The sequence below is a fragment of the Vibrio tasmaniensis genome (genome assembly GCF_024347635.1).
Classification (GTDB): Bacteria; Pseudomonadota; Gammaproteobacteria; order Enterobacterales; family Vibrionaceae; genus Vibrio; species Vibrio tasmaniensis.
Genome location: NZ_AP025510.1, coordinates 2,709,747 through 2,825,089, shown reverse-complemented (window position 1 = coordinate 2,825,089; position 115,343 = coordinate 2,709,747). Strand labels below are relative to the sequence as shown.

92 protein-coding genes, 1 tRNA gene and 1 other RNA gene (2 of these 94 cut by a window edge) are annotated in these 115,343 nt (G+C 45.0%); 58 read left to right on the top strand and 36 right to left on the bottom strand.

Annotated elements, in window-relative coordinates; all coding sequences use genetic code 11:
• The 5 genes from OCV44_RS12570 to leuA all read right to left on the bottom strand — a co-directional run.
• Window positions 1-653, bottom strand: partial view of a DUF547 domain-containing protein gene (locus tag OCV44_RS12570; RefSeq protein WP_139683789.1) — the 5' portion only. Its footprint begins 130 nt before the window's first position; 653 of the gene's 783 nt are visible here — the first part of the coding sequence; the start codon lies at window positions 651-653; its stop codon lies beyond the left edge, outside the window.
• A gap of 211 nt (window positions 654-864) precedes the next feature.
• Window positions 865-1,467: a 3-isopropylmalate dehydratase small subunit gene (leuD, locus tag OCV44_RS12565; RefSeq protein ID WP_139683790.1), complete on the bottom strand. Its 603-nt coding sequence runs from the start codon at window positions 1,465-1,467 to the stop codon at window positions 865-867.
• 14 nt (window positions 1,468-1,481) lie between these two features.
• Window positions 1,482-2,894: a 3-isopropylmalate dehydratase large subunit gene (leuC, locus tag OCV44_RS12560; RefSeq protein ID WP_139683791.1), complete on the bottom strand. Its 1,413-nt coding sequence runs from the start codon at window positions 2,892-2,894 to the stop codon at window positions 1,482-1,484.
• A gap of 117 nt (window positions 2,895-3,011) precedes the next feature.
• Window positions 3,012-4,103 (bottom strand): 3-isopropylmalate dehydrogenase, encoded by a 1,092-nt coding sequence (gene leuB, locus OCV44_RS12555; RefSeq protein WP_139683792.1) that lies wholly within the window; start codon window positions 4,101-4,103, stop codon window positions 3,012-3,014.
• Between the two features lie 97 nt (window positions 4,104-4,200).
• The gene (gene leuA / locus OCV44_RS12550; protein ID WP_139683793.1) at window positions 4,201-5,748 is read right to left on the bottom strand and encodes a 2-isopropylmalate synthase; all 1,548 of its coding nucleotides are present in this window, start codon (window positions 5,746-5,748) and stop codon (window positions 4,201-4,203) included.
• Between the two features lie 568 nt (window positions 5,749-6,316).
• Between leuA and OCV44_RS12545 the strand changes: the two genes are divergently transcribed.
• The 9 genes from OCV44_RS12545 (at window position 6,317) to ilvN (ending at window position 19,402) form a co-directional block, all read left to right on the top strand.
• Complete coding sequence (locus OCV44_RS12545; RefSeq protein ID WP_009847815.1) at window positions 6,317-6,976, top strand: TetR/AcrR family transcriptional regulator; 660 nt, start codon at window positions 6,317-6,319, stop codon at window positions 6,974-6,976.
• Window positions 6,976-8,313, top strand: coding sequence for an efflux RND transporter periplasmic adaptor subunit (locus OCV44_RS12540; RefSeq protein ID WP_139683794.1), 1,338 nt, complete (start codon window positions 6,976-6,978; stop codon window positions 8,311-8,313). Before OCV44_RS12545 ends, OCV44_RS12540 begins: the two co-directional genes overlap by 1 nt.
• Window positions 8,310-11,417 (top strand): efflux RND transporter permease subunit, encoded by a 3,108-nt coding sequence (locus OCV44_RS12535; RefSeq protein WP_139683795.1) that lies wholly within the window; start codon window positions 8,310-8,312, stop codon window positions 11,415-11,417. The genes OCV44_RS12540 and OCV44_RS12535 overlap by 4 nt, the downstream gene beginning before the upstream one ends.
• A gap of 307 nt (window positions 11,418-11,724) precedes the next feature.
• Window positions 11,725-12,249: a phosphatase PAP2 family protein gene (locus OCV44_RS12530; protein WP_139683796.1), complete on the top strand. Its 525-nt coding sequence runs from the start codon at window positions 11,725-11,727 to the stop codon at window positions 12,247-12,249.
• A 57-nt stretch (window positions 12,250-12,306) separates the two neighbouring features.
• Complete coding sequence (locus OCV44_RS12525; RefSeq protein ID WP_139683797.1) at window positions 12,307-13,371, top strand: MJ1255/VC2487 family glycosyltransferase; 1,065 nt, start codon at window positions 12,307-12,309, stop codon at window positions 13,369-13,371.
• Window positions 13,372-13,718: 347 nt separating this feature from the next.
• Entirely contained in the window at window positions 13,719-14,678 is a 960-nt protein-coding gene (gene leuO, locus OCV44_RS12520; protein ID WP_009847810.1) for a transcriptional regulator LeuO, read from the top strand.
• Window positions 14,679-14,879: 201 nt separating this feature from the next.
• The gene (locus OCV44_RS12515; RefSeq protein WP_139683798.1) at window positions 14,880-16,688 is read left to right on the top strand and encodes an AMP-dependent synthetase/ligase; all 1,809 of its coding nucleotides are present in this window, start codon (window positions 14,880-14,882) and stop codon (window positions 16,686-16,688) included.
• 460 nt (window positions 16,689-17,148) lie between these two features.
• Window positions 17,149-18,906, top strand: a complete 1,758-nt coding sequence (locus tag OCV44_RS12510) for an acetolactate synthase 3 large subunit (protein ID WP_139683799.1) — start codon at window positions 17,149-17,151, stop codon at window positions 18,904-18,906.
• Window position 18,907: 1 nt separating this feature from the next.
• A complete protein-coding gene (gene ilvN / locus OCV44_RS12505) occupies window positions 18,908-19,402 on the top strand; it encodes an acetolactate synthase small subunit (RefSeq protein WP_004735875.1) in 495 nt (164 codons plus the stop codon).
• A gap of 747 nt (window positions 19,403-20,149) precedes the next feature.
• On the opposite strand, the gene OCV44_RS12500 is transcribed toward ilvN, so the two are convergent.
• Both OCV44_RS12500 and pykF read right to left on the bottom strand, forming a co-directional pair.
• On the bottom strand, window positions 20,150-20,773 hold the full coding sequence (locus OCV44_RS12500; protein ID WP_246091695.1) for a GntR family transcriptional regulator: 624 nt from the start codon (window positions 20,771-20,773) through the stop codon (window positions 20,150-20,152).
• 224 nt (window positions 20,774-20,997) lie between these two features.
• A complete protein-coding gene (gene pykF, locus OCV44_RS12495; protein WP_017073073.1) occupies window positions 20,998-22,410 on the bottom strand; it encodes a pyruvate kinase PykF in 1,413 nt (470 codons plus the stop codon).
• A gap of 429 nt (window positions 22,411-22,839) precedes the next feature.
• Between pykF and OCV44_RS12490 the strand changes: the two genes are divergently transcribed.
• Window positions 22,840-23,610 (top strand): DeoR/GlpR family DNA-binding transcription regulator, encoded by a 771-nt coding sequence (locus OCV44_RS12490; RefSeq protein WP_139683801.1) that lies wholly within the window; start codon window positions 22,840-22,842, stop codon window positions 23,608-23,610.
• 107 nt (window positions 23,611-23,717) lie between these two features.
• Window positions 23,718-25,550 carry a glutamine--fructose-6-phosphate transaminase (isomerizing) gene (glmS, locus tag OCV44_RS12485; RefSeq protein ID WP_139683802.1) on the top strand — a complete coding sequence of 611 codons (1,833 nt, stop codon included), beginning with the start codon at window positions 23,718-23,720 and terminating at the stop codon, window positions 25,548-25,550.
• Window positions 25,551-25,648: 98 nt separating this feature from the next.
• On the opposite strand, the gene OCV44_RS12480 is transcribed toward glmS, so the two are convergent.
• The 6 genes from OCV44_RS12480 to rpsU form a co-directional block, all read right to left on the bottom strand.
• Window positions 25,649-26,917, bottom strand: a complete 1,269-nt coding sequence (locus OCV44_RS12480) for an O-acetylhomoserine aminocarboxypropyltransferase/cysteine synthase family protein (protein WP_139683803.1) — start codon at window positions 26,915-26,917, stop codon at window positions 25,649-25,651.
• Window positions 26,918-27,120: 203 nt separating this feature from the next.
• Window positions 27,121-27,196: transfer RNA gene (locus OCV44_RS12475), tRNA-Ile, on the bottom strand.
• A gap of 163 nt (window positions 27,197-27,359) precedes the next feature.
• Complete coding sequence (gene rpoD, locus OCV44_RS12470) at window positions 27,360-29,204, bottom strand: RNA polymerase sigma factor RpoD (protein ID WP_009847799.1); 1,845 nt, start codon at window positions 29,202-29,204, stop codon at window positions 27,360-27,362.
• A gap of 99 nt (window positions 29,205-29,303) precedes the next feature.
• Window positions 29,304-31,055, bottom strand: coding sequence for a DNA primase (gene dnaG / locus OCV44_RS12465; protein ID WP_017102947.1), 1,752 nt, complete (start codon window positions 31,053-31,055; stop codon window positions 29,304-29,306).
• 119 nt (window positions 31,056-31,174) lie between these two features.
• The gene (locus tag OCV44_RS12460; RefSeq protein ID WP_017106852.1) at window positions 31,175-31,618 is read right to left on the bottom strand and encodes a GatB/YqeY domain-containing protein; all 444 of its coding nucleotides are present in this window, start codon (window positions 31,616-31,618) and stop codon (window positions 31,175-31,177) included.
• 25 nt (window positions 31,619-31,643) lie between these two features.
• Complete coding sequence (gene rpsU, locus OCV44_RS12455; protein ID WP_004396009.1) at window positions 31,644-31,859, bottom strand: 30S ribosomal protein S21; 216 nt, start codon at window positions 31,857-31,859, stop codon at window positions 31,644-31,646.
• A 258-nt stretch (window positions 31,860-32,117) separates the two neighbouring features.
• On the opposite strand from rpsU, the gene tsaD reads away from it, so the two are divergent.
• Both tsaD and OCV44_RS12445 read left to right on the top strand, forming a co-directional pair.
• A complete protein-coding gene (gene tsaD / locus OCV44_RS12450) occupies window positions 32,118-33,134 on the top strand; it encodes a tRNA (adenosine(37)-N6)-threonylcarbamoyltransferase complex transferase subunit TsaD (RefSeq protein ID WP_010434613.1) in 1,017 nt (338 codons plus the stop codon).
• 155 nt (window positions 33,135-33,289) lie between these two features.
• On the top strand, window positions 33,290-34,105 hold the full coding sequence (locus tag OCV44_RS12445) for an alpha/beta fold hydrolase (RefSeq protein WP_139683804.1): 816 nt from the start codon (window positions 33,290-33,292) through the stop codon (window positions 34,103-34,105).
• Between the two features lie 92 nt (window positions 34,106-34,197).
• Here the strand turns inward: OCV44_RS12445 and plsY are convergent, their stop codons facing one another.
• Window positions 34,198-34,794, bottom strand: coding sequence for a glycerol-3-phosphate 1-O-acyltransferase PlsY (gene plsY, locus OCV44_RS12440; protein WP_009847793.1), 597 nt, complete (start codon window positions 34,792-34,794; stop codon window positions 34,198-34,200).
• A 138-nt stretch (window positions 34,795-34,932) separates the two neighbouring features.
• On the opposite strand from plsY, the gene folB reads away from it, so the two are divergent.
• Genes folB through OCV44_RS12425 form a run of 3 tightly spaced genes read left to right on the top strand, consistent with a single transcriptional unit; the run spans window position 34,933 to window position 36,590 of the window.
• A complete protein-coding gene (folB, locus tag OCV44_RS12435; protein ID WP_004735969.1) occupies window positions 34,933-35,292 on the top strand; it encodes a dihydroneopterin aldolase in 360 nt (119 codons plus the stop codon).
• Entirely contained in the window at window positions 35,289-35,771 is a 483-nt protein-coding gene (gene folK, locus OCV44_RS12430; RefSeq protein WP_139683805.1) for a 2-amino-4-hydroxy-6-hydroxymethyldihydropteridine diphosphokinase, read from the top strand. Before folB ends, folK begins: the two co-directional genes overlap by 4 nt.
• A gap of 15 nt (window positions 35,772-35,786) precedes the next feature.
• Window positions 35,787-36,590 carry an undecaprenyl-diphosphate phosphatase gene (locus tag OCV44_RS12425; RefSeq protein ID WP_004735967.1) on the top strand — a complete coding sequence of 268 codons (804 nt, stop codon included), beginning with the start codon at window positions 35,787-35,789 and terminating at the stop codon, window positions 36,588-36,590.
• A 113-nt stretch (window positions 36,591-36,703) separates the two neighbouring features.
• On the opposite strand, the gene OCV44_RS12420 is transcribed toward OCV44_RS12425, so the two are convergent.
• The gene (locus OCV44_RS12420) at window positions 36,704-38,020 is read right to left on the bottom strand and encodes a multifunctional CCA addition/repair protein (protein ID WP_139683806.1); all 1,317 of its coding nucleotides are present in this window, start codon (window positions 38,018-38,020) and stop codon (window positions 36,704-36,706) included.
• Window positions 38,021-38,056: 36 nt separating this feature from the next.
• Here OCV44_RS12420 and OCV44_RS12415 point away from each other — a divergent pair, with 36 nt between their 5' ends.
• Together OCV44_RS12415 and OCV44_RS12410 are read left to right on the top strand one after the other, a co-directional pair.
• Entirely contained in the window at window positions 38,057-39,745 is a 1,689-nt protein-coding gene (locus OCV44_RS12415) for an ExeA family protein (RefSeq protein WP_211349749.1), read from the top strand.
• A complete protein-coding gene (locus OCV44_RS12410) occupies window positions 39,745-40,692 on the top strand; it encodes a general secretion pathway protein GspB (protein ID WP_139683807.1) in 948 nt (315 codons plus the stop codon). The genes OCV44_RS12415 and OCV44_RS12410 overlap by 1 nt, the downstream gene beginning before the upstream one ends.
• A gap of 98 nt (window positions 40,693-40,790) precedes the next feature.
• Here OCV44_RS12410 and OCV44_RS12405 read toward each other — a convergent pair whose 3' ends face one another.
• The 3 genes from OCV44_RS12405 to OCV44_RS12395 all read right to left on the bottom strand — a co-directional run bounded on the left by OCV44_RS12405 (window position 40,791) and on the right by OCV44_RS12395 (window position 43,679).
• A complete protein-coding gene (locus tag OCV44_RS12405) occupies window positions 40,791-41,402 on the bottom strand; it encodes a TIGR04211 family SH3 domain-containing protein (protein WP_086050104.1) in 612 nt (203 codons plus the stop codon).
• A 205-nt stretch (window positions 41,403-41,607) separates the two neighbouring features.
• On the bottom strand, window positions 41,608-42,870 hold the full coding sequence (locus OCV44_RS12400; RefSeq protein ID WP_135444471.1) for an inorganic phosphate transporter: 1,263 nt from the start codon (window positions 42,868-42,870) through the stop codon (window positions 41,608-41,610).
• A 128-nt stretch (window positions 42,871-42,998) separates the two neighbouring features.
• A complete protein-coding gene (locus OCV44_RS12395; RefSeq protein WP_170213692.1) occupies window positions 42,999-43,679 on the bottom strand; it encodes a TIGR00153 family protein in 681 nt (226 codons plus the stop codon).
• Between the two features lie 207 nt (window positions 43,680-43,886).
• Here OCV44_RS12395 and OCV44_RS12390 point away from each other — a divergent pair, with 207 nt between their 5' ends.
• Window positions 43,887-45,404, top strand: coding sequence for a CYTH and CHAD domain-containing protein (locus OCV44_RS12390; RefSeq protein ID WP_139683808.1), 1,518 nt, complete (start codon window positions 43,887-43,889; stop codon window positions 45,402-45,404).
• A 39-nt stretch (window positions 45,405-45,443) separates the two neighbouring features.
• Here OCV44_RS12390 and OCV44_RS12385 read toward each other — a convergent pair whose 3' ends face one another.
• A complete protein-coding gene (locus tag OCV44_RS12385) occupies window positions 45,444-46,193 on the bottom strand; it encodes a potassium channel family protein (protein WP_139683809.1) in 750 nt (249 codons plus the stop codon).
• Window positions 46,194-46,290: 97 nt separating this feature from the next.
• Here OCV44_RS12385 and OCV44_RS12380 point away from each other — a divergent pair, with 97 nt between their 5' ends.
• The 3 genes from OCV44_RS12380 to hldE all read left to right on the top strand — a co-directional run bounded on the left by OCV44_RS12380 (window position 46,291) and on the right by hldE (window position 52,290).
• The gene (locus OCV44_RS12380; protein ID WP_139683810.1) at window positions 46,291-47,547 is read left to right on the top strand and encodes a methyl-accepting chemotaxis protein; all 1,257 of its coding nucleotides are present in this window, start codon (window positions 46,291-46,293) and stop codon (window positions 47,545-47,547) included.
• Window positions 47,548-47,822: 275 nt separating this feature from the next.
• Window positions 47,823-50,672: a bifunctional [glutamate--ammonia ligase]-adenylyl-L-tyrosine phosphorylase/[glutamate--ammonia-ligase] adenylyltransferase gene (gene glnE, locus OCV44_RS12375; RefSeq protein WP_139683811.1), complete on the top strand. Its 2,850-nt coding sequence runs from the start codon at window positions 47,823-47,825 to the stop codon at window positions 50,670-50,672.
• 187 nt (window positions 50,673-50,859) lie between these two features.
• Window positions 50,860-52,290 (top strand): bifunctional D-glycero-beta-D-manno-heptose-7-phosphate kinase/D-glycero-beta-D-manno-heptose 1-phosphate adenylyltransferase HldE, encoded by a 1,431-nt coding sequence (gene hldE, locus OCV44_RS12370; RefSeq protein ID WP_086050097.1) that lies wholly within the window; start codon window positions 50,860-50,862, stop codon window positions 52,288-52,290.
• A gap of 167 nt (window positions 52,291-52,457) precedes the next feature.
• Here the strand turns inward: hldE and tolC are convergent, their stop codons facing one another.
• Entirely contained in the window at window positions 52,458-53,783 is a 1,326-nt protein-coding gene (gene tolC / locus OCV44_RS12365) for an outer membrane channel protein TolC (RefSeq protein WP_139683812.1), read from the bottom strand.
• Window positions 53,784-54,009: 226 nt separating this feature from the next.
• On the opposite strand from tolC, the gene nudF reads away from it, so the two are divergent.
• From nudF to parC, 6 genes are all read left to right on the top strand, one after another.
• The gene (gene nudF, locus OCV44_RS12360) at window positions 54,010-54,639 is read left to right on the top strand and encodes an ADP-ribose diphosphatase (RefSeq protein WP_139683813.1); all 630 of its coding nucleotides are present in this window, start codon (window positions 54,010-54,012) and stop codon (window positions 54,637-54,639) included.
• Window positions 54,640-54,643: 4 nt separating this feature from the next.
• On the top strand, window positions 54,644-55,084 hold the full coding sequence (locus OCV44_RS12355; protein ID WP_139683814.1) for a DUF1249 family protein: 441 nt from the start codon (window positions 54,644-54,646) through the stop codon (window positions 55,082-55,084).
• A gap of 60 nt (window positions 55,085-55,144) precedes the next feature.
• Window positions 55,145-55,969: a 3',5'-cyclic-AMP phosphodiesterase gene (gene cpdA, locus OCV44_RS12350; RefSeq protein WP_139683815.1), complete on the top strand. Its 825-nt coding sequence runs from the start codon at window positions 55,145-55,147 to the stop codon at window positions 55,967-55,969.
• Between the two features lie 15 nt (window positions 55,970-55,984).
• Window positions 55,985-56,590, top strand: coding sequence for an esterase YqiA (gene yqiA, locus OCV44_RS12345; protein ID WP_139683816.1), 606 nt, complete (start codon window positions 55,985-55,987; stop codon window positions 56,588-56,590).
• A gap of 239 nt (window positions 56,591-56,829) precedes the next feature.
• The gene (parE, locus tag OCV44_RS12340; protein ID WP_009848965.1) at window positions 56,830-58,710 is read left to right on the top strand and encodes a DNA topoisomerase IV subunit B; all 1,881 of its coding nucleotides are present in this window, start codon (window positions 56,830-56,832) and stop codon (window positions 58,708-58,710) included.
• A gap of 3 nt (window positions 58,711-58,713) precedes the next feature.
• Window positions 58,714-60,972 (top strand): DNA topoisomerase IV subunit A, encoded by a 2,259-nt coding sequence (parC, locus tag OCV44_RS12335; protein WP_139683817.1) that lies wholly within the window; start codon window positions 58,714-58,716, stop codon window positions 60,970-60,972.
• Between the two features lie 127 nt (window positions 60,973-61,099).
• Here parC and degS read toward each other — a convergent pair whose 3' ends face one another.
• From degS to zapG, 3 genes are all read right to left on the bottom strand, one after another.
• A complete protein-coding gene (degS, locus tag OCV44_RS12330) occupies window positions 61,100-62,164 on the bottom strand; it encodes an outer membrane-stress sensor serine endopeptidase DegS (RefSeq protein ID WP_139683818.1) in 1,065 nt (354 codons plus the stop codon).
• Between the two features lie 158 nt (window positions 62,165-62,322).
• On the bottom strand, window positions 62,323-63,678 hold the full coding sequence (locus OCV44_RS12325) for a DegQ family serine endoprotease (protein ID WP_139683890.1): 1,356 nt from the start codon (window positions 63,676-63,678) through the stop codon (window positions 62,323-62,325).
• Between the two features lie 126 nt (window positions 63,679-63,804).
• Window positions 63,805-64,260 (bottom strand): Z-ring associated protein ZapG, encoded by a 456-nt coding sequence (gene zapG / locus OCV44_RS12320; RefSeq protein ID WP_009848969.1) that lies wholly within the window; start codon window positions 64,258-64,260, stop codon window positions 63,805-63,807.
• A gap of 219 nt (window positions 64,261-64,479) precedes the next feature.
• Between zapG and zapE the strand changes: the two genes are divergently transcribed.
• The 8 genes from zapE to sspB all read left to right on the top strand — a co-directional run bounded on the left by zapE (window position 64,480) and on the right by sspB (window position 70,819).
• Window positions 64,480-65,583, top strand: a complete 1,104-nt coding sequence (gene zapE / locus OCV44_RS12315; RefSeq protein WP_139683819.1) for a cell division protein ZapE — start codon at window positions 64,480-64,482, stop codon at window positions 65,581-65,583.
• Window positions 65,584-65,830: 247 nt separating this feature from the next.
• Complete coding sequence (gene rplM / locus OCV44_RS12310; protein ID WP_010434689.1) at window positions 65,831-66,259, top strand: 50S ribosomal protein L13; 429 nt, start codon at window positions 65,831-65,833, stop codon at window positions 66,257-66,259.
• 13 nt (window positions 66,260-66,272) lie between these two features.
• Window positions 66,273-66,665 (top strand): 30S ribosomal protein S9, encoded by a 393-nt coding sequence (gene rpsI / locus OCV44_RS12305; RefSeq protein WP_004740758.1) that lies wholly within the window; start codon window positions 66,273-66,275, stop codon window positions 66,663-66,665.
• Between the two features lie 330 nt (window positions 66,666-66,995).
• Entirely contained in the window at window positions 66,996-67,586 is a 591-nt protein-coding gene (petA, locus tag OCV44_RS12300; protein ID WP_139683820.1) for a ubiquinol-cytochrome c reductase iron-sulfur subunit, read from the top strand.
• On the top strand, window positions 67,586-68,851 hold the full coding sequence (locus tag OCV44_RS12295; protein ID WP_009848941.1) for a cytochrome b: 1,266 nt from the start codon (window positions 67,586-67,588) through the stop codon (window positions 68,849-68,851). Before petA ends, OCV44_RS12295 begins: the two co-directional genes overlap by 1 nt.
• Complete coding sequence (locus tag OCV44_RS12290; RefSeq protein ID WP_139683821.1) at window positions 68,848-69,585, top strand: cytochrome c1; 738 nt, start codon at window positions 68,848-68,850, stop codon at window positions 69,583-69,585. The genes OCV44_RS12295 and OCV44_RS12290 overlap by 4 nt, the downstream gene beginning before the upstream one ends.
• A 97-nt stretch (window positions 69,586-69,682) precedes the next feature.
• Entirely contained in the window at window positions 69,683-70,318 is a 636-nt protein-coding gene (sspA, locus tag OCV44_RS12285; protein ID WP_009848943.1) for a stringent starvation protein SspA, read from the top strand.
• A gap of 21 nt (window positions 70,319-70,339) precedes the next feature.
• Window positions 70,340-70,819 (top strand): ClpXP protease specificity-enhancing factor, encoded by a 480-nt coding sequence (gene sspB, locus OCV44_RS12280; RefSeq protein WP_211349750.1) that lies wholly within the window; start codon window positions 70,340-70,342, stop codon window positions 70,817-70,819.
• Window positions 70,820-70,982: 163 nt separating this feature from the next.
• Here sspB and OCV44_RS12275 read toward each other — a convergent pair whose 3' ends face one another.
• From OCV44_RS12275 to OCV44_RS12260, 4 genes are read right to left on the bottom strand one after another with little or no spacing between them, the layout of a single operon-like run.
• Complete coding sequence (locus OCV44_RS12275) at window positions 70,983-71,588, bottom strand: BON domain-containing protein (RefSeq protein WP_139683823.1); 606 nt, start codon at window positions 71,586-71,588, stop codon at window positions 70,983-70,985.
• Between the two features lie 16 nt (window positions 71,589-71,604).
• Window positions 71,605-72,195: a phosphoheptose isomerase gene (locus tag OCV44_RS12270; protein WP_004729817.1), complete on the bottom strand. Its 591-nt coding sequence runs from the start codon at window positions 72,193-72,195 to the stop codon at window positions 71,605-71,607.
• 2 nt (window positions 72,196-72,197) lie between these two features.
• Window positions 72,198-72,596, bottom strand: coding sequence for a YraN family protein (locus tag OCV44_RS12265; RefSeq protein ID WP_139683824.1), 399 nt, complete (start codon window positions 72,594-72,596; stop codon window positions 72,198-72,200).
• Window positions 72,583-74,400, bottom strand: a complete 1,818-nt coding sequence (locus OCV44_RS12260) for a penicillin-binding protein activator (protein WP_139683825.1) — start codon at window positions 74,398-74,400, stop codon at window positions 72,583-72,585. Before OCV44_RS12260 ends, OCV44_RS12265 begins: the two co-directional genes overlap by 14 nt.
• 61 nt (window positions 74,401-74,461) lie before the next feature.
• On the opposite strand from OCV44_RS12260, the gene rsmI reads away from it, so the two are divergent.
• From rsmI to OCV44_RS12150, 22 genes are all read left to right on the top strand, one after another.
• Window positions 74,462-75,328, top strand: a complete 867-nt coding sequence (gene rsmI / locus OCV44_RS12255; RefSeq protein ID WP_139683826.1) for a 16S rRNA (cytidine(1402)-2'-O)-methyltransferase — start codon at window positions 74,462-74,464, stop codon at window positions 75,326-75,328.
• Between the two features lie 195 nt (window positions 75,329-75,523).
• Window positions 75,524-75,963, top strand: an RNA gene (gene rnpB, locus OCV44_RS12250) — RNase P RNA component class A.
• A 228-nt stretch (window positions 75,964-76,191) separates the two neighbouring features.
• On the top strand, window positions 76,192-77,142 hold the full coding sequence (gene rsmH, locus OCV44_RS12245) for a 16S rRNA (cytosine(1402)-N(4))-methyltransferase RsmH (RefSeq protein WP_009848949.1): 951 nt from the start codon (window positions 76,192-76,194) through the stop codon (window positions 77,140-77,142).
• Window positions 77,143-77,145: 3 nt separating this feature from the next.
• Window positions 77,146-77,463 (top strand): cell division protein FtsL, encoded by a 318-nt coding sequence (ftsL, locus tag OCV44_RS12240; protein WP_009848950.1) that lies wholly within the window; start codon window positions 77,146-77,148, stop codon window positions 77,461-77,463.
• The gene (locus OCV44_RS12235) at window positions 77,460-79,217 is read left to right on the top strand and encodes a penicillin-binding transpeptidase domain-containing protein (RefSeq protein ID WP_139683827.1); all 1,758 of its coding nucleotides are present in this window, start codon (window positions 77,460-77,462) and stop codon (window positions 79,215-79,217) included. The genes ftsL and OCV44_RS12235 overlap by 4 nt, the downstream gene beginning before the upstream one ends.
• 18 nt (window positions 79,218-79,235) lie before the next feature.
• Entirely contained in the window at window positions 79,236-80,720 is a 1,485-nt protein-coding gene (murE, locus tag OCV44_RS12230) for a UDP-N-acetylmuramoyl-L-alanyl-D-glutamate--2,6-diaminopimelate ligase (RefSeq protein ID WP_139683828.1), read from the top strand.
• Window positions 80,720-82,093 carry a UDP-N-acetylmuramoyl-tripeptide--D-alanyl-D-alanine ligase gene (locus OCV44_RS12225; RefSeq protein WP_139683829.1) on the top strand — a complete coding sequence of 458 codons (1,374 nt, stop codon included), beginning with the start codon at window positions 80,720-80,722 and terminating at the stop codon, window positions 82,091-82,093. Before murE ends, OCV44_RS12225 begins: the two co-directional genes overlap by 1 nt.
• Entirely contained in the window at window positions 82,090-83,172 is a 1,083-nt protein-coding gene (gene mraY / locus OCV44_RS12220; protein WP_004735991.1) for a phospho-N-acetylmuramoyl-pentapeptide-transferase, read from the top strand. Before OCV44_RS12225 ends, mraY begins: the two co-directional genes overlap by 4 nt.
• A gap of 58 nt (window positions 83,173-83,230) precedes the next feature.
• Window positions 83,231-84,547, top strand: coding sequence for a UDP-N-acetylmuramoyl-L-alanine--D-glutamate ligase (murD, locus tag OCV44_RS12215; RefSeq protein WP_139683830.1), 1,317 nt, complete (start codon window positions 83,231-83,233; stop codon window positions 84,545-84,547).
• A 22-nt stretch (window positions 84,548-84,569) separates the two neighbouring features.
• Window positions 84,570-85,733 (top strand): cell division protein FtsW, encoded by a 1,164-nt coding sequence (ftsW, locus tag OCV44_RS12210; RefSeq protein ID WP_139683831.1) that lies wholly within the window; start codon window positions 84,570-84,572, stop codon window positions 85,731-85,733.
• 45 nt (window positions 85,734-85,778) lie between these two features.
• Window positions 85,779-86,840 (top strand): undecaprenyldiphospho-muramoylpentapeptide beta-N-acetylglucosaminyltransferase, encoded by a 1,062-nt coding sequence (gene murG, locus OCV44_RS12205; protein ID WP_065680330.1) that lies wholly within the window; start codon window positions 85,779-85,781, stop codon window positions 86,838-86,840.
• A 13-nt stretch (window positions 86,841-86,853) separates the two neighbouring features.
• A complete protein-coding gene (gene murC / locus OCV44_RS12200) occupies window positions 86,854-88,314 on the top strand; it encodes a UDP-N-acetylmuramate--L-alanine ligase (RefSeq protein WP_139683832.1) in 1,461 nt (486 codons plus the stop codon).
• A gap of 191 nt (window positions 88,315-88,505) precedes the next feature.
• Window positions 88,506-89,285, top strand: a complete 780-nt coding sequence (locus OCV44_RS12195; protein WP_065680328.1) for a cell division protein FtsQ/DivIB — start codon at window positions 88,506-88,508, stop codon at window positions 89,283-89,285.
• Window positions 89,278-90,546, top strand: a complete 1,269-nt coding sequence (gene ftsA / locus OCV44_RS12190) for a cell division protein FtsA (protein WP_139683833.1) — start codon at window positions 89,278-89,280, stop codon at window positions 90,544-90,546. The genes OCV44_RS12195 and ftsA overlap by 8 nt, the downstream gene beginning before the upstream one ends.
• Before the next feature lie 31 nt (window positions 90,547-90,577).
• Entirely contained in the window at window positions 90,578-91,807 is a 1,230-nt protein-coding gene (gene ftsZ / locus OCV44_RS12185) for a cell division protein FtsZ (RefSeq protein ID WP_012603216.1), read from the top strand.
• Window positions 91,808-91,903: 96 nt separating this feature from the next.
• Window positions 91,904-92,821 (top strand): UDP-3-O-acyl-N-acetylglucosamine deacetylase, encoded by a 918-nt coding sequence (gene lpxC / locus OCV44_RS12180; RefSeq protein ID WP_009848388.1) that lies wholly within the window; start codon window positions 91,904-91,906, stop codon window positions 92,819-92,821.
• Between the two features lie 388 nt (window positions 92,822-93,209).
• On the top strand, window positions 93,210-95,936 hold the full coding sequence (gene secA / locus OCV44_RS12175) for a preprotein translocase subunit SecA (protein ID WP_139683834.1): 2,727 nt from the start codon (window positions 93,210-93,212) through the stop codon (window positions 95,934-95,936).
• A 358-nt stretch (window positions 95,937-96,294) separates the two neighbouring features.
• Window positions 96,295-96,693, top strand: a complete 399-nt coding sequence (gene mutT / locus OCV44_RS12170; RefSeq protein WP_139683835.1) for an 8-oxo-dGTP diphosphatase MutT — start codon at window positions 96,295-96,297, stop codon at window positions 96,691-96,693.
• Window positions 96,694-96,785: 92 nt separating this feature from the next.
• Window positions 96,786-97,610: a 4-hydroxy-tetrahydrodipicolinate reductase gene (gene dapB, locus OCV44_RS12165; protein ID WP_017106812.1), complete on the top strand. Its 825-nt coding sequence runs from the start codon at window positions 96,786-96,788 to the stop codon at window positions 97,608-97,610.
• 503 nt (window positions 97,611-98,113) lie between these two features.
• Entirely contained in the window at window positions 98,114-99,271 is a 1,158-nt protein-coding gene (carA, locus tag OCV44_RS12160) for a glutamine-hydrolyzing carbamoyl-phosphate synthase small subunit (protein ID WP_139683836.1), read from the top strand.
• Between the two features lie 16 nt (window positions 99,272-99,287).
• The gene (carB, locus tag OCV44_RS12155; protein WP_139683837.1) at window positions 99,288-102,518 is read left to right on the top strand and encodes a carbamoyl-phosphate synthase large subunit; all 3,231 of its coding nucleotides are present in this window, start codon (window positions 99,288-99,290) and stop codon (window positions 102,516-102,518) included.
• Between the two features lie 195 nt (window positions 102,519-102,713).
• Window positions 102,714-103,493 carry a TSUP family transporter gene (locus OCV44_RS12150; RefSeq protein ID WP_139683838.1) on the top strand — a complete coding sequence of 260 codons (780 nt, stop codon included), beginning with the start codon at window positions 102,714-102,716 and terminating at the stop codon, window positions 103,491-103,493.
• On the opposite strand, the gene OCV44_RS12145 is transcribed toward OCV44_RS12150, so the two are convergent.
• The 9 genes from OCV44_RS12145 to OCV44_RS12105 all read right to left on the bottom strand — a co-directional run.
• A complete protein-coding gene (locus OCV44_RS12145) occupies window positions 103,444-104,289 on the bottom strand; it encodes a LysR family transcriptional regulator (protein WP_139683839.1) in 846 nt (281 codons plus the stop codon). The two genes, OCV44_RS12150 and OCV44_RS12145, sit on opposite strands and share 50 nt — an antisense overlap.
• Before the next feature lie 203 nt (window positions 104,290-104,492).
• Complete coding sequence (locus tag OCV44_RS12140) at window positions 104,493-105,110, bottom strand: TRIC cation channel family protein (RefSeq protein ID WP_139683840.1); 618 nt, start codon at window positions 105,108-105,110, stop codon at window positions 104,493-104,495.
• Window positions 105,111-105,184: 74 nt separating this feature from the next.
• The gene (gene btuF / locus OCV44_RS12135; protein WP_139683841.1) at window positions 105,185-106,054 is read right to left on the bottom strand and encodes a vitamin B12 ABC transporter substrate-binding protein BtuF; all 870 of its coding nucleotides are present in this window, start codon (window positions 106,052-106,054) and stop codon (window positions 105,185-105,187) included.
• A gap of 1 nt (window position 106,055) precedes the next feature.
• A complete protein-coding gene (locus OCV44_RS12130; protein ID WP_139683842.1) occupies window positions 106,056-107,009 on the bottom strand; it encodes a cobalamin biosynthesis family protein in 954 nt (317 codons plus the stop codon).
• 10 nt (window positions 107,010-107,019) lie between these two features.
• Complete coding sequence (gene mtnN, locus OCV44_RS12125) at window positions 107,020-107,715, bottom strand: 5'-methylthioadenosine/S-adenosylhomocysteine nucleosidase (protein ID WP_139683843.1); 696 nt, start codon at window positions 107,713-107,715, stop codon at window positions 107,020-107,022.
• A gap of 127 nt (window positions 107,716-107,842) precedes the next feature.
• Window positions 107,843-108,271 carry a DUF1499 domain-containing protein gene (locus tag OCV44_RS12120; RefSeq protein ID WP_139683844.1) on the bottom strand — a complete coding sequence of 143 codons (429 nt, stop codon included), beginning with the start codon at window positions 108,269-108,271 and terminating at the stop codon, window positions 107,843-107,845.
• Between the two features lie 171 nt (window positions 108,272-108,442).
• A complete protein-coding gene (locus OCV44_RS12115) occupies window positions 108,443-109,855 on the bottom strand; it encodes an FAD-dependent oxidoreductase (RefSeq protein WP_009848402.1) in 1,413 nt (470 codons plus the stop codon).
• Between the two features lie 16 nt (window positions 109,856-109,871).
• A complete protein-coding gene (gene gltB, locus OCV44_RS12110; protein WP_139683845.1) occupies window positions 109,872-114,335 on the bottom strand; it encodes a glutamate synthase large subunit in 4,464 nt (1,487 codons plus the stop codon).
• A gap of 445 nt (window positions 114,336-114,780) precedes the next feature.
• On the bottom strand, window positions 114,781-115,343 hold the 3' portion of the coding sequence (locus tag OCV44_RS12105) for a glutamate synthase subunit beta (RefSeq protein WP_139683846.1). 907 nt of this gene lie beyond the right edge of the window; 563 of the gene's 1,470 nt are visible here — the last part of the coding sequence; the start codon falls outside the window, past its right edge; its stop codon occupies window positions 114,781-114,783.

Genomic DNA, 115,343 nt, shown 5'->3' with positions numbered 1-115,343 from the left:
TCGTAAATCGATGATAGTTGAAGCTTGTTGTTTTCAACTATCATGCCTTTGTCACTATTAACAAACTCAGAGGCTGCTTGTTCTAACAAGGATTCAGTATTGTCAGGGGTAAAAGCTTCAGACTGTAAGTTAGGGCAACCTAAACTCGCACAGTTCACCGCGTAATGTGTGCGCGGATCTTGCCAAATCGGTCTTAAGATTCGATGTTCAATGTCATTGAGTGTCAGCGACTTCCCATTTACCTTCACTGCATCATCTCCCCACGGTCCAAAACTAAACAGTCCGCCGAGCTTTGTGATGGATTTTATTGGGTAAGCATCGAGAATTAGATCGACAGTCACGGCGTTATATAGATTAACCCAGTAGGCATACTGTTCCGCTTTTGAATAGTCGAGTGGATTCAACTGCTCTAGTCTCTGGATGTACTGCTTGAGCTTTGCCTTGTCTGCAGTGCTCACAACTTGATAACGCACTAGAGTGTGTTGGCCTTGCTTGACTAAATAGCTATCGAGGAATTGCTGCCAATCTTGATGAGATACCTGTTCTTGGTTGGTTTCATTGCTTTGGTTCCAGTATGGCCAAAGATCAGATTTAGGCGCAGACCAAGCTAAGGTTGAGAAAAGTAGGCTGACAATAAAAAGTAGTTGTTTCATGGCATTCTCCTGATGACTGACTACTAAGACCTTATGGCTTACCATTTTCTTTCATTGCTCTTCAGTTAAATAGCGGAACTGATCTAAATAAAGGGCTGAGTTTAATAAAGACGTTGAGCTAAATAAAAGACTGAACCAAATAAAAAAAGGTTGGCGCTAAGCCAACCTTTTATGTGCACACAAAACTGTGTGATTTTACTTCAAGATTTCTTTATTTCAGGAAGCTAGGAATCTTAGCTTCAAACTCAGAAATCTTATCGGCATGTTGAAGTGTAAGGCCGATGTTGTCTAAGCCATTCAGCAAGCAGTGACGACGGAACTCATCAATTTCAAACGAGTATTCTTTACCGTTCGCACTGACTTTTAGTGCTTCAAGATCAACTGTAATTTCTGCGCCTTCGTTTGCTTCAACGAACTGGAAGATTTCATCAACTTCCTGCTCTGTAAGACGAACCGGCACCATCTGGTTATTGATCGAGTTACCGTAGAAAATGTCTGCAAAGCTTGGCGCGATCATCACTTGAATACCGTAATCTGCAAGCGCCCAAGGTGCGTGTTCACGAGATGAACCACAACCAAAGTTTTCACGAGACAGTAGAATTGAAGCACCTTTATAGCGTGGTGCGTTCATTACAAACTCAGGGTTTGGCTGTTGGCCTGCATCATCAAGGAAGCGCCAGTCGTGGAACAAGTGCTTACCAAAACCGATACGGTTCACTTTCTGTAGAAACTGCTTTGGAATGATCGCATCAGTATCGATGTTGGCCGTATCTAGAGGAACGACTAATCCGGTGTGTTGTTGAAAACCTGACATGTTAAATCCTCTAATTAAAGTTCACGAATATCGACAAAGTGACCAGCGATAGCCGCTGCGGCTGCCATTGCAGGGCTAACTAGGTGCGTACGACCATCACGGCCTTGGCGACCTTCAAAGTTACGGTTTGATGTAGAAGCACAGCGTTCTTGTGGACCTAGACGGTCGTTGTTCATGGCAAGACACATAGAGCAACCCGGTAGGCGCCATTCAAAGCCTGCTTCGATGAAGATCTTATCTAGACCTTCCGCTTCCGCTTGTGCTTTTACTTGCTCAGAACCCGGAACGATCAATGCTTGAACATGTTCCGCTACTTGGCGGCCTTTCGCTACTGCTGCAGCTGCACGCATGTCTTCGATACGCGAGTTAGTACAAGAACCTACGAAGACTTTATCAACGTTGTAATCCGATAGAGATTTACCCGCTTCAAGGCCCATGTACGCCAGAGCCTTTTCTGCTGAAGCTTTTTCAACAGGATCTGCGAAGCTTTCTGGTGCAGGGATTGGTGTGTCTACCGAGATAACCTGACCTGGGTTAGTGCCCCAAGTAACTTGTGGTTTGATGTCTGCTGCTTCTAGTGTAACAACCGCATCGAACTCTGCATCAGCATCGGTTTTTAACGTATCCCAGTATTGGATTGCTGCTTCTAAGTCTTCACCTTGTGGAGAGAACTTTCGACCTTTAATGTATTCATATGTCGTTGCATCTGGAGCAATTAGGCCGGCTTTAGCGCCAAGCTCGATTGCCATGTTACATACCGTCATACGACCTTCCATTGTAAGGTCAGTAATTGCCTCACCACAGAATTCAACTACGTAGCCTGTACCGCCAGCGGCTGTTGTCTTGCCGATGATCGCGAGTACGATATCTTTTGCTGTAATGCCTTCATCGACTTTGCCTTTTACTTCGATCTTCATGGTTTTAGCACGAGCTTGTTTTAGCGTTTGAGTTGCTAGAACATGCTCAACTTCTGAAGTACCGATACCGAATGCTAATGAACCAAATGCACCATGTGTTGCCGTGTGTGAGTCACCACATACGATGGTCATGCCCGGCAGAGTAATACCTAGCTCAGGGCCCATTACGTGAACAATACCTTGGTATTTGTGGTTTAAGTCGTAAAGCGTGACACCAAACTCTTCACAGTTTTTCGATAGCGTTTCCATTTGGATACGAGCCATCTCACCAGAGGCGTTGATGTCTTTGGTTTGGGTCGATACGTTGTGATCCATGGTTGCAAAAGTTTTGCCTACTTGGCGAACTTTACGACCTTTTTCACGCAGGCCATCAAAGGCTTGTGGCGAGGTTACTTCATGGACTAAGTGGCGATCGATATAAAGAATTGGCGTTTCGCCCTTCGCTGCAACCGCAACGTGAGCGTCATAAACTTTTTCGTATAAGGTTTTTGCTTGCTGGTTTGTCGACATAGCTTTTCTTCCTTGGGAGCATCAGTCCCAGTGTTTGTTTCTAGCCAAGTCATGCTATTTAAGCTGACTTGGCTTGATATTATTCTTATGTACTTGCTTCTAATCTAAGCATCTAGCTTATGAAGCTAAGATGTACTCAGCGATCTTGTCACCCATTTCTGAGGTAGTCAGCGCTTGGTTTTTGCCTGCTAGGTCAGCAGTTAGCTCGCCTGCAGAAAGTGCTTTAGATACCGCTGTTTCGATGTCTTGCGCTGCGGCTTCTTCGCCTAGGCTGTAACGAAGCATTAACGCTGAAGAAAGAATTTGCGCGACTGGGTTAGCGATGTTCTTACCTGCGATATCTGGAGCACTGCCGCCCGCTGGTTCGTATAAGCCGAAGTTGCTTTCGTTCAAGCTTGCAGAAGGAAGCATGCCCATAGAGCCAGTGATCATTGCACACTCATCAGAGATGATGTCACCGAAGATGTTAGAACAAAGCATCACGTCAAATTGAGATGGATCTTTGATTAGCTGCATGGTCGCGTTATCGATGTACATGTGGCTTAGTTTCACATCTGGGTAGTCTTTCGCGACTTCTTCAACCACTTCACGCCATAGGATAGAGCTTTGTAGAACGTTCGCTTTATCGATTGAGTACACGTTTTTGTTACGTAGACGAGCAGATTCAAACGCAATCTTCGCAATGCGTTCGATTTCGTAACGGTGGTACACCTCAGTATCAAACGCTTTTTCAGTTGCGCCTTCGCCTTCACGGCCTTTTGGTTGACCGAAGTAGATACCGCCCGTTAGTTCACGAACAACAACGATGTCGAAACCGTTACCTGAGATGTCAGCACGTAAAGGAGAGAAAGACTCTAAACCCTTGTGAATTTGCGCAGGACGTAGATTACAGAATAGTTGGAAGTGTTTACGTAGCGGAAGTAGGGCACCACGTTCTGGTTGGTCGTTTGGTGGAAGGTGTTCCCATTTAGGACCGCCAACAGAACCAAAAAGTACCGCGTCAGATTCTTCACAGCCTGCAACTGTTGTTTCTGGAAGTGGACAGCCGTGGTTATCAATTGCGATACCACCAACATCATACTCTTCGCGAGAAAAGCTAATTGCGTGTTTCTTTTCAATCGCGTCTAGCACTTTGTGTGCTTGTTGCATTACTTCTGGGCCAATGCCATCACCAGGTAGTACGGCAATTTTGTATGATTTATCTGTCATGTTAATCCTTTAATTCTTGTTACTGAGCTGTTTGGCTCGTTTTAAATTTTGTCCCTAAAGCCAACAACATCGGCTCTAGGGCTCTGTTATTGGGGTATTAAACTGTCGTGAATTTTTGCTGCTTCATTTCAGCAATAGTGTCTGCGCGTTGAATGCTATTGATAACGTGTAGCAACGCTTGACCAGAAGCTTCAACGATATCCGTTGAAACGCCCGTACCGTGGTACTTACGGCCTTTATAGTTAGCAATGATGTCCGCTTGACCTAAGCCATCTTCGCCTTCACCTTTCGCAGTAAGGTCGAATTTATCTAACGCGATTTCGTAGCCTGTTAAGCGGTAAATACATTGGTATAAAGCATCAACAGGGCCATTGCCGACAGCCGCTTCGCATTTCTCTTCATCACCACATTGCAGCTTGATGCTGGTGGTAGACATAACACTACCAGATTGTACGCTTAGGTAGTTAAGTTTATAGAAGTCATCTTCGTCACGTAGATTCGCGAAGTGCATTAATGCTTCTAGGTCGTAATCGAAGACTTGTCCTTTACGGTCAGCAAGCTTCAAGAAGTCTTCGTACAATGAATCTAGGTTGTACTCATTATCTTTATAACCCATAGCGTCCATGTGGCTCTTAACAGCCGCTCGGCCACTGCGGCTTGTTAGGTTCAATGCTTTGTTTTTCAAACCAATCGACTCAGGTGTCATGATCTCGTAAGTGTTTTTGTTCTTAAGCATGCCGTCTTGGTGGATACCTGAAGAGTGGCTGAATGCGTTGGCACCGACGATTGCTTTGTTGTCTTGAATTGGCATGTGGCAAAGCTGGCTAACCAACTTACTGGTACGGTGAATCTCTTTATGATCCAAGCCAGTATGAACACCCAAAAGCTCTTGGCGAGTTTTGATGATCATTGCTATTTCTTCTAATGAACAGTTACCCGCACGCTCACCAATACCATTGATTGTGCCTTCAATTTGACGAGCACCCGCTTGCACTGCAGCAATTGAGTTAGCAACCGACATACCTAAGTCATCGTGACAGTGAACAGAGATGATCGCTTGATCGATGTTGGGTACGCGATCGAATAGCGTTTGGATAATGCCACCAAACTCATTCGGTACTGTGTAGCCCACGGTGTCTGGGATATTGATGGTTTTAGCGCCTGCGTTAATCGCGGCTTCAACCATACGACATAGGTTGTCGATGGGTGTACGACCAGCATCTTCACAAGAGAACTCCACATCATCGGTGTAGTTACGCGCATGTTTGACGGCTTTTACTGCCATCTCGACAACATCGTCGTAGCTGCGGCGTAATTTGTCTTGTACGTGAACCGTTGATGTAGAAATGAAGGTATGAATACGGAACTGGTCAGCCACTTTAAGTGCTTCTGCAGCGGCGTCGATATCTTTCGCTACGGCACGAGAAAGCGCACAAATACGGCTGCCTTTGATGTGTTTAGCGATGGTTTGTACGGATTCAAAATCACCTGGCGAAGAAATAGGGAAGCCAGCTTCGATAACATCGACACCCAGTCTCTCAAGAGCATAAGCGATCTGTAACTTCTCTTTTACCGTAAGGCTTGCAGCCAATGCTTGCTCGCCGTCACGTAAGGTAGTATCAAAAATTATTACTTGATCGTTCATGGGTGCTTCCTTATATCGATAATGAATCGATTGCTATCCAAATTATTATTAAGAATGATGTTCTTTTAAAAGTGCCAGTTACAAAAAAACCCGCTCAGTGCGGGTTTTAATATTTGTGTAGTTCTTGACCCACAACTTACCCGCGCGATTGGTTCACGATAAGGAGAAGTTTCAGCAGTAGAGAAGAAGAAAAAATCATTACACAAATATCCGTAAATAAACTGTTAACACCATATTTACCGTAATTTATTCTGAGCGTCAAACAAGAAAATCCAATATCAGCGTACATTGGCAGTGTTTTGGTTTGGTTTGTGCTGTTTTTTATATCTTAGTTGGCTAAATCGACTGATTGGTGGTTTTGTATTGGCGGGTTAGTTTATCGTTTGGCTGATGTGTAGGTTAAAACTTTGTAGTAAATATTTTTAATGGAACGATTCACCAAAAAAATCACAAGCGTGACTAAAGTAATTAATCAATTGATTAAATAGTGAGTAATTAATCTTCTACTGTTATGCCTGTTTATCTCTATAATTAATCGAATGATTAATTATAGAGATAGGTTGATGCCATGACAGCACGAAAAGCGGGGCGACCTCAACAGAACTTAGATGTTCGACAACTATTGATTGAGCATGCTCGTGATCTGTTTGTCGTTCAGTCATACGACAAGGTCTCGACACGCCTGATTGCTGATCGTGCGGGTGTGAACATTGCGATGATCCGTTATTACTTTGGCAGTAAGGCTGGATTATTTGAGGCGATGCTGCGTGAAACGCTACGACCCATGCAATTGCAAATGCAGAGATTGGTTGAAGAAAGCAGCCATGAGAACTTTCTTGATTTAATGCGGACTTATTATAAAGAGATGGTCAAGGTCCCCAAGTTTCCTCGCTTGATTGCTCAAGTGATGAATATGCCTCCCTCTGAAGTGCAGAGAGAGTTGCTCGAAAAGGTTTTTCTCGATGTCGCCAAGCCAGCACAAGATGTCATTTTTGAAAAGCTGGTTGAACAAGGCATCTTAAAACAGAACATGGATCCAAAATTGTGTCGAGTTTCGTATATAAGCTTGATGGTGTTTCCCTTCATTGCTCCGCCCCCTCTATTAGCAATCCATGGTATTGAGATTAATGAAGAATTTCTTAACCGTTTAATCGAACACAACATTCAATTGATGACCGAAGGCTTTATCAACGCACCAAGCCCTTCTGCAGTGCAGGACAAAAGATAATGAAAATAAATAAAAAACTACTCTTCTTTCCAGCACTTGCGGTTGGTGTCATCGGCCTTTTGACTGCGATTAGCTTAAAGCCGGATCTACCGACTAAGCCTGCGGGAGATAGGGCTCGTCTAGTTGAAACAGTCAGTTTAGAACAACAAATGATCGCGCCATTGGCTGTGGGCTTTGGCAAAGTAGTACCTAAAGTTGAATGGAAAGCCATCGCCGAGGTGACAGGGCAGATTGTTTATCGACATCCTGACCTAGAAAAAGGGCAGATAATTCCAGCGGGTACTGAGGTACTTAAGATCGATCCCTTGGATTACGAGTTGAAGTTGGTACAAGCTGAAGCGGATCTTAAATCAAGCCAGACCTCATTAGCTAAGTTAAACCAAGAAGAAGATAACCTTAAGCAGACCTTAAAGATCGAAAAGAACCGCTTAGTGATCAGCAATAAAGAACTGCAACGTAAACAAGATCTGCGCAAGAAAGGGCTCACCTCTCAATCCGATGTTGACTTGCAGCAGCAAAGTGCGTTGTCTCAACAAAAGCTTGTATTGGATATTGATAACCAAATTGCATTGATGCCAGATGAAAAGCGTGTTGCGGAAGCAGTGATTAAGGTGAATGTCTCTAAAGTAAAAGAGGCGCAACGCTCTTTGGATAAAACGACCATCACTTTACCTAGAGCGATGCGAATAGCTCAGGTCGATATTGAACAAAACCAAGTGGTTAATCTTCAGCAAGAGATGTTTGTTGCTCACGGGATTAAAGTTATGGAAGTTGAGGCGCAACTCTCTATTCACGATATGCAAACTTTAGCCTCAAGCTTTATTCAATTCCCTCGTGATGCCGCAGGCATATCAAACCCTTATGAAGCGCCGATCAAAGCAAGTATTCAACTTAACAGTGGCAGCCTTAACCTCAATTGGCCTGCAAAGGTGGCGAGAATCAGCGAAACCGTTGATGAGAACCAAGCAACAGCAGGGATCATTCTTGAAATCGCTCAAGACTACTCACAACTGCAACCAGACAGCGCAACGCCTTTGGTCAATGGTATGTTTGTTAAAGCGGAGATTGAAGGTGTCGCGAATCTGAGTTGGGTGGTTCCAGAGCGAGCACTGCACGGTGACAAGGTTTACCTGATGGATGACAATCAGCGCTTGCAAGTGGTGAATGTTGAAGTGCTTTATCGTAGAGACAACCAAGTGGTTGTGAGTGGCGAGCTACAAACGGGAGATAAATTGGTTCTCAATGATGTTCTGCCAGCTATCGAAGGCATGTTACTGAAAGAGTCGAACTCTACAGAGGTTAAGCTTGAATCGGATACTCAGGAGAGTGCGTCATGATCAAGTTCTTTTCTAGGCACCCAACAGCTGCCAACTTGTTGATGCTTGGGTTATTGATCATGGGTATCAGCTCATTATCAACCATCAAGCGTGAAACCTTCCCCGCTTATGATCCGCCTTACATTATGGCGGCCATCGTTTATCCCGGCGCATCACCACAAGAAGTGGAAGAGAGCTTGTGTGTGCGAATGGAAGATGCCGTCGATGGCCTAGCCAATATTGAGGAAACTCAGTGTGAGGCGATAGAAGGCAGTGCTCGTCTTATTCTGAAGCTTAATGAGAAAGCAGACATCGGCCGAATGCTGGTGGACGTACAAACTCAGATCAACTCGATCAATGATTTCCCGAGCGAGATTGAATCGCCAGTTGTCCAAGAACTGGATTGGAATGAACCGGTTGTTGATATCGCGATTACAGCCGAAACCTCGTGGCCTGAACTCAAAGCCTACGCGGAAGACCTCAAACGTACCATGAAGCTCGATTACGATGTTTCTCTAGTCGAAGTCAGTGGTTTTTCCGATCACCAATATCGAGTCGAACTTGATACGCAAGCCATTCGCCAGTTGGGTTTGAGTGTCGGTGATATCGCAGACCAAATTGGTCGTCAGAATGTAAAGCTGCCGAGTGGTAACGTTGAGACGCCAGACAAAAACTTCCTGATTCGTTTTGATGAAAGACGCATCACGCCGGTTGAATTAGAAAGTATCGTGGTTGGCTCTGCGCCGAATGGGTCGGTGATCCGTTTGAGAGATATTGCCAAGATCACCGACCGCTTTGAACTGGATGAACAGAAGGTTCTGTTTGATGGTAAGCCGTCTGCGCTATTGAAGATCAGCAAAAACAAAGAAGATGATGCGCTACGAATCAAAGAAAACGTCACCCGATTCGTTGAAGATCAAAGCGCGATTGCCCCTGATGGTGTGACGCTACAAATGACCAACGATCTCTCCTCTGTATTGTGGGATCGCTTGACCATGATGGTGCGTAATGGCTGGCAAGGTATTGTGTTGGTGTTCGCAACCATGTGGCTGTTCTTCAGTTTGCGATATTCATTCTGGGTTGCGGCAGGTTTGCCCGTAGCCTTCCTTGGTGGCTTATTCTTAATGGCGAACCTTGGCCTATCTATCAACATCATGTCGCTGGTAGGACTGTTGATGGCGATTGGTATCATGATGGATGACGCCATCGTGATTGCCGAATCGATAGCGTCCCATTTAGATCGGGGGCAAAACGTTGATGATGCGGTGTACAACGGTGTTAAGAAAGTGCTTCCCGGAGTCTTATCTTCTTTCTTAACTACGGTGTGTATTTTCGGTAGCTTGTTGTTCCTCGATGGAGAGATGGGCGCGGTGCTTAAGGCCGTTCCTCAAGTATTGATTCTGGTGCTTTCGTTGAGCTTGATTGAAGCCTTCTTGATTCTACCTAATCACCTGTCTCACTCTTTGCATAAAGAGAAAAACGACAAGCCAGCGCTGCGCTTCAAAGTCGTGTTGTTAGAGAAATTTGAGAACTTTCGCAATACAACTTTGATGAACATGGTCGAGAAGGTGGTGACGTTCCGCTATGCCTTTATGGGCGGAGTGATGACCTTATTGCTGTTATCTATCTCCCTGATTGCTGGTGGTGTTGTTAAGTTCCAACCTTTCCCTGAGTTGGATGGAGATATTGCCGAGGCGCGTATTATTCTTCCGCCGGGCGCATCATTGTCTCAAACCGAGAGAGTGGTCGATAAAATAGTCGCGTCTGCTGAACGTTTGAATGAGCAGTGGAGTGAAGAGGTTGAAGGGGGCAATACCTTGGTGGAACACATCACCAGCCAATTCAATGCCAACGCAGACGCCAATGAATCAGGCCCACACTTAGCCACCGTACGCTTAGATTTGCGTGGTGCAGAGAGCCGCAACACGGTTATCGATGATTTTATTGATGCATGGCGGGAGGACATCGGTGATTTGGCTGATCCTATTTCGTTAGTTTTCAAGCAACCCACCATGGGGCCGGGCGGTCGTGCGATTGAGATCCGCGCCAAACATGATGATCTTGCTGCATTGAAATCGGCTTCTTTAGATATTCAGGAGTACCTCAACCAGTTTGATGGTGTGCACGGCGTGCTTGATGACATGCGCATGGGTAAGGAAGAGATCTTAGTTAAACTTCGCCCAGGTGCGGAAACCTACAATGTGAACGGGCAGATGATCGCTTCCCAATTACGTGCGGCCTTCTTTGGTCAGACTGCGGATGAGATTCAAATTGGGGTTGAGAACATTTCGATAGAGGTGCGCCTTGATAAAGAACAAGCGGGCGACATACAGCAGTTGGCTAACTTCCCAATCATCACTGCAGATGGCAGTCAGATCCCGCTAGCGACATTGGCAACGTTAGATTTTCAACGTAACTACGTACGAATCCAGCGCATCGATGGCTTAAGAACCATCAGTATCTTTGGTGATATTGATAATAAGAAGGCGAGCTCGTCAGCGATTTTGGCTCAGTTCCAAAAGGATGAAGCGGCCAAGCTTATTCAGAAGTACCCAGGCTTACGCTTTGATTTTGAAGGTGAAGCCAAAGATGCGGCGAAGACCGGAGCCTCGATGGGTAAAGGTTTCTTGTTGGGCTTATTCGGTGTGTTTGCGATTCTGAGTTATCAGTTCCGAAGCTACTTGGAACCTGTGGTCGTCATGTTAGCGATTCCACTGGCCTTCATTGGGGTAGTGGTTGGTCATTGGCTGTTAGGGCACGCGTTAAGTATGCCGAGCATGATGGGCTTTGTGTCGCTTGCGGGCATCGTGGTCAATGATTCCATCTTGTTGGTGCAATATATTCGTCATCACGTCGACGAGGGGGATAGCGTGCATGATTCTGTTGTGAAAGCCAGTCGCGAGCGTTTCCGTGCGGTATTTTTGACATCAATGACTACCGCCGCAGGCTTGCTACCGCTGTTGACGGAAACCAGCTTGCAGGCTCAGGTTATCCAACCATTGGTTATTTCAATTGTGTTTGGCATATTTGCTTCAACCTTACTGGTGTTGTTTATGATCCCTGCCGCTTACGCGATATTGGCGGACTTTGGGTTGGTGAAAAAGCATGAGCCATTAGCTCTATAATTTTTAGTGCTATAACCTTTAGCGCCATTATCATTAGCGAGCGCTATTATCATTATCTAACGCTATAACCATTAACACGATAGAAGTAGCGTTTGCTTGCTTATATAAAGAAGTAAAAACGTAGAAGAATAAAGCGGCCTTAGGTCGCTTTATTTTTATCGGCAGCTTCTAGGCTCCTATCAGCTTACTTAGCGAAAGCGGTCAATTCGCCTCAAAATTCATTTTAGTTCATTAAAAACGTCACTTAACTGTCATTTCAGGGGCATAACTTGAGCCTTAACTGAATAAGGATTGTTAAGGAGATTGTATGCGTACTATCGAACCTATTGTCCGCTGGGATGTGGCATTTTCTGTTTTCTGTTTAAACAACCGTTATTGCGGACAACAGGCGACACTCAGTAAGGCGGTGTCTCATACTGGAGATGGACACCTTTACGTTTTGATTGCTTTGGTTGCATTACTGGCTGACAGTAACATCGGTCGAGACTTTCTCTTGGTAGGCTTAACTGCCTTTGCTATCGAACTTCCTATCTACTGGCTGGCTAAAAATACCCTCAAGCGTCGCAGACCTGCTGAATTCTCTTCATTTCTTTATTCCCATATTGTGCCATCTGATAAATACAGCCTGCCTTCTGGGCACTCCGCTGCGGCTTTTGTTATGGCGACTCTAATCGGACATTTCTATCCGAGCTTATATCTTTTTAGCCTGATTTGGGCGGCAGCGATTGCTGGCTCTCGAATCCTACTTGGTGTGCACTTTTTAACGGATGTACTGATTGGCGCGGCCTTGGGCATCGCTTGTACCAGCCTTGCTATCAGCTTCATCCCGTAATTATTTTGTTGGCAACAACCACTGCCGGGCTTAAGTGGTAAACACAAAGGAACATGCATGAAAATCTTATATGGAGTACAAGGCACAGGAAATGGTCACATCGCTCGAGCAATGGCTGTGGCTTTTCGTCAGCAAAATATCGATGTCGACTTTTTGTTCTCTGGGCGAGATGAGAGCAAGTACTTCTCGATGGAAGCGTTTGGTCACTATCAGATCCGCAGCGGCTTAACCTTTTACAGTGAGCAAGGGCAGGTTAAATACGGCAAGACATTCATCAAGAATAACATCTGGCGATTTCTCCGTGAAATTAACCAGCTCGATCTTACGCCTTATGATTTAGTGATTAATGACTTTGAACCGGTAACCGCTTGGGCTGCGAAAAGGCAAGGTGTCCCGTGTATTGGAATAAGCCACCAAAATGCGTTCCGTTACGATGTGCCTAAAGAAGGGGGCAACTGGATTGAACATTCCGTGATTCAACATTTCGCCCCAACTGAGCACTCTATTGGTTTGCATTGGTATCACTTTGACCAACCGATACTGCCGCCTATCGTTCATACCCCAATCGTTCACGCGCCTGCGTGTGATGAGCGAGCTAAAGCAACACAAGACTTCACTTTGGTCTATTTACCATTTGAGGATCTTGATGCGATCTCGGAGCTGTTGATGAAGTTTATTTCGCACAACTTTGTCTGTTATCACCCGAATGTTATTGAGCATAGCCAAGTCGAAAATATTGAGTTCAAACCACTGAGTCATGCCGGCTTCCAATTCGATCTCAATCAGTGCTCTGGTGTGGTGGCTAATGGCGGTTTTGAATTGCCATCTGAAGCCTTAACTTTGGGTAAAAAATTGCTTCTCAAGCCTCTTGAGGGGCAGTTCGAACAACAGAGTAATGTGGCGACGCTTGAAGCGCTCGGGTTGGCTCAAACCATGAGTTTTTTAGACGCGGCTATATTGCGTAGTTGGCTCGGTGAAAAACAGGCTGAAATGGTCACTTATCCCGACGTGGCAAGCGCACTTGTTGGGTGGATTTTGGCGGGTAACTGGTCCAACCAAGATGACTTAAGAAAGCAACTTTGGGATAAGGTAGATTTTCCCAGTTATGCATCACTCACGTAATCCATAAGTGTTATGTCTGAATTGACCAGCTGAACGATTCATGGGTTCAATAATCTGTAACAAATGTAACCAAAATGATAGGACAGCTAAATAAGTCGAAAGGAAACTCATAAGTGATGCATTTTATGTTTTTTTATAACTATGTAAGCAACTGATTTTTATGTGTTGTTTAATCATTAAGGTAAAATAAAATTATTCTTTATCAATCTTGTTGGTAGCTCGAGATGTATTGGTTAATAGTAATGGCAATCCGAAAAACATCGGTCTGATAAATATAAGAATTAGTGGTTATCTATTCCCACACCATTACCAATTTAACCCTGTCGAACCGACAAGAGGCAACTTGAATGTTAGAGAAAAAAGACGCAATGAGTGCAATTGCAAGCTACAGAATGGAAAGCACACTTCGTGGAGTCGACTTAAATCTTTTGACTGTATTTGATGCAGTTATGCAAGAGCAAAATATTACACGTGCAGCTCATAATCTGGGCATGTCTCAGCCTGCTGTAAGTAACGCTGTTGCTCGTTTGAAAGTAATGTTCAACGACGAACTATTCATGCGTCAAGGTCGTGGTATTCAACCGACTCAACGTGCTCGTCAGTTGTTTGGTCCAATCCGCCAAGCGCTGCAGTTAGTACGCAACGAATTGCCAAGTTCAGTGTTCTCTCCAGAGTCGTCTTCTCGTCTGTTCAAACTTGCAATTTGCAGCCCTTGTGACATGCGTTTTGCTCCTAAGATTATGTCGACAATCAACGACCAAGCACCTAGCGTTAATCTGCATATGGATGCCGAATTTGACCGCCAACTTTCTGAGCGCATGCGTTACCAAGAAATTGACTTCGTTATTGATTACTCGCGTTTTGATGAACAAGGTTTCTCAAGCACTGAAATCTTCCAAGATGAATTGGTTGTGGTAGCTTCTGCTTCTCATCCACGTATCAACGGTGAAGTTTCAGCGGCAGAGTTGCTTAACGAAAAGCACGCTAAACTGTCTCGCATCCATGGTCAACGTAGCTTCTCAGAGCAAGCTTACCGTGACCTAGATTGCACGCCTTTCTACGAAGGTACGAGCTTGAGCAACGTTCTTTACGTTGTAGGCCAATCGGAATTAGTAACAATCGCTCCTCGTTGGATGGTAGAACATGCAGCAAATAAAGAGCAGCTTCAAATTCTAGATTTCCCATTCGATAATGCGGCGATTTCTGGCTTCCTAAGCTGGCACGAATCAAGTGAAAAGGACAAAGGACACATCTGGTTACGAGATCAGTTAATGATGATCTGTGGCGAAGTAGTGGCGCTTAACTAGACACTAATTCCTATGATTTATAAGCCCTAAGCTAGGAGTCTGGCTTAGGGCTTTTTTGTACCTGCTATTTTTGTTGATAGAAAACTTAGCGTGAGACGTACTATTACTTATAACTTTGAGCTTCATCAGTTGCCTTTTCCATGATCAGAGGTACACTTGTGCGCTCAAAAAAGCTTACAGGTGTAAGCCAAAGGTAAAGAGATGGCCAATTTAGATTTTCATATCGTAAAAAGACTTCGTGACCAAATTGCCCAAGGCGGCAACCGTACAGCTTTGAAGCACAAAGTAGGCAATGTATGGCAAGGTATTAGCTGGCAGCAGTTTGGACAACAAATCGATACGCTTTCATTAGCGCTATTGGCTCAAGGGTTGAGAGTTCAAGATAAGATCGGTATCTTCTCGAACAATATGCCTCAATGGACCGTAGCAGATTTTGCATCTTTGCAAGCTCGTCTTGTTACTGTACCGATTTATCCAACGAACACAGCAGCGCAGTCTTCTTACATTATCCAAAATGCAGATGTGAAGATCTTATTTGTTGGTGAGCAACCTCAGTTTGATGCCGCTGTTAACATCTTCGAAGAGTGTGAGCAGCTTGAAATCATCGTCGCTATGTCTGATGACATCGATCTGCAAGGACACAGCTTTGCTGTATCTTGGAAAGAGTTCATGGCTCGTGGTGTTGAAGAGCAGCAAGCTGAACTTGATGTTCGTCTAGCCGAAGCATGTATGGACGACTTACTGACCCTTATCTATACCTCTGGTACTACAGGTCAGCCTAAAGGTGTAATGCTTGATTACACGAACGTTGGCTATCAACTAAAAGGCCATGATGAGCGCCTAAGCTTAAGCAAAGACGACGTCTCATTGTGTTTCTTACCTCTATCACATGTATTTGAGCGCGCTTGGACTTTCTATGTCCTCTATAAAGGCGCAACCAACTGCTATCTGCAAGACACCATGCAAGTTCGTGACGCACTGAGTGATGTTAAACCAACGGTTATGTCTGCTGTTCCTCGCTTCTACGAGAAGATTTTCTCAGCGATTCACGAGAAAGTATCGAAAGCACCGTTTATTCGTAAAGTACTTTTTACTTGGGCTGTGAACATGGGCGCGAAGCTTTCTGTTTGTCATCAAGAAGGTCGTACACCATCATTTATGCTGAAGAAGAGCCATGCGCTTGCCGACAAGCTTGTGCTCTCTAAACTGCGAGCTCTGCTAGGCGGTAACATCAACTTCATGCCATGTGGTGGCGCGAAGCTTGATGAAACCATTGGTCGCTTTTTCCATGCTATTGGTATCAATGTAAAACTGGGCTACGGCATGACAGAAACTACGGCAACAGTATCGTGTTGGGATGACCGTTGTTTTAACCCTGACTCGATCGGTATGTCGATGCCGGGTGCTGAAGTGAAAATTGGCGCTAAGGATGAGATTCTTGTTCGTGGCTCAATGGTGATGCGTGGCTACTACAAGATGCCTGAAGAGACAGCTAAGACATTTGACGAGCATGGTTTCCTAAAAACCGGTGATGCGGGTCATTTTGATGAAAATGGTAATCTGTTCATTACTGATCGCATCAAAGAATTAATGAAGACCTCTGGCGGTAAGTACATTGCACCGCAAGTGGTTGAAGGCGCAATTGGTAAAGATCACTTTATCGAGCAGATTGCTGTTATCGCTGATACGCGCAAATTCGTTTCTGCACTGATTGTTCCTTGCTATGACTCGCTAGAAGAGTATGCCAAAGAGCTCAATATCAAGTATCACGACCGTGTTGAGCTTGTTAAAAATCACCAAATAGTAGAGATGCTAGAGAAACGTGTGAATGACTTACAACAAGAGCTAGCGAAGTTTGAACAAGTGAAGAAGTTCAAGTTGCTGCCAAAAGCGTTTTCTATGGATGATGGTGAGCTAACACCAACCCAGAAATTGCGTCGTAAGGTTATTAACGATAAGTATCAAGACGAAATCGAAGAAATGTACAACGAAAAGCCTAAAGATAAGTAGTTTTCTGTTTAGATAAATTTTCAGTTGTTTAAAAATCCCCCTACGAATGTGATTGCATTTTTAGGGGGATTTTTTGTATCTAATGAAACAGCACAATGTGCGAAAGCGCACACCAGCAAGCTCGTTTTTTATCGATGAATAGTGATCCATTGAAATATTAAGTGCTTTTTTTTGTTTGATAGGTAGTGTTTAAACCTAGCCTTGTCGGTTGGTTTGGGTTTTATTTGATGCTTTGAGCTAATAGTTGGTTTTTTGGCACAGTTACCGAATAACAGGTGTTAGACCAGATGATAATAAAGCGTTAAAGTTGTTTCGTATTACTGTTTGTTGTTATCACTACAGACAGCCATAGCCGAAAAAGTGGAAGTATTTCGAATTAGGCTACGAATAAGCCCTAGACTATGAAAAACCAGCCCAACATGTTCACCAAATGTGATTGGAAACTGGTGAGGAGAGCAATATGACAACAAAACCTGAAACAGCCATGTCATCCGGCGCTGAAATGTTATCCGGCGCTGAGATGGTGGTGCAGTCTCTAATTGAAGAGGGTGTAGAACAAATCTTTGGTTACCCAGGTGGTTCTGTACTTGATATCTACGATGCGCTGCATGCTAAAACTGCGGAAATTAAACACGTATTAGTACGACACGAACAAGCCGCTACCCACATGGCAGATGGCTATACTCGTTCTACCGGCAAGCCGGGTGTAGTACTTGTGTGTTCTGGTCCAGGTGCGACCAATACCGTTACTGGTATTGCAACAGCCTACATGGACTCAATCCCAATGATTGTTATTTCTGGTAACGTACCAAATAACCTTATTGGTAACGACGCCTTCCAAGAGTGTGACATCGTTGGTGTATCACGCCCGATCGTTAAACACAGCTTCCTCGTTAAGAAAGCGGAAGATATCCCTGAAGTCGTTAAAAAAGCATTCTATATTTCAACGACAGGACGTCCAGGTCCTGTGGTTATTGATCTGCCAAAAGACATCTTAAACCCACAAATCAAGCTTCCTTATGAATACCCAGAAACGATCAAAATGCGTTCATATAACCCAACGGTTACGGGTCATAAAGGTCAGATAAAAAAGGCGCTAAAAGCCCTTCTTGAAGCGAAGAAACCGGTACTTTATGTCGGTGGTGGTGCGGTTATTTCTGAGGCAGATAAGCCGCTGTTAAAATTAGCAGAGGCACTGAATTTACCCGTGGTAAGCACCCTAATGGGGCTTGGCGCTTTCCCTGGTACTCATAAGAACTCTTTGGGTATGTTGGGCATGCATGGTTTGTATGAAGCCAATATGGCGATGCACAATGCGGACTTGATCTTTGGTATTGGCGTACGCTTCGATGATCGAACGACCAATAACCTAGATAAGTACTGCCCTGATGCGAAGATCATGCACATTGATATCGATCCATCTTCGATCTCTAAGAACGTAAAAGTGGATCTACCGATTGTAGGTTCAGCGGAAAAAGTTCTAGAGAGCATGGTGAACTTGCTCGTTGAGCAAGGTGGAACTAACGATGCAGAAGCGATGGAAAGCTGGTGGAGTGAAATTAAACAGTGGCAAGAACGTGACTGCCTAGCGTATGACAAAACGTCTGGCCGTATTAAGCCACAACAAGTTATTGAAACATTGCATAAAGTAACCAATGGTGATGCCTATGTTGCTTCTGATGTCGGTCAACACCAAATGTTTGCTGCTTTGTACTACCCGTTTGACAAGCCACGCCGTTGGATTAACTCTGGTGGTCTAGGTACGATGGGCTTTGGCCTACCTGCTGGCATGGGCGTTAAGTTTGCGAAACCTGATGAAGAAGTTGTGATTGTTACTGGTGATGGCAGTATTCAAATGAATATCCAAGAGCTATCGACTGCGCTGCAATACAATATTCCAGTTAAGATTATTAACCTTAACAACCGTTTCTTAGGCATGGTAAAACAGTGGCAAGACATTGTTTATCAAGGTCGTTACTCTAATTCATATATGGACTCTGTTCCTGATTTTGCTGCTATCGCTGAGGCTTATGGCCACGTTGGCATGCGTATTTCATCTCCGGATGAACTGGAATCAGGTTTGGAAAAAGCACTAGCGATGAAAGACCGTTTGGTATTTGTCGATATCAGTGTGGATGACACCGAGCACGTATACCCAATGCAGATCAAAGGCGAGGGTATGGATAACATGTGGCTAAGCAAAACGGAGAGAACATAATATGAGACACATCCTTTCACTATTAATGGAAAACCAACCAGGTGCACTTTCTCGAGTGGTTGGCTTGTTTTCTCAGCGTGGCTACAACATTGAGTCTTTGAATGTATCTCCTACAGATGATCCAACGCTGTCTCGTCTGAATGTCACTACTAACTCAAGCGAAATGCAACTTGAGCAGATTCAGAAGCAGTTACACAAATTGATCGACGTACTTAAGGTTCAAGAAGTGTCTGAACTTGAGCATATCGAGCGTGAACTTCTGATGGTAAAAGTACGCGCTAGCGGGTTTGCTCGTGCAGAAGTGAAGCGTACTGCGGATATTTTCCGTGGTCAGATCGTTGATGTGACGGCTTCGCAATACACAGTGCAAATGGCGGGTACTAGCGAGAAGCTTGATGCTTTCATTCAGGCTTTGTCTGAAGTGACGGAAGTTCTTGAAGTGGCTCGAAGTGGTGTTGTTGGTATTGCTCGTGGTGAACGGGCGTTGAAAGCCTAGCGAAGAAACATTGAAAGCTGCTTTTAAGTTAACACAGCTCATTTAATCGTTAGAGAGCGAAAGCAATTTTATTAATACGAACGGCCCTTCATTTGGGCCGTTTTGCTTTCTGGAAGTATGCATCGCTTGTCCACACTTTCTTATTGCCATTCATTTCTTTGTAACCCTCCCTTAGGGCGCTATTGCGCTTTTTATAGAGTGCTCTGTTATTTACTGTGCTTGATTCCCCTCATGGTGTACATCCGTATTTATTGTAAATCTCATTTTTGAGAGACTTAAATCACAAAGTTTATATGACTAGCTAAAGTCTAATGCTCGCGGTTATTTGAGCTAAACTGAACAATAATCAAACAGTCTTGCTTCGGCGCATCTCATGGTAAAAGATGCAATTAATAGAGTGTTTGCTAGATGTAAAGGATGGCACCGTTAACTTAATTCAACGGGTTATTAACCCTATCAAAGGCTTGAAAGGGATGAGTTAATTAGGTTATCTGAAGCAAGGGTTTAGGGATCATACAGTCTGATTGAAAAGAGGCGTGGTATGTTTGTCGATTTTTTAGTGAGGTTAACCATAGGAACGTTAGTCATTCTTGGCTTTCAGCTGAGTGCACTGTATTTTTTACCTATGGTTGTGCTGCTCAATACTCATCACAAAGAGTTTTTCGGGTGGTAGTTCAGTCGTAATTCTGGAAATAAAAAACGGAGCTATTAGGCTCCGTTTTTATGTGGTTAGAATCTATCTTGGCATTATGCGGCTTCGATAACTTCTTCAATTCGTTTCATTGAACTTAACAGGTGTTGATCCAATAGTTCTGTCGCTTGATCGACATTTTTAGCAAGCACCAGCTTCATGATCATTTCATGCTCATCAATATTGAACAGATCATCAGACGCGCTTTTTGCTGACATAGCTAGGAAGCGGTAGCGTTTTACTTGATTGATAAGATCATCAAAGAACTTAAACATGTTCTCTGAATCTGCGCCTTCAAGTAAAGCGGCATGGAACTGCTGGTGACGCTCTTCCCACTCAATACAATCAAACTCTTCTGATACATATTGTATGCGTGATAGCTTGTGGTAAGAGGTTAATACTTCAAGCTCCCAGCTTTCATCACCTGCTGAAATCGCCTTTTTAAGCAGTACAGAAGAGACAACACGAAGGCTTTCATATAGGTCGTTGAGTTCTTTCTTCGATACAGGAGATACCCAGCAGCCTTTTTGTGGCTCTAGCTTTACGTATTTACTCCAAGATAATTGCACTAAGGCTTCGCGAATTGGAGATGCACCCACGTTGTATCGTGCTTTAAGATCAGCTACAACGAGTTTTTGGCCTGGGGTTAACTCACCATTAAGGATATCTTGGCGAATCATCTTTGATACTTTGTCAGTAAGCGTAGGACTAGACATTACAAACCTCATGTATATTCGATTTCTAGTCTGCTAATCCGTTTCTTAATAAGAGTTGATTGGGGTTTAACAGTACGTAGTTCTAATGAGGTTGATAATACAGCGTACTGAAAAGTTAGGCAAGATTTTGTTTCATAAAAAAAGAGGGCCGAAGCCCTCTTTTATATATTATGTGAATCGGTTCATTCTTATAGAACGTGAACAGATGCTGTGTTTGTAGTACCAGAAGCTACTAGAGCACCAGAAACCATAACTACGATGTCGCCTTTGTTACCTAGGCCAGATTGTAGAGCGATTTCTTTACCGTTGATGTAGAACGTGTCTGTGTTCTCGATAGAGTCAACAAGAACTGGTTTAACACCTTTAGTAAGAACTAGCTGTGCAGCTGTCTTTTCGTTAGTTGTTAAAGCAAGGATGTTTGCAGTTGGGAAGTACTTACGTACTGAACGTGCAGACTTACCGCCTTCAGTTGCAACAACGATTAGAGGAGCCGCTAGCTTCTCTGCTGTGTCTACAGCGCCTTTACATACTGCTTCAGTGATGCGTAGACGTGGGCTGTCTAGACGAGAACCTAGCTCAGCTTTAAGAGCTGAATCAGTGCGGTTCGCGATTTGAGCCATGATAGTAACAGCTTCAACTGGGTACTTACCTTTAGCCGTTTCACCAGAAAGCATTACTGCATCAGTACCATCCATGATTGCGTTCGCAACGTCACCCGCTTCAGCACGAGTTGGACGTGGGTTGCTGATCATAGAGTCAAGCATTTGAGTTGCAGTGATAACCATCTTACGTGCGCGGTTACACTTCTCGATCATCATCTTCTGAGCGAAGATTACTTCTTCAGCTGGGATTTCAACACCTAGGTCACCACGAGCAACCATGATGCCGTCAGAAGCTTCAAGGATTGAATCGAAGTTATCTACACCTTCTTGGTTTTCAATCTTAGAAATGATGTGGATGTTTTCGCCACCGTTAGCGTTTAGAAGCTCACGGATTTCTTTAACATCGTCTTCTTTACGGATGAAAGAAGCTGCAACGAAATCAACGCCTTGCTCACAACCAAACTTAAGGTCAGCTTTGTCTTTCTCAGAAAGAGCAGGAAGTTGAACAGAAACGCCAGGAAGGTTAACACCTTTGTTTTCGCCTAGAGCACCGTTGTTAAGAACTTTACACTTAACTTCAGTTTCTGTTGTTGCGATAACTTCCATTTCGATTAGGCCGTCATCAACAAGGATAGTGTTACCTGCTGATAGGTCTTTAGCGAAACCTAGGTAAGTTACAGCTACTACGTCTTTGTTACCAACAACTGTTGCGTCAGTTGTGAAAGTGAACTCTTGACCAGCTACTAGATCTACGTCGTTACCATCTTCAAGTTTGATAGTACGGATTTCTGGACCTTTAGTATCTAGAAGGATCGCAAGTTGCTCACCATTGTTTTCCATTACTTTACGGAAGTTCGCGATACGAGTGCCGTGCTCTGCGAAATCACCGTGAGAGAAGTTAAGACGCATAACGTTCATGCCAGCATCTACTAGTTCAGTTAGCTTCTCTACAGATTCAGTTTTAGGGCCAATCGTACATACGATTTTGGTCTTTTTCATGGAAGGTACTCTCCGGTAAGTATTGTTACAATTTGAAATTTATTTAAGTTCTGAAGATTGGTCCGCTACATCAACATTTTGTGCCTGTTGTGTAAAAGCGCGGGATTTCCAATATGTCCTTCAGAGTTGTAAGTCTTTCATCAATTTTAGTCATTTTATGACCAAAAGATTTTGATTCAATATCGGTTTTCTGTGACTCACCCCACTATATAGGCGGTAAGTTGCAAAAAAATAACAGTCAGTTTTGTAATTTTTTTTCTTTTCGGGTGCGGATTCTACCACCTAATGACTTCAATATCACTGCTTAACAATTGTCTTAGGACAAGGTTTCATCGCTATTTATTAATTTTTTGGATCAAAATAAATGGACTAAATAGTTTCGTTGTAACTATAATATGTTTCAAATCGAAACTTTATGGCCTTTTTTAAATGTCAAAACGAAACACTCAGCTCAGAAGACATGCAATTTCTAACCTAGTGAATGAAAAAGGGGAGGTTAGTGTTGATGAATTATCCGCTAAGTTCGAAACCTCAGAGGTCACGATTAGAAAGGACTTGGCGTCTTTAGAGAAAAACGGTCAGCTTTTGCGCCGTTATGGTGGTGCGATTTCGTTACCTAAAGAGGTTGTCAACGAAGAACTGGGTCCACAAGTTTCGACTCGAAAGGTTTCATTAGCGAAAGCCGCTGCAGATTTAATTCGCGACCATAATCGCATTGTGATCGATAGCGGTAGCACGACAGGGGCGCTAATTCAGCAGCTCAATAGTAAGCGTGGTTTGGTTGTTATGACCAACTCATTGCACGTTGCTAATGCACTTAATGAGTTGGAAAGCGAACCCACACTGCTAATGACCGGCGGCACTTGGGATACCCATTCGGATTCTTTTCAAGGCAAAGTCGCAGAGTCAGTACTTCGTGCTTACGATTTTGATCAACTATTTATCGGGGCTGATGGTATCGACCTTGATAGAGGAACAACCACGTTCAATGAATTGGTTGGCTTAAGCAAAGTAATGGCTGAAGTGTCACGAGAAGTGATCGTGATGGTTGAGTCGGAAAAAGTGGGACGAAAGATCCCGAACTTAGAGCTGGCATGGGAACACATTGACATCTTAATTACCGATACAGACTTAGGCGAAGAATCCAAAGCAAGTATCGAATCACATGATGTTCGAGTGATCCTGACTGATCCAGCGTAAAAACAAATTTAAGTATTATGCATTTACCTTCCTATAATTGATCTTAATAAAGATCTGGCCTTTGCTTGCTGCCAATAGGAATAAAACGAAATTGATGGAGTAAAACTATGTGTGGAATTGTTGGTGCAGTAGCACAGCGTGATGTAGCCGAAATTTTAGTAGAAGGCCTTCGCCGCCTAGAATACCGAGGCTACGATTCAGCGGGTGTCGCTGTCGTTGATAGTGAGTCTAACCTAACTCGTGTACGCCGCCTTGGTAAAGTCCAAGAGCTAGCAGACGCAGTTGATCAACAATATGTCATTGGCGGTACAGGTATCGCTCATACACGTTGGGCTACACACGGTGAGCCTTCTGAAGCAAACGCACACCCACACATGTCTGGCGATATTGCCGTTGTACACAATGGCATTATCGAAAACCACGAAGCACTGCGCGCTCTGCTGCAAGAGCGTGGCTACGTGTTTACTTCACAAACAGATACCGAAGTTATTGCTCACTTAGTTGAGTGGGAACTTCGCACCTCAGCTTCTTTGGTTGAAGCGCTACAGAAAACAGCAAAACAACTAGACGGTGCATACGGCACAGTGGCGGTTGATCGTAAAGATCCTAGCCGTATTGTTGTGGCTCGCTCTGGTAGCCCGATTGTTATCGGTTTTGGTGTCGGTGAGAACTTCCTAGCTTCTGACCAACTAGCGCTATTAAGCGTAACTCGTCGTTTCATGTACCTAGAAGAAGGTGATGTTGCTGAGGTTACTCGTCGTGATGTAACGGTATTTGATGTAGCGGGCGAGCGTGTTGAGCGTGACATCGTTGAGTCAAACGCAGAGCACGATGCCGGTGATAAAGGCCAATACCGTCACTTCATGCAGAAAGAAATCTTTGAGCAGCCAACAGCATTAATCAACACGATGGAAGGTCGTATCTCTGACACTTCTGTAATCACTAATGCAATCGGTGTTAAGGCTGAAGAGATCCTAAGCAAGGTTGAACACGTGCAGATCATCGCATGTGGTACGTCTTACAACTCAGGCATGGCAGCTCGTTACTGGTTTGAATCTCTATCAGGCGTAAGCTGTGATGTAGAGATTGCTTCTGAATTCCGTTACCGTGATTTCGTTGTTCGCCCGAACAGCCTATTGGTGACTCTGTCTCAATCTGGTGAAACGGCTGATACGCTTGCTGCACTTCGTCTTGCAAAAGAAAAAGGTTACATGTCAGCAATGACAATCTGTAACGTAGCGGGTTCTTCGCTGGTTCGTGAATCTGATTTTGCCTTCATGACTCGCGCAGGAACTGAAATCGGTGTTGCTTCTACCAAAGCTTTTACAACTCAACTAGCTGCAATGCTGATGATGGTAACGTCAATTGGTCGTCTACAAGGTCGTATCAATGAAGAGAAAGAAGCAGAGATCGTTCAAGCACTGCATCAACTGCCTGCTGATATCGAGAAAGCATTAGCGTTTGATAAAGAGATCGAAGCGCTAGCACCTGATTTTGCAGATAAGCACCACACACTGTTCTTGGGTCGTGGTGAGTTCTACCCAATCGCAATGGAAGCGTCTCTTAAACTGAAAGAGATCTCTTACATCCACGCAGAAGCATACGCGGCTGGTGAGCTTAAGCACGGTCCTTTGGCTCTTATCGATGCAGATATGCCTGTTGTGGTTATTGCACCAAGCAACGACTTGTTAGAAAAGCTGAAATCAAACGTTGAAGAAGTACGTGCTCGTGGCGGTCTACTTTACGTATTCGCAGATGAAGATGCAGGCTTTGAAAGCGATGAGAACATGAAGATCATCAAGATGCCTCACGTAAGTGAAGTAACAGCACCTATCTACTACACAGTACCGATGCAGCTGTTGTCTTACCACGTAGCGCTAATCAAGGGTACCGACGTTGACCAACCTCGTAACCTTGCGAAAGCGGTAACGGTTGAATAATCGCTAGCCTATCTAAGAAAATTAGATAATAAGAAGCCCATCCTGTGATGGGCTTTTTTGTGTCTGTTAGTTAACTATCAGAGCTAGCGGTAGCGTTATTAAGCGCTAAGTGCTTGCTCTAGGTCAGCCAAGATATCGTCAATGTGCTCAATACCTACTGAGAGGCGAATCATCTCTGGTGATACACCTGCTTGTTTTTGTTCCGCTTCGCTTAATTGACGGTGTGTTGTAGAAGCCGGGTGACAAGCGAGAGATTTTGCATCGCCGATGTTCACCAAGCGTTTGAAGATTTGCAGCGCATCATAGAAACGAACACCGGCCTCATAACCATCTTTCAAGCCAAAAGATAAAATGGCAGACGGCTTACCTTGCATGTATTTCTCAGCCAACGGATAGAACTCAGACGTAGGTAAACCAGCGTAGCTCACCCAACTCACTTTCTCATGTTGCTGAAGGTACTCAGCTACTTTTAATGCGTTCTCTGTGTGTCGCTCCATACGTAGCGACAACGTCTCTAAGCCTTGCATTAACATGAAGGCATTCATTGGCGATAAAGCTGCTCCTGTATTACGTAGTGGAACGGTTCGAGCGCGACCAATAAATGCAGCATCACCAAAAGCTTCGGTATAAACAACACCATGATATGAAGGCTCTGGTTGGTTAAACACGGGGAAGCGATTTTTGTGCTCTGCCCATGGGAATTTGCCTGAATCGACAATAACACCACCCAACGTCGTTCCGTGACCACCAACGTATTTGGTTAGCGAGTGCACCACAATATCGGCACCAAAATCGATAGGTTTACACAACACTGGTGTCGCCACCGTGTTATCGACAATCACAGGTACACCTTGTGCGTGAGCAAGCTCAGCAACACGTTCTAAGTCGATAATATTGCCTGCTGGGTTACCGATACTTTCACAATAAACCGCCTTGGTCTTTTCATCGATCAGTGCCGCTAAGCTTTCTGGTTTATCGTCTTTAGCAAAGCGAACTTCGATCCCTTGGTTTGGTAGCATATGAGCAAATAGGGTGTAAGTACCGCCGTAAAGCTGAGGTGTTGAAACGATGTTGTCACCGATTTGTGCCAACGTTTGAATCGCGTAGTTGATCGCCGCGCTGCCCGCACTCACCACTAAGCCTGCAATGCCACCCTCTAAGGCCGCCATGCGCTTTTCTAGTACATCATTGGTTGGGTTCATTATGCGAGTGTAGATATTACCGGGTACCGCAAGGTTGAACAGGTCGGCACCGTGTTGTGCGTCATCGAATTCATAAGCAACGGTTTGGTAAATAGGTGTGGCAACCGATTTGGTTGTTGGATCAGTGTCGTAGCCGAAGTGAATCGATAGCGTTTCGTCTTTCATGAGTCTTCCCTGAACTATTGAATTATTTGCGTACTCTCATATTGCCGATTTTTTCATAAAAGAAAAGTATATTTAGTCACAGAGAGGAAACTGGAATTGGGTGTGGGACGATTCGCTATTTGTAGGAAATATAGCTGTTGAGTTGTACAGCTTCAGAAAAGCAAAAAGCCAGAGCAGCGTGAACTGTTCTGGCTTTTCTAATTTGGTGGCCCCTCCCAGATTTGAACTGGGGACCGAACGATTATGAGTCGTGCGCTCTAACCACTGAGCTAAGGGGCCGTAGGGCATAGATTATAGGGGAAGCATTCAGTGGTGTCTAGATACTATGAGGGGCAATTCCGCTTACATCTTAGCCACTTAAATCATACAGGCACAAAAAAGGTGAGCCAACGCTCACCTTTTCTATTTTATGCTTAAAAGCTAACCACACTAAAGCGTGTGATTACTCGTCTAGGAAGCTACGCAGAGTTTCTGAGCGGCTTGGGTGACGAAGTTTACGCAGTGCTTTTGCTTCGATCTGACGGATACGCTCACGAGTAACGTCGAACTGCTTACCCACTTCTTCTAGAGTGTGGTCAGTGTTCATATCGATACCAAAACGCATACGCAGTACTTTCGCTTCACGAGGAGTTAGGCCTGCAAGAACGTCTTTAGTTGCACCGCGTAGGCTGGTTGCCGTTGCAGAATCTAAAGGCAGTTCTAGCGTTGTATCCTCGATGAAATCACCTAGGTGCGAATCTTCGTCGTCACCGATTGGTGTCTCCATTGAGATAGGCTCTTTAGCGATTTTTAGTACTTTACGGATCTTGTCTTCAGGCATTTGCATGCGCTCAGCCAACTCTTCCGGAAGCGGTTCACGACCCATCTCTTGTAGCATTTGACGAGAGATACGGTTTAGTTTGTTGATCGTTTCGATCATGTGAACCGGAATACGGATAGTACGAGCTTGGTCGGCAATCGAACGAGTGATTGCTTGACGGATCCACCACGTAGCGTAAGTAGAGAACTTGTAACCACGACGGTATTCAAACTTATCTACTGCTTTCATCAGACCGATGTTACCTTCTTGGATTAGATCCAGGAATTGTAGACCACGGTTTGTGTACTTCTTAGCAATCGAGATTACTAGACGTAAGTTCGCTTCAACCATCTCTTTCTTCGCACGACGAGCTTTCGCTTCACCGATAGACATACGACGGCTGATATCTTTGATGCTTTGAACAGTAAGAGACGTTTCACGTTCGATGATATCCAGCTTTTGGATAGAGCGACGGATGTCGTGTTCGTTACGTTTGATCTTTTCAGCGTATGGTTTGTCTGAAGCAAGAACTTCGTCCAACCATGCTTCGCTAGATTCATTGCCAGTAAATAGAGCAATGAAAGATTTCTTCGGCATTTTGCCGTACTCAACCGTTTGACGCATGATTAGGCGTTCTTGAGTACGTACGCGATCCATCGAAGTACGCAGTTCGTTTACTAGGTAATCAAACTGTTTTGGCGTTAGACGGAACTCTTTGAATACGTCTTGCATCATTGTCGTTGCAAGTGTCGCTTTCGGGCTTTCGTGGCCGTATTCATTGATTGCTAGTTGACGGTTTTGGTAGCTAGTGCGAAGTGCTGTGAACTTCTCAAGAGCAAGCTCAGGATCAATACCTGTATCTTCCTCTTCTTCTTCCTCGTCGTCTTCTGCTTCTTCTTTGTCTTCGTCTTCTAGATCAGTTTTAGCAAGTTCTGAACCGATGTGAGTCGCCGTTGGCGCAGCTGTGCCATCGTCGTCTGGGTCAACAAAGCCATTGATTAGGTCTGTTAAACGAATCTCTTCAGCGAGTACGCGGTCAAACTGTTCCAAGATGTATGGAATTGTACCTGGGTATTCAGCAACAGATAGTTGAACGGTATTGATACCATCTTCAATGCGTTTCGCAATGTCGATCTCGCCTTCACGAGTCAGTAGCTCAACCGTGCCCATTTCACGCATGTACATGCGAACTGGGTCAGTAGTACGGCCAATCTCGCTTTCTACGCTTGAAAGCGCAGCAGCAGCAGCTTCAGCTGCATCTTCATCTATATTGGCATCGTCATCATTAAGAGCTAGATCATCAGCGTCAGGTGCAGTTTCTACTACCTTGATACCCATGTCGTTGATCATTTGAATGATGTCTTCTACCTGTTCAGAATCCACGATTTCTGCAGGTAGGTGGTCGTTTACTTCGGCGTAGGTCAGATAGCCTTGTTCCTTGCCTTTAATAACAAGTAATTTAAGCTGTGACTGCGGATTTTGATCCATAGATGATATCCAACTTCAGGTCTGGTGAAGGACGTTGCATTCTCAAATGCAAACCAATTATGTTAACAAATTTATTAAATGCTGACTAATCAAACAGGGTTACGCTTTTAGATCTAGCATTAAAGCTAGTAGCTCCCTTTTTTCTTCGGCTGATAAACCGACGCTTCTTGCTTTGGCCTGCAGGTTTTCAATTTGTTTTTCAACGCACTGGGCAAGTATGTTGTCCAGTGAGTCTAAAAATATGTCTTCTTGATTGTCTTCGTCGAGGGGGATTTCCCAGCTCGCGAGACGAGACAGAAGAGCCTCATGTTTATTGTGTCGCCAATGCTCTAATAATTGGCCTGTGTTGATATGGGGATGCGCGTGGCATTTATCAAGTACTTCGACGAATAAACTTAGTCCAGGCAACTGTAAGCCTTTGACACTTGATAAATCCGGTACCATATCAGCATAGCTCGGATTTTGGATAAGCAAAGCGATAACTTCTCGCATTGGAGTGCGTTTCAGTTCTTTATGCGGCTGAGGTGTCGGGTTCTTAGTATGAACACGAGCTCGTCTCAGTTGGTTATCAAAACCAGTACGCTCATCCAATAATTTTTCGAGCAGTTCTTGGAAGTAACTGTCAGGGATTTTGTTAATCAAGGCGCTTGCGTGTGCTCGCAGTGCCGACTTCCCTTCCGTTGTTCCCAAGTTCAACTTGTGTATCTCAATAAGATTATCGAACAAGTAAGTAGAAAGCGGTGTCGCATTCTGTACCAGTTGTTCGAAGGCCTCTTGGCCATTCTCTCTTATATAGCTATCTGGGTCTTCGCCGTCGGGTAAAAATAGAAACTTGAGCGTGTTACCTGTTTTCAGGTATTCAAGCGCATTTTCGAGTGCGCGCCACGCGGCTTCTTTACCTGCTCGGTCACCATCGTAACAACAAACCACTGTGCTGGTTTGGCGGAACAACATTTGAACGTGGTCACCGGTTGTCGAGGTGCCCAATGATGCCACTGAGTAATCAACACCGTACTGCGCCAATGCCACGACATCCATGTAACCTTCAACCACAAGTATTTGCGGCGGTTCACGGTAGGCTTGCAGCACTTCATAAAGGCCGTAAAGCTCTTTACCTTTATGGAAGATAGGCGTTTCTGGTGAGTTCAGGTATTTCGGTGTACCGTCTTCTAAGACACGACCACCAAAACCAATCACTCGACCACGACGATCGCGAATCGGGAACATGACACGTCCACGGAATCGGTCGTATCGGTTGCCTTTATCGTTTTCTATCAACATGCCGCCAGTAACGAGCATGTCTTGGGCTTCTTTTTGTTGCCCAAAATTCTTACGAACCAAGTCCCATTCATCAGCGACGTAGCCAATGCCAAACTTCTGTACGATTTCACCAGACAGTCCACGATTCTTTAGGTAATCAATTGCAGGCTTGTTAGCTGAGATTTTTAGTTGAGAGCGGTAAAAATTACTGATGCCGCCCATCAAATCGTAGAGGTTACGTTTTTGTTCGCTGTTGGCTCTTGGTGCCGTGGATATTTCACCACTGCGCTGTTCTCTAGGAACATCAAGGCCTAAAAATGAGGCAAGCTCTTCAATGGCTTCAACAAAGTCGAGACGTTCGAACTCCATAATGAAGTCGATGGCATTGCCATGCACGCCACAACCAAAGCAGTGATAAAACTGTTTTTCTTGGCTTACGCTAAAAGAAGGGGTCTTCTCGTTGTGAAATGGACAACAAGCACCATAGTTTTTGCCTTTTTTCTTAAGTTTCACACGTGCGTCCACAATATCGACAATGTCGAGACGCGCTAGGAGATCATCGATGAAACTACGCGGGATGTGTCCTGCCATAAAACCTTAGAAAAATGCACTAACTTAGAGTGTGGATAATAATAGTTTGAATAGGTTACAGATACAAACAAGCCGTGCGTTCCGAAGGATTGCACGGCTTGTTGCAATTTGATTTGGGATTAAGCGAGTTTAGAACGAACTAAACCACTAACTTTTCCCATATCTGCACGCCCTTGAATTTGTGGTTTCAAGATAGCCATTACTTTACCCATGTCTTGCATGCCCGCTGGTTGAGCTTCCGCGATTGCGCTATCAAGTAGTGCAACAACTTCTTCTTCAGTTAACGGTTGAGGCATAAAGCCTTCAAGTACAGTAATTTCTGCTTTTTCCACGTCAGCAAGATCTTGACGATTTGCTGATTCATATTGAGCAACAGAATCGCGACGTTGCTTAACCATTTTAACTAATATAGCAATTATGTCGTCGTCGTTCAGAGTGATCCGTTCGTCAACTTCACGTTGCTTAATTGCTGAAAGAGCTAAGCGGATAGTGCCAAGGCGCGGTTTGTCCTTGGCTTTCATCGCTAATTTTTGCTCTTCTTTGAGTTGTTCAATAAGAGCCATAACTCAGTCCTTATGGATTAAGTTATTAGTACAGGCGAACGCGACGTGCGTTTTCGCGAGCTAGCTTCTTAGCGTGACGCTTTTGAGCTGCTGCTTTAGCGCGTTTGCGAACTGTAGTTGGCTTTTCGTAATGCTCACGACGACGCACTTCAGAAAGGATACCTGCTTTTTCACAAGAGCGCTTGAAACGACGTAGTGCAACGTCGAACGGTTCGTTTTCACGTACTTTAACTATTGGCATATGCCTTTCACCTCAGGGGTTATTCATTATCGCTGGTCACTCAGTACCAAATCAGAGAAGTTACCCATCGAGCTAACTCTCTATTCGCGTTTGGCCATTAACCAGCTTGATCAAAAATGGTGCGGAATTTTAATCCGATCACAGTGGCTTTGTAAAGCACTTTGTCGATTATAGTCTGTACAATATTTGTTTGAAGAGCTTAGGCAGGGTAATATTGCGCTAATTTCCCATTTTAGACGAAAGCGTGCCGAGAAAATTATGCGCATTATTGGTATTGAAACCTCTTGTGATGAGACAGGAATTGCGATTTATGATGATGAGCAAGGCCTGCTTTCTCATCAATTATACAGCCAAGTGAAGCTGCACGCCGATTATGGTGGTGTGGTTCCTGAGTTGGCATCGCGTGACCACGTAAAAAAGACCATCCCACTGATTAAAGCGGCATTGGCTGAAGCGAATCTAACGTCAAAAGACATTGATGGTGTGGCTTACACTGCAGGACCCGGCTTAGTCGGCGCTCTGCTGGTTGGTGCAACCATTGGTCGCAGTATCGCTTATGCTTGGGGTGTACCAGCTGTACCTGTTCACCACATGGAAGGTCACCTTCTTGCTCCTATGCTAGAAGATAACCCGCCACCATTCCCATTTGTTGCTCTGCTGGTTTCTGGCGGACATACCATGATGGTCGAAGTGAAAGGCATCGGTGAGTATCGAATCCTTGGTGAGTCGATTGATGATGCTGCCGGCGAAGCGTTTGATAAAACCGCGAAGTTGATGGGTTTAGATTACCCTGGTGGTCCATTGCTTTCTCGTTTAGCAGAAAAAGGCACACCAGGTCGTTTTAAGTTCCCGCGTCCAATGACCGATCGTCCAGGACTCGATATGAGCTTTTCTGGTCTAAAAACATTTGCTGCGAACACCATTCGTGCGAATGACAACGACGATCAGACACGTGCTGATATCGCTTACGCTTTCCAAGAAGCTGTTTGTGCGACCTTGGTAATTAAATGTAAGCGTGCCTTGGCGGAAACAGGCATGAAACGTATAGTGATTGCTGGCGGTGTGAGTGCCAATAAACAGCTGCGTATTGAGCTTGAAGCGCTGGCGAAGAAAATCGGTGGTGAGGTTTACTACCCACGAACTGAGTTCTGTACTGATAACGGTGCGATGATTGCTTACGCTGGTATGCAACGCCTTAAAAATGGTGAAACGGCTGACTTGTCTGTTCATGCCACGCCGCGTTGGCCAATTGACCAGCTTGAGCCAATTGCTTAACTAGTCGCACCGCTCAACGAGAAACAGTCGTTCAACAAAAGCTAAGCGTAGAATAAACCAGTGTGTTTCGATTAACGGTCGCCTCTTGCGGCCGTTTTTATATATCGCCGTTTCATAAGCTCAACAATATTCGTAGATAGAGATTAGGGAAGAAAATGAACAAGTTCACAGTAGACAATCAATCGATGGCGTACTTAGATGAAGGTCAAGGCCCTGTTGTTGTATTAGGCCATAGCTACCTTTGGGACAGTGCAATGTGGCAGCCGCAGATCGATGCATTAAAAACTCAGTATCGCTGTATTGTTCCAGAGCTTTGGTCTCATGGTGAGTCACAAGCTGCACCAGCTTCGATGCGTAACTTGAAAGATTACGCTCAGCACGTTTTGGCTCTGCTTGATCATTTAGAAATCGAAGAATTCTCTGTGGTTGGCTTATCGGTTGGCGGTATGTGGGGAACAGAGTTGGCGGAGTTAGCTCCTGCACGAATCAAGTCTTTGGTACTGATGGATACCTTTGTTGGTTTAGAGCCAGAAGTTGCTCATGCTAAATACTTCAGCATGTTAGACACCATTACTCAAACCAAAATGGTTCCTCAGCCGATTGTAGAAGCGGTTGTTCCATTGTTCTTTGCTAATGATGCTCAAACTAACTCACCAGCTTTAGTGGAAGGTTTTACTCAGCATTTGTCTGAACTTCAGGGTGATGAAGCGGAAGAAGTGGCACGAATCGGCCGAATGGTGTTTGGACGTCGCGATATGATTGAAGCGGTAGAGAACTTTGCACTGCCAGTTTTGATTGCAGTAGGGCAAGAAGACAAGCCACGTCCGGCACTTGAATCATACCTAATGCATGATTGCATTACGGGCAGTGAGTTAGTGGTGATTCCTGGTGCTGGTCATATTAGCTCGTTAGAGCAACCAGAGTTTGTGAACACAATGCTGAAGACGTTTTTAGATAAACATCTGCTGTAAGCTCTTAAAGACTGAATAGTATTGATCGATTGAGACTTGTGTCGGTTTAAATTTATCTCGGTTTAAAAATGGTTCGGCTTAGACATGACAGTTTAAGCCGATTTTTTTTGCCCGAGTTTTGGTTCACTGCCATCGAGTAGGCGACGAATATTCTGATGGTGACGTAGGACGATCAAACAACACAACATGGCCACAGGCAGTGTGTATTGAGGTTTAACTAACCAAGCGTAGAAAGGCGCAAGTAACACAGTAACCAGTGCTGCTAAAGAAGAGTAACGAAACAAAAACGCCACAACCAACCAAGTTGCCATGATCATGCCCGTTAGATCGAATCCAATTGGGGCGATGGCTCCGAGTGCTGTTGCGACGCCTTTGCCACCTTTAAAGTGGAAGAATATAGGGTACATATGGCCAAGACAGGCTGCAATTGCCACAACACCTAAGATGATAGGATCGATTTTGAGGTAGTAGCCAAGCCAGACAGGAATGGTGCCTTTAAGCATGTCACAAAGAAGAACGGCAGCAGCGGCACCTTTACCACCCACGCGAAGTACATTAGTGGCTCCGGGGTTATTGGATCCTACCGTTCTTGGATCAGGAAGTCTTAAGACTCGGCATATCAAGACCGCACTAGAGATTGAACCTAGTAAATAGGCAGCAATAATCATGATGAGTGCCAATGGGGTCATGTTTTTCCTTAAACAGTTATAAGCTTAACGATGGGAAAATAATGCTCAATCTAATAGTAATTGATATCATATCTGGAATTACGCAAATAATACGTTTTTTTCCCCGATATGGGTATCCGACCTCTAAAAGGACAAGTCATGGCTCTGGATAAAGTTTTCATTGAACAGCTAGAAGTAATTACAACGATCGGTGTTTACGATTGGGAACAAGAGATTAAACAAAAGCTTGTGCTTGATATTGAAATGGCTCATGACAATCGCCCAGCAGGTAAGAGTGATGATGTAGTCGATGCTTTGGATTACTCGACAGTCAGCACTGCCGTGCTTGACCACATAGCGAATGGCCGATTCCTACTGGTTGAACGTGTGGCAGAAGAAGTCGCTGAACTAATTATGACTCAGTTCTCAGTGCCTTGGATCAAGATCCGTCTAGCGAAGCCTGGCGCAGTACCACAAGCAAAAGCTGTGGGTGTGATCATCGAAAGAGGTCAAGCATGACAGTAGCCTATGTTGGTGTTGGCACGAACATAGACCGCGACAAGCATGCAAGGGTGGCATGGACAGAGCTTCAATCGTTAGGGACTAACCTCAAATGCTCGAAGATCTATCACTGTGAGCCTGTTGGGTTTAACAGTCATCCGTTTTACAATTTTGTGGTAGAGATCGACACATCACTCTCATTGACTGAATTTTCACAACAACTGCGTCAAATTGAGTTCAAGTGGGGGCGCTCTCAAGATGCCCATAAGCTTCAAGATCGAAAACTCGATCTTGATATTGTGCTGTTTGGAGAGGTGGTATCAGAGAGCGATCCAGAATTACCACGCAGTGATATCTATAAATATCCTTTTGTAACACAACCTCTTTATGATCTTTGTCCTGCGAGAGTGATCCCGCAAGATGGACGAACCGTCAGTGAAATATGGCAGAAGATGCAGCAATTAGACATGCTCTCTGTCGTAGATATAACACTATAATTTTTAAGGTAAGTAATGAGTTATTTTGAAGCGTTTATGTTGGCGTTGGTGCAAGGCTTTACTGAGTTTTTGCCTATTTCCAGTTCTGCACACCTAATCCTTCCTTCTGCCGTATTAGGTTGGGAAGATCAAGGCTTGGCCTTTGATGTGGCTGTCCATGTCGGTACTTTGGCAGCCGTCGTTATCTATTTCCGTAAAGAAGTGGTCTCTCTTTTGAGTGCATTCTTTGGGTCGGTGTTTAAAGGCGATCGCAGTAAAGAAGCTAAGTTGGCGTGGATGATCATTCTCGCAACGATTCCTGCGTGTATCTTTGGTTTGCTGATGAAAGATATTGTTGAGCTTTACTTGCGCAGTGCATGGGTGATTGCGACGACCACGATTATCTTTGGTCTGTTGCTATGGTGGGTGGATAAGAACTCAAGCCTACGAGATGACGAATACCAAGCGGGTTGGAAAAAAGCGCTGTTTATTGGTCTTGCTCAAGCAATGGCGATCATCCCTGGTACTTCTCGTTCTGGCGCGACGATTACCGCAGCGCTTTACCTTGGTTTTACACGAGAAGCCGCGGCTCGATTCTCTTTCTTGATGTCTATCCCAATCATCACCTTAGCTGGTGGTTACTTAGGCTTGAAGTTGGTGACAAGTGGTGACCCAATCCATGTTGGTACCTTGCTAACGGGTATCGTGGTGTCTTTCATCAGTGCTTATATTTGTATTCACTTCTTCTTGAAGCTTATCTCACGTATGGGTATGACCCCGTTTGTTATCTACCGTCTGATTCTAGGTTTTGGCCTGTTTGCTTTCTTGATGATGCAGTAGCACTCGATTTAAGTTTACGACCTACGAAAACAAATATTTCGTCCTACAGATTGAAACGGAAAAACCCGCCTAGTAGCGGGTTTTTTTATACCGGAGAATCAGCGCTATTGCGATTAATTATCAGCGAGTTCTAATAGGGCGTTTTCAATCGCGATAGCTCTGCGTTTCTCTTGTTCTTCTCGAATATCTTTGCCTTGAAAACCATCGGCAATAATCGCTTTAACTTCGACTTGAAGCGCTGCTTGGTAAGCCACTTCAAAACGCGCTTTCTGAGGGTAAGGCTGATCTTCTAATCCTTTACGACCAGCATGATCGGCTTGGCAGCAAAGCAGTATGTCGTTGAGCCTGTCTGGTTTACGCCAAACATCAAACTTATTCAGAACCTTGAGAAAGGTGGTTGGCTTGAGCTCGCCTGCTCGATGGATATTAGAATGCTGCTCGCAAACTAACAGTGCGAGATCTCTGAATTCATTGGGCACTCTAACTCTTTCACACAGCTTCTTAATGATTTTTAAGCCTGTATGGCAATGCATTTTGTGGCTTGGCCATTCGCTTTCTGGCGTGATGCCTTTACCTAAATCATGCACTTGAGCGGCAAAACGCACGGGTAATGATGAGCTTAATCGCGCAGCTTGCTGAGCAACCATCAGGGTGTGAATGCCCGTGTCGATCTCAGGGTGCCATTTTTCAGGCTGAGGGACACCAAATAGAGCGTCAATTTCTGGCAAAACAACCGCTAGTGCTCCGCACTCTTTCAACACAGAAAGGAATACTTCTGGGTGTGGCGTGCTAAGAGACTTGTACCACTCTTGCCAAACTCGTTCTGCCGTAAGATGTGCCAGTTCACCGGATTGCACTATCTCACTCATCATCACCATGGTTTCTGGCGCAACCGTAAAGTTGAGATGGTGAAGCTTGGCAGCAAAGCGAGCGACACGCAGCACACGCAGAGGATCTTCAACAAAAGCATCCGAAACGTGTCTTAGAATACGATCTGAGAGATCTTTCTGGCCATGGTACGGATCGTAAAGTTGGCCTTTATCGTCTTGAGCAATGGCGTTGATGGTCAGATCTCGGCGCATGAGATCTTCTTCCAAACTCACATCTGGTGCAAAGTAACATTCGAAACCCGTATAGCCAGAACCGGACTTTCTCTCGGTACGAGCCAGTGCGTGCTCTTCTTTGGTTTTTGGGTGTAAGAATACAGGGAAATCTTTCCCGACAGCAGTAAATCCAAGGCTTTCCATTTCTTGAGGGGTACTTCCTACCACTACCCAATCTCTATCATAGCTATCAATATTGAGCAGTTTATCGCGTACCGCTCCACCGACAAGATAGCGTTGTAGCCCATTGTCTTTTGGTAGGCTATCGAATATTTGCAACTTATCACCTCGAAATGTTTTATCACTGCTGGACTTTACTGCAAGCAATGGTACTTTCCATTAATCGTAATTATAGGGCAGCACATGTATAAGGAATATTTTGGCTTCGTTGAGATGCCATTTTCGATTGTACCAAATTCTCGCTATTTGTTTTTGAGTCAGCGTCACCAAGAAGCGATGCAGAACCTACAAGCCGGATTAGGCGAAGGAGGGGGCTTCGCGATGCTTACTGGTGAAGTCGGTACAGGAAAAACAACGGTCGCCAAAGCGATGTTGTCATCACTCGATAATCAGACTCAAGCTGGCCTTATACTTAACCCTACGTTTTCCAATACTGATTTACTGGAAGCGATTTGTGATGAGTTTGAGGTTGAGTACCCTGAACAAGCATCGTTGAAACAGCTGAGTCAGGCCATTCATTATTTTCTACTTGATAGCCATGCTGAAGGCATTCAAACCCTATTGGTGATCGATGAAGCCCAACATCTTGCTGCCGATGTGTTGGAGCAGTTACGCCTTCTAACAAACTTGGAAACCGACAGTCGTAAGCTGTTAAAGGTGCTGTTGGTTGGCCAACCTGAATTACAGCAACACTTACAAACCACACAGTTACGTCAACTTGCGCAGCGGATTACAGGTCGCTATCACTTACTGCCTCTTAATATCGAAGAAGCTGGTCAGTACATCGCGTTTCGTTTGGAAACTGCGGGTGGTGAGCAGATGTTGTTTTCGAATCGTTCAATCAAGCTTATCGCCCAATATACCCATGGTATTCCGAGGCTCATTAACTTGGTGTGTGATAAAGCGCTGCAATTGGCTTTCCATGATGGTGATAAATCACCGAGTAATGAAACGGTTAACCGAGCTTGTCAGCAGATCATGGCCTTTCAGGCTGATGTGTATCACGTCGAGAAAACTCGTGCTACTCATGTAGCCCCAAAATTACTCCAATACGCGGGGATTGCCACATTAAGTGTCGGCCTTGCAATCGCGACCTTTAACTTCGCCCCTGCCTATATTAGTTCATGGGTGACTGCGGATACTTCCAGTGAAGTTAAAACGGAAGTCGCGGCGCATACTCAACGCTCATTTGTGGCTGAAACTCCGACACTGGTTGATACACCTATATCGGCTCAAGAGCTCAAGGCTTCGAAATTTGCACTACCACAAGATGTTCAGAAGCACTTGAAGCAAGGAAATAACCAAACGCTTGCAATTAGGGATCTTTACACGCTTTGGGGATATGAATCCTCGCTTCGTGATTGGCTATGTTTGAGTGAACAACAAAGTGTATTTGTATGTGAGCAACATCAAGCCAATTTAGAATATTTGATAGAGCTTGGAGTTCCCGTGGTTCTTAATCTGGAATTAGCGCAAGAACCTGTGTTTGCTGTACTTTATGGCGCGTCTGAGGAATCTGTTGAGCTCCTCGTCAACGAAAAGCTATTGGTGATGCCTAAGCGTACCTTAACGCAAATTTGGCAAGGTGATTATGTCGCGATTTGGAAACAGCCGCTAAGAGAGACCTTAAAAGAGGGCTATCAAGGTGAGGCGGTTGCTTTACTTGATCTATTGCTTTCTGAAGTCTTGGGTGAAGACGTATCGGGCAGTGATGTCTTTGACTATGAATTGAAAATGAAAATCGAAGCGTTTCAAACTTGGCAGGGTATGTCTGTTGATGGCATTGCAGGTAAGCGCACCTTAGCAAGACTGCAGAGATTAGCTCAACTCGACTCGCCTCAGTTGATGTCGCTAGAAGGAGGCGAAAGCTAATGTCACGTATTATGCACCAGCTTAAACAGTCTTCTAATAATAAACCTAGCTTCAAAGGCTACCAAAATCATCACGAGCCTAGTTCTGCTAGAGGGATTAGCAGCAAACGAGGTTCATCGTTAGCAATGGGGCTACTCCTTGTCTTAGTGCCTTCTTTGTTGGTGAGCGGCCTTCTGGCTTATCAGTCGTATACTCAACAGCAGATAAATTCGGCTAGCCAAGTCCAAGTTACCGAAGTCGCTCTGTCAGAATCAAAGTTTCAATCAGACCTTGATCCTCAAATTGCTGGTGCTGACATAGCCAGTGTGGATGCTGTGTTAGTGGATGCAGACGATGAAGTATTATTCTCTGTTCGCTCGGCACCGGTAAGCCAACTTTTGAAAGCACTACCGCGCCAAGAAATTCATGTAAATATGGGCACCGACATCGATGATATCGCTAGTGGCTCAAAAGCGATCGTGGCAAATGTAGATAATAGTAATCAAGCAGCAACGAATTTTGAACCGTCATCTGTCGAACCATTAGTTCAACCTGGAACGAATAATGATAATGGTATTCTACAATCGGACCGTGATTTACTGAAAGGGTTAGACCTCACCGAGTTACCACCCGATTTAGCATTGAAACTTGAATCAATGATGGGAGAGCAACCGGTCTCACCCGAACCGATGGATTCTAGACCTGTGGGGAGTATGGATTCTCAGATCATAGGTTTAGAAACACATGGTAATAGACTGTCGGGTGTATTACCTAAGTTAGACCTACAAACTCATATGTACTCGAGTAGTGAAACTAAGCGTTGGGTCAAAGTGAATGGCCACGAAGTCGCTCAAGGGGAGTGGATCGAGCGGGGTATTCAGTTGCTTGAGATTAAGCCACAATCGGTAATCATTGAATTCAATCAGCAGAAGATAGAAATCCCAGCTTTATACGAGTGGAAAGGCTAATGAGTTCTAAAGGGCTCTAGATGAAGACAAATAAAAAGGAGCACCTCGGTGCTCCTTTTTGGTATTCGATACTGAATCTACTGTACCAAATGCGAGGCTTACGCCCAGCCGTTTGGTGACTTTCTGCGACGAGGCATGATGTGTGGCAGAACAAGGCCAAGAAGTAGACCAATACCAGCAACACCACCACCGTACATGAAGTACTTCAATAGTAAGTCATCTTTTTGAGTATCTAGCTTAGCACGGAGTTCACGGTTCTCTGTTTGAGAGCTCGTTAGCTGTTGGCTAATCTCACTGTAGTTCTGCTCTAGTTCAGCAATCTGCTTGTTACGAGAGTCTAGAGAGCTTGCGAGACCTGCTTTTTCGCTATCAGCACTTTGGCGAGCATTCGCCAGTTTGCCTTTTACTTCAGAGAGTTCTTTCTCTAGCTTAGGCATGCGCAGTGCCATACTTTCTTTTGTGCTTACGAACTTACTCTCAACCCAACCTTTGCGTCCTCGGCTATCTTGAACCTGAGTGTAACCCGTGCTCTTGTTAGTTTGCAGGTAGGTGATTTTCTCACCGGCATCAATACTACCTATGATACGGAAAGTATTGTTTGGGCCAGAGTGCATATAAGTAAATAGTTTGTCAGCAATATAACGGTCTTGAGCAAAGGCAGCTGGAGCCGCAAGCATTGCGAACAAAACTAAGCTAATCAGTTTTTTCACAGTAAATCCTTTAACGATTCAAATTGGGTAGGCGTATGAGTCAGCCTCAATCAGCAAATAATATTTAGTTTTTTTATATGGTGCAACAAAGAAGGGAGGCAAAGCCTCCCTTTCTGTGCGTTTGAGTCAATAATGACATGGTATTTACATATCTTTACTGAAGCTCACCGTTTTCTGACGCTAATAATAACTAACGTCAGGGCTATTACATAGTAAACATAGCCTGAATTGCGTAGAAGAATACAACAGCAAGTAGAGCACCTGCAGGTAACGTCACAATCCAAGAAGCTACGATGTTACGCACAACGCCTAGGTTTAGAGCTGCGATACCACGAGCAAAACCTACACCCAAAACCGCACCAACCAATGTTTGCGTGGTTGAAATCGGAAGGCCAGTACCTGAAGCAAGTACAACCGTACATGCTGTTGCAAGTTGTGCAGCAAAGCCACGGCTAGGTGTTAGTTCTGTAATACCAGTACCAACAGTTGCCATTACTTTATGGCCCATTGTTGCAAGACCAACAACGATACCAATACCACCTAGTGGAAGAATCCACCATGCGATAGTGCTCTTGCCTGAGATTTCGCCCATGTGCTCAACCGTTGAAACAACCGCTGATAGTGGACCAATCGCGTTGGCAACATCGTTTGAACCGTGTGCGAATGCCATTGCACAAGCCGTGATAACCATTAGTACGCTGAAGATACCTTCTACGCCAGTAAAACCGTGGTCTTCTTCGCGGTTAGCAAACTTCTTCTGAATGTATAAGTAACCGCCAACCATGACGACAGCAGAAACACCTGCAGCCCATAACCATGCTTCAGTACCGCTAAGGTGAAGGCCAACGTGCTTAAGACCTTTCTTGATCGTTACAAGTGCAATGACCATTGTCGTAATGAACATGTATACCGGTACAAAACGCTTCGCATTGAATAGCGGGTTTTCTGTATCGAATATCAGTCGTTGGGCACTGACAAATATGAGATAGGCGAAGATACCGGAAATCAACGGCGTGACAATCCAACTTCCCACAATGCCTTGAACACTGTTCCAATCTACAGCTTCAGTACCCACAGACACACAAGCAAAACCGATGATTGCACCGATGATTGAGTGAGTCGTTGATACTGGCCAGCCCATGTATGAAGCTAGAAGTAGCCATGTGCCAGCAGCGAGTAGTGCAGACATCATACCGTACACAAGTACGTCAGGTTGATCTGCAAACAGAGATGTTTCGATAACACCTTTACGGATCGTGTCTGTTACTTCGCCGCCCGCAAGGTAAGCACCTGCGAATTCAAAGATCATTGCGATAATGATCGCTTGTTTAACGGTTAGAGCTTTAGAGCCTACTGAAGTGCCCATTGCGTTCGCAACGTCATTTGCACCAATACCAATAGCCATCAAGAAACCGAAAGCTGCTGCAACAATAATCAGGACAGTGCCGTAGTTAGCAAGGATATCCATCGTAATACCTAGTTGTTTGATAACAAGCGGAACAAATTTAGACGCAAAAAACCGCTCAGCGAGAGAAATACTCAGCGCATAAGTGGTTTGTTCAAAAAATGCTCTTCGTTATATAGTTAACGTATGATTTAAGATCGAGAAAGCATTACTTCAAGACGAGCGCCTACACGCTGTGCTTGATCTGCAATACCACCAACCCATTCAAGAATTTTGTATAAGAACATGATATCAACTGGATTCAGACCTTCTTCAATCGCCATTAGTTGTTGGCGTAGTTCGATCTGCATCGCATCCGTGTCATCTTCAATTACATCTAATTGATGAATCATTTCAGCAACGAGTGTTACTTCACGGCCTTTAAAGCCAGTTTCAAGTAATTCGTCTAATTCATTGATTACGTTTTGTGCTTGGTTCGCTGCATCTAGACAACGTTTAACGTAAGCGATGAAGTTTTCTTGCATAGGAGCAGGAATGACAAGTTGACGACCATATACACGGCCAGCAATGTCTTTCGCTAGGTTTGCGAGTTTGTCTTGTTGAGTTAATAGCTCCAACATATCGGTGCGATCAACTGGCATAAACAAACCGCGAGGAAGTTTAAGGCGAATTTCACGTTTTAGTACGTCAGCTTCTTTCTCAAGGTGAGAAATTTGAGCTCGAATTTCTGATGCTTTTTCCCAGTCACCTTTTGAAGAAACTTCAAAGAAATTAACTAGGTGAGAACAACATTCGTTCACGCATACTACGTGACGCTGCAAAGGTTTAATTGGGGACTTTGCAAATAACCCCATAATTGTATTTACTGGCATGGTCATCCAACCTAATAAATAATAACCTTAAAACAACATACACCATATTCATGGTGAAATGTTAAGCGATGGCTACAAAGTCGCGCATGTTAACCTAATCAATGTCTCATTAAAACTGTTTTAGATCATCATAAGGGCGATATTTCTGACTTGCTGACTTTTCAAATTGGCAATATCCTGTCCCTATCTTCACAGAAAGGTATAACTATGGAAACCGAGATAGAACTGAAGTTTTTTGTTTCTCCTGATTTTTCAGAGACTTTACGCAATAAAATTGCTGAAACTAAAGTACTTCAGCACAGTTGTCGTGAGCTAGGTAACATCTACTTTGACACCCCCGATAACTGGCTACGCAAGCACGATACTGGCTTGCGCATTCGACGCTTTGATGACGTATTTGTACAAACCGTAAAGACGGCTGGTCGTGTGGTTGCTGGCTTGCATCAAAGGCCTGAATACAATGCAGAACACGACAGCAACGAACCTAAGCTAGCTCTGCATCCAGAGGATATCTGGCCAGCAGGTAAAGACATCGAAATATTGCAAGCGGAGCTGACTCCTCTATTTTCTACCAACTTCACTCGTGAGCAATGGTTGATTGGTATGCCTGATGGCAGTCAAGTCGAGGTCGCATTCGATCAAGGTTTTGTTGAAGCAGGCGAACTGCAAGAGCCTATTTGCGAAGTCGAACTAGAGCTTAAATCGGGTCAAACGGATGCTCTGTTTACCCTGTCTCGTCAATTCTGTGAACAAGGCGGCATGCGTTTAGGTAACCTAAGCAAAGCGGCTAAGGGTTACCGCCTTGCTCAAGGTTATCAAGGAGATGAAGTCACTCCTTTGACTTTAGTTGATACTGACAAAAGTGATACCGTTGAATCGTGTTTCATTCAATCTTTAGAGCATGCTCTCGCTCATTGGCATTATCACGAGCAGATCTTTACTGAGCGCCAATCAATTGAAGCGTTACATGAAATCAGTCACTCGCTGAGTTTCATTCGTCAAACCTTCACTATTTATGGCGGTATTGTCCCAAGACGTGCGAGTGCTATTTTACGCCAAGAGCTTAAGTGGCTTGAGCAAGAGCTCGACTGGCTGAAAAGCTATGACCATTTCGAAGACTTGCTCGAAGATAAAGGCCACGTGCTGCGAAAACTGGATGCGCGTAAGTTCTTGGTCGCTGAACTTAAAGAGATGCAAGAGCAACTTCCCGATCGCGAAGAGCTGCTGACCTTGTTGAGCTCTGCTCGTTATACTGGTTTGTTGCTAGATCTGAGTCGCTGGATCTTATCTCGTGGTTGGCAGCCATTCTTAGATGAAAAAGCGCGTGAGCAAATGTCTCGTGGTATCGAATGGTTTTCCGTGCAGCAACTCGATCGTACATGGGCCGACTTGATGGAAGCTTTTCCACCGGAACGCGTAATGACCAGCCAAGCGTATATTGAGCAGCAATACCGTTTGATGCGAAATCTATATTCTGGTGTCGGTTTCGCGAGTTTGTATGATGACGATGAACGAAACAGTTTCCGCTTGCCATGGGCTGATATGGTGCAAGGTATTGATGATTTGCTGGCACTTAAAACACTAGAGCCTTTGACGGAGAAGTTAGAAGGCGATGAGAAGGTTCAGCTTGAGCGTTGGTTAGCTCGTCAAGAGGTATCTATTCTGCACGCGATGGAACAGACACGCCAAATAAGCGTAGAAGTTGAGCCGTATTGGCAAGACTGAGTTTCATAACAACATCAAATTGAAAATAGGGCTTCGGCCCTATTTTTTTGTTTGTTGTTCCAGCTTTTCTAGTCGTTCGATAATTTGCTGTTGTTGCTCGATGATCTTCTCAAGGTGCTTCTCTTTGTCTTCTGCTCGTTGATTGTCATGGCGAGTTGGGGAAGTGATCAAAGAAGTAATCAACCCTGAAATCATACCAAAAACCCCCACCCCACAAATGATCACCAGAGAAGCGACCAACTTGCCTGAACTCGTTACTGGATAATGATCGCCGTACCCCACGGTACTAATCGTTACGAAAGCCCACCATAAAGCATCTTGGCCAGTGGTAATGTTGGCATTGGGATCCTTGTGCTCTAGCAACAGTATTGTTCCTGCACCTATGGTCAGGAGAATAACCAATAGCAAAATAATTGAGGCGAGTGTGGTTTCTTTTCGATTGCGAAACAGCTCTCTGAAAACACGTTTTCCTGACCGAAGAACGAGAATCACGCGCAAGATCTGAAAAATGCGAGCGAATCGAAGTGGCTCGACCATAGGGATGCTTGCCAAGAAATCGATCCAGTGTACTTTTAGATATTCTTTCTTATTCTGTGATCTGAATAGATCAATAGTGAGCTGAAAAAGAAAAACACTACAGATTATAAAGTCTAGGCCGATAAGAACTTGTTTCGATTCTTTATCAATCGGTGCAAACAATAGGCCTGAGATCACAAATAACGCTAAGAAAGAGAGAATCAGTGATAATAAGCTCATCGGCTTAGTGGCGTCTTTGATACTATTTAACATTCATACGAGGCTCAAAATAAATCGCGAACTTTGACTGACATAGCCATCTCGCGGATATAGAAGCCATCAATATATAAGAGTTAATGGAGAACTGACAATGACTAAACTGTCATTCAAGCCGTGGGAAAGGATTATCTCAGACATCCGTCTCGTTCCTAAAATGATCATGCTGATGGTTTTCAGCACTATCTTGATTATTTCGAAGCAGCTATGGGACGCAAGTGCGTTTTACGATTCATTACTTGCAGTTACCAACAATGCGCAAGTTGCACAGCAGCATTACGAGACTTACTTAGTTCAAGTGGCTTGGCAAACAGCCGTGATGATCATTGTGTTTGTGGTTCTTCTATTAGCCGCGGCGCGCGTTATGCTTCGCCAAACTCAATACCTCAATGACGCCATTAAAACCATGGCCGATAAGAACCTATCAGTGCCTATTCATATGGATTGTAAAGATGAATACGGTGATGTGGCACGAGAACTCGAAAAAACGCGAGTCCAGTTGAATGACATGATCAAAACTCAGGTGGCCTCTTCTGATGAGTTGTTTGCTCTGACGGAAGTGATGACCATCAGCATGTCAGAAACCAAAGACTCCGCTCAAGAAGAGTTCAACGAGATTGATCAGCTAGCGACAGCGATGAGCGAGATGACGTCTACCGTGCAAACCGTGGCCGAGCATGCGCAAAGTGCTTCTTCTCTTACTGAGCAAGCATCAGGTCAAGCTCTGACCGGTCAGAAGTTCGTTCAAGGTTCTGTTTCTAAGATGAGTGAGTTGTCTTCGGACATCGCAGCCTCTGCAGCAGCGGTAAACCAAGTAGAAGAACGCGTAGACTCGATTGGCAGTGTCGTTGGTACTATCCAAGGTATTTCAGAGCAAACCAACCTATTAGCGTTGAACGCAGCGATTGAAGCCGCGCGTGCCGGTGAAGCGGGACGTGGTTTTGCGGTGGTTGCCGATGAGGTTCGTAACCTTGCGCAACGCACTCAACAAGCGACCGTAGAAATTCAAGATATGATCAGCCACCTACAAAGCAGTGCTAACTCGGCAGTAGAGCTGATGGAAAAGAGTGTTGTTGAAGCCGCTGAAGGCGTAGACCTAGTGACTAACGCTGGTTCTGAGCTTGATGGCATCGTAAGCCAGGTAAACCAAATCAATGATATGAACTTCCAGATAGCTACAGCTGCGGGTCAACAGAGCACTGTTGCTGAAGAGATGAGTATCAACCTAACCAATGTTCGTGAGCTTGTTGAAGCTTCCGTCGTGGTGGTGGGTGAGCTTCTCGAGACTTCTGAGATCATGGAAAGCAACGCGCAAGAGCTAGACGGTAAGATTAAGCAGTTTAAGGTTTAATTCCCAGTTCTCGGTCTTGAGCTCTAGTTTGTAAGATCTAAAGGCCTATTCGTAGAGGCTAGAGGCTAGAGGCTAGAGGCTTGGCCTCGGAGACTGGTTATTAGAGATAAAAGCTCAACTTGATAAGTTCACTGATAAAACGTCCACATTGCTAATGTGGGCGTTTTTTATTGGCAGAACTTTGGTATAACTAATCATTAGTTATGAAAACTCGTTATTTAAGAACTGAATCGATAAATCGATTGTTCGGCGCGCAGCTTAAACAAGGAAGAAACATGCCATTGCCTTCTCAACTCATCACTCATTCCCAGTCTGCTTTTGAGCAATTATTAGAGCATCAAAGTGAAGCCATCAATACTTGGTCTGAGCCACTGACTGAAGATCTTAAACGTGTACTCGGTTTAAGCTGTTTTATTGGCGATTGCCTGCAGCGTGACACGGTTTTATGTGGTGACTTACCTGAGATGTTGGCATGCGAAGAACGTGCGGAAGGGTATCGCGAGCGTTTGGCCGAGTTACTTTCGGGTTGTGCTGATGAGATGAGCGGCCAACGTGTACTGCGCAAATTTCGTAATCGAGAGATGACCTACATTGCTTGGCGTGACTTTATGGGCTCATGGGATCTAGAACAGAGCTTAAGTCATTTGTCGATGCTGGCAGAGGCGATGATCTTCGAGACCTATCAATGGCAGTACGATATTTGTTGTAAAGAGTGGGGCACTCCTTGTAACGAGCAAGGTGAAGCGCAGCCTATGTTGATCATCGGCATGGGCAAACTAGGTGGCGGTGAGCTGAATTTCTCTTCCGATATCGATCTGATTTTCACCTACCCAGAAAATGGCGAAACCCAAGGAGCAAGAAGAAGTATCGCTAACGCGCAGTTCTTCACGCGTTTGGGGCAACGTATTATCAAGGCGCTTGATCAGCAAACCTTTGACGGATTCTGTTATCGAGTCGACATGCGCCTGCGTCCATTCGGGGAGAGCGGTCCTTTGGTTATGAGCTATGCTGCTCTTGAAGACTATTACCAAGAACAAGGCCGTGACTGGGAACGCTACGCAATGGTTAAAGCGCGAGTGATGGGCAGCGAAATGTACCCTGAATACCAAGAGCTCCGTCAGATGCTGCGTCCGTTTGTTTTTCGTCGTTATATTGATTTCAGTGCCATTCAATCTTTGCGTCGAATGAAGTCGATGATCAGTAGCGAAGTGCGACGTCGTGGCTTATCAAACAACATTAAGCTTGGCTCTGGTGGTATTCGTGAAGTCGAGTTTATTGCTCAAGTCTTTCAACTGATTCGTGGTGGACGTGAACCGAGCCTTCGTGGTCGAGGTTTGTTGGAGACGCTAAGTGCGATTGAATCTCTTCATTTATTAGAAGCAGAAGAAGTCGGTCACTTACGTGAGGCATACCTGTTTTTACGCCGCCTTGAGAACCTATTACAAGCGATGGCAGACAAGCAAACTCAAACCTTACCTGATGGCGATTTCGAACAGTTGCAACTTGCTGTCGCCATGCAGTTTGCAGATTGGGATGGTTTGATTGATGCGACACGTGCTCATATGGCGAATGTTCACACCGTATTCGAAGACCTAATTGGGGTTGATGAAGATGATGCTAACCCAATCGCGAGTCACTTTAGTGAGTTGTGGGATATGGCTCATAAGCAAGATGTGATTGAGCAGGTTCTAGAGCATGACATCGCGATTGCTAACCCGCAGCAAGCGGCGAAAACCATTATCCAATTCAAAGCTGATTTGGCTAAGAAAACCCTTGGCCCTCGTGGACGTGAAGTACTCAATCGATTAATGCCCAAAGTGTTTCAAGCGCTCTATACCGCCAAGGATGCTGAATTTGGTTTGTCTCGAGTGCTGCATCTGTTGCAAAAAATCGTTACACGCACCACGTATCTTGAGCTATTGGATGAGCACCCCGCTGCCCTCACTCAACTCGTTCGCTTATGTACAGCGAGCCCGATGATCTCGGAGCAGTTGGGTCGTTACCCAATTCTGTTAGATGAACTTATTGATCCGCAGCAACTCTATAACCCCGTGCCTTTAGAGTCTTACAAGACCGAGTTACGTGATTATCTAGCCCGTATTCCTGAAGATGATATGGAGCAACAGATGGAGGGGCTGCGTCAGTTTAAGCAGACTTGTATCTTGAGAATTGCAGCCGCTGATATTGCGGGCGTTTTGCCTGTTATGAAGGTCAGCGACCATCTAACCTACTTAGCAGAAGCGATTGTTGAGGCCGGCATCAATCAAGCTTGGTTACAAGTAACAGCTAAATTTGGGGAACCCACCCACGTTAAAGAGCGTGAAGGCCGCGGTTTCGCCGTGGTTGGTTACGGTAAAGTCGGCGGTTGGGAGCTTGGCTATAACTCCGATCTCGATATCGTGTTCATGCACGATTGCCCAGTACACATCTATACTGATGGTAAAAAAGAGATCGACGGACGCCAATTTTATCTGAGATTGGCGCAGCGCATTATTCATATATTCTCGACCAGAACTGCTTCTGGTATTTTGTACGAGGTCGACACTCGCTTACGCCCTTCCGGTGTCTCTGGTCTATTGGTGAGTCCAACCGAAGCTTTTGACGAGTATCAGCACAATGATGCGTGGACTTGGGAGCACCAAGCTTTGACTCGTGCTCGTATGATTTATGGCGATGACTTATTGGCATCTGCGTTTAATCAAACACGACATGAAGTTCTATGCTTATCACGAGATGAGGCTGTACTTAAAAAATCCGTTGTCGATATGCGTGAAAAAATGCGCGGGCACCTCGGTGGAAAAAAAGCGGAGAGATTCATGCTGAAACAAGATGCGGGTGGTATTACAGACATTGAGTTTTTGGCGCAGTATTTAGTACTTCGATACAGCAATGAAAAACCTAAGTTGACTCGTTGGTGTGACAATGTACGAATCTTTGAAAGCCTGTTGTCACAAGGGATTATGGACGAACAGCAAGGCATGGCATTAACTCATGCCTATACAACATTAAGAGATGAAATCCATCACCGCAATCTATTAAACCTTGATGCGGATGTGGCGATTGATAAATTTAAAATGGAAAGGGAACATGTTGTTCAGGCATGGAAGCAATGGATGGAAGCGTAACGGAACTATTTCTTAACGGTTACGTCATTATCATTTAGTGATCGCTTATCGACTTCTTAGTTGCTTATTAGCTACTTCTTAGCTGCTAGAGTATCTATCGAGTTAGGCTTTCACTCATTTTTCTATGGTTTAGCCACTGTAATCAGTGTGCTAGACTCTAGCCAGATTCGATTTTTGGAGATCCACAATGAAACCAATTCTACCTGACTACAGCCAATCAGGCGTTCTTGTTGTCGGTGATGTAATGCTTGACCGTTACTGGTATGGCCCTACTGGCCGTATTTCACCAGAAGCACCTGTGCCCGTTGTTAAAGTAGAAAATAACGAAGAGCGTCCTGGTGGTGCTGCCAACGTAGCAATGAATATTGCCTCGCTTGGTGGTCATGCTCATATCGTTGGTTTAACTGGAAAAGATGAGCCTGCTGAGGTGTTGAAAAATACCTTGGGTGCATTAAAGGTTAAGTGTGATTTTGTTGAGTTAGAAGATTACCCGACCATCACAAAGTTGCGTGTCATGAGCCGTGGACAGCAGTTAATCCGTCTTGATTTTGAAGACAAATTTGAGAACACGGATCCTGAACTTGTTTTATCTCGCATGGAGCAAGCGCTTCCTAATGTACGCTCGGTAATCTTATCTGACTATGCGAAAGGTGCTTTGGAGCATGTGCAGAGCTTTATTCAAAAAGCGCGCGCAGCGAACGTTCCGGTGTTTATTGATCCTAAAGGTGCAGATTTTGAACGCTACCGTGGGGCGACATTACTTACGCCAAACATGGCGGAGTTTGAGCTGGTTGCCGGTAAGGTTAAGTCTGAAGATGAAATGATCGAAAAAGGGCTAGCGTTAATCGAAGAGTTTGATTTTGAAGCCTTGCTAGTGACTCGCAGTGAGCATGGCATGACATTGCTCCGCAAAGGCGTAGAACCATTCCACTTACCGACCCAAGCGAAAGAAGTGTATGACGTTACTGGTGCTGGTGATACGGTTATTTCAGTATTAGCAGCTTCAGTTGCTGCAGGTAAGCCACTTGATGAGGCGTGTGCATTAGCAAATGCTGCAGCTGGCGTGGTAGTCGGCAAGCTAGGTACATCGACGTTGTCTACGATTGAGTTAGCGGAAGCGATTCATGGTAGCCAAGATACTGATTACGGTGTGATCTCTGAAGCTGCCCTAGTTGAAGCGGTGAAACGTGCTCGTGCGAAAGGCGAGAAAGTCGTTATGACTAATGGCTGCTTTGATATCCTGCATGCGGGACATGTCTCTTACATGAACCATGCTGCTGAGTTAGGTGATCGTTTGATCGTTGCTGTGAATACGGATGAATCAGTGAAACGCTTAAAAGGTCCAGGTCGTCCTGTGAACCCAACTGATCGTCGTATGGCGGTACTAGCTGGTTTAGGTGCGGTTGATTGGGTTGTTCCGTTTTCTGAAGATACACCGCAACGTTTGATCTCTGAAGTTCTTCCAAGCATTCTCGTGAAAGGTGGTGACTACAAACCTGAAGATATTGCTGGTGGTGCGGAAGTGATTGCCGCTGGTGGTGAAGTTAAAGTACTTAACTTTGAAGATGGTTGCTCTACGACTGAAATCATTAAAGCGATTCAAGGTGGTCGAGGCTAACTCTTCGTCTTCTAGCTTTCTCGTCTCAGGGCTTAACCTTTGGGTTAGGCTGAGAATTAGCTTTCAATAGATAATAAAAATGCCGCTCATTGAGCGGCATTTTTGTAACGGTAATCTAGTCACTTTATTAAAGACTCTGGTTAGAGTATTTAACTAGGATTTAAGCATTACTTGCTTGCGACTTTTAGGCCTGCGTTTACATCTACAATGTCTTGTTCGCTTAGCGTACCAACCGCTTGACGAAGCTGAAGAACACTTAGGATGTAGTTGTAACGAGCATCTGAAAGGTTTTTGTTGGCATCGTATAGGCGACGAGTTGAATCTAGTACGTCAACGATAGTACGAGTACCTACATCAAAACCTGCTTCTGTAGCTTCTAGAGCCGATTGAGCAGAAACAACAGATTGTTCGTAAGCGCGTAGCGCACCAATTGAAGCACTGATGTTGTTGTTGAATGCACGAACGTCTTTCACAACGCTACGGTAAGTCGCTTCTAGATCTTCACTTGCTGCAACATAGTTGTATTCAGCCTGTTTAGTCAAAGAAGTTGTGCTACCACCTGTGTATAGAGGCACAACTAAGTTTAAGCCGACGTTTAGATTATCTTGATCGTAGTCTTGAGAGCTTTTTGACTGATCTGCAATAGAGTAGTTACCGTCTAAGGTTAGGCTAGGTAGGTGACCAGAACTTGCTAGTGTGATGTTGTCTTTAGCGATGTCTTGATCAATACGTGATGCCAATAGCTTCAGGTTTTTCTCTTGTGCTTGCTCAACCAGTGCAACAGCAGATTCAGAAGACTTGCTTGCTGAGAAACGGTCTGTATCTAAGATGTTTAGATTAGAGTGCTCTTGACCTGTGATCTCACGTAGACCTTCGTAGTTATTAATCAGAGTGTTCTCTGCTAAAACTTCATCAGCCAAAACACCATCGTACTGAGCTTGCGCATCATGTACATCGGTGATTGCTGAAAGGCCAACTTCAAAGCGCTGCTTAGTTTGTTCCAGTTGACGAGCAACTGCGGCTTTTTCTGCACGAACAAACTCTAAGCTATCTTGAGCACGAAGTACTTCGAAGTAAGCGGTAGCGACACGAAGGATCAAAGCTTGTTGCTCTGCTGCGTATGAAGAATCAGCTTGGCGAGCTGTTTTCTCAGCTGTATCTAGCGTGATCCAAGAAGAGCGTTTGTAAAGCTCTTGCGTGAAGCCGACACCTACGCCCCATTGATTGTTGTCAAGATCAGTAGTACCCGTAGCGTCGTAGTCACGCTCACCGCGATTGATATCATAGTTCGCGTTCAGGTTGATTTGTGGTAGCAAAGAGCTACGGCTTGACGTTACTGCTTCAAAAGCGGCATCGCGCTTCGCTGCTGAACGAAGAAGTTGTGGATCGTTCTGTTTTGCTTGGTCGTAAACCTCAGCTAGCGTATCAGCGAAAGCTGACGAACTCAGGCTGCCAATTGCTGCACTGATAAATAGTGGAAGCAGTTTTTTCATTTTCCTATTCCTGCCTTTATTGGAATTTTCTTTAAAAGAGTTTAACCCAGTTTGTTGGTAATTTACTCGAAACTTTGCACTTTTTTACAGTTAACTATCCACTTGTGCAATATTTATTTTTTAAAACTTAACTTTAATTATAAGTTTTATATTAAAAGTTGAACCTTATCCTTGGTAGTTAACTCGGACAATGAGTAAACTATAAGATCACTTAGTGAGGTATCAAATGCAACAGTATGATGATCAACGACATAAGTTTACTCCGCAAGATGTGGAAATAGTCTCAAAAGAGACGCTGTTTCGTGGTTTTTTCAAAATGGTTAAATACACATTTAAACATAGACTGTTTGAGGGTGGTTGGAGCCAACCAATCGAGCGTGAGATGTTTGAGCGTGGACATGCTGCCGCTTTGCTACCTTATGATCCTGTACGTGACGAAGTCGTGATCGTCGAACAGATCCGGGTCGGTGCTCTAGAGCATGAGAACCCATGGCAATACGAAGTTGTTGCTGGGATTATTGATACCGATGAGTCACCACAAGATGTTGCTCGTCGTGAGGCGATGGAAGAAGCGGGGGTTGAAGTCGGATCTGTATTGCCTATTACTTCGTATTATCCTTCATCCGGCGGTTGTTCAGAAAGGCTCGACGTCTTTGTTGGCTGTGTTGATGCCACGACAGCAAAAGGGGTTCACGGATTGGATTACGAAGGTGAAGATATTCGCGTACAAGTGATGAGTCGCGAAGCCGCTTATCAGTTAGTAAAAGACGGTGTGTTTGAAAATGGCGCCACGATCATTGCGTTGCAGTGGCTACAATTGAACTACCAAGAATTACAGTCAGAGTGGATAGATTAACGTCATGCCAAATATAGCAGTCAAAAAACCGTATCACGTCGATCTGGCTGAATTGATGCGAGTTTATGAGACTAACTATGCCAAACTTAATGCTCTGTTACCGGTTGGGCATGAGGTTGGTGACGTTCGCTGTTACCAAGCCGTTAATATGGTGTATCAATTGACAGTGAATGAGGTCACAAAATACACCACATTAATAGATATATGTCAGAGTGACGAGATGCCAGTGTTTCCTTTGCCAAAAATGTCTGTCAGGCTATATCACGACGCTCGAGTTGCAGAAGTGTGCGCTAGCGGGGATTTTTCGCGAGTCAAAGCAAAATATGACTATCCCAACACAAAACTTCTGCAAAAAGATGAGAAATTTCAATTGAACAAATTTCTTGGGGAGTGGTTAACATTTTGTTTAAAAACAGGTATCAGCCGAACTCCAGTTTCTTTTTAATTGAGCTGATTTAAAAACACTTTTAAAGTCTTAAACAGTAACGTATCTGGATTTGTTATTTTGGAATTATCACACACTTCAAAATTTGATGAGAGCAGTATTAAGCTTGTACAGCTAACGGACACGCATTTATTTGCGCCGAGCAATGGCAGCTTATTAAGCATCAACACTCAAGATAGCTTTCGTGCTGTAGTCGATGCCATTGTTAGTCAGGGCTTTGACTATCAAGCGATTTTAGCAACTGGTGATATTTCTCAAGATCACAGTGCTGAGTCGTACCAAAAATTTGAGTCAGGAATTCAGCCTTTGGATAAGCCGTGTTACTGGTTGCCAGGGAACCATGACTTCAAACCGAATATGGGCAGTGTTTTACCATCACCACAAATACAGTGCGTTGAGCATGTCTTGCTAGGTAATAATTGGCAGATGGTGATGCTAGATTCGCAAGTGGTTGGTGTGCCTCATGGTCGCCTTAGCGATCAACAGCTTGATCTGTTGGAACAAAAGCTAGCCGAATTCCCCGAACGTAATACCTTGGTGTTGCTGCACCACCATCCACTATTGGTTGGCAGTGCATGGCTGGACCAACATAATCTGAAAGACGCCGATCAATTCTGGGAAGTGGTTCAACAGCACACCAATGTGAAAGCGGTACTGTGTGGTCACGTTCATCAAGACATGAATCGAGAGCACCATGGTGTACAAGTCATGGCAACACCGTCGACTTGTGTGCAATTCAAGCCTAACTCAGATGACTTTGCGGTTGATACTTTGTCACCTGGTTGGAGAGAGATTGAGTTGCATCAAGATGGATCAGTAAGCACGCAAGTTCGCCGCTTAGCTCATGGACAATTCTTACCTGACTTTGAAGCCGCTGGTTATTAATGAAGGTTGCTATTGATGCTTGATTCTGAACAGCAAACCGCTAAGCCTCCACTGCTTCTCTATATTCACGGGTTCAACAGTTCATCGCGTTCTCACAAAGCAACGGTGATGGCTGACTATTGCGCGGAGCATCGTGCAGATATCAAGGTGATGACACCTCAATTGCCATGTTTTCCTCAGCAAGCTGCCATTTATTTGCAGCAACTGGTGGAGCAATATAAAGAGCAATATCAGATAGCGTTGGTTGGTAGCTCATTGGGTGGCTATCTTTCAACATGGCTGAATAGTCATTATGGTTTTAAAGCCGTGGTTGTGAACCCAGCTGTTAAGCCGTATGAGCTTCTTGCTGACTATTTAGGTGAACAAGTTAATCCATACACAGATGAGCGATATGTGCTGGAAACAAAGCATATCAATGAACTGAAGGCGTTAGAGGTTCCGGCTATTGATCAGCCGAGTGACTTCTGGTTACTTCAGCAAACGGAAGACGAAGTTCTGGATTACCGACAAGCGGTAGAGAAGTACCAAGGTGCAGTACAGACAGTAGAAGAGGGGGGGGATCATAGCTTTGTTAATTTTGAACGCTACCCCCAACAAATCATCACCTTCCTGAATCTTTAATCTGTTTCACTAATCAAGTAATTTTCTCTTGTTTGACTGTTATTTCATCTATCAGTGGTGAAATATCATAGTTTGATGCCTTAGTTTTTGAACTAGCTTGACATCATTACTCAGCTTCCAGACTATATTCCCCAATACTTCGCTCGTTCGCTCTACTATGACGGTTCATAGTAATGATTTCGCTTTAGTCAAACTAGAGCCAGCGAACTGACGCAAACTTTTTGAGTAAACTCCGTATTATGACTGAACAATATAATGCAAAAGACCTCGAGGTACTTGAAGGTCTCGACCCCGTGCGACACCGCCCGGGAATGTATACCGAGACAGAAAGACCAAACCACCTTGCCCAAGAAGTCATTGATAACTCGGTTGATGAAGCACTAGCGGGACACGCTAAGAAGATTAAAGTCGTGTTGCATGCTGACCAATCGTTAGAAGTGACGGATGATGGCCGTGGTATGCCGGTTGATATCCACCCTGAAAAAGGGATCTCAGGTGTTGAGCTGATTTTAACTAAGCTCCACTCTGGCGGTAAGTTCTCGAACAATAACTACAAGTTTTCAGGTGGTTTGCACGGGGTAGGTATCTCGGTGGTAAACGCGTTGTCAAAACGTGTTGAAGTGACGGTTCGCCGTGACGGTCAGGTACATGAAATTGCCCTTGAAGGTGGTCATGCCGTAACGGATCTTACTGTTACAGGTACTTGTGGTCATCGCAATACCGGTACGACGGTACATTTTTGGCCAGATCCAAAATATTTCGATAGCTCTAAGTTCTCTGTTTTACGTCTTATCAATAACTTGCGCGCTAAAGCTGTACTTTGCCCTGGTTTAGAAATCACCTTTGTCGACAAGGTTGGCGGTGAAGAACATAAATGGTTCTATGAAGATGGTCTAAAAGACTACCTTGCAGAAGGTGTGAAAGGTTACACCTTGCTGCCTGAGGAACCTTATGTTGGCGAATTCGTTGCTGAAACAGAAATGGCGAACTGGGCGATTATTTGGCAGCCAGAAGGCGGTGATATGATCACCGAGAGTTACGTGAACTTAGTACCAACTAAGCAAGGTGGTACACACGTAAACGGCCTTCGACAAGGTCTGCTTGATGCAATGCGTGAATTCTGTGAATTTCGTAACCTTCTACCGCGTGGCGTTAAGTTAACGGGTGACGATATTTTCGATCGTTGTTCGTACGTATTATCGGTGAAGATGCAAGATCCGCAATTTGCTGGTCAAACAAAAGAACGTCTTTCTTCTCGTCAAACCGCAGCGTTTGTGTCTGGGGTGGTAAAAGATGCCTTTAGCTTGTGGTTGAACGAAAAACCACAACTGGCAGAACAGTTAGCTGAAGCTTGTATTGCGAATGCTCACCGTCGCATGCGCGCAAGCAAAAAGGTTGTGCGTAAGAAGATTGCTTCAGGCCCAGCACTGCCGGGTAAGCTAACCGATTGTTCGGTTCAAGATTTAAGTCGTACCGAAATCTTCTTCGTGGAAGGGGACTCGGCGGGTGGTTCTGCTAAACAAGCACGTGATCGTGAGTTCCAAGCGGTTATGCCACTTCGCGGTAAGATCCTAAATACATGGGAAGTGTCAGCGGACCAAGTATTGGCTTCACAAGAAGTACATGATATTTCGGTTGCTCTGGGTATCGACCCTGATAACGATGACTTGTCAGGCCTGCGTTACGGTAAGATCTGTATCCTTGCCGATGCGGACTCGGATGGTCTTCATATCGCGACACTACTATGTGCACTATTTACTCGCCATTTCCATGCATTGGTTGAAGCGGGTCATATCTATGTGGCAATGCCCCCTCTGTATCGTATCGATTGCGGTAAAGAAGTGTTCTACGCACTTGATGACGCAGAGAAAGATGGTGTGCTTGAGCGACTGTCGCAGAAGAAAGCTAAGATCAACGTGCAACGATTCAAAGGTCTGGGTGAAATGAACCCACTTCAGTTACGTGAAACCACCATGGATCCGAACACTCGTCGTCTTGTTCAATTAACGATTGATGACAACGAAGCGACCAACGAGATGATGGACATGCTGCTTGGTAAAAAACGTGCAGATGATCGCCGTACATGGCTACAGACTAACGGTGATATGGCCGAGGTATAATGGATGTCTAACGAAATTACATATGATGGCGTTGAACAGCTGCCAATGCGCAAGTTCACCGAAGATGCCTACTTAAATTACTCAATGTACGTGATCATGGATCGTGCATTACCGTATATCGGTGATGGCTTGAAGCCAGTACAGCGTCGTATTATCTACGCGATGTCTGAGCTGGGCTTATCAGCTGCATCGAAATACAAAAAATCAGCACGTACCGTTGGTGACGTATTAGGTAAGTATCACCCACACGGTGATTCTGCTTGTTATGAAGCGATGGTATTGATGGCGCAACCCTTCTCTTACCGCTACCCATTGGTAGATGGTCAAGGTAACTGGGGTGCACCGGATGACCCGAAATCGTTCGCTGCGATGCGTTATACCGAAGCGAAATTATCTAAGTTTGCTGAGGTTCTGCTAGGTGAACTAGGTCAAGGCACCGTTGATTGGCAACCAAACTTTGATGGCACCATGAAAGAGCCTCAAATGTTGCCTGCACGTCTGCCTCACATCTTACTTAACGGTATTACTGGTATCGCGGTAGGTATGGCGACTGACATCCCGCCTCACAATGTCCGTGAAGTGGCGAACGCAGCGATTCACTTGATTGATACGCCGAAAGCTGAACTTCCAGATGTGATGGGTTTCATTCAAGGCCCTGATTACCCGACAGAGGCTGAGATTATTTCGCCGAAGTCGGACATCGAAAAGATCTACCGTACAGGACGTGGCAGCATCAAGATGCGCGCGGTTTGGCACAAGGAAGGCTCTGATATTGTTATCACGGCTTTACCTCATCAAGTGTCAGGTGCGAAATTACTTGAGCAAATTGCTAACCAGATGCGCGCTAAGAAGCTGCCAATGGTTGACGACTTGCGTGATGAATCGGATCACGAGAACCCAACGCGTATCGTTGTGGTTCCTCGTTCAAACCGTATCGACTGTGACCAACTGATGAGCCACCTGTTCGCGTCGACGGATCTAGAGAAAAACTTCCGCGTTAACTTGAACATGATTGGTTTAGACAATCGTCCTCAAGTTAAAGGCTTAGTTCAAATTCTGAAAGAGTGGATTGAGTTCCGTCGCTCGACCGTTCGTCGTCGTTTGCAGTACCGTTTAGATAAAGTACTGGCACGTTTGCACATCTTAGAAGGCTTACTTGCTGCTTATCTTAATATCGATGAAGTGATTGAGATCATTCGTACAGAAGACGAACCATGTCCTGTTCTAATGAACCGTTTCAACATTTCTGAAATTCAAGCCAATGCAATTCTTGATATTAAACTTCGTAACTTAGCTAAGTTAGAAGAGTTTAAAATTCGAGCTGAGCAAGAAGAGCTTGAAGCTGAACGTGAAAAGCTTGAAAAACTACTCGGTTCAGAGCGTCGCTTGAATACGTTGATCAAGAAAGAAATCCAAGCAGATGCTGATAAATACGGCGATGATCGTCGTTCACCTCTGATTGAGCGTGCTGAAGCGAAAGCGCTAACAGAACGCGACTTAGTACCAAGCGAACCAATCACGGTTGTGTTGTCTGAAAAAGGTTGGATTCGTCATGCTAAAGGGCATGAAGTTGACGCTGAAGGCTTGAACTACAAATCTGGTGATAAATTCTTAGCAAGCGCTAAGGGTAAGAGTAACCAACAAGCGGTGTTCCTTGGCAGTGATGGCCGAAGCTACTCCCTTGAGTCACATTCACTACCGTCGGCGCGAAGCCAAGGTGAGCCAATTACAGGCCGCTTGAACGTTAGCCCAGGTACTTCTATTCGCCAAGTGGTGATGGGAGAGAATGAACAATTATGGTTAGTCGGCTCTGATGCGGGTTATGGCTTTGTTTGTAAGGGCAGTGATTTACTGTCTAAGAATAAGAGCGGTAAAGCGTTGGTTAACTTGCCACAAGCTTCTGAAGTGATGTTACCAAGCCCGATTGCTGACTTGGACAGTAACCAGATTCTGGCGATTACGAACCAAGGACGTATGTTGTTGTTCCCGATTAAAGACCTACCTCAGCTGAGCAAAGGTAAAGGCAACAAGATCATCAACATCCCTTCTGCGAAAGCAAAAGAGCGTGAAGAGTTTGTATTGCATCTGATGGCTATTCCAGAGAATGCAACGCTGACTATTTACGCGGGCAAACGTAAACTTGGCTTGAAACCTGCGGACCTTGAAAACTTCCGTGGTGAGCGTGGTCGTCGTGGTGGTCTGCTCCCAAGAGGTTTACAGCGTGTGACGCGCATCGATATCGATGAACCTAGTGACGCTTAGTTTTATCATAAGCTTTGATTAATAAAAGAAAACCCAGCTTAAGAGCTGGGTTTTTTGTGTCTGTACTTTTTGTATCTGTACATGGCGGTTTGAATTGCTAGCTATTAGCGATCAAACTAAATAAAGACTACAGGCGCGTGTCTTCGGTAATGGTGACCTTGAGTGTCTTGTTTTCACCTTTGCGTAATACACCAACATCAATGACAGTACCTGGTCGAAGGTCAGTAACAATGTCCATTACGCTTTGTCGTCCGCTAATTTGGGTGTTGTTGATGCTGATAATGATATCTTGTGCTTCAAAGCCGGCATCGGCTGCAGGGCCATTCGGGTCAATGCCTAAAACAACAATGCCACCGATGTTCTTAGTACCGAGTAAGCGTGATGTCACCGAATTGATGTCTTGTCCGTCGATACCAATATAACCACGAATGACACGACCATCGGCGATGATCTTCTCCATGATTTTATTAGCAAGTGAGTAGGGGATTGCAAATGAGATCCCGTAGGTTTCCATGTCGGTAGCTTGCTGGAAAGAAGCTGTATTGATACCGACGAGCTCACCTTGTGAGTTAACCAGTGCACCACCTGAGTTACCTTCATTGATTGCAGCATCAGTCTGGATAAAGGCTTGGTGACCATCTGCACTGATCGAAGAACGACCTGTTGCAGAGATAATACCAAAGGTTGTCGTTTGCCCTAGGTTGTATGGGTTACCGATAGCCAGCACCACGTCGCCGACATTTGCTTTGTAATTCGGGTTCAGTGGAATAACAGGTAAGTTGTCACCGCTGACTCGGAGTATCGCAATATCGGTGCGTTTGTCTGAGCCGACAAGCTGGGCGGCCGCTACTCGTCCGTCTTGAAGTGCCACGACTATTTGGTCAGCTTGAGCAACAACATGGAAGTTGGTAATGATGTAGCCTTTTTCACTAACAATCACCCCTGAACCTAATCCTTGAGTGAGTAGCTTGTTGCGATCGCTTTCTGCGTATTTACGACTATAAATATTGACCACAGCGGGTGCAGCTCGTCGCACCGCTTGGTTAAATGAGATCTGAAGGGAGCCAATATTATCGACTTGAGGGTTCGTGACGTCTGCAACAATCGCCGGCCTTAAACTCGGGAATGCGAGAAGAATAAGCGCCGCTGAAACGAGTCCAAGGGAAATAGAACGAAATAGAAAGGACAGCATGTTTCCCTCTTCAACAAGTAAGGTATGAAGCATCCGTCAATGGATGACTGACTTGATTATCAGTGAAGCATAGCATTTTGATTGATCTAAAGAAAAGGGAGACTGAGTAAGTTTAAAGCAAACTTACTGAGCCTCCCTGTAATTACGCTGACGTATGGCTATCGAATAACTAGATAGATAGTCCTATCGTCTCGCTGGATATTAAGTGCCAATACGCCAGGTTGTTTCTCAAGAATCTTTCTAAATTCAGCAAGGTTCTTAACTGGTTGGCGGTTTACCCCGATGATGATGTCATCTTTAAGAAGCTGATAGGCTTCTGCTGGTGAACCTTGAGCGACACTTGATACCTTGACGCCTGTCGCTGAATCGCTGTCGGTTGTGTTGGTGAGCTCTGCACCGGCAAGTCCTTCATGGAGCTTTTCAGCTTGTGTCTTACTATTGGTGGATTCACCTAGAGTCACATCAAAGGTCTTATTCTTACCGTCACGAACCACGCCTAACTCGATCTGTTTACCTGCACCTAAGGTGGCTACTTTGGCTCTTAATTCACTAAAAGTATCAATACGCTTACCGTTAATGGAGATAATGACATCGCCCGCTTTCAATCCGGCGTTATCCGCTGCACTGTCGGGTACAATTTGGCTAACAAAGGCACCTTTACTGGATTCGTAACCAAGCGCTTCCGCTAATTCAGAGGTGACCTCTCCACCTTGAACGCCAAGCATGCCACGTTTTACTTCACCGAAATCGAGAATCTGTTCAGTCAGGTTTGTCATCATATTGGATGGAATGGCAAAGCCGATACCGACATTACCTCCGTTAGGTCCTAGGATGGCCGTGTTGATACCAATCAGTTCACCGTTAAGATTCACTAACGCACCTCCAGAGTTACCACTGTTAATTGCGGCATCGGTTTGAATGAAGTTTTCGAAGTTCTCTAGATTGAGACCGCTACGTCCTAACGCTGAAACGATACCGGATGTTACGGTTTGACCAAGCCCAAATGGGTTGCCGATAGCCACACTGAAATCGCCGACTCTCAATTTGTCGGAATCTGCGACTTTTATCTGGGTCAGGTTTTTGGCTGTTTCGAGTTTTAATAGCGCGATATCAGACATCTGGTCGCCGCCGATGAGCTCTGCATCGTACTCTCGACCATCATGCAGTTTTACTTTGATATCGTCGGCACCATTGATGACATGGTAATTGGTGACAATATGGCCTTTCTTGGCATCAATGATCACACCAGAACCTAGCCCGCGGAATGGGCGTTCTCGTGTTTGTTCTGGACCAAAAAAGAATTGAAATTGTTCAGGGATTTGCTGACGTTGTACCTGTTTGCCTTCTACGGCAATACTAACCACAGCGGGGGTTACTTGTTCAAGCATAGGAGCAAGGCTTGGTAATTGTTCATTACCCACACTTAATGGAAGTGCGGCTGTAGCTTGAATGGGGGTGATGATTGAACTTAAGCTTAAAGTCAGTACTGATAAAGCAAGCAAAGGTTTTTTCATCATAAACTCCTCTCTAGTTAAGGTCTTAACCCTCTTATACGTTTAATAAGTATGAGAAGTTTCAAATGACCTGAGTGAAAGTTATGACTCAAAAACCTTTGTAAAGTTCACAGAAGTGTTAAATGTTTACGATGCTTTTGCTGTAACGACATCGGGAGCATCCATGATTTCTTTCTTCTGCTCGGTAAATAAACCCGTTGCGCCATTAGCGTAATCTTTCGGTTGTTCTTCAAGCGTCGACTCTTTAACTGAAGACTTATCTTGTGGCTTATCCGAATGAGCAGCGGCTGTTTTCACAAATGGGTTGTCTTGCTCTGGCAGGTTAGGGAGTAGCTCTGAGCTTGTTTTTTCCATGTGTTGGTAAAGCTTTGTATAGTCCTTACCTAAGGTGTCCAACATTTCTGCTGATTTCGCAAAGTGGTCAGCAAGCTCTTGTCGCTGCTGTTCCAGGGCAAACTTTGCGCTATCTAATTCTTTCTGTACGTTCTTTTGTTTTTTGTATTCAGGTGTCATGAGACGAGAAATAGCGACCCCTAAAATAACTCCGACTAGTAAACCGGCAACGGCATACATCCAAGGCATAACAGCTCCTTATTATTGTTTTTTAACATGTTTGTTACTGCTTAGTTACACGTGATACAGCTCCATGGTACTATGAGAAAGCCGCAGTATAAAGAGAAATGCGTGTGCGCTAGTTAGCAGTTTGATGCTGCATTATTCACCGCATAGCGACATGTCTCATACTGTTTGGGCTCATTTTTATTTGCTGTCTGATATCGCTTTCATTGTGGAAATGTCGTCATGAATCCCATTAAAAAATACGAACAAGATATAAAAGAACATGGATTTCAAAGAGATCCAGCACAAGAGCAAGCCGTTAAATCTTTAGATGAACTCTTTCATCAATTCCAAGATTACATGAATGCCCCTATTCCTCAACTGACTCGATTCCAGAAGTTAATGGGCAAAAAGCCAGAACTGCCACAGCCACCAAAAGGCCTCTATTTTTGGGGCGGCGTCGGGCGCGGTAAAACCTATTTAATGGATACGTTCTACGATGCCTTACCGACCAAAAAAAAAATGCGCGTTCACTTTCACCGCTTTATGTATCGAGTCCATGATGAGCTAAGGGCACTAGGTAATGTTAGCGACCCGTTGCCTCTAGTCGCAGATAAGTTGAAAGAAGAAGCGGATATTATCTGTTTTGATGAATTCTTTGTTTCAGACATCACGGATGCGATGATCTTAGGAACCTTGTTCCAAGAGTTATTCGCTCGAAACGTTATCTTGGTTGCGACCTCTAATATTCCACCTGCGGATCTGTATCGCAACGGGTTACAGCGAGCGCGTTTCTTACCCGCTATTAAGCTCATTCAAGACAACTGTCATATTCTTAATGTTGATAGCGGAATTGATTATCGTCTGAGAACCTTAGAGCAGGCTGAGATCTACCATTACCCACTGGATAGCCAAGCGAACATTAACCTCGAAACATATTACGCGCAGCTTGTTGGTGAAGATAAAGAGAAGCTTAAGCAGATAGAGGTTAATCACCGTCAATTAGATGTGGTCGAAGCGAGTGATGGTGTGCTGCATGGTACTTTTGCTCAGCTTTGTCAGTCGGCTCGCAGCCAAAATGACTATATTGAGTTGTCTCGGGTTTATCACACAGTTCTATTGGCTGATGTGTTGCAAATGGGCGCGACTTCAGATGATGCGGCGAGGCGTTTTATTGCGTTAGTCGATGAGTTCTATGAGCGTAACGTGAAATTGATAATTTCAGCGGAAGTTGAGTTGGAAAAATTGTACACCCATGGTCAGCTAGAGTTTGAGTTTAAACGTTGTCAGTCGCGTTTAATTGAAATGCAGAGCCATGAATATTTGGCAAAAGAACACTTAAGTTAGCTTTGATTATCTCGAATAAGAAAGAGAATTAAAAAAATCGTGATTTTGTTCAAAAAGAGGTGATTTTTTCTTCGCTCTTCTCTATAATCCTGCGACCTACCGTTACTGCGGGCCTCTATCGATGAGTAAAATCACGTTATGCCAAGAGTTTTCCAACACTCGAAGGGGTGATGAATGGTAACTCTTAGACAGTGGGAATACGCGAGTATTCCTTAAGTGTAAATTTTTTAAATAGGTAATTATTAGCATGAAAACTTTCGTTGCTAAACCAGAAACTGTAAAACGCGACTGGTATGTTGTAGACGCTGAAGGCAAAACTCTTGGCCGTCTAGCAAGTGAAATCGCTTCTCGCCTACGCGGCAAGCACAAAGCAGAATACACTCCTCACGTAGACACTGGTGATTACATCATCGTTGTTAACGCTGAGAAAGTTGCTGTAACTGGTAACAAAGCTAAGGGTAAGGTTTACTACCGTCACTCTGAGTTCCCAGGTGGTCTTAAAACTATCACTTTTGAAAAGCTAATTGCTAAGAAACCAGAAATGGTTCTAGAACTAGCAGTTAAAGGTATGCTTCCACGTGGTCCACTAGGCCGCGCGATGTACCGTAAGCTTAAAGTGTACGCTGGTACTGAGCACAACCATGTTGCTCAACAGCCACAAGTACTAGACATCTAAGGGGATTAAGACAATGGCAGAGAATCAATACTACGGCACTGGTCGTCGCAAAAGCTCAGCAGCTCGTGTTTTCATCAAACCAGGCTCTGGTGAGATCGTAATCAACAAGCGTAGCCTTGATGTTTACTTCGGTCGTCCAACTTCTCGTATGGTTGTTAAGCAACCTCTTGAGCTAGTTGAACTAACTGAGAAACTTGACCTTTACATCACTGTTTCTGGTGGTGGTATTTCAGGTCAAGCTGGCGCAATCCGCCACGGTATCACTCGTGCTCTTATGGAATACGATGAAACTCTACGTCCTGCTCTACGTGCAGCTGGCTATGTTACGCGTGACGCTCGTTGCGTTGAACGTAAGAAAGTTGGTCTACGTAAAGCACGTCGTAAACCTCAATTCTCTAAGCGTTAATTTTTCTTTACGAAAAAGTACACGCTCCCAGTTTTACGACTGGAATTGTGGTTCAAAGCTCGGCTATATGCCGGGCTTTTTGTTTTTATACCCCCTCTAAACGCTTTCCCTCCCTCGTTTTATTTCCAAATTCTTATATTTTGAAAGCTTTTGTAACCCAATGTGCGCTTTGCCTCATGATTGTTACAAAAAGGTAGCTTTATCTTGTCAAAAAGTAGGGTTTTATTTATCATTTGCCGTCAATAAATAGAACTAAATACATATTTTGTTAGCCATGCTCTTTATTCGGAATTATTTCAATCCATAAGGAGCAAATGGGAGAATGTTTGGATGAGCAACGCGCCTTTAAATAACGGTCGCAGGCGTTTCTTAACCGCAACAACAGCCGTTGTTGGTGGTTTAGGAGCAGCTGCTGTAGCCGTGCCTTTTATTAAATCATGGAATCCGAGTGCCAAGGCGAAAGCTGCGGGCGCACCGGTGGAAGTGGAAGTCAGTAAGTTAGAACCGGGACAAATGGTTCGTGTCGAGTGGCAAGGTAAACCTGTATGGGTTGTACGCCGTGCTGAATCGGTACTTGAGAACCTAAAAGCGATCGGTGGTCAACTTCGTGACCCTCAATCTGAAGCTGAACAACAACCAGACTACGCACAGAACGAGTTCCGTTCAATTAAGCCGGAATTCTTCGTTGCTGTTGGTTTCTGTACGCACTTAGGTTGTTCTCCAACTTACCTGCCAGATTCTTTTGCAGAACAAGTTCAGGGTGTTAAGTCTGGTTTCTTCTGTCCTTGCCATGGTTCAAAGTTTGATATGGCAGGTCGAGTATTCCAAGGCGTACCAGCTCCATTGAATCTTGTTGTACCAAAGCATATGTATTTGAGTGACACTAAGATCATGATCGGTGTGGACGAGGGAGACGCGTAATGCAAGGATTGCTTGATTGGGTAGAGAAACGTCTACCCGCGATGAATGCTTACAAGAAGCATTTATCTGAATACCCAATGCCTAAGAACTTTAACTTTTGGTACCTTTTTGGTTCTTTAGCAATGTTAGTACTGGTTAACCAAATCCTTACGGGTATTTGGCTGACAATGAACTATGTACCGTCTGGTGAGGGCGCATTTGCTTCTGTTGAATACATCATGCGTGATGTGGAATACGGTTGGCTACTGCGTTACATGCACTCAACAGGTGCATCGGCATTCTTCGTTGTGATCTACCTGCATATGTTCCGTGGTCTAATCTACGGTTCTTACCAAAAGCCTCGTGAGTTACTTTGGATCTTCGGTATGTTGATCTTCTTAGTGCTTATGGCTGAGGCTTTCATGGGCTACCTACTACCATGGGGTCAAATGTCTTACTGGGGTGCTCAGGTAATCATTTCTCTGTTTGGTGCGATCCCTGTTATAGGTGATGACCTAACGCTTTGGATCCGTGGTGACTACATCATCTCTGGTGCAACGCTGAACCGTTTCTTCGCACTGCACGTTATTGCTCTGCCAATTGTACTTCTGCTGCTTATCGTACTTCACGTACTGGCGCTGCACGAAGTGGGTTCGAACAACCCAGACGGTATCGAAACTAAGCTTCCTAAAGGCACAATGGGCGACGACTACAAAACTCAGTTCCCATTCCACAAGGATTACACTAAGAAATACGACATCATTGACTCTATTCCTTTCCACCCATACGGGACGGTAAAAGATATGGTTGGTGTTGCTGGTTTCCTATTCTTGTTCTGTTACGTGCTGTTCTTTAACCCAGAAATGGGTGGGTACTTCCTTGAGCCGCCTAACTTTGAAGCTGCAAACCCGCTGAAAACACCTGAGCATATTGCTCCAGTTTGGTACTTCACGCCGTTCTACGCTGTACTTCGTGCTGTTCCAGATAAGCTGTTAGGTGTAGTTGCAATGGGCGCTTCAATTGTTGTGCTATTCCTACTGCCATGGTTCGACCGTTGTAAAGTGCGTTCTTACCGTTACCGTAGCAAACTGCATTTGATTAACATCATCCAATTCACAATAAGCTTTATTGCGCTTGGTGTACTTGGTGCGCTTCCAGCAACGCCTACATACACGCTATTAGCTCAAATCTTTAGCTTAGGTTATTTCATGTTCTTCGTTCTGCTGTGGTTCTACAGTAAAAATGAAGCGACGAAACCATTACCAGAAAGGGTGACATTCAAATGAAAAAGTGGATTGTAATTTTATTTGCTATGTTGCCGTCACTAGCGATGGCAGCGGGTGCAGGCGTACCATTAGACAAAGCAAACAATGATTTAACAGACAAAGCTTCATTGCAAAATGGCGCTAAGATGTTCATGAACTACTGTTTCGCTTGTCACTCAACGCAGTACCAACGTTATGAACGTGTTGCGAATGATTTGGAGATTCCTTTAGACCTAATGAAGGAAAACCTGATCTTCGATCCTGACGTGAAAATTGGTAGCTTGATGGTTAACGCTATGCCTTCTGAGCAAGCCGCTAGTTGGTTTGGTGCTCCACCACCAGATCTAACATTGGTCGCTCGTGTTCGTGGCGCAGATTGGCTATATACGTACCTTCGTACTTTCTATGAAGATCCGTCTCGCCCATTTGGTGTGAACAACATGGTTTTCCCAAGTGTTGGTATGCCGCATGTTCTTGAAGAACTACAAGGTATCCCAACGCCAATCTACGATACTCACATGGTCGATGGTGAGGAAGTAAAGGTTGTTGTTGGTACTGAAACAGATGGTTCTGGCGAATTAAGTGCTGGTGAATACGACGAAGCAGTTCGTGACCTTGTTAACTTTTTGGTTTACTCGGGCGACCCTGTTCAACTTGAGCGTCATGCTATGGGTTGGTGGGTAATGGCCTTCTTAGTTATCTTCACTATCATCGTGATTTTGCTGAAGAAAGAGTATTGGCGTGATGTGCACTAATTATGCTATAATACCGTGCTAATTCCCAAATTATGTTAATGTTCAATGGAGGCTTTAGGCCTCCATTGTTTTTATTTAAAGTGTACTGGAGGGCTCCATGGCTGTAGCTGCCAATAAACGTTCTGTAATGACTCTTTTCTCAAGTGCTTCTGATATGTATAGCCATCAGGTGCGCATTGTTCTTGCTGAAAAAGGCGTAAGTGTTGAAGTTGAGTTGGTTGATGAAAAAAATCTACCAGCAGAGCTTGTTGAACTGAACCCGTACAAATCAGTACCTACTCTTGTTGATCGTGAGCTTGCTCTATATGACTCAAAGATCATCATGGAATACCTAGATGAGCGTTTCCCTCATCCACCATTGATGCCTGTATACCCGGTTGCTCGTGGTAATAGTCGTCTAATGATGTACCGCATTGAGCGTAACTGGTATTCAGTTGCAGAGAAGATCGTTAAAGGCAACGCTGAAGAATCTGAAGCAGCTCGCGTGAAATTACGCAACGACCTACTGACTCTTGCTCCTATCTTCGCTGAGTATGAATACTTCATGAGCGAAGAGTTTAGCCTAATTGATTGCTACCTAGCTCCGCTACTATGGCGTTTACCTGAGCTTGGTATCGAACTGATTGGTCCTGGTTCTAAAGAACTTAAGATTTACATGAACCGCGTATTCGAACGTGATTCATTCCTTGCTTCTCTAACGGAAGCTGAGCGTGAGATGCGACTCGTTCGCTAAGCGTTTATGGATATTTCAAATATGACTCCACGCCGACCATACATGCTTCGTGCATTTTATGAATGGCTGGTTGATAACGAACTGACTCCACACTTGGTTGTTGAAGCAACATTGCCGGGTGTGAGAGTTCCAGAAGAGTTTGTTCAAGATGGTCAGATCATTCTGAACATCGCGCCTCGTGCGGTTGGACAACTTGAACTGGGTAACGAAGCTGTGACGTTTAGTGCTCGCTTTAGTGGTCGTCCACACTCTGTGATCGTTCCACTATACGCAGTGCAAGCTATTTATGCTCGTGAGAATGGTGCTGGTACCATGTTTGAACCTGAAGAGGCTTACATGGAAGCGTTTGAAGAAGGAATTGAAGAAAGTCCTTTTGAAGAACCAGAAAAAGGCCCATCTTTGAGTGTTGCAACAGCAGACGTAGATGCTGAAGAGTCTGACTCAGAACCTGAGCCATCTCGTCCAGCGAAAGGTCGCCCAAGTCTTCGTGTTATCAAATAGCGTTATTTTTTAAATAACTCCAAATACAAAAAAAGCAGCGATTTATCGCTGCTTTTTCTTTTTGTGCTTTCTGATTTTATTCTTTTGATTCATTTCGTTAGGCTTTACCAGCAACCAGCAACCAGCAACCAGCTAATAAGCAGCTAAGAAAATTCAGAGAATGTTAGTTTACCGAAGCGTCTTCTTCGCCATATTCAAACGCTCGAATCACCTGCTTCACACCAGAGATATTACGCGCAACTTCTGTCGCGATATCAGCGTGTTCTCGAGAAACCAATCCCAGCAGAAATACTTCTGAATCTTCAGTAATTACTTTGACTTTGATGCCGTTAAGCTCAGACTCAGCAAGTAGGGCAGACTTCACTTTAGTGGTAATCCAACTGTCTTTGCTGATAGCAGTAACAGACAATGGTTCTTTCACTCGGATCTGGTTGTGTATGCTTTCAACTCCCGTTACTGCTTTAGCTTGGCTTTCAAAAGCACGACGTTCAGCATCTGTCGTTGCTTGCCCCATCAGTACTACTGAACCACGGTAAGAGCTTGCTGTGACACTGACATTGCCGCGAAATGGCGGTTTATTGGTCATAGCTGCAACTTCAAATTCGATATTGTTGTCGCTCCAAATCTCTTTGGTGGTTCGTGTATCTGTGACTAGATTTGCAGTAGTTGCTGCACCAGCAATGAAAAGACCAGCACAACCAGATAACGACAGTGTAAGTAGCGAAACACTAATCAGCTTAAGTAGCTTCATAGAAGTTAATGATTTCATCGTGATGCTCCGTCTATCACTCTTCGTGAGCTGGGAAGAGTACTTGATCGATTAGGTCACATAAGCAGTGTAGTGTCACCATGTGTACTTCGTGGATACGTGCTGTACGGTGTGAGGGAATACGAATTTCTACATCGTGCTCACCAAGCAGTCCCGCCATTTCACCACCATCTTTGCCGGTAAAAGCGATGATTGTCATATCACGTGTTACCGCCGCTTCCATCGCTTTGATGATGTTTTTACTGTTACCGCTGGTAGAGATAGCCAGTAAAATATCACCTGTTTGACCAAACGCACGTACCTGCTTAGAGAAGATCTCTTCATAGTGGTAGTCGTTAGCGACAGCCGTTAACGTAGTATTGTCAGCAGTGAGAGCCATTGCTGGAAGGCTAGGGCGCTCGGTTTCAAAGCGATTAAGTAGGCAAGATACAAATTGCTGAGCGTTCGACGCCGAACCACCATTACCACAACAAAGAATCTTGTTTCCGTTGAGCAGGGTTGCAACCATTGCTTGAGCGGCATGCGTGATTGCGTCTGGCAGAGCTTCTGCCGCCGCAATTTGGATTTGAATACTTTCTGTAAAACTTTCTTTGATGCTGTCTAGCATGTTTATCCTTGGGTAATCGCGTTTTGAATCCAGTCGATAGTGTCATTCGGCCCTTCGATGGCAATGATATCAAACCTGTAATCTGTAGAGTGTACCGACAAGCCTTGCTGCATAAGCCAAACGTTGGCTGTTTTGAGTAGCTTTTGTGACTTTTTAGCTGTCACCATTTCAGCGGCATGTCCGTAGCGGGTTTGCTTACGGTATTTTACCTCAGCAAACACAACGGTATTGTTATGGCGCATTATAAGATCAATCTCGCCACATTTTGCTATGAAGTTTTCTTCTATTAACGATAAACCGTGGTTAATCAGGTACGATTTTGCCACAGCCTCGTATTTATCACCCACTTGTTTGTGGGTGATTGGTGGTTTGGATAGGAACTTACGGCTAAAAAGCCCCATGCTCTGCCCAGCTGATTTCACGTTGAACAACACAGTTGTTGTCGATGGTTAATACGCCGGTTTCGCCTGTAATACTGTAATCTTGTACGGCTTTCATCTGTGGTAGTGCATCCATTAAGTAGTATGCATCCATTCCCAACGCTTGTAGACGTTTTTGGCTGTTCGAGTGTGAAGGCCATAGGTCATTAAGCGCTTTGTTAAGCTCGTTTTTGTTCTCGACCAATAGCGGGATATCGCTGTAGAACACGCCCGTTAGATCTTCATATTGCTTGTCACCGCTGTTGCTGCGTGAGTTAGAAAACAGTGCTGGTTGGCTAGCGTCAGGGTTAATTGCGACTTCAATGAAGGGTTTGATGAGTGTTAGCTCTGAATTCTTAGCCACAATGTAGACAGAATCGATATCACGACGACTGCGTGGCTCTGTTTCTAGGTCTAGGTTCAGTAGCCCATCCATTTGAGCGATACGTTGTTGGCTCTCTTGTAAACCGAATATCTGATTCACATTACGCTGCAGTTGGCGTTTGTCAGAGAAAAAGCTGATTGCAACGTCGTTGTTGCTGTATTTCTGCCACTCTTCGTTAAACGCTTGCTTAACGCGGTCACCTAAGCGTCCTTTGGGTGCAAGAATCAGTGGGTACTTATAGCCTTGTGCGAAAAGGTGTTTCGCAGCCTGAGCGACTTCTTGTTCTGGCGATAGAGCGAGATAACAAATATTAGTATCTGGTTCTAGCTGAGTTGGAATATTAAGAGCTAATGCTGGAATCGAGTTTTCGTGGTTTTTCTGCGCTTGTTGAAGCTTGGTGATATTGCTCTTAATCAGAGGTCCAACGATGAAATCAACGTTATTCTCTTCCAGTGTCGCTTTAATTTCAGCGGCACTTTGTACGTTGGTATCCATTACGGTCAGCGTTGCATCTTCTTCGCGTTCTTTGTCATTCATCATCGCAAAGATGAAACCATCACGTACAAGCTGTGCTTGCTTGCCGTACTTACCCGTTAGCGGTAGTAATAGCGCAGTGCTAGTTGGTTTGCTGATCTCTAGCGCCAATATGTCAGTGATTGCCTGAGGTGTGTATGTTGCTGCAGGATGGCGAGGGTTTTCAGCTAGCCAATCGGACAGGGTTGTTTGTAGGTCTGGAAGGTTAGAGTTCAGCGTCTTCATGTAAATAGCGAGCTGTAACCAACCGGCTAGAACATCTTCTGTAGGAGAAGTCTTAAGCTCTAAAATCTCATATTGAGAGTAGCTATTTAGGTTCTGCCAAATACGGTCGGCAGTCTGCTGTTGGCTTTCGTCATCAGCGTCTACGTACTCTGAATAAAGGACTAACTCACGGCTTGCTTCGAAATACTCGCTTTGCATTTCAGAAATGTTGGCGCGTAGCTCGTGATAATCTTTCCACTGCTCGTTAGGAAGCTTCCACCAAGGCTGAAAGTTCAGCTGGCTGTACGCTTGCTGCGGTTGCGAGTTATTCACCAGCAGTTGAGCGCGAGCCAATTGCCATTCTGCTTGTTGAACTTCGCTCAGTTCTTGTTTGGCTAAGCGTTTGATAAGCAGAGTCGCTTGATCTGTTTTTCCAGCTTGCACAGAAGCCTTAAGTGCCATAATTAACCAGTCGTTTTGTAGACTTCCTTTGCTACTATCCGCCTGCATCATGTAACTTTCAGTTGATTGCGCTGGATCTAGTGTAATATCAACACGCGTTGGTGCTTGAGGGCCTGAAGAACAAGCCGCCAAAGTAATTGCTAATGCAATTGGAGTGAGTAAGCGTGGTACACTGAGTCTCTTATGGTTCATCGTTGCCATGAGTTCTTTAAATTCCGTATAAATTTGTATCTATATTAATCGTTGAAGTGATGGTAAACAAATGACAGATAACAAAACCTTGCTCACAGAGAGCCCAACTCTCTACATTGTGCCAACCCCAATCGGAAATTTGGGAGATATCACTCAAAGAGCAATTGAAATTTTATCAAGTGTCGATGTTATTGCAGCCGAAGACACACGCCACACGGGTAAGCTGCTTGCTCACTTCAATATATCAACCAGAACGTTCGCTTTACATGATCATAATGAACAAACTAAAGCACAAGTTCTAGTCGAAAGGTTATTAGAAGGTCAGTCTATCGCATTAGTCTCTGATGCGGGTACTCCTTTAATTAGTGACCCAGGTTACCATCTTGTCTCACAATGTCGTCAAGCGGGTGTGAGAGTTGTGCCACTTCCTGGTGCTTGTGCTGTGATTACCGCATTGAGTGCTTCAGGTTTACCGTCTGATCGCTTTAGCTTTGAAGGCTTCTTACCGCCAAAGAGCAAAGGTCGTAAAGATAAGTTCTTAGAGATTGCAAAAGCAGAGCGCACATGTATTTTCTACGAATCACCGCACCGTATTACTGATTCTCTACAAGACATGCTCGAGATCTTAGGCCCTGACCGTGAAGTTGTATTGGCGCGTGAGCTAACCAAAACCTTCGAAACCATCCAAGGTCTGCCACTTGGTGAACTTATTGAGTGGATAGAAGAAGACGCGAACCGCAAACGCGGTGAGATGGTATTGCTGATTCACGGTCACCGTGAAGAAGCGAGCACCGATCTACCAGACGAAGCGACGCGCACGCTGGGTATTCTAACCAAAGAACTGCCACTTAAAAAAGCGGCGGCAATGACGGCAGAAATCTACAATTTGAAAAAGAACGCTTTATATAAGTGGGGCTTAGAGCATCTAGACAACTAGATACCTCTTTGTTGAGTAGAAACCTCTTTATAGAGTAGATAACCTTTATTGAAAAAGCTTGTGAGGAATGATGGAATTACCGTCATTCCTCTTTTTTGTCTAGATTGTGTGAAAATCAGGCATTCGATTAGAGGTTTGCAGCATATTTGTGATCTCGCTAGACACTGCACACTAATCTCTATACAATCCGCCCTCGGAGTTGAACGGGTAATCGCTGCTTTGCTGATGTCCTTCGGGAGACTGACGTTGAGGTCCTTCGGGAAACTGACGTTGAAGTCCTTCGGGAGACTGGTAGAGGGGAGGAACGTCCGGGCTCCATAGAGCAGGGTGCCAGATAACGTCTGGGGGGCGCGAGCCCACGACAAGTGCAACAGAGAGAAGACCGCCGATGGCCTCATTTCTTCGGAAGAGGCACAGGTAAGGCTGAAAGGGTGCGGTAAGAGCGCACCGTGCGACTGGCAACAGTTCGTAGCAAGGTAAACTCCACCCGGAGCAAGATCAAATAGGCCCTCGCATTGCGCTGCTCGCGTATGGGGGCGGGTAGATTGCTTGAGCCTGTGAGCGATTGCAGGCCTAGACGAATGGTTACCGCCGCGCAAGCGGAACAGAACCCGGCGTATGTGTCAACTCCACCTATATAAAGAACCCATCATTACTTAACGGTAGTGATGGGTTTTTTGCTTTATATTGACGTTAATTATTTAGATTTCCTTACAATCCATCCTCTTGATATGAGCTTAGGTCAAAAATTCCCATAGCCTATACACAATATGGTGGAGATACGGCGTGAAATCAGTAAACTAAAACGCTAATAGAACAAATTATTGCCGAACTAATGGCTCAATCCATTCACTGAGAAGACTATGACAGAAGCATTCAAACATATTTCAGTATTGCTTAACGAATCTATTGACGGACTTGCGATCAAACCTGACGGTACCTACATCGATGGTACTTTTGGCCGTGGTGGTCACAGCCGTACAATCCTGTCTAAACTGGGCGAGAATGGAAGACTCTTTAGTATCGACCGCGATCCACAAGCGATTGCAGAAGCTCAGAAGATTGATGACCCTCGTTTTACGATTATTCATGGCCCGTTCTCAGGTATGGCTGAATATGCAGAGCGTTATGACTTAGTCGGTCAAGTGGATGGTGTTTTACTGGATCTAGGTGTTTCTTCACCACAGTTGGATGACGCTGAGCGTGGCTTTAGCTTCATGAAAGATGGCCCGCTTGATATGCGTATGGACCCAACAACGGGGATTCCTGTTTCTCAGTGGTTAGTTGAAGCGGATCTTGATGACATCACATGGGTTATTCGTGAGTTCGGTGAAGACAAACACGCTCGTCGTATCGCGAAAGGCATCATTGCTTATCAAGAGAATGAAGAGAACGAACCGCTAACGCGCACTGGCCAGTTGGCTAAGCTTATCTCTGATGTCGCTCCAAAAAGCTTCAAAGAGAAAAAACACCCAGCAACACGTGCTTTCCAAGCATTCCGTATCTACATTAACAGTGAACTAGAAGAGATCGATACAGCACTGAAAGGCGCGGCAAGCATTCTAGCTCCTCAAGGTCGTATCTCTGTTATCAGTTTCCACTCGCTTGAAGACCGTATGGTGAAGCGCTTTATCCGTAAAGAGAGCCAAGGTCCACAAGTACCACATGGCCTGCCACTAACAGAAGAGCAGATCAAAGCGCTAGGCAGTGCCGATCTGAAACCAATTGGTAAAGCAATCAAGCCTTCTAAAGATGAAGTGGATGAGAATACTCGTTCGCGTAGTTCAGTACTACGAATCGCAGAAAAGCTATAGTCAATGAAGACCTCCAAACCCAACTTAGCCAAGATAATCTTTTTTGATTTGATCTCCGTGGGTAAAGTCCCACTGGGGCTTCTTATCTGCATCTTTGCGAGTGCGATGGGGGTCGTTCTTACGACACATGTATCACGTCAGGCGATTACGCAAAAAGACATGGCATTGGTGGAGCGGGAACAACTTGATGATGAGTGGCGAAATTTAATGCTTGAAGAGACGGCGCTAGCAGAACACAGCCGCGTTCAAGCATCGGCAAAAAGAGAGCTAGACATGAAACGTCCAGACTCCGACAAAGAAGTTGTGATCACACTGAAATGACCGGTAAAAAGGAAAAAACACCCGCAAAAACCGTTAATGAATCAACGAAAGAGCGAGTGAAGAGCGAAAAGGATTCGGATCCAATTCTTATTAAATGGCGTTTCAACGTTGTTATTGCTTTCGTGTTTCTAGCCTTTGCTGCACTCGTTGGCCGTGTGGCTTACATCCAAATCATTGAACCCGATAACTTAATTCGTCAGGGCGATCTTCGCTCAGTGCGTGTTAAGGCTATTCCTTCTGCTCGCGGTATTATCTCTGACCGCAATGGCGAGCCGCTTGCTGTGAGTGTTCCCGTTGAAGCAGTATGGGCCGACCCAAAAACGATTTTCGATAAAAATGGCATGGCCCAGATTGATCGTTGGTATGCGTTAGCCGATGTACTTGGCCTACAGCGACAATCGATGATCGATAAGATCTATAGCAATAAATCCCGTCGATTTATTTATCTACAAAGACAAGTTAGCCCTGCGATGGCTAAGTATATCCGTGAACTTAAGCTGGTGGGTGTGGGCCTGAAAGCGGAATCTCGACGTTACTACCCTGCAGGTGAAGTCAGTGCACACCTTATCGGTGTGACCGGAATTGATGGGCACGGCCTAGAAGGGGTTGAACGCAGTTACGATAAATGGCTTACGGGCGAAGCAGGCAAGCGAACTATTCGTAAAGACCGCTACGGACGCGTTGTCGAAAACATTGCGTTAGAAGAACGCGAAGAAGGCAAACCACTAGAACTCACCATCGATCAACGACTGCAGGCGATAGCCTATCGAGCGATTAAGCAAGCGGTGGCCGATCATAAAGCGACCTCAGGCTCTGCAGTATTACTCGATGTGAAAACGGGCGCTGTGTTAGCCATGGTCAATGCACCGTCTTACAACCCGAACAACCGCTCTGATTTACAAAGCTTTAAAATGCGAAACCGCGTGCTGACCGATGCTATGGAGCCCGGCTCAACAGTGAAACCTTTTGTGGTGCTCGCCGCATTAGAAAATGGTACAGCTGATGCGAAATCTATTATTGATACAGGTAATGGCATCATGCAAATTGGAGGTAGCCGAGTACGTGATACCTCTAAAGTGGGCAAGGCTGATTTAGCCTTGATCCTTAAAAAATCAAGTAACATCGGCGTGGCGAAATTAGCGCTTGATATGCCACTTGAAGCGTTACTTGGTATGTACAGTTCGGTTGGTTTAGGAGAAATGTCTGGGCTAAATCTCGTGGGTGAAACGAGTGGTATTTTCCCTAACCGTCGCCGTTGGTCTAAGTTCGAAATCGCGACGCTATCGTTTGGTTATGGCTTATCTGTGACCCCGCTTCAGTTGGCTCATGCTTATGCAACGTTAGCCAACAAAGGCATGTATGAACCGATTCATATCATTAAAAGCAACGACCAAGACTTCTCAAAGCAGATCATCAAACGTGAAAATGCAGAGATGGTATTGCAAATGTTAGAAGGCGTGACTCAAAAGGGCGGAACTGCAACCAGAGCCGCTGTTCCGGGTTATCGAGTTGCGGCAAAAACGGGTACATCTCGGAAAGCCGCTGCGGGTGGCTATAGTGATGAGTATATTGCTATAACGTCGGGTTTTGCTCCAGTCAGCGATCCAAGAGTAGCTCTGGTTGTCGTAGTCAATGAGCCGCAAGGTGACCTTTATTATGGCGGTTCAGTTGCTGCCCCCGTTTTTTCTGAAATCATGAAGGGGGCACTGCAAATACTCAATGTCCCTGCTGATGAAAACAAGTTTCAAGAATAGAGCCAATCAGGATTCAATATGAGTAATAGCCTCACGCTGTCATCTTTACTTTCTCCTTGGGGGGACTTTAGTTCACTTGAGCTAGATGCGATTGCTGTTGAGCAATTGGAGTTGGATAGCCGTACCATCAAGGAAGGCGATATTTTTGTTGCCATTGTTGGACATGCCATTGATGGTCGTCGCTTTATCGACAAAGCCGTCGCTCAAGGTGCGAAAGCTGTCATTGCACAAGCGAGTGATGACAAAGCTCATGGCTTGGTTGAGTGGTTAAATGCAGTTCCTGTTGTTTATGTATCTGAGCTAAATTCAATTCTCTCCGAACTGGCTGGCCGAGTTTATTCTTCTCAAGCGACTAAGTTGATTGGTGTTACCGGCACCAATGGCAAAACCACCATCACCCAATTGATTGTTCAGTGGCTTGATTTGGTCGGCCAGCGTTCGGCGGTAATGGGCACCACGGGTAATGGCTTCTTAGATAACCTAAAAACAGCGGCTAATACCACAGGTAGCGCGATTGAAATACAACGCACACTGAGCGAGTTGGCTGAGGAAAGTGCAGTTTATACCGCGATGGAAATCTCTTCTCATGGTTTGGTTCAAGGCCGAGTAAAAGCGTTGGATTTTGAGGTTGGTGTGTTCACTAACTTGAGTCGTGATCACCTTGATTACCACGGCACGATGGAAGAGTACGCATTGGCTAAGAAAAGCCTGTTTACTCAACACAAATGCAAACATGCAGTGATCAATGTGGATGATGAAGTCGGCAAAGCGTGGATGGCAGATTTGTCCAATGCAATAGCTGTTTCATTGCTTCCGTTGTCTGATTACCAACAGTCGGTGTGGGCATCTGATGTCGCCTATGCAGAAACTGGGATTAAGCTCTCTTTCGATGGTCGCTGGGGGCAAGGTGATCTTTCGGTTCCATTGATTGGTCAGTTCAACGCATCAAACGTACTGGTTGCTTTCGCGACTTTGCTTTCATTGGGCATCGACAAGCAAACCTTGGTCGACACCGCATCTCAACTTCAACCTGTGATTGGCCGTATGGAGCTTTTCCAAACTCCGAACAAAGCAAAAGTCGTTGTCGATTACGCGCACACGCCCGATGCGCTAGAAAAAGCATTGGCTGCACTGCGTGTACACTGCTCTGGAAAGCTGTGGGCTATCTTCGGCTGTGGTGGTGATCGTGACACAGGTAAGCGCCCAATGATGGCGGTAACGGCAGAGCAGTTCGCCGACAAAATTATTATTTCAGATGACAACCCTCGCAGCGAAGATCCTGCACTGATTGTTAAAGACATGCTAGCTGGCTTAAGCGAACCAGAATCTGCATTCGTCGAGCACGATCGCTATCAAGCGGTTAAGTTTGCCCTAGAACAGGCCGGCTGTAATGACATTATTCTTTTGGCTGGTAAAGGCCATGAGGATTACCAAGTATTGAAAGACGAAACGATCCATTACTCAGATCGAGAGTCTGCGCTACAACTTTTAGGTATTTCATAATGATTGATGTATCACTCGAGCAGATTTGTTCAGCGGTCAGCGGTGAGTTGATTGAGGCTGATAACTCAAACAATACCGTAATTAATGCGGTTTCTACCGATACTCGCACCGTTGAAGAAGGCGCATTGTTTGTTGCTCTCGTTGGCGAACGTTTTGATGCGCATGACTTTTGCCATCAAGCCGTTGAGGCAAACGCGAGCGCGTTATTAGTCGAACGGAAACTTGACCTAAATATTACTCAGGTGGTTGTTGAAGACACTAAACTTGCTTTAGGTCAGTTAAGTGCTTGGATCCACAAACAATGTGACGTGCCAACCATGGCTATCACAGGAAGCTGTGGCAAAACGACCGTCAAAGAGATGGTGGCAAGTATTCTACAACAACGTGGCAAGGTGCTGTTTACCGCGGGTAACTTCAATAATGATATTGGTGTACCGCTAACCTTGTTACGCAGTGAATCTAGCGACGACTATGCTGTGATCGAATTAGGCGCCAATCATATTGGTGAGATCGCTTACACCACGCAGCTAGTCAAACCACAGGTTGCTTTGGTTAATAACGTAGCTGCGGCACACTTAGAAGGTTTCGGGTCTATTGATGGCGTGAAGCAAGCTAAAGGTGAAATCTTCCAAGGACTTGCTGCTGGTGATACTGCTATTGTTAATCTAGAAAGCAACGGTGGTGATTTTTGGAACGAAGTACTTGCCGATAAGACAGTGCTGACATTTTCAGAAAGCGACAACTCGGCGGATTACTTTGCCAAGAATATTCACATCAATGAGCAAGGTGAAGCGTGCTTTGATATGCAAACACCTCAAGGATCCATGTTTGTTGAGCTTGGTATCATCGGTCAACATAATGTAGCGAATGCATTAGCAGCTGCGGCGTTGAGCATCCAATTTGGCGCCACGCTTGATGAGGTGAAAAATGGTTTAGCGAATCTGATCTCTGTAAAAGGGCGAGTTGAGGTTCAACAATTAAGTCAGAATATTAAGCTGATAGATGACAGTTACAACGCCAGCGTGCCAGCAATGAAGGCGGCAGCGAAGCTACTCTCGAGCTTCAAAGGTCAACGTTGGTTAATTTTAGGTAATATGGCTGAATTAGGCGATGAAAGCCTTGCACTTCACCGTCAAGTCGGTGAATATGCTGCCCCATTCGCTTTTGAGCATGTACTTACTTACGGTGATGATACCAAGGTGATTAGTGAGGTCTGTAATGGTACCCACTTTACTACGCATCAAGCGATGATCGCGCACATAGAGCAGCACTTAAGCTTGCCAGAAAACGCGTCACATACCTTATTGGTAAAAGGCGCGAATAGTGCAGGAATGAGTAAAATAGCCGCTGCTTTAAAGGAGAACTTTTCATGATAATTTGGCTTGCAGAGCTACTACAGCCACACCTTTCTTTTTTCCGTTTGTTCGAATACCTATCGTTTCGTGCAATCGCGAGTATTTTGACGGCTTTATGTCTGTCGCTGTGGATGGGACCTCGTTTAATTGAGCGTCTGCAAATGTTACAAATTGGCCAAGTTGTTCGTAATGACGGCCCTGAATCTCATTTCAGCAAACGTGGCACGCCAACCATGGGCGGTGTGATGATCCTTGCTGCGATCATTATTACGGTATTGATGTGGGCTGATCTCTCGAATCCTTATGTTTGGGCGGTATTAGTTGTACTTGCTGGTTATGGCGCGGTTGGCTTTGTTGATGACTACCGTAAAGTCGTTCGTAAGAACACCGATGGTTTGATCGCTCGCTGGAAGTACTTCTGGCAATCAGCAATTGCGTTAGTCGTGGCGTTTGCTCTGTATGCTCACGGGCACGATACTGCAGCAACTCAATTGGTTGTTCCTTTCTTTAAAGATGTGATGCCACAACTTGGTTTACTGTATATCGTACTAACTTACTTTGTTATTGTGGGAACCAGTAACGCGGTAAACCTAACAGACGGCCTAGACGGCTTGGCCATTATGCCAACGGTTATGGTTGCGGCTGGTTTTGCTGTAATTGCTTGGGCGACCGGTAACGTTAACTTCGCGGCATACTTACATATCCCATACATCCCATACACTTCTGAATTGGTTGTAGTATGTACTGCAATCGTGGGTGCTGGACTTGGTTTTCTATGGTTCAACACTTATCCTGCACAAGTATTCATGGGCGATGTTGGCTCGCTAGCGCTTGGTGGTGCTCTGGGTGTGATCGCTGTGTTAGTTCGCCAAGAGTTGGTATTGGTTATCATGGGCGGTGTGTTTGTAATGGAGACCTTGTCAGTGATACTGCAGGTGGGCTCTTACAAATTGCGCGGTCAGCGTATTTTCCGCATGGCACCAATTCACCACCACTATGAACTGAAAGGTTGGCCGGAGCCACGTGTCATCGTGCGTTTTTGGATCATCTCAATGGTATTAGTACTGGTTGGCTTAGCAACGCTGAAAGTTCGTTAATCCTATCTGAGCCTCTTAATGGGAGGCTCTTTAAAACTATTAAGAGCATCTTGTTTAAATGGAACATTGGCAAAATATTCAAAATGTAGTGGTTGTGGGGCTCGGTATTACCGGGCTCTCTGTCGTTAAACATCTCGTAAAATATCAACCTCATACGGATGTGAAGGTAATTGATACGCGAGAGCTACCACCAGGAAAAGAATCTTTGCCTGAATCGGTAGAGCTGCATTCTGGAAGTTGGAATAGCCAATGGTTAGCGGAAGCTGATTTAGTGGTTGCTAACCCAGGTATCGCCTTAGCGACCCCTGAAATACAAGATGTTATTCAAGCGGGTATTCCGGTTGTTGGCGATATTGAACTTTTTGGTTGGGCGGTAGACAAACCCGTCGTGGCAATAACAGGCTCCAATGGCAAGAGTACGGTGACCGATCTAACGGGTGTGCTTGCTAAAGCTGCTGGTCTTAACGTTGGCGTTGGTGGCAACATCGGTATTCCTGCCTTGGATCTTCTTGAGCTTGATGCCGATTTATATGTCCTTGAGCTTTCAAGCTTTCAGCTAGAGACAACGTCCAGTCTAAACCTTGCAGCAGCGGCCTTTTTGAACCTGTCAGAAGATCATATGGATCGCTATCAAGGCATGGCCGATTACCGTGACGCTAAATTGAGAATTTTTAATAACGCTCAGTGTGCGATCGTAAACCGCGAAGACAAAGAGACTTATCCTGATCAAACGATGTCATTGGTGACATTTGGACTTGATGACCAAGAGTTTGGTGTAGCGACGATTGATGGTACCGAATGGCTAATAGACAACGGCAAGCCTGTACTTCCTAGCCAAGATTTAACATTGGTTGGACGTCATAATGTGGCGAATGCTTTAGTCTCTTTAGCACTGCTTAAGCAAGTCGGTATCGATTACAGCAAAAGTCTTGAAGCTTTGAAAGCCTACAATGGTTTGACGCATCGTTGCCAAGTAGTGGCTGACAAACGCGAAATTAAATGGGTTAACGACTCGAAAGCGACCAACGTAGCCAGTACATTAGCGGCTCTGTCGGGATTAGAATACCAAGGTACTTTGTATCTCTTAGTCGGAGGTGTGGGCAAAGGTGCTGACTTTAGCGAGCTTAACCCCGTGTTGACGCAACTAGACCGCGTACAACTGTGTTGCTTCGGTGAAGATGCTGCGCAATTTATGCCATTACATCCATCGGCTAAGACGTTTGATACCATGCGTGACATTATCGAGAGTATCTCTGCACAATTGGTGTCGGGTGACATGGTGATGTTGTCTCCTGCATGTGCAAGCTTCGATCAATTTAATAACTTCATGGCGAGAGGTGATGCGTTCACTGAACTTGCTCATGAGTATGCCTAACGTGTTGAAGGACTAACATTCAGTGCAAAGAGTGAAAGAGATTAATCAATCTATTTGGCAATGGCTTAACCGTGCCACACCAGAGGCGCTCTACGATCGTCAGTTGGTATGGATTGCTCTTGGACTGATGCTGACGGGCTTGGTAATGGTAACGTCGGCTTCGTTCCCAATCAGTGCTCGTTTAACCGATCAGCCGTTTCACTTCATGTTCCGCCACGCCATTTTCCTGGTGTTAGCGTTAGGTGTATCCAGCGTAATATTACAAATCCCGATGAAACGCTGGTTTCAATACAGTATGTACCTATTGGGCTTATCCTTCTTTTTGCTAGTGGTGGTGTTAGCCGTCGGTAAGTCGGTTAACGGTGCCTCACGTTGGATTCCTCTCGGGCTGTTTAACTTACAACCTGCTGAAGTCGCTAAGTTATCTCTGTTTATCTTTATGGCGGGCTATTTGGTTCGTAAACAGGATGAAGTGAGAAAAACCTTCTTCGGTGGTTTTGGTAAACCGATCATGGTGTTCGGTGCCTTTGCGGTGTTGCTACTTGGCCAGCCCGATTTGGGTACCGTTGTCGTAATGTTGGTTACCTTGTTTGGCATGTTATTTATCGCAGGTGCTAAGCTGTCACAATTTATAGCCTTAATGGTGGCAGGTATTGCTGCCGTTGTGGGATTGATTGTTATTGAGCCTTATCGTGTTCGACGTGTTACCTCATTCTGGGAACCTTGGAGTGACCCGTTTGGTAGTGGTTATCAGCTAACTCAATCATTGATGGCGTTCGGTCGTGGTGATTGGATGGGACAAGGGCTTGGTAATTCAATTCAAAAACTCGAGTACCTACCTGAAGCGCACACCGATTTTGTTTTTGCTGTACTGGCAGAAGAGTTGGGTTTTGTTGGCGTAACTTTGGTATTGATGTTGATCTTTAGTTTGGTTTTTAAAGCTATTTTTATTGGCAAAAAAGCCTTCGAAAACGACCAAGTGTTCAGCGGTTATCTGGCGTTTGGCATTGGTATTTGGTTTGCTTTTCAGACGCTTGTTAATGTAGGTGCCGCTTCAGGTATTGTTCCGACCAAAGGGCTAACCTTACCGCTGATCAGTTACGGTGGCTCAAGCCTTATCGTGATGTCAGTAGCGGTTTCTATGCTGCTGCGTATCGATCATGAATGCCGAGTGCAACAAAAATAACAAGCCGACAATCAAAACGAATTAGTAGAATAAGAATCTAACGTTATGAAACAAAACAAAAAACTTTTAGTGATGGCTGGTGGTACTGGCGGTCACGTTTTCCCTGGGTTAGCGGTGGCGAAAAAGCTTCAGCAACAAGGTTGGGAAATTCGCTGGTTAGGAACTGCGGACAGAATGGAAGCGGATCTGGTGCCAAAGCATGGTATTGAGATCGACTTCATTAAGGTGAAAGGCCTGAGAGGTCAAGGCATTAGCAAGCTAATTAAAGCGCCGTTCCAGATTATTAATGCCATACTTCAAGCCAGACGACATATTAAAGCATGGCAACCTGATGTGGTGCTTGGCATGGGTGGTTACGTCAGTGGCCCGGGTGGTATCGCGGCTTGGTTATCTGGTATTCCAGTGGTTCTACATGAACAAAATGCAGTGGCAGGTTTAACCAACCAATGGCTGTCTAAGATTGCTAAAAAGGTTTTCCAAGCTTTTACTGGTGCGTTTCCTACCGCAGAAGTGGTGGGTAACCCGGTACGCGAAGATGTTGTTGCCTTAGCTGACCCCGAGCAACGCATGGCTGAGCGCGATGGTGACATCCGCATCTTGGTTATGGGCGGTAGCCAGGGCGCAAAAATCCTGAACGATACCTTGCCAGTAACGATGGCGCAGCTTGGTGAAGGCTTCACTGTGGTGCATCAAGCGGGTAAGAACAATCAACAGCAAGTTATTGAACAATACAAATCACATTCTGTAGATAATGTTCAAGTGACTGAATTTATTGATGATGTGGCGCAAGCTTATGAGTGGGCAGATCTATTAGTGTGTCGCTCTGGTGCATTAACCGTATCTGAAGTGTCTGCTGCTGGTGTCGGTTCTATTTTCGTTCCGTTTATGCACAAAGACAGACAACAAGCGTTGAATGCCGATCATTTAGTCGAATGTGGCGCAGCGTTAATGATTGAACAGCCTCAACTGACGGCTGATAAGCTCGCGAACACTATCGCGCAGCTTGATAGAAATGAATTAAAAATGATGGCAACAAAAGCTCGTCAAGCCGCCAAGCTTGATGCTGATGTGACTGTCGCTGAAGCGATTAAAGCTTTAGCAAAATAATGAGATTGAATTGATGACAATTGAACATACCCAAGACTTAGCGCAAATCCGTGCAATGGTGCCAGAGATGCGCCGTGTTAAATCTATCCACTTCATTGGTATTGGTGGCGCAGGAATGAGCGGGATTGCTGAAGTCTTGCTCAATGAAGGCTACCAGATTACGGGTTCTGATATTGCTCAAAATCCAGTGACAGAACGCTTAGTTAGCAAGGGGGCGACTGTTTACGTTGGCCACCAAGCAAGTAACGTTGCCGATGCAAGTGTTGTGGTGGTTTCAACCGCTATCAACGAAGAAAACCCAGAAATTATTGCTGCTCGTGAAGCGCGTACACCAATTGTTCGTCGTGCAGAAATGCTGGCTGAGCTGATGCGTTTTCGTCATGGCATTGCTGTGGCAGGTACGCACGGTAAAACCACCACCACAGCGCTAGTGACACAGATTTATTCTGAAGCAGGCCTAGATCCAACCTTCGTAAATGGTGGCCTGGTGAAAAGTGCAGGCACTAACGCACGTTTAGGTTCAAGCCGTATCCTGATCGCTGAAGCCGATGAAAGTGATGCATCATTCTTACATCTGCAACCAATGGTTAGTATTGTGACTAACATTGAAGCGGATCATATGGATACCTACGGCGGTGATTTTGAAACGCTGAAGCAGACGTTTATTGATTTCTTACATAACCTGCCATTCTACGGTCAGGCTGTGATGTGTGTTGATGATCCTGTGGTACGTGAGCTTATTCCTCAAGTTAGCCGCCAAGTGATTACTTACGGTTTCTCTGAAGATGCAGATATACGCATTGAGAACTACGTACAAGAAGGCCAACAGGGTAAGTTCACGGTCGTTCGTGAAGGCAAAGCTAACCTAGATATCACGTTGAACATTCCGGGTCGTCACAATGCATTGAATGCTTCAGCTGCGATTGCCGTTGCAACCGAAGATGACATCAGCGATGAAGCGATTCTAAAAGCGATGGCGGGAACGGAAGGCACTGGACGTCGTTTTGATCACCTAGGTGAATATGAAACGGGTAAAGGTGTGGCAATGTTGGTCGATGATTACGGTCATCACCCAACTGAAGTGGACGTTACTATACAAGCTGCACGAAGTGGTTGGACTGATAAGCGTCTTGTGATGATCTTCCAGCCACACCGTTATAGCCGTACTCGCGATTTATATGATGATTTTGCGAATGTTCTTGAGCAGGTTGATGTTCTTATTCTATTAGATGTATATTCTGCAGGTGAGAAACCAATTGCAGGGGCAGATGGACGTTCACTCAGTCGAACTATTCGTGGGCGTGGTAAAATAGATCCAATCTTTGTTGCAGACATCAACACGCTGCCATCGGCTCTAGCCAACGTAATTCAAGGCGGTGACCTTGTTTTAACACAGGGGGCGGGCGATGTTGGTCGAGTTGCGAAGCAGTTGGAATCGTTACAGTTAGACATTAATAAGATGCAGAACGCGTAACAGAATACTGTCTACAGACTGTGGTTAATCGCTCACTTCTTGCGATTGACCTAAAATTGACCAAAAATCTTATTATCAACGTTTGATAGTTTAATTTTGCTCAGTATAATTCATAGGTTAAAGTAAGTGCTTTTACCTCTATTACGAAGATAGGGAATAGAATTGCGAACCAACGACAGGGAATGCGGGCTTTGGTAGAAAGTACTTTTAGCGAAAACCGCCACCTATTCAGTTTACCGTCGCTCAAGAAACACGCCTTAGGCGGGTCTTTTTTTGTCATGGTATTGCTATTCATTGGATTTCTTTTCTATACCACACTGACTTGGATGTGGGACGATCAGCGATTGCCTCTCTCTAAAATAGTACTGCAAGGCGACTTAACTTATGTAACAGCCGGTGATGTTCAACATGCCTTTAGCGAGCTAGAGCATATTGGAACATTCATGTCTCAAGATATTGGCGTGTTGCAACACAGTTTAGAAGCGTTGCCTTGGGTTTCTGTTGTCTCGATTCGTAAGCAGTGGCCAGACACAATAAAAGTATTTTTGACTGAGTATCATGCAGCAGCTATCTGGAATGGCAATATGCTGTTGAATGAAGATGGTCAGGTGTTTAATGGTGATATTGGCCTTTTGAAGGGTGATAGAGTTAAACTTTACGGTCCAGATGGCACTAGCCAACAAGTGATTGAAAAGTGGCGACAGATAACGCCTTTGATTAACAGCCTAGGGTTAACCGTTACCTCGCTCGTTCTCAATGAGCGCCGCGCTTGGCAAATCATTCTAGACAATGGTATCCGTTTAGAATTAGGTAAAGATTTTTTAGATGAGCGTGTTGAGCGCTTCATTTCGCTTTACAACGAATTAGGTAGTAAAGCGAATCAAGTGAGCTACATCGACCTCAGGTATGATACGGGAGCCGCTGTAGGCTGGTTTCCAGAGCAAGAGTTAGAAGAGAGTACAGATGACTAAGACCGCAGATGACAACATAATCGTTGGTCTTGATATAGGCACTGCGACCATATCAGCTCTGGTTGGTGAAATATTGCCTGATGGTCAAATCAATATCATTGGTTCTGGGCAAAGCCCATCCAGAGGTATGGATAAAGGTGGTGTAAACGACCTAGAGTCGGTAGTTAAGTCGGTTCAGCGAGCTATTGATCAAGCAGAGTTGATGGCGGAATGCCAAATCAGCAATGTGTTTATCTCGCTATCGGGCAAACATATCGCAAGCCGAATTGAAAAAGGCATGGGCACTATCTCTGATGAAGAAGTGTCTCAAGACGATATGGATCGAGCGATCCATACCGCGAAATCAATTAAAATAGGTGATGAGCAGAGAATTCTGCACGTGATCCCACAAGAATTTACCATTGATTATCAAGAAGGGATTAAGAACCCACTTGGTTTATCTGGTGTTCGAATGGAAGTCAGTGTTCACCTAATTTCTTGCCATAGCGACATGGCGAGAAACATTATTAAAGCTGTTGAACGATGTGGTCTCACTGTAGAGCACATCGTGTTTTCAGGACTTGCCTCAAGTAATGCGGTAATTACTGACGACGAGAGAGAGCTTGGAGTGTGTGTTGTTGATATTGGTGCTGGTACGATGGATATTTCCATTTGGACTGGCGGCGCACTGCGACATACTGAAGTCTTTTCCTACGCAGGAAATGCTGTAACCAGTGATATTGCTTTCGCTTTCGGTACGCCAGTGAGCGATGCTGAAGAGATTAAAGTAAACCACGGTTGCGCTCTGAGTGAGCTCGTAAGCAAGGATGATTCTGTTAACGTTCCTAGTGTAGGTGGTCGTCCATCGAGAAGTTTGCAAAGACAAACTTTGTCGGAAGTGATTGAACCACGTTACACTGAACTTATGGGGCTCGTTAACCAAACTATTGATACGGTTCAATTACAGCTACGAGATGAAGGTATTAAACACCACCTTGCAGCTGGCGTCGTTCTCACTGGTGGAGCGGCACAAATTGACGGATTGGTAGAGTGTGCGGAACGTGTTTTCCGCAATCAAGTTCGAGTTGGTAAGCCATTAGAAGTTAGTGGCTTAACTGATTATGTTAAAGAGCCGTATCATTCTACGGCGGTTGGTTTACTTCATTACGCAAGAGATTGTCAGATCAGTGATGAGGGTGATTACAGTGAACCTAAGCGTTCAGCACCTTCTATGTCTGGTTTATTTGGTAAATTGCGTAATTGGATACAAAAAGAGTTTTAACCTGAGTTGCAGGAAAAAACGGAGATAACACATGTTTGAACCGATGATGGAAATGTCTGACGATGCAGTAATTAAAGTCGTTGGAGTTGGTGGCGGTGGCGGTAACGCTGTTGAGCACATGGTACGTGAATCAATCGAAGGCGTAGAATTCATCAGTGTTAACACTGATGCACAAGCACTTCGTAAAACAAGCGTGAGCAGCGTGATCCAAATTGGTGGTGATATCACTAAAGGTTTGGGTGCGGGTGCAAATCCACAAGTAGGCCGTGATGCAGCTCTCGAAGATCGAGAAAGAATTAAAGAAGTTCTAACTGGCGCCGATATGGTATTTATCGCAGCTGGTATGGGCGGTGGTACGGGTACAGGTGCTGCTCCAGTTATTGCTGAAGTTGCGAAAGAGTTGGGTGTGCTAACGGTTGCTGTGGTAACTAAGCCATTTAGCTTCGAAGGCAAAAAGCGTTTAGCGTTTGCTGAGCAAGGTATCGAAGAGCTTTCTAAGCATGTGGATTCTTTAATTACGATTCCAAATGAAAAGCTACTTAAAGTACTTGGCCGCGGTGTCACTCTGCTAGAAGCTTTCGCAAGTGCAAATGATGTACTTAAAAACGCTGTACAAGGTATCGCTGAGCTAATTACTCGCCCAGGTATGATTAACGTCGATTTCGCGGATGTTCGCACCGTAATGTCTGAGATGGGTCATGCAATGATGGGTAGCGGTATCGCAAAAGGTGAAGACCGTGCTGAAGAAGCTGCTGAAACGGCAATTTCTAGCCCACTACTAGAAGACATCGATCTAGCGGGTGCTCGTGGCGTTCTTGTGAACATCACTGCTGGCCTAGATATGCGCTTAGATGAATTCGAAACAGTAGGTAATACAGTTAAGGCATTCGCATCTGATAACGCAACAGTTGTGATTGGTACTTCTCTAGACCCTGATATGACGGATGAAATCCGTGTAACTGTTGTAGCAACAGGTATCGGCACAGAGAAAAAACCAGACATTACATTAGTTGCTGGTGGTAAAGCTAAGGTTGCACCAACTCCTCAACCACAGGTCGCGGCTCAAACTGCACCAAAAGTGGAAGATAAAGTGGCACAACCATTGCAAGAAAAAACTGAGGTAAAACCTCAAGTTAAGCCGCAGCCAACAACGTCACCTGTTTCTTCAGGTACAGGCGCTAGCCAAAGTGCAGCACCTAAAGCTGAGAAAGAGAGTGGATACTTAGATATTCCAGCATTCTTACGACGTCAGGCTGATTAACAAATACCCAAAGTTTGACTATCGTCGAATTAATGGTAAAATTCGCGGTCGGTAAATACTGACCGTGATTTGTAGCACTGATAACGAGGCAAGCAGATGATCAGACAACGTACTCTGAAAGAAATTGTGAAAACAACTGGTGTGGGTCTCCACTCTGGTCGTAAAGTCACACTTACTCTTCGCCCGGCAGCTGCAAACACAGGTATTGTTTATCGTCGTACAGATGTAAATCCACCTGTAGATTTTCCAGCTGATCCAGCATCAGTTCGTGACACTATGTTATGTACTGCTCTTGTTAATGACGAAGGCGTACGTATCTCTACAGTGGAACACCTTAACGCAGCTCTAGCGGGTATGGGTATCGACAACATTATTGTTGAAGTCGATGCACCTGAGATCCCAATTATGGATGGCAGCGCAAGCCCATTCGTATACTTGCTACAGCAAGCGGGTGTAGAAACACTGAATGCAGCGAAACGTTTTATTCGAATCAAAAAGCCAATCCGTTTTGAAGATGGCGATAAGTGGGCAGAGTTTGTTCCATTTAACGGCTTCCGTATGGACTTCGAAATCGAGTTCAACCATCCAGCAATTGAATCTGATGAACAGCACCTGTTGTTTGATTTTTCTTCACAAGGCTTTGTGAAAGAAATTTCTCGTGCTCGTACCTTCGGCTTCATGCGTGATATTGAATACCTGCAATCACAAAACTTGTGTTTGGGTGGTAGCTTTGATTGCGCAATCGTACTAGACGAATACCGAATTCTTAATGAAGAAGGTCTACGTTTCGAAAATGAGTTCGTAACGCACAAGGTGCTAGATGCGATTGGTGACCTTTACATGTGTGGACACGCTATTATCGGTGAGTTCCGTGCATACAAATCAGGTCACGGTCTAAATAATCAATTGCTACGCGCAGTACTTGCTGATGCAGAAGCGTGGGAATGGGCAACGTTCGAAGAAGAAGTTGGCTCTCCTGTTGCGTTTGCTGAGCCAGGAATGGTTCTAGCGTAATTGTTGTTTACGACAATATAAGATTTTGAAAACCAGGTCATTGACCTGGTTTTTTTGTATCTATTTTCCAGATACAGTGTCGTCAGCATTTAAAAGTTGCCTAGTATTTGGCGACAGTCTGGCTAATCCATCAACAATTAGAAAGAAAAGTACCAAGCACATCAAACAAATGGGGTTATAAATGGTCGTTAGTGTGAAAATTACTTACACTAGAGGGCATTAATTTTAACGGAAGCCTTGAAAACTCTACTCTCAAGTACAATATCAAAGATACTAGATTTATCTCAGTATCCTTGGTTAGTAACTAAAGACTAGTTTATAGCTAGTAGAGACTGACGGCATTTAAAATAGATCGCGGACGATCTGAGAACGAAGAGATTCCAAGCACATGATTACTAAGCTGCTGACAAAGGTAATTGGCAGTCGCAATGACAGAACACTGCGCCGCCTTAGAAAAATTGTAAAAGAAATTAATAACTTCGAACCAACGTTTGAAGCTCTTTCAGACGATGAGCTAAAAGCAAAAACGGTTGAATTTCGTGAGCGCTTAGATAAAGGTGAATCGTTAGATCAACTTCTACCTGAAGCATTCGCTACGGTACGTGAAGCGTCGAAGCGTGTTTACGGCATGCGTCACTTTGACGTGCAATTGATTGGTGGCATGGTTCTTAATGCTGGCCAAATTGCAGAGATGCGTACTGGTGAAGGTAAGACACTTACCGCAACCCTACCAGCTTATCTAAACGCGCTACCAAGCAAAGGTGTTCACGTAATAACGGTGAACGATTACCTAGCGAAGCGTGATGCGGAAACAAACCGTCCATTATTTGAATTCCTTGGCATGACTGTTGGCGTGAATGTGGCAAACATGGCTCCGCCAGAGAAAAAAGAAGCGTACCAAGCGGACATCCTATACGGAACAAACAACGAGTTTGGTTTTGATTACCTGCGTGACAACATGGCTTTCCGTGCCGAAGATCGTGTTCAACGTGAGCGCTTCTTCGCTGTAGTCGATGAGGTTGACTCAATCTTAATTGATGAAGCTCGTACTCCGTTAATTATCTCTGGCCCAGCTGAAGATAGTTCTGACCTTTATACGCGCATTAACACTCTAATTCCTTCTCTAGAGCGTCAAGATAAAGAAGATTCAGAAGAGTACCGTGGTGAAGGTCACTACACCATGGACGAAAAATCAAAACAGGTTCACCTGACTGAAAACGGTCAAGAATTTGTAGAAGAACTAATGGTCAAAAACGGCTTGATGGAAGAGGGTGACACACTTTACTCTCCAACCAATATCAGCCTATTGCACCATGTGAATGCTGCGCTTCGTGCACACGTATTGTTTGAGAAAAACGTCGACTACATCGTTACTGAAGAAGGCGAAGTGGTTATCGTTGATGAACATACTGGTCGAACTATGCCAGGTCGTCGTTGGTCTGAAGGTTTACACCAAGCTGTTGAAGCTAAAGAAGGTGTGAAGATTCAAAATGAAAACCAAACGCTAGCATCGATTACATTCCAGAACTTCTTCCGACTGTACGAAAAACTGTCAGGTATGACAGGTACTGCCGATACTGAAGCGTTCGAATTCCAGTCTATCTACGGCCTAGAAACAGTGGTTATCCCAACCAACAAGCCTATGGTTCGTAACGATATGCCTGACGTGGTTTATCGTACCGAAGAAGATAAGTTCAATGCGATCATCGAAGACATTAAAGACCGTGTAGCGGCTGGTCAGCCATCACTGGTTGGTACGGTTTCTATCGAGAAATCTGAATTGCTGTCTAACGCATTGAAAAAAGCAAAAATTAAGCACAACGTACTAAATGCTAAGTTCCACGAGATGGAAGCTGAGATCGTTGCGCAAGCTGGTATGCCGGGTGCGGTAACTATCGCAACTAACATGGCAGGTCGTGGTACCGATATCGTGCTAGGTGGTAGCTGGCAGGCACAAATTGAGAAACTAGATAATCCAACGAAAGAGCAGATCGATAAGATCAAAGCTGATTGGAGAGTTATCCACGATACAGTTCTTGAGTCTGGTGGTCTGCACATCATTGGTACTGAGCGTCATGAATCTCGCCGTATCGATAACCAGCTACGTGGTCGTTCTGGTCGTCAAGGTGATGCAGGTTCTTCTCGTTTCTACCTATCAATGGAAGACTCTCTGCTACGTATCTTTACGTCTGATCGTATGGCTGGTCTTATCCAAAGTGGTATGGACGAAGGCGAAGCGATTGAATCTAAGATGCTGTCTCGTTCAATTGAAAAAGCACAGCGTAAAGTGGAAGGTCGTAACTTCGACATCCGTAAGCAGCTTCTTGAGTACGATGATGTAGCCAATGACCAACGTAAGGTTGTTTATGAGCTACGTGATGAACTGATGAGCTCAGATGACATCAGCGAGATGATCGAACACAACCGTGAAGATGTACTGGCGTCAGTCATTGATGAATACATCGCTCCTCAATCTCTTGAAGACATGTGGGATATCGCGGGTCTGCAAGATCGTCTGAAGAATGACTTCGACCTAGACTTTGATATTCAAGGTTGGTTAGACGAAGACGACAAGCTGTATGAAGAAGCATTGCGTGAGCGCATTCTTGCTATGGCGGTAGATTCGTACAAACAGAAAGAAGAAGTGGTTGGTGCTCAAGTACTGCGTAACTTCGAAAAGTCTGTGATGCTACAAACGCTAGACGGCCTTTGGAAAGAGCACTTGGCTGCGATGGATCACCTTCGTCAAGGTATCCACTTACGTGGTTATGCTCAGAAGAACCCGAAACAAGAGTACAAGCGCGAGTCGTTTGAACTGTTTGAAGGCCTGTTAGATGTACTTAAAACAGACGTTGTTACCATTCTTTCTAAAGTTCGCGTTCAGCAACAAGAAGAAGTTGAAAAGATGGAAGCTCAACGTCAAGCTCAAGCTGAAGCAGCGGCACGTCGTGCACAAGCACAACATGCAACGGCTGAAAACCAGTTAGGTGACGATGAAGCTGATGCTGCATCTCCACAAACGGTAGTACGTGATGAGCGTAAAGTGGGTCGTAACGAACCATGCCCATGTGGAAGTGGTAAGAAGTACAAACAGTGTCACGGTAAAATTGACTAAGTTTGGTGAATCTTCGCTGTAACGGATAATTGCAGTGTCGGAGGTACTCACTTACTAACGTAAGCTCCGTGCCTCCTCCTTGCACTTAACGCGTTACAACTTAGCTTCATAAAAACTTACTGCTATTAAAAAGAGTCGCTTAGGCGGCTTTTTTTGTATGTAAATTTCATGACTTATCTTTTTGTCGAAAGGTAAGTCGTCAATCCCTATAGCGAGGAACGAGCGCAGTAGGGAATCTTGTTTGATAGTTTGGCTTAAGGTTGTTGTATTAGCTTCCCACCTCAGTCGTTACTCCTTCTTGAGGATGACGTATTCAGGGGCTGCTTGAGCGAAGCGTTTTATTAAGGAACATCATCATATGAAAAGAATCCATATTGTCGCGGGCATTATCTTCAACCAAGATAAGTCACAGGTCTTTATCACTAAACGCCCAGACGACAAGCATAAAGGCGGTTTTTGGGAATTTCCAGGTGGCAAGGTTGAAGCGGGCGAAACCATTGAACAAGCAATGAGCCGTGAGCTTGATGAAGAGATTGGCATTAAGGTGACTGAACAGTCTCTGTTTGAACACCTGGAATTTGATTACACCGATAAGTCGCTCAAGTTTGATTTTATGTTGGTTACTGATTTTGAAGAGCAGCCTTATGGCAAAGAGGGTCAGCAAGGTGAATGGGTAAGCCTAGCATCATTAAATCAATACGCCTTTCCCGAAGCGAACGTACCAATTTTAGAGCGAGTAATAAAAGAGTTTTCGTAATTGCTAGCCTGAGTTTGAGATTGTTGTTAGTTTAAAGAGATGAATCGATAGAACATTGCTGCAAGAGAATAGTGGCAATGGTAACCAAAACAATGGAGATATTCGCAGTGGTAAGAATTGCAATTGCAGGAGCAGCTGGCCGCATGGGTCGCAACTTGGTGAAAGCCGCTCATCATAATTCAGAAGCAAGTGTTGGAGCTGGTTCAGAGCGTCCAGAGTCATCCTTGGTCGGCGTAGATGTCGGCGAGTTATGTGGCGAAGGTCGTTTTGATGTGGCTCTAGTCGATGACCTTTCAAAAGCGGTTGAAGAATTTGACGTGATCGTCGACTTTACCGCACCTGTAAGCACATTAGCGAATATTGAACTTTGTAAACGTCACGGTAAGAAACTGATCATCGGCACGACGGGTTTCTCTGAAGAAGAAAAGCAGGTTATCGATGCGGCTTCAAAAGAGATGGCTATCGTAATGGCACCGAACTATAGCGTTGGTGTGAACCTAGTTTTTAAGCTGTTAGAGAAGGCCGCTAAAGTCATGGGCGATTACTGTGATGTTGAAATCGTAGAGGCTCACCACCGTCATAAAGTCGATGCACCGTCTGGTACTGCGATTGGCATGGGCGAAGCGATCGCTGGTGCGATGGGCAATGAGCTAAACGATGTCGCAGTATGGTCACGCGAAGGTATTACGGGCGAGCGTACCAAAGATGAGATCGGTTTTGCGACAATTCGTGCCGGTGACATCATTGGTGAGCATACCGCGATGTTTGCTGATATCGGTGAACGAGTGGAAATTACCCATAAAGCCACTGATCGAATGACCTTTGCTAATGGCGCAATCAAGGCCGCGGTTTGGTTAAATGATAAACCAGCTGGCTTTTATACCATGACGGATGTGCTTGGTTTGAATGACCTATAAATAGATATTTATGCGCTGGCAGTTGCCGGCGCTTTCTTTATTTGGTGCATTTTTCTTTGTAATCTCTCTTCTACGATCCTCCTTCTACTTTCTTCTTGTCGCTATTTTCTCTCTATTTTTGTGTTGTTTATGTGGTCTTTAGTGTGTTTTTTGCTTTAGGGCTTTAAATTGTCATGTTTTCTCTTGGTATTTATCGATTGCTTTTTGTTGCTGATATTTTTGCCACTCTATGGTTGGTTAAAGTGAGGGGTGAAAATTAGAAAATCGTAATATTCGGTCTAAATGAGCATGAAAGTTGAACTTTTGAAGCTTTGGGTGTGTAAATTGAATTAGTCCTTACAAATGTTTAATTTCTTTTGAGTTAAATGTTGACACGTATCACGCAGATCACTAAAATACCGCCAATTTGTCTAATTTCCATAAACACGCAGTTTTTGGTGTTGCAGGAAGGTAGATTTGCAAATTAAATCAATTTTAATGCATTTTTATTTCTGGAGGTTGTCTTGAAGAAGTCAGCACTACTCGTCCTAGAAGATGGGACAGTATTTCACGGTGAAGCCATTGGCGCTGTAGGTTCTGCAGTTGGTGAAGTCGTTTTTAATACCTCGATGACGGGGTACCAAGAAATCCTCACTGATCCTTCCTATTCTCAGCAAATCGTTACTCTTACTTACCCTCACATTGGCAATACCGGAACCAATTCCGAAGATGAAGAATCTTCTTCAATCCACGCTCAAGGCCTTGTGATTCGCGATCTCCCTCTAATCGCTTCTAACTTCCGTAATGAACAATCTCTTTCTGATTACCTTAAGTCGCAAAACGTTATTGGTATCGCTGATATCGATACACGTAAGTTGACGCGTATTCTGCGTGAAAAAGGTGCTCAAAACGGTTGTATCGTAGCAGGCAACAATATTGATGAGGCTCTAGCGTTAGCGAAAGCAAAAGAATTCCCTGGCCTGAAAGGTATGGACCTTGCGAAAGAAGTTACAACAAAAGAAGCGTATCAATGGAAACAAGGTTCGTGGACGCTTACGGGTGGACTTCCTGAAGCGAAAGCAGACTCTGAATTGCCATACCACGTTGTTGCTTATGACTTCGGAGCAAAACGAAACATCCTACGAATGCTTGTTGACCGCGGCTGCCGCCTAACGGTTGTTCCTGCTGAGACTTCTGCTGAAGAAGTACTATCACTGAACCCAGACGGTGTTTTCCTTTCAAATGGCCCTGGTGACCCAGAACCATGTACTTACGCAATTGAAGCGACAAAAGTGTTCCTAGAAAAAGGCTTACCAATCTTTGGTATCTGTCTAGGTCACCAGATTCTTGCTCTTGCGTCAGGCGCTAAGACAGTGAAGATGAAGTTTGGTCACCACGGTGCAAACCACCCGGTTAAAGATTTAGATCGTGATGTTGTGATGATTACTTCACAAAACCACGGCTTTGCTGCTGACGAAGATACGCTTCCAGAGACATTACGAGCGACTCATAAGTCTCTATTTGATGGTTCTCTACAAGGTATCCACCGTACAGATAAACCAGCATTTAGCTTCCAAGGTCACCCAGAAGCAAGCCCAGGTCCAGAAGATGCGGCACCGCTATTCGACCACTTCATTGAATTAATTAACCAGTCTGTTGCAAACAAACAAGACAAAGCGTAATCCGGAGTAGTAGATAATGCCAAAACGTACTGACATTAAAAGTGTTCTAATTCTAGGTGCTGGTCCGATTGTTATCGGTCAAGCATGTGAGTTTGATTACTCTGGTGCTCAAGCTTGTAAAGCACTTCGCGAAGAAGGTTACCGAGTTATTCTTGTAAACTCGAACCCAGCGACAATCATGACTGACCCAGACATGGCTGATGCGACTTACATCGAACCTATCCAATGGGAAGTGGTTCGTAACATCATCGCTAAAGAGAAGCCAGATGCAGTTCTACCGACAATGGGCGGCCAAACTGCACTTAACTGTGCGTTAGATTTAGAAAAATACGGCGTACTTGAAGAGTTCGGCGTAGAGATGATTGGTGCAACTGCTGACGCTATCGATAAAGCAGAAGACCGTTCACGCTTTGATAAAGCAATGAAAGCTATTGGCCTTGAGTGTCCAACGGCTGATACAGCGAAAACGATGGAAGAAGCTTACAAAGTTCAAGAAATGGTTGGTTTCCCTTGTATCATTCGTCCATCGTTTACGATGGGTGGTACAGGCGGTGGTATCGCTTATAACAAAGAAGAATTTGAAGAAATCTGTCGTCGTGGTTTGGATCTTTCTCCAACCAACGAACTTCTAATCGATGAGTCACTTATCGGTTGGAAAGAGTACGAGATGGAAGTGGTTCGCGACAAGAACGACAACTGTATCATCGTATGTGCGATTGAAAACTTTGACCCAATGGGTATTCACACTGGTGACTCGATCACCGTGGCTCCGGCTCAAACGCTAACAGACAAAGAATACCAACTAATGCGTAACGCTTCTCTAGCGGTACTGCGTGAGATTGGTGTTGAAACAGGTGGTTCAAACGTACAGTTTGGTATCAACCCGAAAGATGGCCGTATGGTTATCATCGAGATGAACCCACGTGTATCTCGTTCTTCTGCACTTGCTTCTAAAGCAACAGGTTTCCCAATCGCTAAGATTGCAGCGAAACTGGCTGTTGGCTTTACGCTAGACGAGCTAATGAATGACATCACTGGTGGCGCAACGCCAGCATCATTCGAACCAACAATCGACTACGTAGTTACTAAGATTCCTCGTTTTAACTTCGAGAAATTTGCAGGTGCTAACGACCGTCTAACGACGCAAATGAAGTCGGTTGGTGAAGTTATGGCTATCGGCCGTAACCAACAAGAATCTCTACAGAAAGCACTTCGCGGTCTAGAAGTTGGCGCAACTGGTTTTGACGAAATGGTCGACCTAGATGCACCTGACGCTCTAACGACGATTCGCCATGAGCTTAAAGAAGCTGGTTCTGACCGTATTTGGTACATCGCAGACGCTTTCCGTGCTGGTATGTCAGTTGATGGTGTATTTAACCTAACGCAAATTGACCGCTGGTTCCTAGTTCAAATCGAAGACATCGTAAAACTAGAGCAAGAACTTAAAGCGAAAGGCTTTGCTGGTCTGAATAAAGACGAGCTAATGAAGCTTAAGCGTAAAGGTTTTGCTGATGCTCGCCTGTCTAAGATTCTAGGTGTGGCAGAAAGTGAAATTCGTCGTCTACGTGACCAATACGATATTCACCCAGTCTACAAGCGTGTAGATACGTGTGCGGCTGAGTTCTCTTCTGATACGGCTTACATGTACTCATCTTACGATGACGAATGTGAATCGAACCCAACAGACAAAGAGAAAATCATGATCCTAGGCGGCGGTCCAAACCGTATCGGCCAAGGTATTGAATTCGATTACTGTTGTGTACATGCTTCTCTAGCATTACGTGAAGATGGCTACGAAACAATCATGGTTAACTGTAACCCTGAGACAGTTTCGACAGACTACGATACGTCTGACCGTCTGTACTTTGAACCAGTAACTCTGGAAGACGTACTAGCAATCGTTCGTGTTGAGAAGCCAAAAGGCGTTATCGTTCAGTACGGTGGTCAAACACCACTGAAACTGGCTCGTGAGCTTGAAGCTGCTGGCGTACCAATCATTGGTACTAGCCCAGACGCAATCGACCGTGCAGAAGACCGTGAGCGTTTCCAAGTTGCTGTTGACCGTCTTGGTCTTCTACAACCAGAAAACGCGACAGTAACAACAATGGAGCAAGCGGTAGATAAATCTCGCGAAATCGGCTTCCCTTTGGTTGTTCGTCCTTCTTATGTTCTTGGTGGTCGTGCGATGGAAATCGTCTACGATGAGCAAGACTTACGTCGCTACTTCAACGAAGCTGTAAGTGTTTCAAACGAATCTCCAGTACTACTTGATAGCTTCCTAGATGACGCTGTTGAAGTAGACGTTGATGCGATTTGTGACGGTGAGCGCGTTGTTATTGCGGGTATCATGGAGCACATCGAGCAAGCGGGTGTTCACTCAGGTGACTCAGCATGTTCTCTTCCTGCTTACACGTTAAGCCAAGAAATCCAAGACGTAATGCGTGAGCAAGTTGAAAAGCTAGCGTTCGAGTTGGGTGTTCGTGGTCTAATGAATACGCAGTTTGCTGTTAAGAACAACGAAGTGTACCTAATCGAGGTGAACCCTCGTGCAGCACGTACAGTACCGTTCGTATCGAAAGCAACAGGCGCAGCAGTTGCTAAGATTGCAGCTCGTGTGATGGCGGGTCAATCGCTAGAGTCTCAAGGCTTTACGAAAGAAATCATCCCACCTTACTACTCAGTGAAAGAAGTTGTTCTTCCGTTCAACAAATTCCCTGGTGTAGACCCACTATTAGGCCCAGAAATGCGCTCTACTGGTGAAGTTATGGGTGTTGGTGCAACGTTTGCTGAAGCATACTCTAAAGCTGAATTGGGTTGTGGTCACATCTACCCTGAAGGCGGTCGTGCATTGCTTTCTGTTCGCGAAGGCGACAAAGAGCGCGTTGTTGACCTAGCATCTAAGCTATCTAAGCTTGGTTACCAGCTAGACGCAACACACGGTACTGCAGTTATCCTTGGCGAAGCGGGTATTAACCCACGTCTAGTAAACAAGGTACACGAAGGTCGTCCTCACATTCTTGACCGTATCAAGAACAATGAGTACACCTACATCGTGAACACTGCAGCTGGCCGTCAAGCGATTGAAGATTCTAAAGTTCTTCGTCGTGGCGCGTTGGCTGAGAAAGTGAACTACACGACTACGCTAAACGCTGCATTCGCGACTTGTATGGCGCACACTGCAGACGCGAAAACGTCAGTAACTTCAGTTCAAGAGCTACACGCACAAGTTAAAGCTTCTCTAGCTTAATAGACTAACGCGTATCGCTGCTAAGCGGATATAAATGCTCAAAGCCCACTCTTCGGAGTGGGCTTTTTTATGTCTGTTATCTGGTGATGGCTAAATGATGAATATTTGGAATAGGTTACAATCTTGTGTTTCGTTATTGCTCATCTGCCGTGAGTGGTAACTTGTCGCTATACGAGAATTTAAGGCGTTGGGTATATGGAAATCACTCTAGAAATATTGGCTATCTTGTTTGTAGTTGCAACGGCGGCAGGCTTTATTGATGCAATGGCTGGCGGCGGTGGGTTATTGACTCTACCTGCATTGCTAGCGGCTGGAGTGCCACCCACGCAGGCACTGGCAACCAATAAACTTCAAAGCTCATTTGGTAGTTTTTCTGCCAGTTGGTATTTCGTGCGTAACGGTATCGTCAGTATTAAAGAGATGCGCCTCGCGATCTTTTGTACCTTTATTGGTTCTGCCATTGGCGCCGAGTTGGTCCAGCACATTGATGCGAGCCTACTGACTAGCGTGATACCGTTGCTGCTTATTGCTATCTCTCTCTATTTCCTGTTAGCACCACAAACCAGAGCGTCTGAAGGAAAACAGAAGATCTCTGAGGCGACGTTTGCTTTGTGTATTGGTGGCGGTGTTGGCTTCTACGATGGCTTTTTTGGCCCAGGAACAGGTTCAATTTTCACTGTATGTTTTGTTGCGATTGGTCACTTCTCGTTAGTCGACGCTACGGCGCGCACCAAGGTATTGAACTTTACCTCGAATATCGCTGCACTGATTTTCTTTATTTTGGCCGGCTTGCCAATTTGGGAATTAGGATTAGTGATGGCAGTTGGTGGCTTTATGGGTGCTCAACTTGGCGCTAAAGTCGTGGTGACAAAAGGGCAGAAATGGATTCGCCCTCTTGTGATCGTGATGTCGATGTTAATGGCGTCTAAACTGCTTTGGGAACAGCATCAACAATGGATTCTATCAGTATTTTAACTCGCGGAGATTGATAGCTGTTCGGCCTTACACAGATATGAATAGGTCGAATTAATCCCTCTAACTCTGGAAAGCTAAACAGGTATTGAGGCTCAATATTGAGTGTCTTTACGATAGAGAGCGGGATCAAAGCCGGGCCCGTTCCTCCCAACGCTAGCTGGGCTGCTGCGGTGTAGGCATCCATCTCCATCAAGGGTTTGATGCCGAACTTTTCAAGCACAGATAACTGATACGAGTTTGCCGGATTCGTCATGTCGTTGGTAATGACTAACGGGGGAAGCTCACTAAGTGGCGCCTTACTCACAATGTAAAACGGCTCATCAAACAGGTGGAATGTCATCAACCCATGATGCGGCGGCAGTAAACCAGCACACAACCCTAAGGTCGCCTTACCAGACTGCACTCGCTCGATAATTCTTGGTGTATGGTTAGTGGTGATGGTGATGTATTTATCTTGCTGGATAAATTTCCCCATCATTTCACCTAGATAACCTGCGATCAGCGACTTAGAGCTATCTAAAGTAATGAGAGTGGTATCTTCCAACTCTTGCTGTTCATAAATAAGCCCTCTAAGTTCATTGAATGCGGGGCCAATACTCTCGATGAGCGCGATCGCATCCGGCGTCAGTTTTATCTGTCGGCCACTCGGTTCTATGAGTTTCTTACCTAACTTCTTTTCTAAATTCGCAATCCGTTTGCTGACCGCTGATTGGCTGATATAAAGCAAACTGCCTGTGCGGCTCATGGTCTTTGCTTTACTCAATACCAGTAGAGTTTCGATTCCTTCGAGTAGCATTGGGTTATATTCATGAAAGTTGGGAATGATTGAACCAAGTTACCTTAAACGCCATTCATTCTCTAGATTTGAAACTAAAGGTTTGAACTCAGTTAGGTATTTTTAATTGGGAACGCAAAGTGTCACGAGAGCATTAGAATGGATTGCAGAGTGAGCTGGATTAAAAAAGACTCCTTTGCGGAGCCTCTTAGTCATCGTCCTATCTATTTGATAGCGAAAGTCGGTAGTGATAAGTGCCAGCGAATGGCGCCAAGTCTAATCAATAGTGTCGTGAGCACGCCGGCCAGAAATGCGGTTTCTGAGTCGTGCCCCATGCTGAGCGCCATGGTATGGAAAGTACCACCAATGATACAAGCGGTCGCGTAGACTTCACTTCTTAGAATCATTGGCACTTCGCGGGCAAGCACGTCACGGATAATACCGCCACCACAGCCTGTGATAACACCCATGATAATAGCAACCAATGCAGAGTCTTGATAAATCAATGCTTTTTCTACACCAATGCCAACAAACACTGCTAAGCCGATCGCATCACATACCGGCAATATCCACCAAGCCAGACGCTTTGGACGTCTTACTATAATCATGGTCAGCAAACAGGTAGTGATAATGACCCAAAGGTAGGTGGTATCGGTGATCCAAAACACGGGGGTTGCACCCAATGCCATGTCACGAATTGTACCGCCGCCAATCGCGGTTACACTGCCTAAAACAGCGACACCAAAGGGATCCATCTTAAGACGGCCAGCGACAAATACGCCTGAGACAGCAAAAATGGCAGTGCCAAATAAATCGATAATATAAAGCAGCATGGAGTCCATGATACTGGTGCTCTTATGGTTGAAATTGTAGGTACAGGTCGGTGGCAAATTGTACGAAAAAACGCAGCAAATAGTTAGTGATTTTGCCTAGCTCTATCGAAGAAATCGCATACTTGTTGGATCGCTTTCAAAGTTCTCGTCGTCGGGCGATTAATCCAGTCAGAGTTGAGTGACCAAATCTGATGTTGAGCGACTGCTGGGATCTCATCTTCCCAAGTTTGCCACATGGTTCCATTCTCAATCGCGTGCTGAGAAGTGAAGATCACTTGCGGCTTCCTTAATACAACTTGCTCAATGCCAACTTGCGGGTAAGGGGAAGCACTGTCTTCGAAAATATTGTGACCGCCACAAAACTCAAACACCTCACTTGGCCAGTGCCCTTGAGCAACAGTGATGATCGGCTTCTCACTGAGTTGGTAAAAGTAGTTTACTGGCTCGGCATCTTTGTATTTTAGTTTCAACGCGTTGAGCTGCTCTCTGTATTGTTGAGCGTTATTTTCGCCAATACTTGGATCGCTTGCGAATTGGCTAAGTTGCTCAATATTGGTCGCGATGTTATCTAGGCTCTTGGTTTTTGAGTAGTAAATATTAAAACCAAATTGCTCCAGTTTCGCGAGTTCTCTGGGCGGGTTTCCCGCTGGCCATGCGAGAATGAGATCAGGTTGCAGGGCGATGATCTTCTCAACCTTGATGCCTTGGTAATTCGCCACTTTCTCTAGCTTGTCAGCTTGTAGTGGATAATCACTTCGCTCACTCACCGCAATAAGCTTATCACCTAAACCAGCGCTGTATGCGAGTTCAGTGGCATGAGGAGCAAGGCTAACCACACGTTGAGCAGGTTGAACTTTTTCTGAAGTCAGTAGTGCTTCTTCTGCAAATGATAAAGGCAGCCATAAGCTGGAAGACAAAATAGTAAGGCTTGTAACAAGTGCTAATGGTTTCACTCTAAATCCCTTGGTGAACAAATAGTAAGATTAGGCTTTGTAAAAATATCCAGATAGCGATGCGACCAAACAGCAGTTTTTGAATTTGAGATAAGTGCAGCGCTGAAGGGGCGACTCTGCCGCCTAATTTTGCTCGAATAGCTTTGGTGTTGTCGTAAATCGCAGGGCCGCCCAGTGACAGCTCAAGCTTGTTGCCGACAGCAGTAATCAACCATGCAGGTCCGGGCAATGGCCAAGAGCGACTCTGAACGAGCATCATCTTGAATGTGTGAGACGCTTTATCGCCACATACAATCATCAAGGCAAACAAGCGCATTGGTATAAATTCTAGGATAGCGACGATCTTGATAGCGGTTGAGCCAAATGGAGAAAATCGCTTACGACTTGGTGACCACGCTCGGGCTAATTCGACAATCAGGCGATACATTAAAGCGGCGATTCCACCACCAATGGCGTACCAGAATAAAACACAAACCACATTACGAGCGTAACCCATGATGATAGTTTCAGCAGCGGCTTTGCCAAGCCCAAGTGATGACAGTGATTCAGTTTGACGGTTAACAATCGGAGCCAGTAACTGGCGAGCTTCGGCTTTATCTTCTCGGCCAAGAGCTTTGATCAGTTGATTTGCCAACTTTTCATTGTTACGCCAATCAATGGCGAGTAACAACAGGGCTAATTCAAACAGTTGCGATTGCCAAACCAGTGGTTGCAGTGCCAATAGGATAACCAGAGCCGGCAAGACCATTAACCCCCAAGCTAAAGTGCCTGAGATTAAGCTTTGGGAATAATTTTGATTGTTATTAACCTTGGTTGCTAAAAGTTCAGCAAACTTATGCCATAAGGTCGTGGGGTGTGCGGCATGGGGGATAGGTAAAATTAAATGAAAAAGCAGTGCTCCCCACATTACAAGGAGCACGCCATTCGCAAATACCTGATCAAACAGTGTTTGCATGTCTAGTCGCTTACTTTAGTAGGGCAACCATTTTGATAACCATTTCAGAAGAGCTTTGTGCCGCTAGTGGCAGGAACTCTTCGAAGCTCATTGGTGATTCTTTGTCTGCAACGTCAGAGATTGCACGAACAACCACAAATGGTACTTGGAATTGGTGACAAGCTTGAGCGATAGCCGATGCTTCCATCTCTACAGCAACTACTGATGGGAAGTGCTTGCGGATGAACGCTTGGCGTTCTGCTGTGCAAACAAATGCGTCGCCAGTACAGATAAGACCGCGAACGGCGTGTTTATCTTCCATTTGTGCTAGTGCTTGTTCTGCAACAGCCATCAGTTTGTCGTCAGCTTTGAATGCTGCAGGTTGACCTGCCATTTGGCCGATTTCGTAACCGAAAGCCGTAACGTCAGCATCGTGGTGACGAACTTCTGTAGAGATAACCACATCGCCAAGGTTTAGCGTTGAATCAAAACCGCCAGCAGAGCCAGTGTTTAATACTACATCTGGTTGGTATTCGCTTAGTAGGATTGAAGTACCAACAGCCGCTGCTACTTTACCAATGCCTGATTGAAGCAAAACAACGTCAACACCATCTATCTGACCAGAGAAAAAGGTACAACCGCCTTTATTAACTTCAGTAATGTCTGAAATTGCTGCTTTTAGGATCGCAACTTCTTGCTCCATTGCGCCAATGATGCCGATTTTCATGTGTAGTCTCTTAATAAATAATATTTAAACAGTAGAGCGAAATTGTAGCATGGATAAGAAGTGTCGAGCGACTGCCCAGAAGCACTTCTCATCCGAATACAGACGATTTATCTGTGTATTCTTTTATCTATTTGATTAAGCCTTCGCTTTTCAAGCTAGCTCGAAGTTGTTCAGCACGTTTTCGGTTGACGCCAAAATCAGAATGGCCAGTGCGAGACTCTGAACGCACGATCAGTTTGCCATCAGTGATCTTAAGCTCTAAGTCATCGACAAAGCGCATGATGCGAGAAGTACATTCAACGCGAAGGTAGCCTTCGGTTTTGTTGGCTGTTTTCGCTCCTGGTAAGGTCAGCGCAACTTGCTCAATCGCATCTAAGTTAGCTGAATCTGATAACTCAAACGCGGCCAATGCATGCTGTTCACGGTCATCTTGAGTTGATACGCAGTTTGGTTTATCTCCACAAGGTGATGACGTTCTGTCTTTCATGTTTGTGATTCCTTGGCTGCAAGCGGTTAAAGTCAAAAGAGATAGAGAGAGGAGGGCGGCTTTTTTCATAGTGTTTCCTATGGCGTTGTTTTAGTTTTAATTCTAGTTATCGGGATTGGCTTGTTTGCGAATGTTTTACGTATTTTCGTTATGCTTGTGATAAACGTATCCAATTCAAAAAAGGATCCATCATTGGATCCTTTTTTTATAGTAACGAACTGAGTAATAAAGGAAACCCAATCACACTTCTAGGTAATCCAAGATCCCTTCTGCGGCTTTACGGCCTTCATCGATAGCGGTTACCACTAAGTCAGATCCTCGAACAGCATCGCCACCAGCGAATATCTTGCTGTTGGTGGTTTGGTATTGAAACTCTTGTTTGCCGGGAGCTTTGATGCGGCCCCATTGGTCGAGTTCAACACCAAATGGTTCTAGCCATTCCATTGCATGAGGTTGGAAACCAAATGCCATGATCACGGCATCAGCTTCAAGAACATGCTCACTGCCTTCAACCGGTTCAGGACGACGGCGGCCTGCCTCATCTGGTTCACCCAAGGCTGTTTTCACCACTTTAACGCCAGTCACATGACCGGATGAATCGGTTTCCAGTGCTAATGGTTGAAGGTTGAACATGAACTTCACGCCTTCCTCTTTCGCATTTTTCACCTCTCGGCGAGAGCCCGGCATGTTCGCTTCATCTCGGCGATAAGCACAAACAACATTAGCAGCGTGTTGACGAATTGACGTTCGGACACAGTCCATTGCAGTATCACCACCACCAAGCACGACTACTTTCTTGCCTTTCATGTCGATGAATGGCGTTGGGTTATCCAGTTCCATGACCTTGTAGGTATTGGAAACAAGGAAGGGTAGGGCATCATAAACGCCCGGTGCTTCTTCGTTGTCTAACCCAGCACGCATATTTTTATAGGTGCCGACACCTAAGAAAACGGCATCATAATCATCGACCAATTGTTGCAGCTGAACGTCTTTACCGACTTCGGTATTCATTTTAAATTCGACACCCATACCACTAAAGATACGGCGACGGTTTTCCATGATGCCCTTCTCAAGCTTGAACGATGGGATACCAAATGTCAGTAGGCCTCCTATCTCTGGGTAGCGGTCAAATACCACGGCCTTCACACCGTTTCGAACTAAGATATCTGCTGCTGCAAGGCCCGCTGGACCTGCGCCGATGATAGCGACCTTTTTGTCGGTCCATTCAACGTGAGACATGTCTGGCTTCCAGCCCATCTCAAACGCTTTGTCGTTAATGTACTTTTCAATATTGCCTATTGTTACTGCGCCGAAATCATCATTGAGAGTACAAGAGCCCTCGCACAGACGGTCTTGAGGGCAAACTCGGCCACAAACCTCAGGTAAGCTGTTGGTTTGGTGAGACAATTCAGCGGCTTCGATAATGCGTCCTTCATTGGCAAGCTTGAGCCACTGAGGGATGTAATTATGAACAGGACATTTCCATTCACAGTAAGGGTTACCACAGTCTAAACAGCGGTCAGCTTGCGCCTTGGCTTGTTGCTTAGTGAAAGGTTCGTAGATCTCTACGAACTCAATCTTACGTATCTTGATTGGCTTCTTCGCTGGGTCTACGCGATTCACATCAATAAATTGGTATACATTCTGGCTCATGATTGGCTCCTTCCAATTATTGCGCTTGAACACGAAGTTCAGCAGAGCTGCGGCTTTGGTGACCGAGCAAGGTGTTGAGGTCCGCCGTCTTCGGCTTCACTAGGTAGAACTTTGGAATCCATTCATCAAAGTTCGCCAGAATAGCTTCAGCGTGTACTGAGCCAGTCTCTTCTAAGTGCTCCGCAATCAAGCCGCGCAGATGTTCTTGGTGGATAAAGAGGTCAGACAGAGAAAGTGCTTCGACCGATTCGTTGTTCACTCGGCCTTGGAAGTCGTCATTCTTGTCCATCACATAAGCAAAACCACCCGTCATACCGGCACCGAAGTTCACTCCGGTTGCGCCAAGAATGGCAACAATACCGCCAGTCATGTATTCACAAGCGTTGTCACCCGCACCTTCAATCACGGCAACGGTACCTGAGTTACGTACGCCAAATCGCTCGCCCGCAGTACCCGCAGCGAATAACTTGCCTCCGGTCGCACCATACAAGCAGGTATTGCCGATAATGGTCGCTTCGTTACAAGTAAAGGCTGTGCCTTGGTGAGGTTTGATCACTACTTTGCCGCCCGCCATGCCTTTGCCGACATAGTCATTGGCATCACCCGTCAGATACAACTCGACGCCGCCAGCGTTCCAAACCGCAAAGGATTGGCCTGCTGTACCATCGAGATACAACTTAATTGGTGAGCCCGCCATACCTTGGTTACCGTAACGTTTGGCAATTTCACCAGAGATACGAGCGCCAATCGAGCGATCGGTGTTGATCACGTTGTAGTAAAGGCTGGTGGATTGACGTTTCTCAATCGCATCAATTGCGTCATCAAGGATCTGTTGGTTGAGTTGAGCCTTATCAAACGGTGCGTTTGGCTCTGTCCAAAACAGTGGGTGACCTTCCGCAGATACCGGAGCTTCCAATATCGAAGAGAGATCGAGCTTGCTCTGTTTCGCAGTGAGGCCTTGAACGGCTTCAAGCAAATCAGTACGGCCAATCAGGTCAGTGAGTTTTTCTACGCCAAGTTCTGCAAGGTATTGGCGCACTTCATCGGCTAGGCCGGTAAAGTAGTTCACCACCATGTCTGGTAGGCCTTTGAAGTATTCACGACGTAGGGTTTCATCTTGAGTCGCAACACCTGTCGCACAGTTATTTAGGTGGCAAATTCTTAAGAACTTACAACCCATCGCCACCATAGGTGCGGTACCAAAACCAAAGCTCTCTGCACCTAAAATCGCGCCCTTGATAACATCGAGGCCAGTTTTTAAACCACCATCGACTTGTAGGCGGATCTTATGACGAAGCCCATTGGCAACAAGTGCTTGTTGAGTTTCGGCTAAGCCAAGCTCCCAAGGACAACCTGCGTATTTCACCGAGGTCAGTGGGCTTGCAGCAGTACCTCCGTCGTAACCGGAGATGGTAATCAAGTCGGCATAGGCTTTCGCGACACCTGTGGCAATGGTGCCTACACCCGGTTCAGATACTAACTTCACTGAAACCAAGGCTTTAGGGTTAACTTGCTTAAGGTCGAAAATCAGTTGCGCCAGATCCTCGATCGAATAGATATCGTGATGCGGAGGAGGGGAGATCAGAGTTACGCCTTGAACTGAGTATCTCAGCTTAGCGATTTCTGCCGTGACCTTATGACCCGGTAGTTGACCGCCTTCCCCTGGCTTCGCACCTTGTGCGACTTTGATTTGTAGAACATCCGCATTGGTTAAGTAATGTGGCGTCACACCAAAACGACCAGAAGCTATCTGTTTGATGCGCGAGTTACGATCAGTACCGAAGCGTCGTGGATCTTCACCACCTTCACCAGAGTTGGAATAACCACCTAAGCGGTTCATCGCCATGGCCAGTGCTTCGTGAGCTTCGGGGCTCAAGGCACCAATCGACATCGCTGCCGAGTCGAAGCGCTTAAAGAGATCGCTACTCGGCTCGACTTGTTCTAGTGGCAGAGGTTGTTCGGCTTTTTTGAGACTCATTAAGTCGCGCAGCATAGCAGCAGGGCGAGCATTAACTTGCTTCGCAAAAGATTGGTAGTCGGATGTTTCACCTGTCTTTACGGCGGTTTGCAAGGTACTGACTACGTCTGGGTTGTAGGCGTGGTATTCGCCGCCATGTACGTATTTGAGTAAGCCACCATGTTCCAGTGGTTTACGTTTTGTCCATGCTTTACGAGATAGGTTATAGATATCTTGCTGGAAGTCGCTAAAGCTAGCGCCTTGGATACGAGTCGTTACACCACGGAAACACAGATCAACAACATCGGTATGTAAACCGACTGCCTCAAATAACTGCGAGCAGCGATACGAAGCAATTGTCGAGATACCCATCTTCGACATGATCTTATACAGACCTTTGTTGATGCCGTTTTGGTAATTTTGCAATGCAGTGCGATAGTCTTTATCTAATGAACCATCGTCCAACATTTTGCCCAGAGCTTCATAAGCGAGATACGGGTAAACCGCGGTGGCACCGAAGCCAAGCAGTACTGCAAATTGGTGTGGGTCGCGTGCGGTTGCTGTTTCAACGACTATGTTGGCATCACAACGCAGGTTGGTGTCTGCAAGTCGAGTTTGCACCGCACCGACCGCCATGGCTGCTGGAACTGGGAGCTTACCTTTCTCTAAACCTTTGTCAGAAAGCACAACTAAAACAGCGCCGTCACGTACATCTTGAACCGCACGATCACACAAGTCGTTGATGGCTTGTTCGAGATCTTTTTCTGCTGAGTCATAGTGCATGCTAAGAATCGTATGGCCATAATGCTTTTGATTTAATTGCAGAAGTTGCTGCATATCGGAATAAAGCAGAACGGGCGAATCAAACGTCACACGGTAAGCATGCCCATCGGTTTCACAGAACACATTCATCTCTTGGCCGATGCTGGTTGCCAGAGACATCACGTGTTTTTCACGCAAAGGGTCAATCGGTGGATTGGTTACTTGAGCAAACTTCTGACGGAAATAGTCGGTAATGAGGCGCTCTTTCGAAGACAGTACTGCCATTGGTGTATCGTCGCCCATCGAGCCGACCGCTTCTTGTCCCATGTCACCGAGTACACGCAGCACTTGGTCTGACTCTTCGTTGCTCATTGCAAACTGTTTTTGATAGGTCTTTAGGGTGTCATCATCAAAATTACGCTTACCGACTTGGTCATCTGCTAGTGCGGAAAACGGTGTTAATTTGTGAACGTTCTTATCCATCCATTCTTTATATGGGTGACGGCCTTTAAGATCATTGTCGATCTCGTTCGACTGCCATAGCTTACCGCGACGCGTATCAATAACGAGTAATTCACCCGGGCCAACGCGACCTTTCTCTGCCACTTCGTCTGGCGCATAATTCCAGATACCGACTTCAGATGCCAAGGTGATTAGGTTGTCTTTGGTGATCACATAGCGAGCAGGGCGTAAGCCGTTTCTGTCGAGGTTACATGCCGCATAACGGCCGTCAGACAGTACGATACCCGCAGGGCCATCCCACGGTTCCATGTGCTTGGAGTTGAAGTCGTAGAATGCACGCAGATCGGGATCCATGTCTGGGTGGTTTTGCCAAGCGGGCGGCACAAGCATACGCATCGCTCGGAACACATCCATACCCCCGGCAAGGAATAGGTCGAGCATGTTGTCTAAGCTTGAGGAGTCTGATCCTGTCTCATTCACAAAAGGTGCGGCCGTTTGTAAATCGGGCAGCAGCGGTGAAGAGAATTTATAGGCGCGAGCCTTAGCCCATTGACGGTTGCCTTCAATGGTATTGATCTCACCATTGTGTGCCAAATAGCGGAATGGTTGAGCCAGTGGCCAACGCGGCTGTGTGTTGGTTGAGAAACGCTGGTGGAACAGACATATAGCTGATTCCATACGTAAGTCAGCAAGATCGAGGTAAAATCGCGGAAGATCGGCGGGCATACACAAGCCTTTGTAGACCATGACTTGTGTCGAAAGGCTACAAATATAGAAATCTTTATCTTCGGAGATCTGCTTTTCAATTCGACGGCGAGCGATATAAAGGCGTCGTTCAATATCGCGTTCACGCCACCCCGCAGGTGCTGAGATAAACACTTGCTGAATATTAGGAACGGAATCTTTTGCGATTGGACCTAATACGTCGGTGTTGGTCGGCACGACACGCCAACCTGCAACGGTTAACGTTTCTTGAGCTAGTTCTTTATTGACGATGTCTTGCGCGGATTGTGCTTTGATTGGGTCTTGGCTGAAGAAAATCATGCCGACAGCGTATTGCTTGCCGAGCTTGAAGTTATTCTCTTCTGCAATAATTCTGAGATAAGAGTCTGGCTTCTGTAGCAATAAGCCACAGCCATCTCCTGTTTTACCATCCGCAGCAATACCACCACGGTGTGTCATGCGATCGAGGGCTGAAATAGCAGTTCGTACCAACTTATGACTCGGTTGGCCTTCCATTTGCGCTATTAAACCAAATCCACAGTTGTCTTTTTCAAGACTAGGATCATATAGAGCCATTGCAATTCTCCCTTTTGCTTCTCTGTCATCCAGACAGTAAATGACTAACTATTCATATGCTTATTATTTTTTATAAACTTGTTCTTATATAAATTTATAGTTTGTTCTTAGCTAGTTAAAACGTTATTGGTTGTGTTAACAAAACCGATTGGTTTTATTTTCACCAGCTTTACAACGTATAGCTAATTGTGTTTAAGGTCAAGTTCATGGTTAATTATCATGCGTAAACGCGATTAACCACGTAATAATCTAAAATAATAGAGTGATATCAAAGGGATATAAAAGGTGGTTGTTAATGGGATTTAACATGTGTACGAAAGGAATGTCGCAGGAACCGTAAGTCAGATAGAAAAAAGGCTAGCATCGAGTGCTAGCCAAACATAAAAGTTAGGAAGGGTATTGCTTTTCCTCTAGGCTAACGTCATCGACGCTAGCCTGAGAAATATTATGCGGAAAGCATGAGTGAATCTGCTTTCGCTTCTAAGTTTGAGTTACCCATTAAGAAGTCATCAATGGCAATTGCACATTCACGACCTTCATTAATACAACGTACAACTAGAGACTGACCTGTTCGCATATCACCAGCAGCGAAAACGCCTTTCTGATTAGTCTCAAAACCTTCAGAAGCGACGTTACCGCGCTCGTCCAGTTTAATGTCTAGTTGAGCAAGCACGCCCGTTGGCTCTGGGTGTAAGAAGCCCATAGCAAGGAACGCCATATCACATGGAATAACACGTTCAGAGTTCGCTACTTCATCAAAGCCTGGACGTTCGCCTGGTTTTGCATCTTGCCAAACGATGTCAGCAATTCGTAGACCCGTCACTTGACCTTGTTCGTTACCGATGAACTCTTTGGTTAAGATGTTCCAATGACGTTCACAACCTTCTTCGTGAGAAGTGGTGGTTTTCATGATCATTGGGTATTGAGGCCAAGGCATATTTGCAGGGCGTTTCTCTGGTGGGATCGGCATGATCTCAACCTGAGTAATGCTTGCTGCTTTATGACGGT

What these genes read in the sequence shown, in the direction of transcription:
- rplM (WP_010434689.1), top strand. Translation starts at nt 65,831, where the DNA reads ATGAAAACTTTCGTTGCTAAACCAGAAACTGTAAAACGCGACTGGTAT.
- sspA (WP_009848943.1), top strand. Translation starts at nt 69,683, where the DNA reads ATGGCTGTAGCTGCCAATAAACGTTCTGTAATGACTCTTTTCTCAAGT.
- parC (WP_139683817.1), top strand. Translation starts at nt 58,714, where the DNA reads ATGTCTAACGAAATTACATATGATGGCGTTGAACAGCTGCCAATGCGC.
- petA (WP_139683820.1), top strand. Translation starts at nt 66,996, where the DNA reads ATGAGCAACGCGCCTTTAAATAACGGTCGCAGGCGTTTCTTAACCGCA.
- dapB (WP_017106812.1), top strand. Translation starts at nt 96,786, where the DNA reads ATGGAGATATTCGCAGTGGTAAGAATTGCAATTGCAGGAGCAGCTGGC.
- rpsI (WP_004740758.1), top strand. Translation starts at nt 66,273, where the DNA reads ATGGCAGAGAATCAATACTACGGCACTGGTCGTCGCAAAAGCTCAGCA.
- murE (WP_139683828.1), top strand. Translation starts at nt 79,236, where the DNA reads ATGAGTAATAGCCTCACGCTGTCATCTTTACTTTCTCCTTGGGGGGAC.
- OCV44_RS12355 (WP_139683814.1), top strand. Translation starts at nt 54,644, where the DNA reads ATGCCAAATATAGCAGTCAAAAAACCGTATCACGTCGATCTGGCTGAA.
- OCV44_RS12530 (WP_139683796.1), top strand. Translation starts at nt 11,725, where the DNA reads ATGCGTACTATCGAACCTATTGTCCGCTGGGATGTGGCATTTTCTGTT.
- OCV44_RS12515 (WP_139683798.1), top strand. Translation starts at nt 14,880, where the DNA reads ATGGCCAATTTAGATTTTCATATCGTAAAAAGACTTCGTGACCAAATT.
- murC (WP_139683832.1), top strand. Translation starts at nt 86,854, where the DNA reads ATGACAATTGAACATACCCAAGACTTAGCGCAAATCCGTGCAATGGTG.
- carB (WP_139683837.1), top strand. Translation starts at nt 99,288, where the DNA reads ATGCCAAAACGTACTGACATTAAAAGTGTTCTAATTCTAGGTGCTGGT.
- OCV44_RS12295 (WP_009848941.1), top strand. Translation starts at nt 67,586, where the DNA reads ATGCAAGGATTGCTTGATTGGGTAGAGAAACGTCTACCCGCGATGAAT.
- leuD (WP_139683790.1), bottom strand. Translation starts at nt 1,467, where the DNA reads ATGTCAGGTTTTCAACAACACACCGGATTAGTCGTTCCTCTAGATACG.
- secA (WP_139683834.1), top strand. Translation starts at nt 93,210, where the DNA reads ATGATTACTAAGCTGCTGACAAAGGTAATTGGCAGTCGCAATGACAGA.
- OCV44_RS12325 (WP_139683890.1), bottom strand. Translation starts at nt 63,678, where the DNA reads ATGAAAAAACCTTTGCTTGCTTTATCAGTACTGACTTTAAGCTTAAGT.
- OCV44_RS12115 (WP_009848402.1), bottom strand. Translation starts at nt 109,855, where the DNA reads ATGAGCCAGAATGTATACCAATTTATTGATGTGAATCGCGTAGACCCA.
- OCV44_RS12460 (WP_017106852.1), bottom strand. Translation starts at nt 31,618, where the DNA reads ATGGCTCTTATTGAACAACTCAAAGAAGAGCAAAAATTAGCGATGAAA.
- OCV44_RS12500 (WP_246091695.1), bottom strand. Translation starts at nt 20,773, where the DNA reads ATGATTCGCCAAGATATCCTTAATGGTGAGTTAACCCCAGGCCAAAAA.
- yqiA (WP_139683816.1), top strand. Translation starts at nt 55,985, where the DNA reads ATGCTTGATTCTGAACAGCAAACCGCTAAGCCTCCACTGCTTCTCTAT.
- tolC (WP_139683812.1), bottom strand. Translation starts at nt 53,783, where the DNA reads ATGAAAAAACTGCTTCCACTATTTATCAGTGCAGCAATTGGCAGCCTG.
- plsY (WP_009847793.1), bottom strand. Translation starts at nt 34,794, where the DNA reads ATGACCCCATTGGCACTCATCATGATTATTGCTGCCTATTTACTAGGT.
- OCV44_RS12510 (WP_139683799.1), top strand. Translation starts at nt 17,149, where the DNA reads ATGACAACAAAACCTGAAACAGCCATGTCATCCGGCGCTGAAATGTTA.
- OCV44_RS12130 (WP_139683842.1), bottom strand. Translation starts at nt 107,009, where the DNA reads ATGCAAACACTGTTTGATCAGGTATTTGCGAATGGCGTGCTCCTTGTA.
- OCV44_RS12120 (WP_139683844.1), bottom strand. Translation starts at nt 108,271, where the DNA reads ATGAAAAAAGCCGCCCTCCTCTCTCTATCTCTTTTGACTTTAACCGCT.
- ftsL (WP_009848950.1), top strand. Translation starts at nt 77,146, where the DNA reads ATGAAGACCTCCAAACCCAACTTAGCCAAGATAATCTTTTTTGATTTG.
- OCV44_RS12235 (WP_139683827.1), top strand. Translation starts at nt 77,460, where the DNA reads ATGACCGGTAAAAAGGAAAAAACACCCGCAAAAACCGTTAATGAATCA.
- leuA (WP_139683793.1), bottom strand. Translation starts at nt 5,748, where the DNA reads ATGAACGATCAAGTAATAATTTTTGATACTACCTTACGTGACGGCGAG.
- folB (WP_004735969.1), top strand. Translation starts at nt 34,933, where the DNA reads ATGGCTCTGGATAAAGTTTTCATTGAACAGCTAGAAGTAATTACAACG.
- mutT (WP_139683835.1), top strand. Translation starts at nt 96,295, where the DNA reads ATGAAAAGAATCCATATTGTCGCGGGCATTATCTTCAACCAAGATAAG.
- OCV44_RS12380 (WP_139683810.1), top strand. Translation starts at nt 46,291, where the DNA reads ATGACTAAACTGTCATTCAAGCCGTGGGAAAGGATTATCTCAGACATC.
- glnE (WP_139683811.1), top strand. Translation starts at nt 47,823, where the DNA reads ATGCCATTGCCTTCTCAACTCATCACTCATTCCCAGTCTGCTTTTGAG.
- tsaD (WP_010434613.1), top strand. Translation starts at nt 32,118, where the DNA reads ATGCGCATTATTGGTATTGAAACCTCTTGTGATGAGACAGGAATTGCG.
- murD (WP_139683830.1), top strand. Translation starts at nt 83,231, where the DNA reads ATGGAACATTGGCAAAATATTCAAAATGTAGTGGTTGTGGGGCTCGGT.
- OCV44_RS12415 (WP_211349749.1), top strand. Translation starts at nt 38,057, where the DNA reads ATGTATAAGGAATATTTTGGCTTCGTTGAGATGCCATTTTCGATTGTA.
- OCV44_RS12535 (WP_139683795.1), top strand. Translation starts at nt 8,310, where the DNA reads ATGATCAAGTTCTTTTCTAGGCACCCAACAGCTGCCAACTTGTTGATG.
- ilvN (WP_004735875.1), top strand. Translation starts at nt 18,908, where the DNA reads ATGAGACACATCCTTTCACTATTAATGGAAAACCAACCAGGTGCACTT.
- nudF (WP_139683813.1), top strand. Translation starts at nt 54,010, where the DNA reads ATGCAACAGTATGATGATCAACGACATAAGTTTACTCCGCAAGATGTG.
- leuB (WP_139683792.1), bottom strand. Translation starts at nt 4,103, where the DNA reads ATGACAGATAAATCATACAAAATTGCCGTACTACCTGGTGATGGCATT.
- OCV44_RS12265 (WP_139683824.1), bottom strand. Translation starts at nt 72,596, where the DNA reads ATGGGGCTTTTTAGCCGTAAGTTCCTATCCAAACCACCAATCACCCAC.
- OCV44_RS12490 (WP_139683801.1), top strand. Translation starts at nt 22,840, where the DNA reads ATGTCAAAACGAAACACTCAGCTCAGAAGACATGCAATTTCTAACCTA.
- OCV44_RS12290 (WP_139683821.1), top strand. Translation starts at nt 68,848, where the DNA reads ATGAAAAAGTGGATTGTAATTTTATTTGCTATGTTGCCGTCACTAGCG.
- mtnN (WP_139683843.1), bottom strand. Translation starts at nt 107,715, where the DNA reads ATGAAAATCGGCATCATTGGCGCAATGGAGCAAGAAGTTGCGATCCTA.
- lpxC (WP_009848388.1), top strand. Translation starts at nt 91,904, where the DNA reads ATGATCAGACAACGTACTCTGAAAGAAATTGTGAAAACAACTGGTGTG.
- parE (WP_009848965.1), top strand. Translation starts at nt 56,830, where the DNA reads ATGACTGAACAATATAATGCAAAAGACCTCGAGGTACTTGAAGGTCTC.
- OCV44_RS12545 (WP_009847815.1), top strand. Translation starts at nt 6,317, where the DNA reads ATGACAGCACGAAAAGCGGGGCGACCTCAACAGAACTTAGATGTTCGA.
- OCV44_RS12525 (WP_139683797.1), top strand. Translation starts at nt 12,307, where the DNA reads ATGAAAATCTTATATGGAGTACAAGGCACAGGAAATGGTCACATCGCT.
- zapE (WP_139683819.1), top strand. Translation starts at nt 64,480, where the DNA reads ATGAATCCCATTAAAAAATACGAACAAGATATAAAAGAACATGGATTT.
- pykF (WP_017073073.1), bottom strand. Translation starts at nt 22,410, where the DNA reads ATGAAAAAGACCAAAATCGTATGTACGATTGGCCCTAAAACTGAATCT.
- OCV44_RS12390 (WP_139683808.1), top strand. Translation starts at nt 43,887, where the DNA reads ATGGAAACCGAGATAGAACTGAAGTTTTTTGTTTCTCCTGATTTTTCA.
- degS (WP_139683818.1), bottom strand. Translation starts at nt 62,164, where the DNA reads ATGCTGTCCTTTCTATTTCGTTCTATTTCCCTTGGACTCGTTTCAGCG.
- ftsA (WP_139683833.1), top strand. Translation starts at nt 89,278, where the DNA reads ATGACTAAGACCGCAGATGACAACATAATCGTTGGTCTTGATATAGGC.
- folK (WP_139683805.1), top strand. Translation starts at nt 35,289, where the DNA reads ATGACAGTAGCCTATGTTGGTGTTGGCACGAACATAGACCGCGACAAG.
- OCV44_RS12225 (WP_139683829.1), top strand. Translation starts at nt 80,720, where the DNA reads ATGATTGATGTATCACTCGAGCAGATTTGTTCAGCGGTCAGCGGTGAG.
- leuO (WP_009847810.1), top strand. Translation starts at nt 13,719, where the DNA reads ATGTTAGAGAAAAAAGACGCAATGAGTGCAATTGCAAGCTACAGAATG.
- zapG (WP_009848969.1), bottom strand. Translation starts at nt 64,260, where the DNA reads ATGCCTTGGATGTATGCCGTTGCCGGTTTACTAGTCGGAGTTATTTTA.
- rsmI (WP_139683826.1), top strand. Translation starts at nt 74,462, where the DNA reads ATGACAGATAACAAAACCTTGCTCACAGAGAGCCCAACTCTCTACATT.
- OCV44_RS12395 (WP_170213692.1), bottom strand. Translation starts at nt 43,679, where the DNA reads ATGCCAGTAAATACAATTATGGGGTTATTTGCAAAGTCCCCAATTAAA.
- leuC (WP_139683791.1), bottom strand. Translation starts at nt 2,894, where the DNA reads ATGTCGACAAACCAGCAAGCAAAAACCTTATACGAAAAAGTTTATGAC.
- OCV44_RS12270 (WP_004729817.1), bottom strand. Translation starts at nt 72,195, where the DNA reads ATGCTAGACAGCATCAAAGAAAGTTTTACAGAAAGTATTCAAATCCAA.
- gltB (WP_139683845.1), bottom strand. Translation starts at nt 114,335, where the DNA reads ATGGCTCTATATGATCCTAGTCTTGAAAAAGACAACTGTGGATTTGGT.
- OCV44_RS12150 (WP_139683838.1), top strand. Translation starts at nt 102,714, where the DNA reads ATGGAAATCACTCTAGAAATATTGGCTATCTTGTTTGTAGTTGCAACG.
- rpsU (WP_004396009.1), bottom strand. Translation starts at nt 31,859, where the DNA reads ATGCCAATAGTTAAAGTACGTGAAAACGAACCGTTCGACGTTGCACTA.
- OCV44_RS12385 (WP_139683809.1), bottom strand. Translation starts at nt 46,193, where the DNA reads ATGTTAAATAGTATCAAAGACGCCACTAAGCCGATGAGCTTATTATCA.
- OCV44_RS12540 (WP_139683794.1), top strand. Translation starts at nt 6,976, where the DNA reads ATGAAAATAAATAAAAAACTACTCTTCTTTCCAGCACTTGCGGTTGGT.
- OCV44_RS12445 (WP_139683804.1), top strand. Translation starts at nt 33,290, where the DNA reads ATGAACAAGTTCACAGTAGACAATCAATCGATGGCGTACTTAGATGAA.
- rpoD (WP_009847799.1), bottom strand. Translation starts at nt 29,204, where the DNA reads ATGGATCAAAATCCGCAGTCACAGCTTAAATTACTTGTTATTAAAGGC.
- dnaG (WP_017102947.1), bottom strand. Translation starts at nt 31,055, where the DNA reads ATGGCAGGACACATCCCGCGTAGTTTCATCGATGATCTCCTAGCGCGT.
- OCV44_RS12260 (WP_139683825.1), bottom strand. Translation starts at nt 74,400, where the DNA reads ATGGCAACGATGAACCATAAGAGACTCAGTGTACCACGCTTACTCACT.
- OCV44_RS12400 (WP_135444471.1), bottom strand. Translation starts at nt 42,870, where the DNA reads ATGGATATCCTTGCTAACTACGGCACTGTCCTGATTATTGTTGCAGCA.
- ftsZ (WP_012603216.1), top strand. Translation starts at nt 90,578, where the DNA reads ATGTTTGAACCGATGATGGAAATGTCTGACGATGCAGTAATTAAAGTC.
- OCV44_RS12145 (WP_139683839.1), bottom strand. Translation starts at nt 104,289, where the DNA reads ATGCTACTCGAAGGAATCGAAACTCTACTGGTATTGAGTAAAGCAAAG.
- murG (WP_065680330.1), top strand. Translation starts at nt 85,779, where the DNA reads ATGAAACAAAACAAAAAACTTTTAGTGATGGCTGGTGGTACTGGCGGT.
- OCV44_RS12480 (WP_139683803.1), bottom strand. Translation starts at nt 26,917, where the DNA reads ATGAAAGACGAAACGCTATCGATTCACTTCGGCTACGACACTGATCCA.
- OCV44_RS12425 (WP_004735967.1), top strand. Translation starts at nt 35,787, where the DNA reads ATGAGTTATTTTGAAGCGTTTATGTTGGCGTTGGTGCAAGGCTTTACT.
- OCV44_RS12275 (WP_139683823.1), bottom strand. Translation starts at nt 71,588, where the DNA reads ATGAAATCATTAACTTCTATGAAGCTACTTAAGCTGATTAGTGTTTCG.
- OCV44_RS12140 (WP_139683840.1), bottom strand. Translation starts at nt 105,110, where the DNA reads ATGGACTCCATGCTGCTTTATATTATCGATTTATTTGGCACTGCCATT.
- hldE (WP_086050097.1), top strand. Translation starts at nt 50,860, where the DNA reads ATGAAACCAATTCTACCTGACTACAGCCAATCAGGCGTTCTTGTTGTC.
- OCV44_RS12410 (WP_139683807.1), top strand. Translation starts at nt 39,745, where the DNA reads ATGTCACGTATTATGCACCAGCTTAAACAGTCTTCTAATAATAAACCT.
- rsmH (WP_009848949.1), top strand. Translation starts at nt 76,192, where the DNA reads ATGACAGAAGCATTCAAACATATTTCAGTATTGCTTAACGAATCTATT.
- glmS (WP_139683802.1), top strand. Translation starts at nt 23,718, where the DNA reads ATGTGTGGAATTGTTGGTGCAGTAGCACAGCGTGATGTAGCCGAAATT.
- sspB (WP_211349750.1), top strand. Translation starts at nt 70,340, where the DNA reads ATGACTCCACGCCGACCATACATGCTTCGTGCATTTTATGAATGGCTG.
- mraY (WP_004735991.1), top strand. Translation starts at nt 82,090, where the DNA reads ATGATAATTTGGCTTGCAGAGCTACTACAGCCACACCTTTCTTTTTTC.